At 72.1% G+C, this 90,399-nt stretch carries 80 protein-coding genes and 1 pseudogene; 39 read left to right on the top strand and 42 right to left on the bottom strand.

What is annotated here, in order from left to right; translation table 11 throughout:
* Window positions 1-442: 442 nt before the first annotated feature.
* The 3 genes from ACFQ2V_RS18245 to ACFQ2V_RS18235 all read left to right on the top strand — a co-directional run bounded on the left by ACFQ2V_RS18245 (window position 443) and on the right by ACFQ2V_RS18235 (window position 2,581).
* Complete coding sequence (locus tag ACFQ2V_RS18245; protein ID WP_386054310.1) at window positions 443-700, top strand: hypothetical protein; 258 nt, start codon at window positions 443-445, stop codon at window positions 698-700.
* A 65-nt stretch (window positions 701-765) separates the two neighbouring features.
* On the top strand, window positions 766-1,218 hold the full coding sequence (locus ACFQ2V_RS18240; RefSeq protein ID WP_386054309.1) for a hypothetical protein: 453 nt from the start codon (window positions 766-768) through the stop codon (window positions 1,216-1,218).
* A gap of 775 nt (window positions 1,219-1,993) precedes the next feature.
* Window positions 1,994-2,581, top strand: a complete 588-nt coding sequence (locus tag ACFQ2V_RS18235) for a hypothetical protein (protein WP_386054307.1) — start codon at window positions 1,994-1,996, stop codon at window positions 2,579-2,581.
* Window positions 2,582-2,922: 341 nt separating this feature from the next.
* Here the strand turns inward: ACFQ2V_RS18235 and ACFQ2V_RS18230 are convergent, their stop codons facing one another.
* Complete coding sequence (locus ACFQ2V_RS18230; protein ID WP_386054306.1) at window positions 2,923-3,366, bottom strand: ester cyclase; 444 nt, start codon at window positions 3,364-3,366, stop codon at window positions 2,923-2,925.
* Between the two features lie 135 nt (window positions 3,367-3,501).
* On the opposite strand from ACFQ2V_RS18230, the gene ACFQ2V_RS18225 reads away from it, so the two are divergent.
* Both ACFQ2V_RS18225 and cysM read left to right on the top strand, forming a co-directional pair.
* On the top strand, window positions 3,502-3,726 hold the full coding sequence (locus tag ACFQ2V_RS18225; RefSeq protein WP_386054305.1) for a hypothetical protein: 225 nt from the start codon (window positions 3,502-3,504) through the stop codon (window positions 3,724-3,726).
* 310 nt (window positions 3,727-4,036) lie between these two features.
* The gene (cysM, locus tag ACFQ2V_RS18220; protein ID WP_386054304.1) at window positions 4,037-4,924 is read left to right on the top strand and encodes a cysteine synthase CysM; all 888 of its coding nucleotides are present in this window, start codon (window positions 4,037-4,039) and stop codon (window positions 4,922-4,924) included.
* A gap of 400 nt (window positions 4,925-5,324) precedes the next feature.
* On the opposite strand, the gene ACFQ2V_RS18215 is transcribed toward cysM, so the two are convergent.
* The gene (locus ACFQ2V_RS18215; protein WP_386054303.1) at window positions 5,325-6,422 is read right to left on the bottom strand and encodes a DUF1353 domain-containing protein; all 1,098 of its coding nucleotides are present in this window, start codon (window positions 6,420-6,422) and stop codon (window positions 5,325-5,327) included.
* A gap of 504 nt (window positions 6,423-6,926) precedes the next feature.
* Here ACFQ2V_RS18215 and ACFQ2V_RS18210 point away from each other — a divergent pair.
* The 5 genes from ACFQ2V_RS18210 (at window position 6,927) to ACFQ2V_RS18190 (ending at window position 11,822) form a co-directional block, all read left to right on the top strand.
* Window positions 6,927-7,601: a Type 1 glutamine amidotransferase-like domain-containing protein gene (locus tag ACFQ2V_RS18210; RefSeq protein WP_386054311.1), complete on the top strand. Its 675-nt coding sequence runs from the start codon at window positions 6,927-6,929 to the stop codon at window positions 7,599-7,601.
* A gap of 192 nt (window positions 7,602-7,793) precedes the next feature.
* Window positions 7,794-8,594, top strand: coding sequence for a nucleotidyltransferase family protein (locus ACFQ2V_RS18205; RefSeq protein ID WP_386054302.1), 801 nt, complete (start codon window positions 7,794-7,796; stop codon window positions 8,592-8,594).
* A gap of 56 nt (window positions 8,595-8,650) precedes the next feature.
* Window positions 8,651-9,538, top strand: coding sequence for an AAA family ATPase (locus ACFQ2V_RS18200; RefSeq protein WP_386054301.1), 888 nt, complete (start codon window positions 8,651-8,653; stop codon window positions 9,536-9,538).
* Between the two features lie 6 nt (window positions 9,539-9,544).
* Window positions 9,545-10,660: a vWA domain-containing protein gene (locus ACFQ2V_RS18195; protein WP_386054300.1), complete on the top strand. Its 1,116-nt coding sequence runs from the start codon at window positions 9,545-9,547 to the stop codon at window positions 10,658-10,660.
* Window positions 10,653-11,822, top strand: a complete 1,170-nt coding sequence (locus ACFQ2V_RS18190) for an XdhC family protein (RefSeq protein WP_386054299.1) — start codon at window positions 10,653-10,655, stop codon at window positions 11,820-11,822. The genes ACFQ2V_RS18195 and ACFQ2V_RS18190 overlap by 8 nt, the downstream gene beginning before the upstream one ends.
* A gap of 25 nt (window positions 11,823-11,847) precedes the next feature.
* Here ACFQ2V_RS18190 and ACFQ2V_RS18185 read toward each other — a convergent pair whose 3' ends face one another.
* Window positions 11,848-12,327, bottom strand: a complete 480-nt coding sequence (locus tag ACFQ2V_RS18185; RefSeq protein ID WP_386054298.1) for a PaaI family thioesterase — start codon at window positions 12,325-12,327, stop codon at window positions 11,848-11,850.
* A gap of 83 nt (window positions 12,328-12,410) precedes the next feature.
* Between ACFQ2V_RS18185 and ACFQ2V_RS18180 the strand changes: the two genes are divergently transcribed.
* Window positions 12,411-13,148 (top strand): FadR/GntR family transcriptional regulator, encoded by a 738-nt coding sequence (locus ACFQ2V_RS18180; protein ID WP_386054297.1) that lies wholly within the window; start codon window positions 12,411-12,413, stop codon window positions 13,146-13,148.
* Window positions 13,145-13,975: a sterol desaturase family protein gene (locus tag ACFQ2V_RS18175; protein WP_386054296.1), complete on the top strand. Its 831-nt coding sequence runs from the start codon at window positions 13,145-13,147 to the stop codon at window positions 13,973-13,975. The genes ACFQ2V_RS18180 and ACFQ2V_RS18175 overlap by 4 nt, the downstream gene beginning before the upstream one ends.
* A 51-nt stretch (window positions 13,976-14,026) precedes the next feature.
* On the opposite strand, the gene mgrA is transcribed toward ACFQ2V_RS18175, so the two are convergent.
* Window positions 14,027-15,070: an L-glyceraldehyde 3-phosphate reductase gene (gene mgrA, locus ACFQ2V_RS18170; RefSeq protein ID WP_386054295.1), complete on the bottom strand. Its 1,044-nt coding sequence runs from the start codon at window positions 15,068-15,070 to the stop codon at window positions 14,027-14,029.
* A 142-nt stretch (window positions 15,071-15,212) separates the two neighbouring features.
* Here mgrA and ACFQ2V_RS18165 point away from each other — a divergent pair, with 142 nt between their 5' ends.
* The 5 genes from ACFQ2V_RS18165 to ACFQ2V_RS18145 all read left to right on the top strand — a co-directional run bounded on the left by ACFQ2V_RS18165 (window position 15,213) and on the right by ACFQ2V_RS18145 (window position 20,522).
* Window positions 15,213-15,695: a (2Fe-2S)-binding protein gene (locus ACFQ2V_RS18165; RefSeq protein ID WP_386054294.1), complete on the top strand. Its 483-nt coding sequence runs from the start codon at window positions 15,213-15,215 to the stop codon at window positions 15,693-15,695.
* Complete coding sequence (locus ACFQ2V_RS18160; RefSeq protein ID WP_386054293.1) at window positions 15,692-18,217, top strand: xanthine dehydrogenase family protein molybdopterin-binding subunit; 2,526 nt, start codon at window positions 15,692-15,694, stop codon at window positions 18,215-18,217. Before ACFQ2V_RS18165 ends, ACFQ2V_RS18160 begins: the two co-directional genes overlap by 4 nt.
* Window positions 18,214-19,071 carry an FAD binding domain-containing protein gene (locus ACFQ2V_RS18155; RefSeq protein WP_386054292.1) on the top strand — a complete coding sequence of 286 codons (858 nt, stop codon included), beginning with the start codon at window positions 18,214-18,216 and terminating at the stop codon, window positions 19,069-19,071. Before ACFQ2V_RS18160 ends, ACFQ2V_RS18155 begins: the two co-directional genes overlap by 4 nt.
* Before the next feature lie 7 nt (window positions 19,072-19,078).
* Window positions 19,079-19,783 (top strand): SRPBCC family protein, encoded by a 705-nt coding sequence (locus tag ACFQ2V_RS18150; RefSeq protein ID WP_386054291.1) that lies wholly within the window; start codon window positions 19,079-19,081, stop codon window positions 19,781-19,783.
* Window positions 19,784-19,868: 85 nt separating this feature from the next.
* Entirely contained in the window at window positions 19,869-20,522 is a 654-nt protein-coding gene (locus ACFQ2V_RS18145; protein ID WP_386054290.1) for an NAD(P)H-binding protein, read from the top strand.
* Window positions 20,523-20,531: 9 nt separating this feature from the next.
* On the opposite strand, the gene ACFQ2V_RS18140 is transcribed toward ACFQ2V_RS18145, so the two are convergent.
* A complete protein-coding gene (locus ACFQ2V_RS18140) occupies window positions 20,532-21,479 on the bottom strand; it encodes an ornithine cyclodeaminase family protein (RefSeq protein ID WP_386054289.1) in 948 nt (315 codons plus the stop codon).
* A 183-nt stretch (window positions 21,480-21,662) separates the two neighbouring features.
* Here ACFQ2V_RS18140 and ACFQ2V_RS18135 point away from each other — a divergent pair, with 183 nt between their 5' ends.
* Entirely contained in the window at window positions 21,663-23,036 is a 1,374-nt protein-coding gene (locus tag ACFQ2V_RS18135; protein ID WP_386054288.1) for an L-serine ammonia-lyase, read from the top strand.
* 37 nt (window positions 23,037-23,073) lie between these two features.
* Here the strand turns inward: ACFQ2V_RS18135 and ACFQ2V_RS18130 are convergent, their stop codons facing one another.
* Window positions 23,074-23,445: a VOC family protein gene (locus ACFQ2V_RS18130; RefSeq protein ID WP_386054287.1), complete on the bottom strand. Its 372-nt coding sequence runs from the start codon at window positions 23,443-23,445 to the stop codon at window positions 23,074-23,076.
* A gap of 215 nt (window positions 23,446-23,660) precedes the next feature.
* On the opposite strand from ACFQ2V_RS18130, the gene ACFQ2V_RS18125 reads away from it, so the two are divergent.
* Window positions 23,661-24,854, top strand: coding sequence for a molybdopterin molybdotransferase MoeA (locus ACFQ2V_RS18125; RefSeq protein WP_386054286.1), 1,194 nt, complete (start codon window positions 23,661-23,663; stop codon window positions 24,852-24,854).
* Between the two features lie 36 nt (window positions 24,855-24,890).
* Window positions 24,891-26,528: an ABC-F family ATP-binding cassette domain-containing protein gene (locus ACFQ2V_RS18120; protein ID WP_386054285.1), complete on the top strand. Its 1,638-nt coding sequence runs from the start codon at window positions 24,891-24,893 to the stop codon at window positions 26,526-26,528.
* 30 nt (window positions 26,529-26,558) lie between these two features.
* Here ACFQ2V_RS18120 and ACFQ2V_RS18115 read toward each other — a convergent pair whose 3' ends face one another.
* From ACFQ2V_RS18115 to fdhD, 4 genes are all read right to left on the bottom strand, one after another.
* Window positions 26,559-27,074 carry a nitroreductase family protein gene (locus ACFQ2V_RS18115; RefSeq protein ID WP_386054284.1) on the bottom strand — a complete coding sequence of 172 codons (516 nt, stop codon included), beginning with the start codon at window positions 27,072-27,074 and terminating at the stop codon, window positions 26,559-26,561.
* Window positions 27,075-27,142: 68 nt separating this feature from the next.
* Window positions 27,143-27,787: a VOC family protein gene (locus tag ACFQ2V_RS18110; protein ID WP_386054283.1), complete on the bottom strand. Its 645-nt coding sequence runs from the start codon at window positions 27,785-27,787 to the stop codon at window positions 27,143-27,145.
* Between the two features lie 109 nt (window positions 27,788-27,896).
* Window positions 27,897-28,235, bottom strand: coding sequence for a YciI family protein (locus ACFQ2V_RS18105; RefSeq protein ID WP_386054282.1), 339 nt, complete (start codon window positions 28,233-28,235; stop codon window positions 27,897-27,899).
* A 73-nt stretch (window positions 28,236-28,308) separates the two neighbouring features.
* Complete coding sequence (gene fdhD / locus ACFQ2V_RS18100) at window positions 28,309-29,157, bottom strand: formate dehydrogenase accessory sulfurtransferase FdhD (RefSeq protein WP_386054280.1); 849 nt, start codon at window positions 29,155-29,157, stop codon at window positions 28,309-28,311.
* Window positions 29,158-29,192: 35 nt separating this feature from the next.
* Between fdhD and mobA the strand changes: the two genes are divergently transcribed.
* Window positions 29,193-29,810, top strand: a complete 618-nt coding sequence (gene mobA, locus ACFQ2V_RS18095) for a molybdenum cofactor guanylyltransferase (RefSeq protein WP_386054278.1) — start codon at window positions 29,193-29,195, stop codon at window positions 29,808-29,810.
* Between the two features lie 290 nt (window positions 29,811-30,100).
* Window positions 30,101-32,158, top strand: a complete 2,058-nt coding sequence (locus ACFQ2V_RS18090; RefSeq protein WP_386054277.1) for a M4 family metallopeptidase — start codon at window positions 30,101-30,103, stop codon at window positions 32,156-32,158.
* Window positions 32,159-32,260: 102 nt separating this feature from the next.
* On the opposite strand, the gene ACFQ2V_RS18085 is transcribed toward ACFQ2V_RS18090, so the two are convergent.
* A complete protein-coding gene (locus ACFQ2V_RS18085) occupies window positions 32,261-32,869 on the bottom strand; it encodes a hypothetical protein (RefSeq protein ID WP_386054276.1) in 609 nt (202 codons plus the stop codon).
* A 324-nt stretch (window positions 32,870-33,193) separates the two neighbouring features.
* Here ACFQ2V_RS18085 and ACFQ2V_RS18080 point away from each other — a divergent pair, with 324 nt between their 5' ends.
* Window positions 33,194-35,074, top strand: a complete 1,881-nt coding sequence (locus ACFQ2V_RS18080; protein WP_386054275.1) for an N-acetylmuramoyl-L-alanine amidase — start codon at window positions 33,194-33,196, stop codon at window positions 35,072-35,074.
* A gap of 79 nt (window positions 35,075-35,153) precedes the next feature.
* Here the strand turns inward: ACFQ2V_RS18080 and ACFQ2V_RS18075 are convergent, their stop codons facing one another.
* The 3 genes from ACFQ2V_RS18075 to ACFQ2V_RS18065 form a co-directional block, all read right to left on the bottom strand.
* The gene (locus ACFQ2V_RS18075; protein WP_386054274.1) at window positions 35,154-37,139 is read right to left on the bottom strand and encodes a penicillin-binding transpeptidase domain-containing protein; all 1,986 of its coding nucleotides are present in this window, start codon (window positions 37,137-37,139) and stop codon (window positions 35,154-35,156) included.
* 35 nt (window positions 37,140-37,174) lie between these two features.
* Window positions 37,175-38,230: a hypothetical protein gene (locus ACFQ2V_RS18070; protein ID WP_386054273.1), complete on the bottom strand. Its 1,056-nt coding sequence runs from the start codon at window positions 38,228-38,230 to the stop codon at window positions 37,175-37,177.
* Between the two features lie 63 nt (window positions 38,231-38,293).
* On the bottom strand, window positions 38,294-38,935 hold the full coding sequence (locus ACFQ2V_RS18065) for an N-acetyltransferase (protein ID WP_386054272.1): 642 nt from the start codon (window positions 38,933-38,935) through the stop codon (window positions 38,294-38,296).
* Window positions 38,936-39,099: 164 nt separating this feature from the next.
* On the opposite strand from ACFQ2V_RS18065, the gene ACFQ2V_RS18060 reads away from it, so the two are divergent.
* Genes ACFQ2V_RS18060 through ACFQ2V_RS18050 form a run of 3 tightly spaced genes read left to right on the top strand, consistent with a single transcriptional unit; the run spans window position 39,100 to window position 41,962 of the window.
* Window positions 39,100-40,209: an App1 family protein gene (locus tag ACFQ2V_RS18060; RefSeq protein ID WP_386054271.1), complete on the top strand. Its 1,110-nt coding sequence runs from the start codon at window positions 39,100-39,102 to the stop codon at window positions 40,207-40,209.
* 25 nt (window positions 40,210-40,234) lie between these two features.
* Window positions 40,235-41,095 (top strand): Fpg/Nei family DNA glycosylase, encoded by an 861-nt coding sequence (locus ACFQ2V_RS18055; protein ID WP_386054270.1) that lies wholly within the window; start codon window positions 40,235-40,237, stop codon window positions 41,093-41,095.
* Between the two features lie 60 nt (window positions 41,096-41,155).
* Window positions 41,156-41,962, top strand: coding sequence for a hypothetical protein (locus ACFQ2V_RS18050; RefSeq protein ID WP_386054269.1), 807 nt, complete (start codon window positions 41,156-41,158; stop codon window positions 41,960-41,962).
* Window positions 41,963-41,970: 8 nt separating this feature from the next.
* Here the strand turns inward: ACFQ2V_RS18050 and ACFQ2V_RS18045 are convergent, their stop codons facing one another.
* Window positions 41,971-42,633 (bottom strand): GntR family transcriptional regulator, encoded by a 663-nt coding sequence (locus ACFQ2V_RS18045; RefSeq protein ID WP_386054267.1) that lies wholly within the window; start codon window positions 42,631-42,633, stop codon window positions 41,971-41,973.
* 80 nt (window positions 42,634-42,713) lie between these two features.
* Between ACFQ2V_RS18045 and ACFQ2V_RS18040 the strand changes: the two genes are divergently transcribed.
* A complete protein-coding gene (locus ACFQ2V_RS18040) occupies window positions 42,714-44,054 on the top strand; it encodes an amidohydrolase family protein (protein ID WP_386054266.1) in 1,341 nt (446 codons plus the stop codon).
* 21 nt (window positions 44,055-44,075) lie between these two features.
* Here ACFQ2V_RS18040 and ACFQ2V_RS18035 read toward each other — a convergent pair whose 3' ends face one another.
* The 4 genes from ACFQ2V_RS18035 to ACFQ2V_RS18020 are packed head-to-tail and all read right to left on the bottom strand — an operon-like array spanning window position 44,076 to window position 46,298.
* Window positions 44,076-44,609: a CD225/dispanin family protein gene (locus ACFQ2V_RS18035; protein ID WP_386054265.1), complete on the bottom strand. Its 534-nt coding sequence runs from the start codon at window positions 44,607-44,609 to the stop codon at window positions 44,076-44,078.
* On the bottom strand, window positions 44,609-44,929 hold the full coding sequence (locus tag ACFQ2V_RS18030; protein WP_386054264.1) for a rhodanese-like domain-containing protein: 321 nt from the start codon (window positions 44,927-44,929) through the stop codon (window positions 44,609-44,611). Before ACFQ2V_RS18030 ends, ACFQ2V_RS18035 begins: the two co-directional genes overlap by 1 nt.
* On the bottom strand, window positions 44,926-45,945 hold the full coding sequence (locus ACFQ2V_RS18025) for a DUF1648 domain-containing protein (protein ID WP_386054263.1): 1,020 nt from the start codon (window positions 45,943-45,945) through the stop codon (window positions 44,926-44,928). The genes ACFQ2V_RS18030 and ACFQ2V_RS18025 overlap by 4 nt, the downstream gene beginning before the upstream one ends.
* Window positions 45,942-46,298 (bottom strand): GntR family transcriptional regulator, encoded by a 357-nt coding sequence (locus tag ACFQ2V_RS18020; protein ID WP_386054262.1) that lies wholly within the window; start codon window positions 46,296-46,298, stop codon window positions 45,942-45,944. The genes ACFQ2V_RS18025 and ACFQ2V_RS18020 overlap by 4 nt, the downstream gene beginning before the upstream one ends.
* Before the next feature lie 53 nt (window positions 46,299-46,351).
* Here ACFQ2V_RS18020 and pdxY point away from each other — a divergent pair, with 53 nt between their 5' ends.
* From pdxY to ACFQ2V_RS18005, 3 genes are all read left to right on the top strand, one after another.
* Window positions 46,352-47,200 carry a pyridoxal kinase PdxY gene (gene pdxY / locus ACFQ2V_RS18015; RefSeq protein ID WP_386054260.1) on the top strand — a complete coding sequence of 283 codons (849 nt, stop codon included), beginning with the start codon at window positions 46,352-46,354 and terminating at the stop codon, window positions 47,198-47,200.
* Window positions 47,201-47,422: 222 nt separating this feature from the next.
* Window positions 47,423-48,691 carry an ATP-binding protein gene (locus tag ACFQ2V_RS18010; RefSeq protein ID WP_386054259.1) on the top strand — a complete coding sequence of 423 codons (1,269 nt, stop codon included), beginning with the start codon at window positions 47,423-47,425 and terminating at the stop codon, window positions 48,689-48,691.
* A 25-nt stretch (window positions 48,692-48,716) separates the two neighbouring features.
* Complete coding sequence (locus ACFQ2V_RS18005; protein WP_386054258.1) at window positions 48,717-49,103, top strand: VOC family protein; 387 nt, start codon at window positions 48,717-48,719, stop codon at window positions 49,101-49,103.
* Between the two features lie 130 nt (window positions 49,104-49,233).
* Here ACFQ2V_RS18005 and ACFQ2V_RS18000 read toward each other — a convergent pair whose 3' ends face one another.
* Window positions 49,234-50,112 carry a LysR family transcriptional regulator gene (locus ACFQ2V_RS18000; RefSeq protein ID WP_386054257.1) on the bottom strand — a complete coding sequence of 293 codons (879 nt, stop codon included), beginning with the start codon at window positions 50,110-50,112 and terminating at the stop codon, window positions 49,234-49,236.
* 81 nt (window positions 50,113-50,193) lie between these two features.
* On the opposite strand from ACFQ2V_RS18000, the gene ACFQ2V_RS17995 reads away from it, so the two are divergent.
* Window positions 50,194-50,487, top strand: coding sequence for a hypothetical protein (locus tag ACFQ2V_RS17995; protein WP_386054256.1), 294 nt, complete (start codon window positions 50,194-50,196; stop codon window positions 50,485-50,487).
* A 171-nt stretch (window positions 50,488-50,658) separates the two neighbouring features.
* Complete coding sequence (locus ACFQ2V_RS17990; RefSeq protein WP_386054255.1) at window positions 50,659-51,672, top strand: YdcF family protein; 1,014 nt, start codon at window positions 50,659-50,661, stop codon at window positions 51,670-51,672.
* 14 nt (window positions 51,673-51,686) lie between these two features.
* On the opposite strand, the pseudogene ACFQ2V_RS17985 reads toward ACFQ2V_RS17990, so the two are convergent.
* The 4 genes and pseudogenes from ACFQ2V_RS17985 to ACFQ2V_RS17970 all read right to left on the bottom strand — a co-directional run bounded on the left by ACFQ2V_RS17985 (window position 51,687) and on the right by ACFQ2V_RS17970 (window position 60,266).
* Window positions 51,687-53,236, bottom strand: a pseudogene (locus tag ACFQ2V_RS17985) (fatty acyl-CoA synthetase).
* The gene (locus tag ACFQ2V_RS17980) at window positions 53,233-54,009 is read right to left on the bottom strand and encodes an enoyl-CoA hydratase/isomerase family protein (RefSeq protein ID WP_386054254.1); all 777 of its coding nucleotides are present in this window, start codon (window positions 54,007-54,009) and stop codon (window positions 53,233-53,235) included. The pseudogene ACFQ2V_RS17985 and the gene ACFQ2V_RS17980 overlap by 4 nt, the downstream one beginning before the upstream one ends.
* 121 nt (window positions 54,010-54,130) lie before the next feature.
* Window positions 54,131-54,667 carry a hypothetical protein gene (locus ACFQ2V_RS17975; protein WP_386054253.1) on the bottom strand — a complete coding sequence of 179 codons (537 nt, stop codon included), beginning with the start codon at window positions 54,665-54,667 and terminating at the stop codon, window positions 54,131-54,133.
* 61 nt (window positions 54,668-54,728) lie between these two features.
* Window positions 54,729-60,266 (bottom strand): ATP-binding protein, encoded by a 5,538-nt coding sequence (locus ACFQ2V_RS17970; protein WP_386054251.1) that lies wholly within the window; start codon window positions 60,264-60,266, stop codon window positions 54,729-54,731.
* Between the two features lie 229 nt (window positions 60,267-60,495).
* Here ACFQ2V_RS17970 and ACFQ2V_RS17965 point away from each other — a divergent pair, with 229 nt between their 5' ends.
* Together ACFQ2V_RS17965 and ACFQ2V_RS17960 are read left to right on the top strand one after the other, a co-directional pair.
* A complete protein-coding gene (locus ACFQ2V_RS17965; protein WP_386054250.1) occupies window positions 60,496-60,852 on the top strand; it encodes a hypothetical protein in 357 nt (118 codons plus the stop codon).
* A 257-nt stretch (window positions 60,853-61,109) separates the two neighbouring features.
* Window positions 61,110-63,719, top strand: coding sequence for a WD40/YVTN/BNR-like repeat-containing protein (locus ACFQ2V_RS17960; protein ID WP_386054248.1), 2,610 nt, complete (start codon window positions 61,110-61,112; stop codon window positions 63,717-63,719).
* Between the two features lie 252 nt (window positions 63,720-63,971).
* Here the strand turns inward: ACFQ2V_RS17960 and ACFQ2V_RS17955 are convergent, their stop codons facing one another.
* The 6 genes from ACFQ2V_RS17955 to ACFQ2V_RS17930 all read right to left on the bottom strand — a co-directional run bounded on the left by ACFQ2V_RS17955 (window position 63,972) and on the right by ACFQ2V_RS17930 (window position 72,669).
* Complete coding sequence (locus ACFQ2V_RS17955) at window positions 63,972-65,141, bottom strand: VWA domain-containing protein (RefSeq protein ID WP_386054247.1); 1,170 nt, start codon at window positions 65,139-65,141, stop codon at window positions 63,972-63,974.
* Window positions 65,138-67,372, bottom strand: coding sequence for a DUF5682 family protein (locus tag ACFQ2V_RS17950; RefSeq protein ID WP_386054246.1), 2,235 nt, complete (start codon window positions 67,370-67,372; stop codon window positions 65,138-65,140). The genes ACFQ2V_RS17955 and ACFQ2V_RS17950 overlap by 4 nt, the downstream gene beginning before the upstream one ends.
* Window positions 67,373-67,389: 17 nt before the next feature.
* Window positions 67,390-68,487, bottom strand: coding sequence for an ATP-binding protein (locus ACFQ2V_RS17945; protein WP_386054244.1), 1,098 nt, complete (start codon window positions 68,485-68,487; stop codon window positions 67,390-67,392).
* Entirely contained in the window at window positions 68,484-70,028 is a 1,545-nt protein-coding gene (locus ACFQ2V_RS17940) for a DUF5691 domain-containing protein (protein ID WP_386054243.1), read from the bottom strand. The genes ACFQ2V_RS17945 and ACFQ2V_RS17940 overlap by 4 nt, the downstream gene beginning before the upstream one ends.
* Window positions 70,025-71,341 carry an SWIM zinc finger family protein gene (locus ACFQ2V_RS17935; RefSeq protein ID WP_386054242.1) on the bottom strand — a complete coding sequence of 439 codons (1,317 nt, stop codon included), beginning with the start codon at window positions 71,339-71,341 and terminating at the stop codon, window positions 70,025-70,027. Before ACFQ2V_RS17935 ends, ACFQ2V_RS17940 begins: the two co-directional genes overlap by 4 nt.
* 65 nt (window positions 71,342-71,406) lie before the next feature.
* Complete coding sequence (locus ACFQ2V_RS17930) at window positions 71,407-72,669, bottom strand: MFS transporter (protein WP_386054240.1); 1,263 nt, start codon at window positions 72,667-72,669, stop codon at window positions 71,407-71,409.
* Window positions 72,670-72,740: 71 nt separating this feature from the next.
* Here ACFQ2V_RS17930 and ACFQ2V_RS17925 point away from each other — a divergent pair, with 71 nt between their 5' ends.
* Window positions 72,741-73,670 carry a LysR family transcriptional regulator gene (locus tag ACFQ2V_RS17925; RefSeq protein ID WP_386054239.1) on the top strand — a complete coding sequence of 310 codons (930 nt, stop codon included), beginning with the start codon at window positions 72,741-72,743 and terminating at the stop codon, window positions 73,668-73,670.
* Here the strand turns inward: ACFQ2V_RS17925 and ACFQ2V_RS17920 are convergent.
* The 7 genes from ACFQ2V_RS17920 to ACFQ2V_RS17890 form a co-directional block, all read right to left on the bottom strand.
* A complete protein-coding gene (locus tag ACFQ2V_RS17920) occupies window positions 73,654-74,211 on the bottom strand; it encodes a hypothetical protein (RefSeq protein WP_386054238.1) in 558 nt (185 codons plus the stop codon). The genes ACFQ2V_RS17925 and ACFQ2V_RS17920 overlap by 17 nt on opposite strands.
* A gap of 96 nt (window positions 74,212-74,307) precedes the next feature.
* The gene (locus tag ACFQ2V_RS17915) at window positions 74,308-75,000 is read right to left on the bottom strand and encodes a cobalamin B12-binding domain-containing protein (protein WP_386054237.1); all 693 of its coding nucleotides are present in this window, start codon (window positions 74,998-75,000) and stop codon (window positions 74,308-74,310) included.
* A gap of 144 nt (window positions 75,001-75,144) precedes the next feature.
* Window positions 75,145-75,384, bottom strand: coding sequence for a hypothetical protein (locus tag ACFQ2V_RS17910; RefSeq protein ID WP_386054236.1), 240 nt, complete (start codon window positions 75,382-75,384; stop codon window positions 75,145-75,147).
* A gap of 91 nt (window positions 75,385-75,475) precedes the next feature.
* Window positions 75,476-76,462: a hypothetical protein gene (locus tag ACFQ2V_RS17905; protein WP_386054234.1), complete on the bottom strand. Its 987-nt coding sequence runs from the start codon at window positions 76,460-76,462 to the stop codon at window positions 75,476-75,478.
* Between the two features lie 151 nt (window positions 76,463-76,613).
* Window positions 76,614-76,934 carry a DUF2853 family protein gene (locus ACFQ2V_RS17900; protein WP_386054233.1) on the bottom strand — a complete coding sequence of 107 codons (321 nt, stop codon included), beginning with the start codon at window positions 76,932-76,934 and terminating at the stop codon, window positions 76,614-76,616.
* 146 nt (window positions 76,935-77,080) lie between these two features.
* Window positions 77,081-78,070 (bottom strand): peptidoglycan-binding protein, encoded by a 990-nt coding sequence (locus ACFQ2V_RS17895; RefSeq protein ID WP_386054232.1) that lies wholly within the window; start codon window positions 78,068-78,070, stop codon window positions 77,081-77,083.
* 90 nt (window positions 78,071-78,160) lie between these two features.
* The gene (locus tag ACFQ2V_RS17890) at window positions 78,161-79,144 is read right to left on the bottom strand and encodes an ArsR/SmtB family transcription factor (RefSeq protein WP_386054231.1); all 984 of its coding nucleotides are present in this window, start codon (window positions 79,142-79,144) and stop codon (window positions 78,161-78,163) included.
* Between the two features lie 58 nt (window positions 79,145-79,202).
* Between ACFQ2V_RS17890 and ACFQ2V_RS17885 the strand changes: the two genes are divergently transcribed.
* Complete coding sequence (locus ACFQ2V_RS17885; protein ID WP_386054229.1) at window positions 79,203-80,420, top strand: MFS transporter; 1,218 nt, start codon at window positions 79,203-79,205, stop codon at window positions 80,418-80,420.
* Here the strand turns inward: ACFQ2V_RS17885 and ACFQ2V_RS17880 are convergent.
* The 3 genes from ACFQ2V_RS17880 to ACFQ2V_RS17870 all read right to left on the bottom strand — a co-directional run bounded on the left by ACFQ2V_RS17880 (window position 80,417) and on the right by ACFQ2V_RS17870 (window position 84,345).
* The gene (locus ACFQ2V_RS17880) at window positions 80,417-83,374 is read right to left on the bottom strand and encodes a helix-turn-helix transcriptional regulator (RefSeq protein WP_386054228.1); all 2,958 of its coding nucleotides are present in this window, start codon (window positions 83,372-83,374) and stop codon (window positions 80,417-80,419) included. The two genes, ACFQ2V_RS17885 and ACFQ2V_RS17880, sit on opposite strands and share 4 nt — an antisense overlap.
* Window positions 83,375-83,442: 68 nt before the next feature.
* Complete coding sequence (locus ACFQ2V_RS17875; RefSeq protein WP_386054227.1) at window positions 83,443-83,601, bottom strand: hypothetical protein; 159 nt, start codon at window positions 83,599-83,601, stop codon at window positions 83,443-83,445.
* Between the two features lie 147 nt (window positions 83,602-83,748).
* Window positions 83,749-84,345: a LysE/ArgO family amino acid transporter gene (locus ACFQ2V_RS17870; RefSeq protein WP_386054226.1), complete on the bottom strand. Its 597-nt coding sequence runs from the start codon at window positions 84,343-84,345 to the stop codon at window positions 83,749-83,751.
* Between the two features lie 69 nt (window positions 84,346-84,414).
* Here ACFQ2V_RS17870 and ACFQ2V_RS17865 point away from each other — a divergent pair, with 69 nt between their 5' ends.
* A complete protein-coding gene (locus ACFQ2V_RS17865) occupies window positions 84,415-85,338 on the top strand; it encodes a LysR family transcriptional regulator ArgP (protein WP_386054225.1) in 924 nt (307 codons plus the stop codon).
* Here ACFQ2V_RS17865 and ACFQ2V_RS17860 read toward each other — a convergent pair.
* Together ACFQ2V_RS17860 and ACFQ2V_RS17855 are read right to left on the bottom strand one after the other, a co-directional pair.
* Window positions 85,259-85,690, bottom strand: coding sequence for a rhodanese-like domain-containing protein (locus tag ACFQ2V_RS17860; protein WP_386054224.1), 432 nt, complete (start codon window positions 85,688-85,690; stop codon window positions 85,259-85,261). The two genes, ACFQ2V_RS17865 and ACFQ2V_RS17860, sit on opposite strands and share 80 nt — an antisense overlap.
* Window positions 85,687-86,265, bottom strand: a complete 579-nt coding sequence (locus tag ACFQ2V_RS17855) for a cysteine dioxygenase (RefSeq protein ID WP_386054223.1) — start codon at window positions 86,263-86,265, stop codon at window positions 85,687-85,689. Before ACFQ2V_RS17855 ends, ACFQ2V_RS17860 begins: the two co-directional genes overlap by 4 nt.
* A 198-nt stretch (window positions 86,266-86,463) precedes the next feature.
* Here ACFQ2V_RS17855 and ACFQ2V_RS17850 point away from each other — a divergent pair, with 198 nt between their 5' ends.
* A complete protein-coding gene (locus ACFQ2V_RS17850) occupies window positions 86,464-89,199 on the top strand; it encodes an AMP-binding protein (protein WP_386054222.1) in 2,736 nt (911 codons plus the stop codon).
* A gap of 48 nt (window positions 89,200-89,247) precedes the next feature.
* Window positions 89,248-90,180, top strand: coding sequence for a DMT family transporter (locus ACFQ2V_RS17845; protein WP_386054221.1), 933 nt, complete (start codon window positions 89,248-89,250; stop codon window positions 90,178-90,180).
* Window positions 90,181-90,399: the final 219 nt, after the last annotated feature.

Below are 90,399 nucleotides of genomic sequence, written 5' to 3'. Positions count from 1 at the left end.
CTCCCATGACACCGAGCAGACCCGGACCGTCCCACCGGTCCCGGTCAAGCGGACCCCCCTAAGGCCCAAACGAGACACTAAGAGCGCAGAGCCTGGTCGCACATGGCCCGTTCGGACCGTTTTGCGGACGAGAGGACTAGTCACTTTCGTCGGGTTCTGCTGGTCATCCCACCCGGCTGCAGAGAGGTCTAAAGCCGCGAACCGACGTGGACGGACGCGGAGCCGGGGCCTCCGTCATCCCCTTCCACTGTGGCGGCGGATAGACGTGGCCTTGTATTGGCCCATGCCCTTCCCGGTGTTCTGAGCGCCGAGCGTCTGGTCCTAGGTGCGAAGTCGTGTCGGGAGCCTGACGGCGCACCCCCGGCCGTCATGGGTGAGCAGGCGTCTCGAGGCAGGACGGTGACAAGTCCGATCGTCGTGTGGGCGATGGAGAATGTTCGCCATGGGACAGAAATACACAGATCCTGACGGGCTTCTCCGACGCGCCATTGAGAAGGTCACTCGAGCTGACGACCACCTCAAAGGGTCTCGGCCGGGGAAGTGGATGCTCGTCCTCGAAAGCGAAATGGATGATCGCAAGACCATTTCGGTGTTCAAGTCGGCACAGCAGAAGCCGTGGGACTCTCTCGGGCTCCTGCGCTTTGCCACACTGCAGGAGGAGCTCCGCGCCTATGGTCCCGGCGAGGCCGAGGACGACTGAACGCCAGTTTCCTTCGCGGCGATCTTCTACGAGCCGTGGAGTCGCGACCGTGCAACGATTCAGGCGTGTACGCGACTGCTGTGCTGGTGTGGATGGACACCGCGATGGACCAGCTCGCGACTGCTGGCTTCGTCCAGATCGATCTGGATGACCTGCTCGTTGAGCCACCGCTGGACGCCGTGCACGTATCGCTCAAGTGCGTGCATGACGCGCGGGTCCGGGCGTTGTCCGCTGGCGTGACTGTTCATGGGGCGGTCGTAGTGCCGCTTGCTCCAAGCCGAAGCATGACTGGGCCCGCACCCACCCTCCAAAGACTCCTGAACAAGCCGTGGTCGTTTGGTCCCGGCCGGACTGTCCCGGCCATCTACCTGTTGAAGCCGTCAGTGTGGTCGGTCTATGAGGCCGTCGAGGAGTACCGCCGCGACCTTGCGACGAAGGGTCTGCCACCGGACATAGTTGCTTACCTGCGATCGTGGAAGCCCGCTGCGCGGGGCGAGAAGTTCGACCGAGCCGTCTAGTTCAGAACCGTCGACGAAGCGAAGTGACGCCGCTGCTCGCCGGCCGGGAACTCGGCCTTCAGGCGGCGAAGTGGGAATGTCTTGCACGACACCTGGATGGATTGCAACGAGTGGATTGGCGGTCCGTGAAGACTCGGTTGTGCGATTTGGCCGACATAGACGGATTTTGGCGCGGTCACCGCGGCGATGATCAATACTCGTGACTCGGACGATCAGGGGACCGAGTTTCAGGGGCGGCGCGGTGCAAGAAAACGTGGAGATGATCCGCGTGGGGCGATGGGCCCTGTGCGCGTGTGGTGAAGATCTTCAACGGGGCGAACGCGCCGGGCGGTTGGCGGGAGGCCGCGAGCTGCTGTGCCTGTGGTGCCTTGCCGACCTGCAGGCGGGACGCACTCGCCCTCGTCGTCGACGCGTCGAGGTTCCGCTGCCCGCGCCGGCTGTCACGGCACGAGCTACGCGTCGGCAGACCCGGCGCGCTGCGTCCGGCCGGCGCCACCGTGGTGGCGTTGGTGTCCCGGTGGTGGTCGCGCTGCTCGTAGTAGCAGCAGCCCTATATCTCCGCCCGGCGGTCTTTGGAATGCCGAGAGGCAGTGTGGTGGTTGGCGGGGTACCGCTCCCGCGAGGAGACGACATCAACTGGGCCGATGGCACACCACTAATTGGCGGCAATCCCCATGACACCAGCGACATTTGGCCCCCGACGCCCCCTGACGCACAGGACGAGCCGCTCGAAACTCCAGGGCCGAAACTCTCGTCCTCTACCGACTACCTGTTCATGAAGACCATCCCCGAAGACGGCGGTCGGCCGGTCGCTTGGGATCCTTGCCGCCCGATCCACCTCGTTGTCAACAATGCAGACGCGCCTCCCGGGGCAGAGCAGCTCATTCGCGAAGCGGTCGAGTCGGTCCACTCGGTGACTGGACTGCACTTCGTCATCGAGGGTGCGACGACAGAGACGCCGATGGGCGGACGGGGACCGGTTGCGACCTCCCGGCACGGAGACCGCTGGTCGCCCGCCCTTCTCGCGTGGACCGAACCGGCGGTGGTGCATGACCTTCAGGGCGACGTGGCGGGGTTCGCGGGACCGGTCTCGGCCCCGTACCTGACCGCGTCCCAGCAACACTGGGTCAGTGGAACCGTGAATCTCGATGGACCTCAGTTCCGTGCTCTGCTTCAAACACTAGACGGATGGTCCGCCGCTCGCGCCATCATCATGCACGAACCCGGACATCTCGTCGGCCTGACCCACGTGCCCGTGAAAGACCAACTCATGTACCAGAGCAACGTCGGCCAGCGCGCATTCGGTCTAAGTGACAGAGAAGGCCTCAGGCAGCTTGGCCTCGGTCCCTGCTTCACCAGCTGACGCACGAGCAACCGCGGCAAACGTGAACGGCGGGCGAGAAGACCTGCTGGTGGCTGTGTGACGCAACTCTGCGGCGAGGGATTCGCCGTGGTCGCTCGGCGCCTCGAGCACGGAAGGGCGGCTCGTCGGGGTGGCCGAGCGATGGTGTCGCGGACTCGGGCAGCCATTAGGACACCGGAACCCAGAGCTCCTCGCGTTTCCTCAAGCGCGTCGCCGCGTCCTGGGGAAAGCAGGTGGCGGCCAGATGCCGGAGGCGCTCTCGAAGGCCGCGGACGGTCTCGGTGAGATAGGAAGCGATGGGGGTGAACAGGGGTGGGCTGGTGCCGGTTGTGCTGAAAGTACTACTGGTGCTGGGATGCCGTCTGCCCGGACGTGAGTCCAAGCTGGGCCATCATGGATCCGGTGTCGAAGTACGTCCTCTGACTCTGGACCTTGCCGTCCATGATCTCCATGACATCGCACAGTTGCAAGGTAAGGGACCGCCCGGTTGCTGGGATCTCACCCATGCTGGTCGCCAGAGTTCCCGTGTGTGTGCCCCGGCCGGTGAACTCGACGACGACGTAGTCGCCCGAGTCGATCACTCGGTCGACCGTGACCTTGCCGTCCGGGAACCCCTCTGCCCACATCGTGTTGTACGCGCGGGAGCCCTCGGCGCCTGTGAAGGTGTCGCCGGAGCCGACGATCGTGATCGTTGCCCCGGGCGCTGTTGCCTCGGCGATCTCGTCGAAGTTTCGCTCGTTCCATGCCTCGTGAATCCTGCGCGCGAGGGATGCGTTGTCTGCCATCTGAGCCTCCGCTCTGGCACCTGCCCACCCCATGAAAGGCTAGTACTGGGCCCGTTGGGGGGCAATCGGCAGAGACTGGTGCAACTCGGTTTGAAGACGGAGAATGCGCTCACAGGGAAGAAGGAGGTGTGTGCGATGTTCAGTTCCCGGTTCATGCCGTGTCTTGAGTGCGGCGCTTCCGTGGATCGGACCGGTACTGGTGGGCACGAGTGCGCGCCCGAGCGTCGGGCCGAATTCCAGATGTTCGGGCTGCGCGAGGAGGTCGCGCAGTTGGAGGCCGGGATCCACCGCTATCTGACGACGGCGGCAGGGCGCTTCGCGTCCTGGCTCGCCGCCCGTGAGGTTCGCGGCCAGATCTGAGGCCCCCGCCGGCTCCGGTCACCTCGGATATCACTCAGTGCTCACGAGGCTCCTCCGTGAGCACACGACCTGCTGTCCTGCGATCGCGTCTATCTGGACCCCGCGGTCTCCGAGCCACGGTGAGCGATGGGGCGGCGGTTGGACGCAGGTTCACGTCGAGCCGGGGTGTGAACGGCCTCCCGGACCTACGTCGTCCGCGCGGACCTCTTCGCGCTCGGTGGGTGCGCGAAGGGCGAGCAGTCGGCTGCGATTGTTCGGCGACCGCCGCCGTAGACTCGGGCGTGTGAGCAACCCTCCGGCGTACCCCACGATGGAGGACGTCATCGGGGACACCCCTCTGGTGTGTCTGCAGCGCCTGCCGGGGCCGGAGAACGAACGCCGCGGCAACGTGCTGCTCGCCAAGCTCGAGGGGAACAACCCGGCCGGCTCGGTCAAGGACCGGCCGGCGATCAGCATGATCCGGGGCGCGGAGGCGCGAGGGGAGATATCCCCCGGCGACACCCTGCTGGAAGCCACGTCGGGCAACACCGGGATCGGCTTGGCGATGGCGGCGGCGATCAGCGGCTACCCGCTGGTCATCGTGATGCCCGAGGACGCCTCCACCGAGCGGATCCAGACGATGAAGGCGTATGGAGCCGACCTGGTTCTCACCCCGGCAGGTGGCGGCATGGAAGAGGCCCGCGACGTCGTGACGCGGATGGAGCGGGAGGGCCGCGGGCGGGTCCTGGACCAGTTCGGCAACCCGGACAACCCCCGTGCCCACGAGGACGGGACGGGCCCGGAGCTGTGGCGCCAGACCGACGGACGCATCACGCACTTCGTGTCCGCGATGGGCACCACCGGCACGATCACCGGGGTCTCGCGGTTCCTGAAGGCGCGCAACCCCGGCATCCAGATCATCGGGGCACAGCCCGCTGAGGGCTCCAAGATCCCTGGGATCCGCGCCTGGCCACCGGAGTACGTACCGAAGATCTTCGACCCATCGGCAGTGGACCGGACCGTAGAGGTCACCCAGACCGACGCCGAGGAGACGGCCCGCCGGCTGGCCCGCGCGGAGGGCATCTTCGGCGGTGTCTCCGCGGCCGGCGCCTGCTGGACGGCCCTGCAGGTTGCCAAGGAGGTCGAGGGGGCCACGATCGTTTTTGTCGTCTGCGACCGCGGCGACAGATACCTCTCCAGCGGCGTGTTCCCTGCCTGAGAGCTTGCCTGACGCCCGGAGACATCCGGCCCCGAGCACGCGTCATGAAGCTCCATTTCCGTCTACCAAACGTCAGGTCGACTTGCGGCGCTTAGACGCACGTTGGCAGGGCTCTCGGACGGAGGGCTCCGCGACAGTGTGCGCTTGCTCTTCAGACAACGACTCGCACTGACGTCGGCCCGCTCATCGAGCGGGCCTGGCCAGAGTTGCCGTGCTGTGAGGCTGCTTGCAGGGCATGAACCTCGCGAGGTCCAACCCGTGAACGAAGCGGTGGGCGGCACCTTCTGGGAAGTGGGCCAGGAGAAGGGCGCCAGAGATCCCGGCCGGTGGGACCGCCTGAGGATGTTCCTGTCTCCGGCGAGGGGAGAGATGCACCCTTGGGGGCACCAACCCCGTCGGGCTACGCGCTTGGCTCCGCCGCCCCCCGCTGAGGCGCTGCGCCCTCGAATCCCGCGGCTGTGGGGAGGCCGGGCAAGCGCGGCGGCGTTGGAGGTGTCGCCTTGTCGTCGTCACTGGCCAGGCCGATTTTGACTCTGAGCCAGTCGATTGCGAAGCCCACGTAGTCGAAGAGGGCGAGAACTACTCGCGTCAACAGGGTGACGACGATAAGGGGGAGCAGCGGCGGCAGGGCAAGGGCTCCAACTACGAGTGCAGCGATCAGCCCGCCGAAGCCAGCGGGGGAGAAGGCTGCCGGACCTTGTGAGGAGCCGTCCACTGGGCCATCCGCCTCTATGCTGCGAATCGCGGCCAGCAGGAGCGCGAGGCCTGCCAGCCCACCCACGACCCCCAGGTACGTCCCTTGTCCGGCCATTTGGTCCGAGCACCACGCCAGACCGGACGCGATTGTTTTGGGCAGGAAGTCGAGTGGAGCAAGCCACGGCCAGATGGTGACGCCGTCAAGCGCGGCCGCGATGGCCGTGAATGTCGGCCTCGCGTGGTGAAGCATCGCCGCCAGGATTCCGACGACAGCTGTGGCCCCCAACGGGATGTAGCCGAACAGCCGTACTGCGGCCCACATGATCCATCTTGTGATTGGCCCGAGTCGGGCGTGCCTCTTGAGCGTGGCTCTGAATTGGTTGTCGGCGAGCCGCCTCCTCCGGGCAGCGAGCTGGCGATGCCCGGCCTTGCGCGCCTCGGCTGCCTCGTCGCAGCGGACGTCATGCAGGACAGCGCACATCGTGTGACGCCCGTAGCTTGGGACGATCCCCCAGAGGAAGCTGGGAATGCTCGCCAGGTCGGTCTTCGTGTTGGCCGGTACGACCGATAACGGGTCTGGAGTCTGGCCGGGCCTATCGGCCCAGCCGAACCGGTCCACACAGCGGAACATCGTCGTGGCTGCGAACAGTGCGTAGAGGAGGCGCAGAAGGTTGAAGCCCAAGGGTTCCGGAAGCTGGATGAGCTGCACCTCGGTCTTGGGCGGCCCGACGGGTTGGCCCGAATCGTCAAGGTCATAGAAGGGCACGCTCGCCTCCGAGGCTTCAGTGAGTTTGAGAACCACCGGCCAGCTCCCAGATCTTCACTCGAGGCTGGCATAGCCAGTGTGGCTCACCCCGGTGGGTTGGTGTGGCAGATCGGGCCACTTGCACCTAATGGGAACTTCCTTCTGTCCGCTGTCAATACCGAAGTACAGGACGGTTAGTGAAGGATTGCAGGCGCATTCGGCTGAGATCGGATTCTCCCGAGTGGTGCCGCCCCCGAGCGAAAGCGGTTGGGCCGCAGCCGTCGAAACTACGTCAACTCCGGGCATAACGGCGGGCTGGCGCAAGCGGACATGGGGCAGGCACGTGAACGGCACCATCCCCCTAAGCCCACGCAGGGGCGGCAGCGCGGAGCCGCGGCGGATGGACGCGGCCATGTGACGCACCATCCGCGGATATCCGGACCTTGTCGGGTCAGAGCGCGCGGTCGGGCGGCCGATGGGGCGGCAGACCAGACCGGATGGTCAGCAAGCGCCTCCATCCGACCACGGACAGCGGCCACTCCCTGTGGTTCAGTGGGCATCGTGAAATTGCTACTCACGTCCGGGGGAGTCACGAATCCGAGCATCCATGAGGCGCTGCTCGAGCTGCTGGGCAAGCCGACCGAGGAGGCTACGGCTCTCTGCATCCCCACCGCACAGTGGGGGCATCCGAGGTGCGGGCCGGTCTCGGCGCGCGGGTTTGTCGCTGGCCTGTCGCCGTGGGGCGGGATGACCTCGATGTCGTGGAAGTCCCTCGGCTTGCTCGAGCTGACCGCGCTGGCGACGATCGGCGAAGAACGCTGGGTGCCGTGGGTTCGATCGGCCGACGTCCTCCTGGTCGACGGTGGCGAGGCCGCATACCTGTGCCACTGGATGAAGGAGTCCGGGCTGGCGAGCCTCCTGCCGTCGTTGTCCGAGACGGTCTGGGTGGGCGTGAGCGCCGGCAGCATGGTGATGACGCCGCGGATCGGTGCCGACTTCGTGCAGTGGCCGGGAGCGGCCGATGACCGCACGCTCGGCCTCGTCGACTTCTCGATCTTTCCCCATCTCGATGTGTTCCCGGAGAACACCATGGCTGATGCCGAGAAGTGGGCTGCCGAGATCAGCGGGCCGGCGTACGTGCTTGACGACCAGTCTGCGATCCGGGTGGTCGACGGGGTGGCCCAGGTGGTGTCCGAGGGGCGTTGGAGGCGCGTTCCTGGGCAGGCCCCGCGCTAGATGGACGCGTTGCCGGTGAGTTTGGGGAACTCGAAACCTCAACGCCTTGGCGAGCGACGCGCTCGCTTACATGCCGCGCGCCGGGCCGGGACCGAGGATTCAGCCAACACGTGCGTGATGCCGCGGGGTGACGCGGCCTGCCTACGAGGGTTTGGCAGCAACAGCGGTGTGCTCCGCGGGTAGGTTCACCATGTGAGTGACCTGGAGAGCGCCCCACACGCAGCAGCGGTGCACGGGCGCGCCGCTCACGTGCGAGGGCTCGTCCTCGCTGCCGGTGCGGGCCGGCGGATGGGTGGCCCGAAGGCGCTCCTGCGCCGTCACCCTGGCGAGTCAACCCTCGTCGAGCGCGCCGTCTCCCTCCTCCACGCCGGGGGGTGCGCCGGCATCACCGTCGTCGTCGGTGCCGCCGCCGACGAGGTGACCGGCATCGTGACGGCCCTCGGTCGTGACGTCGATGTCGTCCCGTGCCCCGACTGGGACGAGGGCATGGGTGCCTCGCTCCGCACCGGGCTCACCGCCCTGGCCCGCTCGAGCCACGAGGGCGAGGGGTGTGTCGACGCGGTGCTCGTGACGCTCGTCGACCTCCCTGACCTGACACCAGAGGTGGTGGCCCGGGTGCTCGACGTTCCGGCGCACGTCGACAACGTGCACTCACCCCACGTCGACCCGACGGGTCTCACCTACGACACGAAACAGGGGCCGCCCACCAATGACCAGACCGACCAGACCGACTCAGCCCACCACTCCCTCGACCTCCGCTCCACCACCGACCCCGAGCTGCGTCAGGCACTGCGCCGGGCGGCATACGACGGCGTGCCTGGCCACCCGGCGCTCATCGGGCGCGACCACTGGGAAGACGTGGTCGCATCGGCTACCGGTGACCACGGCGCCCGCACCTACTTCCGTGCCCATGAGCACGAGCTCGTCGAGTGCGGCGACCTCGCCACGGGCCGCGACGCCGACACCCCGGACGAGCTCAACACGCCGCGCTGAGTCCACCGGCAGGCCCCGCGCTTCCCCGAGCCTCGATCATCAGCGATGCTCAGGGCATGGATCACCTGTTCGCGAGTGCCGACGACGTCACGACCGCCCTGGGCGGCACGGGCTATCTCGCCGACGAGGCGCTCGCGACCGTCACCTTCCTCGCCACGCGCCTGAACCGGCCGATCCTGCTCGAGGGCGAGCCCGGCACCGGCAAGACCGCCCTCGCCGAGGCCCTCGCGCAGGCCCTGGACCTGAGGCTCATCCGCCTCCAGTGCTACGAGGGCATCGACGCCACGCAGGCCCTCTACGACTGGGACTTCCCGCGCCAGATCCTGCACCTGCGCACCGTCGAGGCGATCAGCCGCGACGAGCGCCAGGACCCCAGGGCCCTCGAGGCCGAGCTCTTCGACGAGCGGTTCCTCCTCGCCCGGCCGGTGCTCCAGGCACTGCGCGAGGCGCCGTGCGTGCTGCTCATCGACGAGATCGACCGCGCCGACGACGAGTTCGAGGCCTTCCTCCTCGAGGTGCTGAGCACCTGGCAGGTCACCATCCCCGAGCTCGGCACCGTCAGCGCCGCCACGCCGCCGATCGTCGTGCTCACCTCGAACCGCACCCGCGAGCTGCACGACGCCCTCAAGCGCCGCTGCCTCTACCACTGGATCGACCACCCGGGCCTGGCCCGCGAGCTCGAGATCGTGCGCACGCGCCTGCCCGAAGTGAGTGCAGCCCTCGCCGAGCAGGTCGTCACCCTCGTCCAGCGCCTGCGCACGAGCGGCGAGCTCATCAAGCCGCCGGGCGTCGCCGAGACCCTCGACTGGGCGCGCGCGCTCGAGACCGTCGGCGCCACCCGCCTCGACGCCGAGGTCGCCGCCGCGACGCTCGGCGCCGCCCTGAAGTACCGCGAGGACTCCGAGCGCATCCGGGCCTCGCTCGACAAGCTGCTCACCGCATGACCCGCCATGACGAGCACTGACCACGACCTCGAGCCCGACGCGCTGCTCCTCGGCTTCGCCCGCGCCCTGCGCGCCGCCGGCCTCGCCGTCACCGCCGACCGCGAGCGCACCTTCCTGCTCGCCGCCGCGACCGTCGGCATGGGCCAACGCGCCCACGTCTACTGGGCGGGCCGCTCGACCCTGACAAGCACGCCCGCCGACTTCCCGGCATACGACGAGGTCTTCGAGCGCTGGTTCGGCGGCGAGGCCATCCCGCGCGGACAGCGCGTCGACATCGTGCGCCCCCCGCTGCGCCAGGCCCCGCTCGACAGCGGCGAGGGCCAGGGCGGACCCGACGAAGACACCGACACCGTCCAGGCACGCGCCAGCGCCCAGGAGGTGCTGCGCCACCGCGACGTCGCCACGCTGAGCGCAGCCGACCGGGCCGCCGCGGCCCGACTCTTCGCGGCGCTCGCGCCGCGAGCACCACAGCGCCGGGCACGACGCCACGTCCGCTCGACCTCCGGCGCCGTCGACGGCCCCGCCACCCTGCGCGCGCAGCTGCGCCGCATGGGCGAGCCCGGGCGCATCCACCACCGTCGGCGGGGTGTGCGTCCACGCCGCATCGTCCTGCTCATCGACGTCTCCGGGTCGATGAGCCCGTACGCCGACAGCCTCCTCCGTCTCGCTCACGCCTTCGCGCGGGCGGTGCCCCACGTCGAGGTGTTCACGATGGGCACCCGCCTCACCCACGTCACCCGCGCCCTGGCCGAGCGCGACCCCGACCGGGCGCTCGCGGCGGCCGGCCGCGTCGTGCCCGACTGGTCGGGGGGCACCCGCCTCGGCGACTCGGTCGGCGCCTTCCTCGACCGCTGGGGCCGGCGGGGTATGGCCCGGGGCTCCGTCGTCGTTGTCTTCTCCGACGGTTGGGAACGCGAAGGTCCGGAGGTGCTCGGTGAGCAGATGCGACGCCTGGCAGCTCTCGCGCACCGGGTCGTGTGGGCCAACCCGCACCGCGGCAAGGCCGGCTACGAGCCGGTGCAGCTGGGCATCGTCGCGGCCCTGCCGCACATCGACGACTTCGTCGCGGGCCACTCGCTCGCGGCGTTCGAGGAGCTGATCGAGGTGGTCTCCCGTGCGTGAGGTGATGGACGAGCTGATGCAGTGGTGGTCGGCCGGCGAGACCGTCGGCGTCGGCACCGTCGTCGGCACATGGCGCTCGGCCCCCCGGCAGCCGGGCGCGTCGATGCTCGTCGGCCCCGGCGGCGAGGCCGTCGGTTCCGTGTCGGGTGGCTGCGTCGAGGGAGCCGTCTACGAGCTGAGCCAGGAGGTCGTCGAGTCCGGCCACCCCGTGCTCCAGCGCTACGGCGTGAGCGACGACGACGCGTATGCCGTCGGGCTGACCTGCGGGGGCATCCTCGACGTGTTCGTCGAGAAGGTGAACCGCGAGACCTTCCCCGAGCTCGGTGCCGTCGCCGACGACATCGCCTCCGGGCGGCCCGTCGCCGTCGTCACGGTGATCGAGCACCCCGAGCCGGCGTGGGTCGGTCGGCGTGTGGTCGTGCACCCCGAGGCCGACGGCGACGACACGGCATCCGTGCTCGGATCGCTCGGCAGCGGGCGTGCGGACGACGCGGTGCGCGACGACGCGAGAGGGCTCCTCGCGCAAGGACGCTCTGCGATCCTCACCTACGGGCCCGACGGTGAGCGTCGCGGCGAGGGGATGCGCGTCTTCGTCGCCGCCCACGCGCCCAAGCCACGCATGCTCGTCTTCGGCGCCATCGACTTCGCGGCCGCCGTCGCGAGGGTCGGCAGCTTCCTCGGCTACTACGTCACGGTGTGCGACGCCCGGCCCGTCTTCGCGACGAAGACCCGCTTCCCCGGCGCCGACGAAGTCGTCGTCAGGTGGCCGCACGACTACCTCCAGAACGAGGTCGACGAGGGCCGCATCGACTCGCGCACCGTCATCGCGGTGCTCACCCACGACCCGAAGTTCGACGTGCCGCTGCTCGAGGTCGCGCTTCGCCTGCCCGAGGTCGCCTACATCGGGGCGATGGGCTCGCGGCGCACCCACGAGGACCGCCACGCCCGGTTGCTCGAGGCCGGCCTCACCGAGCACGAGCTCGCCCGGATGAGCTCACCGATCGGCCTCGACCTCGGCGCCCGCACCCCCGAGGAGACGGCCGTCTCGATCGCGGCCGAGATCATCGCGCTGCGGTGGGGTGGGGCCGGCGAGCGGCTCGCCACGACCGAGGGCCCGATCCACCACCACCACCCCGTCCACGACCCCGAGCCGCAGCACTGACGCCGCCGGAGACCGGGAGGGGCGGTCAGGTGCGGGGGCGCCAGCGCTTCCAGAGCGCGGTCGCCCGGGCGCGCACCTTGCCGTCGAAGCGCAGCTCGACGTCGACCGTCATCTGTGGCTCGTCCGCGGCGGTGACGACCGCGAACAGCTCGACCGGGTCGTGGAGCGGCGCCGGGCGCAGGTAGCGCACGTCGAGGCCCGCCGTGACGTACGACAGGTCGGCGCCGGGCAGGGGCGGCCAGCCGCGGCGTTCGGCCTCGAGCATGACGGCGGCCGCGCTGTGGCAGTCGAGCACGGTGCCGATGATGCCGCCGTTGAGGTAGCCGAGGCCGTTGTCGTGCTCGGGCCACGGCATGAACGAGGCGGTCACCCCGTCCGCGGCCGCCCCACCGAGCGGGTAGCTCGTGAGCCGGAGCCCCTTGTCGTTGCCCTGGCCGCAGCCGAAGCACGGCAGGTCGGGATAGAGGAGCTCCTGGATGCTCAGCTGGGTGGACGTGTCCGGCATGGCGATCAACCTACACAGCGGCAAGGATCACAAATTGGTCCAACCACTTGATGAGTTGATCGCCCGCTGCGATGGTGATGCGCATGAGTCAGAGTGGATTCGGCCCCGTCGCCCGCCGCTCGGTGTCCGACCAGGTGTTCTCCGAGCTGCGCGACGCCGTGCTCACCGGCCGGTTCGCGCCCGGCGACGCCCTGCCGCCCGAGCGCGAGCTCGCCGCCTCGTTCGCCGTCAACCGGCACGCCGTGCGCGAGGCCCTGCAGCGCCTCCAGGCGGCCGGGTTCGTCAAGGTCGTCCACGGCGGCGGCACCCGCGTGCTCGACGTGCGCAGCAGCGCCGGGCTCGACCTGCTCGCCCACCTCGCCCGCTCCGGCGACGGCCTCGACCCGACCATCCTGCGCGACGGCCTCGAGATGCGCCGCTGCATCGGCGTCGACGCCGCCCGTCTCGCCGCGACCTGCGGCACCGCGGAAGGCCACGAGCGCATCGTCGCGGCCGCGACGGCATACGGCTGCCCCGACATCGACGACGCCGACCGCGCCTTCTGGCTCGAGGTCGTCGAGGCGAGCGGCAACTTCGCGTTCCGGCTCGCGCTCAACTCGCTCACGCACGCCATCGACGGCGCGCCCGGCTCGCTCGACGCGCTCCTCGCGGCCGACCGCGCCGACCTCATCCCGCACGCGCCCCTCGCAGCCGCCATCGCGGCCCGCGACGACGCCGGGGCGGCACGGCTGGCCGACGCGATCCTCACCCAGGCCATCGACGTGTGGGCGACCCTCACCGACGACGGCCGCACCCTCGACCACCTCACCAAGGGCGCATGATGGTCGACCTCATCCTCACGGCGGTCCCGTTCTTCATCGCGTTCATCGCCATCGAGGTCGTCTCGCTGTGGTTCGCGCCCGACGACGACGAGGTCGGCTACGAGGTGCGCGACACCGTCACGAGCCTGTCGATGGGCATCGGCAGCGTCGTCGTCGGCGTCGGCTACAAGGCGCTGCAGCTCGTCGTCTACGCCGCGCTGTATGCCGTCACGCCCCTGCGCCTCGACACCTCGCTGTGGTGGGTGTGGGTCGTCATCTTCCTCGTCGAGGACCTCGCGTACTACTGGTACCACCGCTGTCACCACGAGGTGCGGATCCTCTGGGCCAGCCACGTCGTGCACCACTCGAGCCGGCGCTACAACTTTTCGACGGCACTGCGCCAGACCTGGACGCCCTTCGGCGGCATCCCCTTCTGGGCGCCGCTCGCGCTGCTCGGCGTGCCGCCGTGGGCGATCTTCCTCCAGCAGTCGATCTCTCTGCTCTACCAGTTCTTCCTGCACACCGAGCGGGTCGGAAAGCTCTGGCGCCCGGTCGAGCTCGTGATGAACACTCCCTCGCACCACCGGGTGCACCACGGCATGAACAACGGCTACCTCGACCGCAACTACGGCGGCATCCTCGTCATCTGGGACCGCCTCTTCCGCACGTTCGAGCCCGAGGGTGAGCGTGTCGTCTACGGCCTGACGAAGCAGCTGCGCACCTACAACCCGCTCGTCGTCGCCACCCACGAGTACGCCTCGATCTGGCGCGACGTCAAGGCCGCCCGCGCGTGGCGCGACCGGTGGGGCCACGTGCTCCGCGGCCCCGGTTGGCAGCCCGATGCGTGAGCGTATGCCGTGTGCCCGGGCCACACGGCATACGCCCTCGGGGTGCGCGGGTCAGTGGGCGCTCGAGGTCTTCCAGAGGTTGATGCCGCCCTCGACGGCGTGCTCGTCGATCGTGTCGAGCTCCTCCGTGGAGAACTCGAGGTTGTCGAGGCAGCCGAGGCTGTTCTCGAGCTGACCGACCGACGAGGCGCCGATGAGCACCGACGTCACCCGCTCGTCGCGCAGGATCCAGGCGAGCGCCATCTGGGCGAGCGACTGGCCGCGCTCCTGCGCCATCGCGTTGAGGGCACGGACGTGCGTCAGGTTCTGCTCGGTCAGCAGGTCGGTCGACAGCGACTTGTCCTGCGACGCCCGCGAACCCGCCGGCACCCCCTCGAGGTACTTGTCGGTGAGCATGCCCTGGGCGAGCGGGCTGAACGCGATGCAGCCGACGCCCTCGTCGCCGAGGACGTCGAGCAGGTCCTCCTCGACCCAGCGGTTGAGCATCGAGTAGCTCGGCTGGTGGATGAGCAGCGGCGTGCCCATGGCGCGCAGGATCTCGATGGCCTCGCGGGTGCGGGGCCCCGAGTAGCTGGAGATGCCGGCATACAGGGCCTTGCCGGAACGAACTGCCGTGTCGAGCGCGCCCATCGTCTCCTCGAGCGGCGTCGTCTCGTCGAAACGGTGGGAGTAGAAGATGTCGACGTAGTCGAGGCCCATCCGCTCGAGTGACTGGTCGAGCGACGCGAGGACGTACTTGCGGCTGCCGCCGCCCTGGCCGTAGGGGCCCGGCCACATGTCGTAGCCGGCCTTGCTGCTGATGATCAGCTCGTCGCGGTAGCGCCTGAAGTCCTGCGCGAAGATCGTGCCGAAGTTGCGCTCGGCGCTGCCGTAGGGCGGGCCGTAGTTGTTGGCGAGGTCGAAGTGCGTGACGCCGAGGTCGAACGCCCGGCGCAGGGTCGCGCGCTGGCGGTCGAGCGGCACGTCGTCGCCGAAGTTGTGCCACAGGCCGAGCGAGACGGCCGGCAGGTCGAGGCCGGAGCGGCCCGTGCGGCGGTAGGTCATCGAGTCGTAGCGGCTGCGGAGCGCCTGGTAGTCGTCGGCGTGGAGAGTCATGGACGACAGTCTTGCGTATGCCGTCGGGTGCGCCTGACGTGTCCACCGGACGCGTTCGCCCGGTGCCCTTGTGCAGCAGGGGAAGCCGAGCAAGACTCACCGTGGGGAAGTCAACTGCAGTGCGGCAGGAGGACAAACAGCAATGACCCGTATCAATGTGACCGTCGACGGAGTCAGCTACTCCGACGAGGTCGAGCCCAGGACCCTTCTGGTCCAGTACCTCCGCGAGAGCCTCGGCAAGACCGGGACCGTCGTGGGGTGCGACACGAGCAACTGCGGTGCCTGCACCGTGCACCTCGACGGGACTAGCGTGAAGTCGTGCAACGTCCTCGCCGTCCAGGCGGACGGTCACGAGGTGACGACGATCGAGGGGCTCGCCACGGATGGCGAGCTCCATCCGGTTCAACGGGCCTTCCACGAGACCCACGCCCTGCAGTGCGGCTACTGCACTCCGGGCATGATCATGCAGGCCTGCGACCTCCTCAAGGAGAACGCCGACCCGAGCGAGCAGGAGATCCGTGAGGGGCTCGAGGGCAACCTCTGCCGCTGCACCGGCTACCACAACATCGTCAAGGCGGTCCAGCAGGCGGCCAAGGACCTCACCTCGCAGGCGGTGAGCTCATGACCGTCACCGAGGACCGGCCGGCCGCCGCCGCCGACGCGCCCGCCGGTGAGATCGGCAAGGCACGCACGCGCAAGGAGGACCAGCGCCTCATCACGGGTCGCACGCGCTGGACCGACAACATCCAGCTGCCCGGCATGCTGCACCTCGCGATGGTGCGCAGCCCCTTCGCCCACGCGACGATCAGCTCGATCAGCACCGACGAGGCGAAGGGCGCCACCGGCGTCATCGCCGTCTTCACGGGCGAGGACCTCAAGGACATCCAGGGCGTCAACATCACGGCCTGGCCGGTCAGCCCCGACCAGAAGACACCCGACCACCTGCCCGTCGCCGTCTCGCACGTCGCCCACGCCGGTGAGATCGTCGCCGTCGTCGCGGCCCGCAGCGCGGCCGAGGCCCGCGACGCCGCAGAGCTCGTCGACGTCGACTACGACGAGCTGCCTGCGGTGCTCGACCTCAAGGCCGCGGCCACCGACGAGGTGCTCGCCCACCCCGACCTCGGCACGAACAAGAGCGCCTTCTGGCAGCTCGACTCGGCCGGGCAGGGCTCCGGCGGCGACATCGAGGAGGCCATCTCGAAGGCCCGCGACGGCGGCATCGTCATCGAGCGCGAGTACCGCCAGCAGCGCCTCATCCCCGCCTTCATGGAGCCGCGCTCGACCGTCGTCGACCCCACGGGTGAGCAGGTGACGATGTGGTCGGCCACGCAGATCCCGCACGTCCTTCGGTTCTGCATCGCCGCGACGACCGGACTGCCCGAGTCGAAGATCCGCGTCATCGCGCCCGACGTCGGCGGTGGCTTCGGGGGCAAGCTGCAGACCACGCCCGAGGAGTTCGCCACGCTCGCCGTCGCGCGCAAGCTGGGCAAGCCCTGCAAGTTCACCGAGACCCGGTCCGAGACCATGGTGAGCGGTCACCACGGCCGCGACCAGTGGCAGAAGCTGACGTTGGCCGCCGAGAAGGACGGCACCGTCACTGGGCTCAAGGTCGAGCTGATGGCCGACCTCGGCGCCTACGCGGCCATCGTCGGCGGCGGCGTGCCGGTGCTCGGCGCGTGGATGTTCAACTCGATCTACAAGTTCGGGGCCTACCAGTTCAACACGACGAACTACTACACGAACAAGACGTGGGTGGACGCGTACCGCGGGGCCGGCCGCCCCGAGGCGACGTACGCCATCGAGCGGCTCATGGACGAGCTCGCCGTCGAGGTCGGCGTCGACCCGCTCGAGATCCGCGAGAAGAACTGGATCAAGCACGAGGAGTTCCCGTTCACGACGGTTACGGGCATGACGTACGACTCCGGCAACTACGAGGCCGCGACCGCGAAGGCCAAGGAGCTCTTCGGCTACGACGAGCTGCGGGCAGAGCAGAAGCGGCGGCGTGAGTCGGACGACCCGGTGCAGCTGGGCCTCGGCATCTCGACGTTCACCGAGATGTGCGGCCTCGCGCCGTCCCGCATCCTCGGCGCGCTCAGCTACGGCGCCGGCGGCTGGGAGTCCGCGAGCATCCGCATGCTCGCCACGGGCACGGTGGAGGTCGTCACGGGCACCTCGCCGCACGGCCAGGGCCACGAGACGGCGTGGAGCCAGATCGTCGCCGACCGTCTCGGCGTGCCGTTCGACAACGTCGAGGTGCTGCACGGCGACACCCAGATCGCGCCCAAGGGCATGGACTCCTACGGGTCGCGCTCGCTCGTCGTGGGCGCCGAGGCCGTCGTCCGCGCCGCCGACAAGGTCATCGAGAAGGCGAAGCCCATCGCGGCCCACCTGCTCGAGGCGAGCGTCGACGACGTCGAGTTCAAGGCCGGCACCTTCGGCGTCAAGGGCACCGACAAGGGCGTGACGATCGCCGAGGTCGCGCTCGCGACGTGGACGGGTCACAACCTGCCCGACGGCGTCGAGCCGAGCATCGACGCCGACGCGACGTTCGACCCCGACAACTTCTCGTTCCCGCACGGCACCCACCTGTGCGCGATGGAGGTCGACACCGAGACCGGTGCCACGACGATGCGCAAGTACGTCTGCGTCGACGACATTGGCACGATCATCAACCCGCTCATCGTCGAGGGCCAGGTGCACGGCGGGCTCGTCCAGGGCATCGCCCAGGCCCTGTGGGAGGGCGCCGAGTACGACGACCAGGGCACGCTCGTCACGGGCTCCTTCGTCGACTACACGCTGCCCACCGCTGCCGACACGATCAGCTTCGTCACCGACCACACGACCTCGCCGTCGACCTACACGACCTTGGGCACCAAGGGGGTCGGCGAGGCGGGCACGATCGCCTCGACGCCGGCCGTCGTCAACGCCATCGTCGACGCGGTGCGTCACCTCGGCGTCAACGACATCGTCATGCCGTGCACGCCCGAGCGGGTGTGGAAGGCGATCCAGGCCGGTTCCGCGGTCAACACCGAGGGCGAGCGTGACGCGCAGCCGCACTTCGACGAGGGTGCGCCCAACCAGGACCCCGGCGCCGCGAGTCCCGGTTCCGCGAGTCCGGGTTCCGCGAGCGAAGGGAGCGACCAGTGATCCCCGCACCGTTCGACTACCTCGCACCGACCTCCGTCGCCGACGCTCTGGCTGCGCTCGTCGAGCACGGCGACGAGGCCAAGGTGCTCGCCGGCGGCCAGTCGCTCCTGCCGATCCTCCGGATGCGCCTCAACGCACCGAGCGTCGTCATCGACCTCGGGCGCATCGAGGAGCTCCAGGGCATCAGCGAGGACGGCGACCACGTCGTCATCGGCGCCATGACCACGTATGCCGCCGTGCTGGCCTCCGAGGCCGTCTCGACGCACGCGGCCCTGCTGAACAAGGCCATCGCCACCGTGGCCGACCCGCAGATTCGGCACCGCGGCACGGTGGGCGGTGCGCTCGTGCACGCCGACCCGGCGGGCGACGTCGGGGCACCGGCGCTCGCACTCGGTGCCGAGCTCGTCATCGCCGGATCGGGCGGGTCCACGCGCACCGTCGCGGCCGACGACTTCTTCGAGGACCTCTTCACCACCGCGGTGGGCGAGGGCGAGCTGCTCACCCAGATCCGCATCCCGAAGCACACCGGGTGGGGCGCGCACTACGAGAAGTTCGTCCGTGTCAGCCACCAGTGGTCGATCGTCGGCGTCGCGGCCACGGTGCGCAGCGAAGGCGGCTCGATCGCCGAGGCGCGGGTAGGCCTGACCAACATGGGCTCGACCCCCTTGCGCGCCAAGGCCGTCGAGGAGGCGCTCGTCGGCAAGGCGGCCACCGACGAGGCGGTCCGTGCGGCGGTCGCGTCCGTCGCCGAGGGAACCAACCCGCCCTCCGACCTCAACGGCGACGCCGACTACCGCAAGCACCTCGCCACGGTGCTGACGCGGCGCGCGGTCCTCGCCGCGGCAGGAGCGTGATCGCCGGATGGAGCTGACACACTCCTTCACCGTGCCGACGTCGGTCGACGACGCGTGGGCCCTCTTCATGGACCTCGAGCGCGTCGGCGGCTGCTTCCCGGGGGCGACCGTGACGGGGGTGACCGACGACGGTTTCTCCGGCACGGTCAAGGTCAAGCTCGGCCCGATCGCGCTCGTCTACTCCGGCTCGGGCTCGTTCGTCGAGCGTGACGACGCGACCCACCGTGCCGTCATCGACGCAAAGGGCAAGGACAAGCGTGGCAACGGCACGGCCGGGGCGACCGTCTCGATCCAACTGGCGCCGGACGGCGACGGCACGCGGGCCGACGTGACCACCGACCTCGCCGTCACCGGCAAGCCGGCGCAGTTCGGCCGGGGCGTCATGCAGGACGTCTCCGACAAGCTGCTCCAGGCCTTCGTCGCGTGCATCGAGAAGCAGCTCGGTGAGACCGGTGCGCAGGAGGCTGCGGGCTCGGGCGAGCCGGCCGCCGACGACTCTCCCGCAACGGAATTCGTCGAGACCGGCTCCGACGCGCTCGCCGCCGACACGGCGCCGCACCGGCGGGTGACCTCGGAGGTCGAGGAGGACGCCCCCCTCGACCTCGGGTCGGCCGTCATGCCGGTGCTCGTCCAGAGGTATGCCGGCTACGCCGCGGCCGCCGCCGGCGGCGCCCTGCTCGGCTGGCTCATCGGCCGCCGGAGCCGCGACTGACGAACCGTCAATCGAGAGAGCACTCCGTCACGCACCTTCGCGACGGGACCGGGCCTTCTGGGCGAGGCTCTGCGATGGTGGGGTCATGGCACGAGTTCTCATCATCGGAGGGCACGGCAAGGTCGCGCTGCTCGCCGCCCCGCTCCTCGTCGCCGAGGGCCACGACGTCAGGTCGGTCCTGCGCAACCCCGACCACGTCGCCGACGTGGAGGCCACCGGCGCAACCGCCGCGGTGCTCGACGTCGAGTCGGCGACCACAGAACAGCTGACCGACGTCATCCGTGGCCGCGACGTCGTCGTGTGGTCCGCCGGCGCTGGTGGCGGCAACCCCACGCGTACGTACGCCGTCGACCGCGACGCCGCGATCCGTTCCATGGACGCGACAGCCGCTGCCGGTGTCGACCGCTACGTCATGGTCTCGTACTTCGGCGCAGGCCCGGATCACGGTGTGCCGCCAGACAACCCGTTCTACCCGTACGCCGATGCGAAGACGGCGGCGGACGACCACCTTCAGGGCACCGACCTCGCCTGGACCATCCTGCGTCCGAGCTCCCTGACCCTGGACGCGGCGACGGGACACATCTCTGCCGGGAAAGGGATCTCCCCCGGTCAGGTCTCGCGCGGCAACGTCGCGCACGTCATCCGCTCGGTCGTGGCCCACCCCGAGACGACCGCACGACGCATCATCGCCTTCAATGACGGTCCATCGCCGATCGACGAGGTCGTCGCCAGCGCGTGAAGGGCCTGCTCAGTGCCTGGCCACGTGCTCGGCGATGACGAGGTCCTGCCAGGCCATGCCCACACTCTTGAAGACGTTCGGCCGGTCGCTCGCGCGCTCGACCCTGCCCAGCACGAGGTCCTGGAGCGTGTGGACGTCGTCCCAGTCCATCGCGCCCTGGGCTGCGGCGAGGATGACGTCCCCGGCCTCGCGGTGGGCCGTGGCGAGGTCCTCGACGACGACGAGGGAGCGCCCGAGCAGACCCGAGCCGAGCTCGCGGCGGTGCGCCTCGTGGGAGCCGATGGCCACCACGCAGGCGCCGTCGGCCACCCAGTCGTCGCCGAGCACGGGGGTTGCAGCGGACGTCGCGGTGACCACCACCTGCGCCGCTCGCACGGCGTCCTCGACCGCGTCGTCGTCGACGGTCAGGGCCCTGACGTCCAGCCGCCCGTGGCCGGTGAGGCTCGAGACCCGTTGTGCCGTGGCGCGTGCAGCCTCGCCGCGGCGCCCCACGACCGTCACCGAGGGAGTGTGCCGGATGGCCAGCAGCGCCTCCACGTGACCCACCGCCTGCGGGCCGGTGCCGAAGACGACGGCTGCGTCCACCACGGCGGGTGCGAGCGCCTCCATCGCCACGGCAGAGACGGCCGGCGTGCGCAGCGACGTGACCGCGGACCCGTCGATGAGCACCGACGGGGTCAGCGTCTCGGTGTCCATCAGCACGTAGACGGCCTGGATGCGCTCGAGGTCACGAGCGGGGTTGCCGGGCGCGACGGAGAGCACCTTGACCCCGGCGGCCCGGCGGTTGGCCGACGGCATCACGAGCAGCTGCCCGTCGCCCGCCGGCACCGCCTGGCGCAGCGGGTCCGCCGAGGGGTCGAGACCGTCGGCAAGGGCCTGGCGCACGAGACGACGGGCGCGGTCCGGCGACAGCGATCGGCGTACCGTGGCGGCGTCGACCCAGCGTGGTTGCGGCATTGCTCGACTCTAGGCTGCACCCGTGGGGCGGCCACCCCGTGGCCGTCGAGCCGTGGTGGCGCGGCCGTCGTTCGCCGGCGCCCTGCAGGGCTGCGTGCGTGCTCCTGGACGCTGGACGTACGCTCGACGGGTCGACCACACCCAGGGCGGCAGCCGTCAACGACGACACGAAGTCAGGACACCATGGCGCTCAGCGTTTTCGACCTCTTCTCGATCGGCATCGGGCCGTCGAGCTCGCACACCGTCGGGCCGATGCGGGCAGCCGCGATGTTCGCCGAGCGACTGCGCGAGGAGGGCGTCCTCGAGCGGGTCTCGCGAGTGCACTCCCAGCTCTTCGGCTCGCTGGGAGCGACCGGCCACGGACACGGCAGCGACAAGGCGGTCCTGCTCGGCCTCACCGGTGAGCGGCCCGAGCTCTGCGACCCCCGGGCCGTCGAGGACCGGCTCGCCGAGATCCGCTCGACTCGCCGGCTCTCGCTGCTGGGCGAGCACGAGATCGACTTCGTCGAGGACGAGGACCTCGTGCTGCACCGCCGCAAGACGCTGCCGGTGCACCCCAACGGCATGACGTTCACCGCCCTCGACGCGTCGGGGGAAACCCTCGCCGAGCGCACCTACTACTCCGTCGGCGGCGGGTTCGTGGTCGGCGGCGACGCCGACGGCGAGACGAAGATCGTCGAGGACTCCACGCCGGTCGCCCACCCGTTCCGCACGGGTGACGAGCTGCTCGCCCACTGCAAGGAGACGGGCAAGTCGATCTCGCGGATCATGCTCGAGAACGAGCTGTCCTGGCGCACCGAGCAGGAGGTGCGCGACGGGCTGCTCGACATCTGGCGCGTCATGAAGGAATGCGTGCGCAACGGCATCGACACCGAGGGCGTCCTGCCCGGTGGCCTGAAGGTGCGTCGTCGGGCGCCCGAGCTCGCCCGGCGACTGCGCCTCGAGGGTGCAAGCGACGACCCCCTGCGCGGGATGGACTGGATCACCCTCTACGCGCTCGCGGTCAACGAGGAGAACGCCTCCGGTGGGCGCGTCGTGACCGCACCGACCAACGGCGCCGCCGGCATCATCCCGGCCGTGCTGCACTACTACGCGAACTTCGTCAACGGCGCCGACCGCGACGGCATCGTGCGCTTCCTGCTGACCGCCGGCGCGATCGGCGTCATCTACAAGGAGACGGCTTCCATCTCGGGCGCCGAGGTCGGGTGCCAGGGTGAGGTCGGCTCGGCCTGCTCGATGGCGGCGGGGGCCATGGCCGCCGTCATGGGCGGCACGCCCGAGCAGGTCGAGAACGCCGCCGAGATCGGCATGGAGCACAACCTCGGACTCACCTGCGACCCCGTCGGGGGCCTGGTCCAGATCCCGTGCATCGAGCGCAACGCCATCGCGTCGGTCAAGGCCATCACCGCCGCCCGCACCGCCCTGCGCGGCGACGGGTCGCACGTCGTCAGCCTCGACAAGGTGATCAAGACGATGCGCGAGACCGGCCGCGACATGAAGGTGAAGTACAAGGAGACGGCGCGCGGCGGCCTCGCCGTCAACGTCATCGAGTGCTGACCGGGCGCTGAGCGGCCCTGACCCATCGCCGATGTGGTCAGGCGGCGCGCTGGCAGACCATGAGCGGGTTGCCGTCTGGGTCCTCGAACTGGACGAAGAAGACGCTGCCGATGTCCTCGATGTCCGAGGTGATGCGCACGTCGAGGCGCCGGAGGTGCTCGATCGTCGCGGCGAGGTCGTCGGTCCACCAGAAGAACCGCGGCGGCCCGTCGGCGGTGAAGTCGGGACGGTTGGCGTCGAGGGCCAGCCTCGGCCCGTCCTGCACCGGGATGTCGAGGATCGTGTCGTCGTGGGAGGTGGCCGCGGGCTCGAAACCCAGCACGGCGGCATACCACTGCGCCGAGCGGGCCAGGTCGCTGACGGGGACGAAGACCTGGCCGATGTGGCGGCGGATCGGGGAGGCGAGCATTCGCAGACCCTAGCCGCGAGGTGGTGCCGTCCGAGGGCGCGGCCCCGAGACCTACAGCGCAGTCTCAGCTCATCGCGACGGTGCGCGCATGCCGCGTCGTCCCACTCGCCGGTCGCGGCGGTGGCCACGCCCGGCGGCACCCCGTCCAGCCGGAAGCCGTCGACCGTCGCCATGCGGCTCAACGTACCGGGACGCCATGCGCCAGACTGGCGCGCGTGGGTCACGTACCGGTCGCCGAGCACCGTGCCGCCGTCGAGCGGCTCCTCGGCGACGGCGTCGTCGAGACGGTCGCGCTCGACCGGCACGCAGCCGGGCGCCGGCTGGCGGCGCAGCTCGTCGCCGTCGACGACCTGCCGCGCTTCGACTCGTCCGCCATGGACGGGTATGCCGTCCGGCCGGCCGGTCCGGACCAGCGCACCTACGAGGTGGTCGGCGACGTGCCGGCGGGGTCGGCGCCCGGTTTCGAGCTGGCCGAGGGCCAGGCGGCACGGGTGATGACCGGCGCCCGGGTGCCGGTGGGCACCGTCGCGGTCGTCCCTGTCGAGCGCACGGACGCGGCTCCCACCGGTCCAGCACCGGGCACGGTCACCATCGACGCGGCACCCGCCGACGGGCAGCACGTCCGGCTTCGCGGCGAGGACGTGTTCGCCGGGTCGGTCCTTGCCGCAACGGGATCCGAGGTCACGCCGGCACTCATCGCCCTGGGCCGTTCGGCCGGCTGCACGGCGGTCGACGTGCGGGCGCGCACCCGCGTCGCCGTCGTCGCGACCGGCGCCGAGCTCGTGCGCGCCGAGAGCGACCCGGGGGCCGGCGGCATCCACGAGTCGAACTCCGACATGGTCGCGGCCCTCGCCGAGGGGGCGGGCTGCGCCGTGGTTCGGGTCGAGGTCTGCTCCGACGAGCCCGACGAGCTGCGCGCGCTGCTCGACGCGCTGGACGCGGACCCCGGGGTCGACCTGGTCGTCACCACCGGAGGGGTCAGCGCCGGCGCCTACGAGGTCGTGCGGCAGGTCTGTTCGCCGCTGCCCGGCTTCGCGTTCGTGCACCTCGCGATGCAGCCCGGCGGACCCCAGGGACTCGGCCGCTACGGCTCGACCCCCATGGTCTGCCTGCCCGGCACCCCCGTCGGCGCGTTCGTGGCCTTCCACGTGCTCATGCGCCCGGCGCTCGACCGGCGGCACGGTGCGCCCGCGCGACGGGCCGGCCGGGCGGCCTACACGGGAAGGACCCGACGCACCCGCACCGGCCGCGTCCAGTTCGTCACGAGCGTGCTCGCCCCGGACGGCACCGTCAGAGCCCCCGATGCCCGGCACCTCACGGCGCTCGCCGCCGCGAACTGCCTCATCGAGGTGCCCGAGTCGGTCGACCAGCTCATCAGCGGCGACGACGTCGTCGTCCACCACCTGTGACCGGACCACCCTCCAACCGCCTCTAGGCTGTCGGGCGTGAGCGCGACCCTGGTGGCCAAGGACCTCGCCGGGGGCCATGCCCACCGGACCCTCTTCGAGCACCTCGACCTCACCGTCGCGCCGGGTGACGTCGTCGGCGTCGTCGGAGCCAACGGTGCCGGCAAGTCGACCCTGCTGCGCCTGCTCTCGGGGGAGGACCAGCCGCTGGCAGGCTCGGTGACCACGGCGCCCTCGGACGCGTTCGTCGGCTGGCTGCCCCAGGAGCACGAGCGCGTGCCCGGCGAGACGGTGGCCGCGCACATCGCCCGGCGCACCGGAGCGACCGCCGCGACCGAGGCGATGGAGGCCGCCGCCCACGGCCTCGGCGGCGACGACCCGAAGGCCGACGACGCGTACGCCGTCGCCCTCGACCACTGGCTCGCGAGCGGGGCGCCCGACCTCGACGAGCGCATCCCCCCGATGCTCGCCGAGCTGGGACTCGACGTCGGCCCCGACGCCCTCATGACCTCGCTCAGCGGCGGCCAGGCCGCACGCGCGGCACTCGCCGCCCTGCTGCTGAGCCGCTTCGACCTCGTGCTGCTCGACGAGCCGACCAACGACCTCGACCTCGCCGGCCTCGAGCGCCTCGAGGCCTTCGTCGACGGCCAGCGCGGCGGCGTCGTGCTCGTCTCGCACGACCGCGAGTTCCTCGCCCGCTGCGTCACCCGCATCGTCGAGCTCGACCTCGCCCAGAACTCCGTGTCGGTCCACGACGGCGGCTACGAGTCCTACCTCGACGAGCGGGAGGTCGCGCGCCGGCACGCGCGCGAGGCGTACGAGGCGTATGCCGGCACGAAGGCCGACCTCGAGGCGCGCGCCCGCACGCAGCGGGAGTGGTCGTCCAAGGGCGTGCGCAACGCGATGAAGAAGAGCCCCGACAACGACAAGAACCGACGCGCGGCCAGCATCGACTCGGCCGAGAAGCAGGCGCGGAAGGTGCGTCAGATGGAGTCGCGGATCGCCCGGCTCGACGAGGTCGCCGAGCCGCGCAAGGAGTGGGTGCTCCAGTTCAGCATCGCGGCCGCGCCGCGGTCGAGCACGGTCGTGTCGACCCTGAACGAGGCGACGGTGCACCGGGGCGACTGGACCTTCGGCCCGGCGTCCCTGCAGGTCGAGGCGCGTCGCCGCATCGGCATCACCGGGCCCAACGGGGCCGGCAAGACGACCCTGCTCTCGCTCCTGCTCGGGCGCCTCGGACCCGACGCCGGCAGTGCCTCGCTCGGGGCCTCGGTGGCCATCGGCGAGATCGACCAGGCCCGCACGGGTCTGCGCGAGGACCTGCCCCTCGGCGACGCCTTCGGTGAGGCCGTCCCCGACCTCGCGCCCGCCGACCGCCGTACGCTGCTCGCCAAGTTCGGGCTCAGGGCCGACCAGGTGACCAGCGCGGTCGGCCGCCTGTCACCGGGCGAGCGCACGCGGGCCGCGATGGCGTTGCTGCAGGCCCGCGGCGTCAACCTGCTCGTGCTCGACGAGCCGACCAACCACCTCGACCTGCCGGCCATCGAGCAGCTCGAGGAGGCACTCGAGTCCTATGACGGCGCGCTGCTGCTCGTCTCGCACGACCGGCGGCTGCTCGAGAACGTCCGGCTCGACGAGCGGTGGCACGTCGAGGCCGGCCGGGTCACCCGCCTCTGAGGCTTCGGCGCCGGGGGGTGGATGAGCCGGTCACCACGTGCCGCGGTGCACGACCTCGTCGAAGGGTCGTCGGTCGAGCCGCTGGATGACGGCCAGCGGCTTGTCCGCCGGGTAGCCGACGGAGAGGACGTACGCCAGGAACTTGCCCTCCGGGAAGCCGAGCACGGCCCTGGCCTGCTCCTGGTCGGCCGCCGCCGCGTGGCCGGTGCCCACGCCGAGGTCCGCCGCGGCGACGGTCATCGCGTAGGTGGCCTGCCCGAGGTCGTACTGCACGAGCGCTGCCTGTCGGTCGTCCTCCGGCTGGGGCGCGACGATGGCGATCGCGGCGGCCGCGCCGGCGACGTGTCTCGCGCCCTGCCAGACCTTCGCCAGCTCGACGAGCTGCGCCCGGTCGGTGACGAGCACGAAGTCCCACGGCTGCCAGTTGCTCGCAGACGGGGCGCGTCGCCCGGCCTCGAGGATCCGGTCGAGATCGTGCTCTGGCACCGGCTGGTCGGTGAACTGCCGGACGTTGCGCCGCGCCCTCAGGGCGTCCCAGGTCTCCATCACGTCATCGTGCGCCTGCAGGGCCGCCTCCCGCCACCATCCGAGCATCGGGGGTGAGTCGGCCGCCGCTACGGCAGGTCGGGCCACGCCGCCAGGTCGACGAGGTTGCCGGACGGGTCGGCCAGGGTGAACCAGTGCGGGGCGTGCGAGTCGTCGACGACGCGGCCACCGGCCCGGACCGCCGCCTCGATGCGCCTGGCGACCTCGGCCGCCGACGTGCTGAGGTCGACGTGGATCCGCGCGGGCGCGTCGCGGCCGTCGTTGACCGCCTGGTTCCAGACGCCGGGTCCACGGCCCAACGGGTCGATGATGTCGGCGTCGGCGACCTGGTCGTAGCCCGTCACGGCCTGCCAGAACGGGACCGAGCCCATCCCGCCGTCGATCGCGATCTGGATCGACTGCAGGTGCGAGACGTCGGCGGTGAGGCCGAGCCGCCCGGCGACCTCGGAGACGGAGGCGGCGAGAGCGGCAGCCGCCTCGGGCAGCCCGCCGGCGTCCCACGAGGAGGCAAGGCGCACGGTCACGCCGGCCGCCCTGAGCTCGAGGTCCGGCCCGTAGCCCTCCGGCGACAGCTCCACCACGCGAGCGGCGAACTCGAGCCTGGCCCGGGCGTCGGGGCACGGGTAGTGCGCCAGCGCCCCTTCGAACGTCAGCCGCCACTCGTCGGCGGACGCGACCGCGTAGAACTCGCTCGCCCCGATGACCGTTGTCATCCTGCCTCCCGCGACTCGATCCTGCGCGCCAAACTACCGGCCGACCTCAGGCGGCGAGGGCGAGCGCGAGGGCGCGTTCGAGGGAGCTGTGCGAGCCTGCCGGCCCAGGTCAGCCTGGCGAGTTCGTCGGGTCGGCCACCCACGGCCCGAGCGGTGGGTCCCAGGTGCGCACGACCCGGCGCAGCACGTGTCCGCCGACCCAGTACGGATCCTGGTCGAACGTCGCCGTGAGCTCCTCGATCGACTCCGCCGAGCACACGATCAGCGCGCCGTTGGCCGGCTCCTGGTCGGTCGGCTCGCCCTCACTGACCTCGTCGGTGCCCGGCTGGTACATGCCGGCGACGAGCAGCCCGGGCAGGCCGGTCAGCCACTCGCGGTGCTCGGGCCGGATCTTCAGCATCTCGGTGGTGTCGTCGGGATACGTGTAGTGGACCGCGAAGATCGGCACAGTCGGTTCTCCAGTCGCTCGAGACGTCGGGTGGGTGGCGGGACGAGGCGGCCCCGGGGCCGCCCGCCTGAGGTCAGGTGGTCGTGATACGGTGCCCGCCGGCATACACGTTGAGGCGGGCGCCGCGCACGAAGCCGAGCAGCGTCATGCCGGCGTCTTCGGCGCACTCGACGGCAAGTGACGACGGCGCCGAGACCGCGGCCAGAGCGGGGATGCCGGCCATGATCGCCTTCTGCACCAGCTCGAACGAGACGCGCCCCGAGACCACGAGCACGCACCCGGAGCCGGGCACGCGGCCGTTCTGCAACGCCCAGCCGACGACCTTGTCGACGGCGTTGTGGCGCCCGACGTCCTCTCGCGCGACGAGCAGCTGGCCGTCGGCCGTGAAGAGCCCGGCCGCGTGGAGCCCGCCCGTCTTGTCGAACGACCGCTGCTCGGCGCGCAGCGCGTCGGGCAGGTCGGCGACCACCTTGGCCGCGATCTCGGCCGTGTCGGACCGCACGTCGAACGCCGACTGCGCCCGCAGCTGCTCGATGCTCGCCTTGCCGCACACCCCGCACGAGGAGTTCGTGAAGAAGGCGCGCGTGGCCGAGGCGGAGGGCGCGGCGACACCGGGGGCGAGCGTCACGTCGATGACGTTGTAGGTGTTCTCGTCGAAGCCGCTCTCGCCCGAGACCACGGCCCCCTCGCAGTAGCGGGCGAGCGCGATGTCGTCGGCCGAGCGGATCAGCCCCTCGGCCATCAGGAAACCGTGCACGAGCTCGATGTCGTGGCCGGGCGTGCGCATCGTGACCGTCAGTGGCGTGCCGTTGACGCGCAGCTCGAGCGGCTCCTCGACGGTCAGCGTGTCGGGCCGCGTGCTGGTCGACGGCCTGGCGAGGTCGATCGTCGTGACCTTGCGCCGCACCGTGACCCGTCCCATGGGCCCAGCCTAGATCCCGTGCCAGACTCCGAGGGGTGACGCGCCCCGCTGCCACCGACCCCGTCGTCGTCGTGCTGACCGGCGGGGCCTCGCGACGGATGGGCTCGCACAAGCCGACGCTCGACGTCGCCGGCCGCCCCTTGGTGGCCCGCGTGCTCGACGCCGCCGTCCCGCACGCTGCGCTCGTCGTGGGCCCCGGGCAGGGCGTCCCCGACGGAGTGCCCGTCGTCATGGAACGCGTCCCCGGCGGCGGCCCGGTCTCAGCCATCGCGTATGCCGTCGCGGCCGTTCGCGCGAACGTGACCCGGGTGACCCACCCCGACGCCGTCGTCGTCCTCGCCGCCGACCTGCCCTTCGTCACGCCCGCACACGTCTCGCGCCTCCTCGAGGCGCTGACCTCCGCCGACCTGGCCGTCACCGTCGACACCGACGGTCGCACCAACTGGCTCTGCGCGGCCTGGCGCACCGAGACCCTCACGGCCCGGCTCGCCGAGCTCGGTGACGTCGGCGACGCGTACGGCCGCAGCATGCGCGAGCTGTGCGACGGCATACGCACGGTGCCCGTCGACGACCCCGACGGCGTGGCCACGGACGTCGACACCCCGGCCGACCTGGAGCGCGCCCGGGAGCGGGCCCAGCGCCCCCTCGACTGACGCTCGACGTCTCGTCCGTCCACCCCGTCGGACGTCTCCTCGCAGTCCAGCCAGTACCTCACCCCACCGGACTCTGGGAGGTCGCCCAAGCGGCGCTCTGCGGCGAATCCCACTGCCGCCAAGCGCTTTGCCGGAGTTGGCGGGCATTTGGCAAAGACTTGGCAAGCCCCGTTGACCGCGATTCTCGGCTGCTGCCAACGTCGCGCTCGTTCTCGCCGGAATCTCGGTCCGTGAGATGGGCGGGACTCCCTCCAGGCGGCCATCGAGCCGCATCCTGACAAGGAGTAACAGTGAATCGACTGAAGTCCGGGCTGGCGACCGGAGGGCTGCTCGCCCTCGCTCTCGCCATCTCGCCGGCGATCCCGGCGGGCGCAGCGGCCAGTGCGGGACGCGACAAGGCGCCCGCCCCAGAGTCGCAGAGCCTGAAGGCGACCGAGCAGTCCCGAGCAGCATCGTCCGCGAGCGCCCTCGGCCTCGCCTCCGGCGAGAAGCTCACCGTCAAGTCCGTCATCGCGGACGCTGACGGTGCTACCCACGTCCGCTACGAGCGCACGCTCGACGGGCTGCGCGTGATCGGTGGCGACTTCGTCAGCCACAAGGACTCCTCGGGTGCCGTCAAGAGCGTCACGTGGAACGTCCGCAAGAACGTCACCCCGTCGACGATGACGCCGACCGTCTCCAGGAGCCAGGCCCACCAGGCCGGTCTCGCGGCGTCGAAGGCGAACAAGGAGACCGCCTCTCCCGGTGAGCTCGTCGTCTTCCAGTCGGCCGCCGGCCCCAAGCTGGCCTACGAGGTCATCACCGAGGGCATCAAGGCAGACCAGACCCCGACCCGCCTGCACACGATCGTCGACGCCAGCACGGGCAAGACCCTGACGAGCTGGGACGACATCAAGCACGGCACGGGCAACGGCATCTTCGTCGGCTCCGTCACGCTCGGCACCACCGCCGGCACGACGTACACGATGAAGGACACCCACGGGAACTACACGACCGACCTCAACCAGGCCACGACCGGCACGGGCACGACGTTCACCGACGCCGACGACGTGTGGGGCAACGGCCTGCAGAGCAACCGCCAGTCGGCCGCCGTCGACGCGCACTACGGCGCAGGCAAGACGTACGACTACTACAACACCCAGCTCGGCCGCGCCGGCATCTGGAACAACGGCACCGGCGCCCGCAGCCGCGTCCACTACGGCCAGAACTACGCCAACGCCTTCTGGGACGGCACCCAGATGACCTACGGCGACGGCGCCAACAACGCGGCCCCGCTCGTCGAGCTCGACGTCGCCGGCCACGAGATGAGCCACGGCGTCACCGAGAACACCGCCGGGCTCGCCTACACCGGCGACGCTGGCGGCCTCAACGAGGCGACCTCCGACATCTTCGGCACCGGTGTCGAGTGGTACACCAACAACCCGAACGACGTCCCCGACTACCTCATCGGCGAAGAGATCAACATCAACGGCAACGGCACGCCGCTGCGCTACATGGACAAGCCGAGCAAGGACGGCGGCTCCAAAGACTGCTGGAGCAGCACCCTCGGCGGCCTCGACCCGCACTACTCGTCGGGCCCGCTGAACCACTGGTACTACCTGGCCTCCGAGGGCTCCGGCGCCAAGACCATCAACGGCGTCAGCTACAACAGCCCCACGTGTGACGCCTCGACGGTGACCGGCATCGGCCACCTCAAGGTTGAGAAGATCTGGTACCGCACGCTGTCGACCTACCTCACGTCGACGAGCAACTACGCCGCGGCCCGCACGGGCGTCATCAAGGCGGCCAAGGACCTCTACGGCGCCGGCTCGGCCGAGTGCACGGCGGTCGACAAGGCGATGGGCGCCATCGCCGCCCCGGCCAGCACCGAGACCTGCGGGGGCACGACCCCGCCGCCCACCGGCGGTTCGCTGACCAACGGTGGCTTCGAGTCCGGCCAGACCGGCTGGACCGGTAGCGCCGGCCCGATCACGAACGACACGGGTCGCCCGGCCCGCACGGGTTCGTGGAAGCTCTGGCTCGGTGGCAACGGCACCACGGCCGCCGAGAACGAGTCGCAGACCTTCGCGGTCGCGTCGACGGCCACGGCCCCGACGCTGACGTACTACATCCGCATCGACACGGCCGAGACGTCGACCACGACGGCGTACGACACCGCCACGGTCCAGATCAACGGCGTCACGAAGGCCAGCTTCTCGAACCTGTCGACCCCGAAGGCGTCCTACGTCGCCAAGACGGTCGACCTCACCGCCTACAAGGGCACGAACGTCACGCTGAAGTTCGCCGCGAACGAGGACTCCTCGCTCCAGACGAGCTTCGTCATCGACGACGTCTCGACGAACTTCTGAGCGACGGTCGCCTGACACACCACTGAGGTCGGTGTGCCGCCGGGTCCGCCCGGTGGCACACCGACCTCTGGCGTATGCCGCGCGGGGAGGAGCTCGACCGACTCAGGGGGCGGGCGCGACGACGGGCGGCGTGGGGGTCGTGCAGTGCGTCGCGGCGGGGGCCGAGAGCGTCACGTCGGAGACGAGGTTGCCGACCAGGCCGGCGATCTCGCCGAGCGACGGGTCGCTGAGGTCGATCGCGCGCTCGTGGTCGTCGGTGACCGAGATCGCGATCGGGTCGCTCTCGGGCGCGACGTTGGGGTCGAGCGGCGTGAAGTCGTCGCTCGGCACCTCGGTCGGCGGGAGGCCGAGGCGCAGGGTGGCGAGCAGCGTCACCAGCTGCCGCTGCACGGGTCCGGCCAGGGTGCAGATGCGGCCGTGCACCGACCGGGTCTCGACGTGCAGGCGCCCGTTGGCGTCCAGGACGATGCGGTCGTCGAAGCCGGCGATGCCGCCGGTGCGCCGGAGCACGAGCGGGAAGACGGGGCTGTCGGACGTGGCCGAACCGGGACCTGCAGCACCGAAGCGTGGCTTGGGCGGCGTCGACGACGTCGCCGTCGAGGTGGGCGCCGACCCCCCGGGTGAGGAGTCGGAGTCGGACACGACGACACCGCACCCCCCGGTCAGGAGTGCGGCAATGGCCATCCCCACGTACAGGCCTGTACGCCCCATGGCCACCATGGTGCGCCGTTTGCCGCGACCGTGCACCGAAGACACGGACGATTTCTGGCAACGCTTGGGTGAATGTTTCAAGTGGCGGGCCTCGGGATGCGCGGTAATGCTCGGTGCCAGAGGTGTCGGTCGGCGCTGCCGTCGACACCCCCATCCGCAGTGGCGGCGGCACGTCGATGGACCCATGTCGACGTGTCACGCGCTTCCCGCGGTCACCAGGCATACGAAAGGGACCAACGAGTGATACCCAACTCCACTCCACATCGATCACCGGCACCCCGCCGCGTCCGCCGGTCGCTCGCCTCGCTCGGGGCGGTCGCCGCCGTGGCCGCCGGCATGGCGATGGCGAGCCCGGCAGCACAGGCAGCCGACCCGGCCGCGACGGTCGGCACCGACGCCGGCAGCCGTGAGCGCGCCTTCGAGGCCGCAGCGGCCGAGTTCGGCGTGCCCCGCACCGTGCTCGAGGCCGTGTCGTACGCGCAGACGCGCTGGGACTTCAACCCCGGGCACAGCTCGTCCGGCGGCTACGGGCCCATGCACCTCGTCGACGCCGACCTCGGCTCCGCGGCCGAGGGCAAGGGCCTCGGCGACGCCCCGGCCGCCGAGGCGCCGACCCCCGTCGCCGACACGCTCGGCCGGGCGGCCGGCCTCACCGGACTCGGCGAGGACGCCCTGCGCACCGACGAGCTCGCCAACATCCGCGGTGGCGCTGCGCTGCTCGCCGCCACCCAGCAGCGGCTCGGGCTGCCCACCGGCGCCGGCACCGACTCCGGTGCCTGGTACGCCGCCGTGGCCGACGCGTCCGGCTCGGCGCAGGAGGACGTCGCCGCGGCGTTCGCCGACGACACCTACTCCGTCATCGCCTCCGGTGCCTCGCGCCGCACGGTCGACGGCAAGGACGTGTCGCTCGCACCCTCAACCACGTCCCCCGAGAAGGGCCAGATCGGCCGGCTCGGCCTGACGAAGAAGGCGATCAGCTCGCAGACCGACTGCCCGCCCGGGCTCGAGTGCGACTGGGTGCCGGCGCCGTACGCCAGGACCGGACCGGGCGCAGGCGACTACGGCAACCACGACCTCGCGTCACGGCCCGCCTCGCCGAAGATCACGAATATCGTCATCCACAACACCGAGGCGAGCTACGACACCACCCTCAAGCTCGTCACCGACCCGGACTACCTCGCCTGGAACTACTCGCTGCGCTCGAGCGACGGTCGCATCGCCCAGCACCTCGAGCCCAAGGACGTCGGCTGGCACGCGGGCAACTGGTACGTCAACAGCCACTCCATCGGCCTCGAGCACGAGGGATTCGCCGCCACCGGCGCCCAGTGGTTCAGCGAGCCGATGTACCGCTCGTCGGCTCGGCTCGTGCGCTACCTCGCCACGAAGTACGACATCCCGCTCGACATGCAGCACATCTTCGGCCACGACCAGATCCCGGGCGTGACCCCCGCCAACGTGGCAGGCATGCACTGGGACCCGGGCCCCTACTGGAACTGGGAGCACTACTTCCAGCTGCTCGGTGCGCCGCTGCAGAGCCACGGCGTCGACGGCGCCCAGGACCTCGTCCGCATCCTGCCCGGCTTCGACCACAACGTGCAGACCCTCACGTCGTGCACGACGGCGGGCCAGCCGTGCGAGCCGCAGGGCACGAACTTCGTCTACCTGCACGCGGCTCCGTCCGAGACCGCACCGCTCGTGGGCGACATCGGACGCAAGCCGAACGGCGCCCCCTCGACGACGTCCGTCTCCGACATCGGCGCCCGCGCCCAGGCCGGTCTGACCTTCGCCGTCGCCGAGCGCCAGGGCGACTGGACCGCCATCTGGTTCAACGGGGTCAAGGGCTGGTTCCACAACCCGGCGAGCGACCCGACGGCCATCGCGGTCGGTGGCCAGTACGTCGTGCCGAAGGCCGGCCTGGCGAAGGTGCCGGTCTACGGGCGGGCCTACCCCGAGGCGTCGGCCTACCCTGCCGGCATCCCGGTGCAGGCGCTCGCGCCGCTGCAGTACGCGTTCACCGCCGGGCAGCGGTACGCCGTCGGTGACCTCACGGTCCCGACGAACTACTACCGCGCGACGACCTTCTCGACGCAGACCCCGAACGACCACGTCGACGTCGTCGGGCAGGACCGCTACTACCAGGTCTCCCTCGGTCACCGGTTCGCCTTCGTGCGCGCCGCCGACGTGGACGTCGTGACGGCCGAGTAACGCACCACCCCGTCGAAGGAGCAGCTCGTCCCCTGCGGGCGAGCTGCTCTTCGACTGCCCGGCGGTGCCGTCAGCACCGTCAGCGGAGGTCGTACGCCTTGAGGAAGCTGATGATGAACGGCGCCGACCCGGTCACGCCGTTGTCGCCGACCTCGTTGTAGGCGGCGATGGCGATGTCGCCGCGTCCGGCGACCATCCACGTGTGGGTGTCGGGCGGGTTCTTCGTGCCGAACTCGGCCGTGCCGGTCTTGGCGTACTCCACGCCGAGCGGCTTGAGCACCTTGCCCGAGCCCTCGTCGACGACGGCGCGCAGCTCCTGGCGCAGCACGCCGGCCTCGGTGGGGTCGAGCGGCGTGGCGGGATTGGCGAGGGCCGGAGCCCCGGCGACGAGCTGCGGGCGCAGCGTCTGGCCCTTCATCACCGAGGCGAGGACGACAGCCATGGTGAGCGGGGAGGCCTCGACGCGGCCCTGCCCGATGAACGACGCGGCGTGCTCGACGGCGTCGTCGGTCGGCGGCACCGAGCCGAGGAACCCGGTGAACGGCAGGTCGAGCTTGTCGCCCATGCCGAGCGACTGCGCGGCCGCGATGAGGTCGTCCTGGCTGACCTTCTCGTGCTGGCTGATGAAGGCCGTGTTGCACGAGAAGGCGAGGGCGGTCTGCATCGGGATGTCGCCGAGCTTGTCCTTGGGGTAGGTCGTGTAGTTGCTGAACCGGCGGCCGTTGACGGTGAGGGACTCGGTGCAGGGCAGCGTGGTGTCGGCCGTGGCGCCCTTGCGGACGTTGGCGAGCGAGCTGGCGATCTTGAAGGTCGAGCCGGGCGCCACCTTGCCGGCCAGGGCGAGGGTCGAGCCGTTGGCCGCGGGACCGACGGCGGCCGCCAGGATCTCGCCCGTCGAGACCCGCAAGGCCACGAGGGCGGTCGGGTGCGCGGTCTGCTTCGCCAGGGTGGCCTCGGCGGCCGACTGCGCCTTCGGGTCGAGCGTGATCGTCAGCGGTTGCCCCTCGGTCGACTGCTCGGCGAAGAGCTCGCGCTTGTCGAGCACGCTCCCGTCGGCGCCGCGCTTGACGGCCTGCACGGCGAGGCCGGGCGTGCCTCGCAGCTGCTCGTCGTAGCGGAACTCCAGCCCGTTGGTGCCGACGCTGTCGCCGGCCTCGAGGATGCCCTTGGACGCCTTGACCTGCTCGGCCGTGGCCTCGCCGACCGAGCCGAGGATCGGTGCCGCGAAGCCGCGGCTGGGCCCGAGCACCTTCATCGCGGGCACCGTGAGGGCGCCCTTGACCTTGGCGATCGCGGCGCCGTTCTTCTCGATGACCGGGTCGGTCTCGCGCAGTGTCAGCGCCTCGACGAACGCCCTGGCGCCAGCGGCACCGACCTTCGCGGCATACCTCGTCGGGTCGATGCCGAGCAGGGCCGCCAGTCGGCGGGCGGAGGCGGCAGCCTCTCCGCCCGCCACCTTCGTCTTGTCGATGCCGACGACCGCGACCTCGCGCTCGGTCATGATCTTGCCGCCCGTGGGGTCGACGATGTCGGCCCGTCGCGGCCACTTGCGCGCGATGGTGAGGGTCTCGTCGGAGGCCAGCTGCGGCGCCACGAGGGCCGGGTTCCACGACACCTGCCAGGCGCCGTCGACGAGCGTCATCGCGGCCTTCGACTCGTAGGTCCAGTCGGGCCCGGTCCTGGAGACGTCCCACCGGGTGAAGAGCGTGGCCGTCGCCTTCTCGGAGCCCTCGGCGTGGCTCAGCTCGCTGAGCGACACCGTGGGCCGCAGCGCGTCGAGGCCCTTGTAGGCGGCCTTGACGAACGCCCCAGCCTTGGCGCCGGTCGTCCCCTTGAGGGGGACGTTCGCGAAGTCGCCGCTGGTGAGGGCGGCGGCGAGGGCGCGCGCGGCGTCGTTCGGCTCGGGCGGCGAGTCGAACATCGAGCAGCCGGCTCCGAGCGCCGCGACGAGCGCTCCGGACAGCGCCGTCGCGACGAAGGAGCGGCGGCGTGATCCGGTGAATGGGCCGGTGTGTGATCCGGTGCGTGGACCGGTGTGTGAGCCGGTGCGGGGTCCCCGAGGCATGCGTCGAGGGTACGTGGCCCAGCCGACGGCGCCCGTCATCGCGCGGTTGCGTCGACCCGCCCGTCGTCGCCGGCAGGGACGCGCGGGGCCGTGCGGGCCCGCGCGGCCGCGCTCGCGACGGCCGGCCGTTGCGGGTCGGCCCCGGCGCGGCGTCGCGGGCCGCGGGCCCGCAGCGCTCCGGCACCCAGCAGCCCGACGACCACGGCGACCGCGTACGTCCCCCACGCCTGGTGCTCGGGCTGGATCGCCTGGAGGAAGACGTCGCGGCTGGCCTCGACGTGGTCGCGCAGACCGGTCGGCAGGCCCGACCGGGGACGCAGGTAGGAGGTGAGGTGGGAGAAGGCGGTCTGCGCAGCGGTGCACACCGCCACGAGGACGAGCACGAGGGGCCAGACGAGGACGCGCGACAGCGAGCCCACCCCGACCGGGGCCAGCGCGAGACCGACGGCGACCGCCGAGACCGTGGGTGTCCACGCGAGCAGCGGGACTGCGCGCTCGGCGCCCATCAGGGCGGCGACGAGCGCGCTCACCCACGAGCCGAGCGCGACGGCGAGGGGCGCGGCGGCCAACGCCCGGAGCACGGGCCGGCCGAGCACCACGAGAAGGCCGAGCAGCAGGCCGACGACCGTGCCTGCGACTGCCACGGCGAGCACCCCGAGCAGCACGCGGTCGTCGCGGTCGAAGTCGCTGCCGAGCTGGCGGGTGGCGCCGGCGGACTGGGCGACGGCGTAGGCCGCGGCGACCACCGTGCCGAGTGCGGCAACCCCCGCGCGGGCGGCGATGCGGCCGCGGCGTGGTCGCAGCCACAGGGTCGTGACGGCGGCGGCGAGCCCTCCGACGAGCGTCACGACGAGCAGCAGCCCCATCCGTGCCGCCGTGAACGGCAGCAGGCTGAGGTAGCCGCTGCTCACCGACCCGGTCGCGATGTCGGCGGTCCAGTCGCGCGGCGAGCGCGCCCCCAGCCCGTCGACGACCCACGGCAGCGCCCCGACCACCCACCAGCCGACGGCCGCGAGGGGCAGCACGGGCCAGAGGAGCTCGCGGGCGGGCCGTCGGTGTGCCTCACTGCCGAAGCTGACGCCGGTGTCCACGCGCAGATCCCAGCACGTCCGCCTGACATGCGCCAATCGCCGGGTTGGTCCGGGAGCGGTGGGCTAGCGCTCGGGCCTCCACAGCTGCACCGAGGCCACCGGCTCGAAGCCGGCCCCCAGGAACGCACGGAGTGCTCGGGCGTTGCCCGGGGCGCACGCGGCGACGACGACCGCGCCCTCGTCGACGAGGGTCAGGGCGTCGCGCACGACGTCGGTGCCGACGTGGTGCTTGGCCGGGTCGGTCTCGACGCCGACCTCGAGCATGCCGCCCAGCCCCGTCGAGAGCGTCACGAGCGTGCGGTCGTCGGGGGCGGCGTACCCGAAGGTCGCGACCTCGCTGCGCACCGACGTCGCGTGCTCGGCGCGCGGGTGGTTGCGAAGGTCGCTGCGCGGCACGAGGGCCGGCTCGCCGCCGAGACCGCGGGCGACGAGGACGATGTCGAGGGCGTCGATCCAGCCGTCGCCGGCCAGCCGCGACACGAGCCGCGGGTTGCTCGCACCGCCGAAGCCGTCGGGGCCGAGCGAGCCGAGCGTGCCGTCGGACACGTCGTCGTCGACGGCGAGGTACGCGTGTCCGGTGAAGGCGACCACGCCCTCGACGCCGTCGCGCCACGGAGCGACCCGCTGCCACCCGCCGTCGACGGCGGGGAAGTCGCCGCCGGAGGCCTTGCTGAGGACTTCCGCGATGGGGTGCACGTCGTCCATCAAACCCGCCGCGTGCGGGCGCCGCTCCCCGGGGTCCACCTGTTGGCACACGACGTCGTATGCCGTCGTGTGCACTCGCCGCGCCCTGCGGCGTTGCCCTGCCGTATGCCGTCAGGCCGCCGCGACGCTGCCGCGTCGCCACGTGCGCCGGGTAGGTTGTGGCCATGTCACGACCGCACGCGGCCGCCATCATCGAGGACACCGTCCACGAGCAGGTCGAGCGCGTGCTGCGCGGCCGCGGGTGGGGCAACCGGGTCATCACCCACGTGGGCTACGGCTCGTCGTCGTTCGTCCGCGTCTTCGCCCGGGTCCTGCTGGGGCGCAAGGGTCGTGAAGGCACCGAGGGTCCCGAGAGCCGCCAGGACGCGACCGGTGCGATCAGCCCGGCCCACTACGACCGGGGCTGGCGGGCGTTCATCACGTCTCCCGCGACCGGCGTGCCGGTCAAGGTCACCGTCGGCGACCGCGAGGTCTTCGGCCGGTCCGACCGTGGTGGCCACGTCGACATCGTCGCCCGCGACCACGGCCTCCCGCCGGGCTGGCAGCAGGCGGTCGTCGAGGTGCAGGGGGCCCAGCCGGTCGCCGCCGACGTCTTCATCGTGGCCGACGACGTGCGCTTCGGCCTCGTCAGCGACATCGACGACACCGTCATCACCACGATGCTGCCGCGCCCGTTGATCGCCGCCTTCAACACCTTCGTGAGGCGTGGCAAGGCCAGGCACGCGGTGTCGGGGATGGCGCCGATGTACCGCCGCATCCTCTCGGCCCACCCGGGCGCGCCCATCGTCTACGTCTCGACAGGCGCCTGGAACACGGCGGCGACGCTCAACCGCTTCCTCGTCGAGAACGGCTTCCCGCTCGGGCCGCTGCTGCTCACCGACTGGGGGCCCACCAACACCGGCTGGTTCCGCAGCGGCCAGGACCACAAGCGCACGTGCCTGCACCGGCTGGCCCGCGACTTCCCCGACATCCGGTGGCTGCTCGTCGGCGACGACGGCCAGCACGACCCGCAGCTGTACGCCGAGTTCGCCGAGGCACGGCCCGACCGGGTCGACGCCATCTGCATCCGGCACCTGTCGCCGGCCGAGCAGGTGCTGAGCAAGCCGATGAAGATCGACGCGCCGGTGCGCACCATGGGGCCGGTCAGCGTGTCGACGTTCTCGGCGCCCGACGGGCACCAGCTGCTGCGCGCCCTCGACGAGCACGGACGCGTCGGCCCCCCGGTCGCCGCCGACGAGCAGCCCTCGCGACCCCTGCGACAGCCGACCCGCTGACGCTGCTGGATGGCAGACTGGCGCCATGCCTGAGCTGCCCGAGGTGCAGGCGCTCGTCGACTTCCTCGCCGAGCGCACCGCCGGGCTCGCCATCACGAAGGTCGAGCTCGCGTCGTTCAGCGTCCTGAAGACGTTCACCCCGCCCCCGCAGGCACTCGAAGGCGTGCCCGTCGACGGCGTCCACCGGCACGGCAAGTTCCTCGACATCGACGCCGACGGCACGCACCTCGTCTTCCATCTCGCGCGGGCCGGCTGGCTGCGCTGGTCCGACCAGCTGCCGACGACGGTGCTGCGGCCCGGCAAGTCGCCGATCGCTCTGCGGGTCAGGCTTTCCGACGGCTCAGGCTTCGACCTGACCGAGGCGGGAACGAAGAAGTCGCTCGCCGCCTACATCGTCAAGGACCCGGCCGAGGTGCCGGGCATCGCCCGCCTCGGGCCCGACCCGCTGCGCGACGACTTCACGATCGAGCGGTTCCGCTCGATGCTCGACGGCCGGCGCACCCAGATCAAGGGTCTGCTGCGCGACCAGGAGTTCATCGCGGGCGTGGGCAACGCCTACTCCGACGAGATCCTCCACGTGGCGAAGATCAGCCCGTTCGCCATCGCCGGCACGCTCGCCCCCGAGGTCGTCGACCGGCTGTATGCCGCGCTGCGCGAAACGCTCACCCACGCCGTCACGACCGCCTCGGGCAAGCCGGCCAAGGAGCTCAAGGACGCCAAGCGTGCGGGCATGCGCGTGCACGCCCGCACGGGCGAGACGTGCCCCGAGTGCGGCGACGTCGTGCGCGAGGTGTCGTTCGCCGACACCTCGCTGCAGTACTGCGCCACCTGCCAGACGGGCGGCAAGCCCCTCGCCGACCGCCGCCTGTCGAAGCTGCTGAAGTAGCCCGTTCAACGAGTTCGTCCGGAATGCAACGCTTCTGGTGACGTGGTTGTCTTCACGGTCATGAAGCCAACGCAGGCCATCACGCCCACGCCGCGAGACCTCCCGCACGCGCCGCTCCACCCGCGCCGCTGCACGGCACGGCTCGCGATGCTCGCCCTCGGCACCGTGCTCGTGACCGGGGCCTGCGGGCAGGCCTCTCCGTCCGGCAGCAGGGCCACGCCGGCCGGTCACGGCGGCACGGCGAGCCCGGCCGCCACGGCGAGCACCTCGCCCGCTGCCGGCCACTCGTCGAGCAGCGGTGGGCCGGCGAGGCAGACCGTGACGGTCGGGGGCGTCCGCCTCGAGGCCGAGATGGCGCCGGCCGGGGCCGGCATCGCCGCGAGCTCGGGTCTGCTCGTCGAGTACTCCGTGACCAACACCGGTTCGAAGCCCGTCGTCGCCCTCGACGTCGTGCCCGACGACCTCGGCAGCGCTACCGTGCCCAAGGACGTCGACCCGCAGCACGCCTGGGTGTACGCCGAGTCGGGAGTGCTGCGCATCAGCAAGCAGGGCTTCGCGACGGCGCCGAACGTCCGCTTCGCCGCCGCTCCCGTGATGGGCGGCCACACCATCGCCCCCGGGGCCACGATCACCGGCAGGGCGTATGCCGCGATGCCGCCGAAGCTCGACGTGCCGGGTGAGTCGTTCGTGGCCCCTCACGCCCTCGTCGACCCCGCGCTGAAGCAGTGGCAGCTGTGCATCCAGGTCGACGACCACGCTCGGGGCAGGCCGTCCGCCGTGGGCGGCGGCGTGGTCGAAGTGGCCTCGACGGCGCCCCGGGGTGACCAGCTCGCGTGCACCGCCCCGGCGACTGTCCCCGTCTCCTGAGCAGCGCTTCAGGTGGTCAGACCCGCCTCCAGCTGAGCGACGGCGCGGCGGCTGCTCGCGAGGTGGTCGCGGAACTCGGCCGCCGCGCGGCCGGCGTCGCGTGACCGGAGCGCGGCGACGATCGAGCGGTGCTCCTCGATGATCTCGGCCGGCGCGGCGTGCTGGTTGAGCAACCAGGCCATCCGGCCGGCGACCGGCTCGATGATCGAGGTGAGGACCCGGCTGTCGGCGAGGTCGACGAGGACGGCGTGGAAGTCGGCGTTGCAGCGCACCGCCTCGCCCTGACGTCCTGCGGCCAGGTGCTGCTCGGCGGTCACGACGAGGTCGTCGAGGCGCGCCAGCCCGTCGTCGTCGAGAACGTCGACGAGCCGCTGCGACAGCACGGTCTCGAGGGCCTCGCGCACCGCGAACAGCATGGCGACGTCGTCGGGGTCGAGGCGTCGCACGACCATGCCGCGCGTGGCGCGCTCCTCGAGGAACCCCTCGCGCTCGAGCGTGCGCAGCGCCTCGCGCACGGGCACCCGCGAGACGCCCAGCTGCTCGGCCACCTGGCGCTCGACGACGCGCGTGCCCGGCGCGAGGTCGCCCGTCACGATGCGCTCGCGCAGCGCCTGGGTGACCGAGCCGCGCAGCGAGACGGCCTGGTCCGCATGTTCCTCGCGGGTAGGCATTGACGCTCCTCTCGGTTTTGGTATACCAAATTGGTATACCAATTGTGCTCACCGACGAGCGTATCCCCCGGAGGTCCCCCATGTGCCTGCACGACCACGACGCCGCCACGACCACGCCGCCCTCGGGCCTCTCCCGTCGGGGCGTGCTCGGCAGCGCAGCGCTCCTCGCCGGCATGACCGCCGCGGGAGTCGCCGCCGCAGCGCCGGCCGACGCCGCCGGCAGAAGCGCAGGCGCCGGCGCCGGCGGCCGCGTCGGCTCGCTGCGCCCGACCACGCCCGCTCCGCTCGTCGTCGAGGGCGGCTCCGTCGTGGACCCCCTGACCGGGCACGTCGTCGACGACGGCGTCGTCGTCCTGCGCGACGGCAAGGTGCTCGCCGTGGGCACGCGCGACGCCACCCGTCGTGCGGTGGCCGAGGTCGGCAGCGCCGCGCGCCGGGTCGACGCGTCGGGCCGCTGGGTCGTGCCCGGCCTCGTCGACGTGCACGTGCACGCCAACGCCCTCGCCGACGCCCGCGCCCTCGTCCACGCCGGCGCCACCTCGGTCCGCAGCGGCTCGTCGACCTTCTACCAGGACGTCGCGATGCGCTCGCTGCCCGACTGGGCACCCGGCCTCGCCCCGCGCATGCGGGCTGCCGGCATCTTCGTCTCACCCCAGCTCGGAGACTCGGCGCTCGCCGACCCCGACCTCGCGCCCATGGCGGCGCTGCCCGGCGGCGTGACCTCGACGGCCGACATCTCCCACGTCACGAAGGTCAACGTCGCACGCGGGGTCGACGTCGTGAAGACCCGCGCCAACCCGCGCGCCGGTCTCGCCGACCAGGACCCGACCGAGCTCGTCTACGACCGCGAGCAGCTCTCGGCCGTCGTGCGTGCCGCGAGCGGGCGGCCCGTCCTCTGCCACGCGTACAGCGAGGAGGGCATCGACGGCGCGGTGCGCGCAGGCGTGCACAGCATCGAGCACGGTGTCTTCGTCGGCGACGCGACGATCTCCGAGATGGCCCGGCGCGGCACCCACTTCACGCCCACGCTGGCCGCGATCACCGGGATGATCGGCTCGAGCAATCCCGTGCTCGACGCCCGCGGCCGGGCCTACACGCCGGTGCTGCAGGCCGCGGTGCGCGAGGCCCACGAGCGCGGCGTCACCATCGTCGCCGGCACCGACTCCTTCGGCACCGACGTCGACCCCATCGGCTCCGAGGTGCGACTGCTCATCGAGGCGGGCCTCAGCCACCTCGAGGCGCTCCGCGCCGCGACGACGTATGCCGCCCGCCTCCTCGGCTGGTCACGGCAGGCCGGGCGACTGGTGCCGGGTGCCTTCGCCGACGTCGTGGTCGTCGACGCGAACCCGCTGGAGGTCGCCGACGCCCTGGAACGCGTGCGCGTCGTCATCGCCCAGGGCGCGGTCGTTCGAGACGCCTGAGCCCGCGCGCAGGGTGGGAGGTCAGAAGTGCGACATGTGGCCGCCGCTCAGGGCCCCGAGGCAGCTGAACAGCAGGAGCGCCCCGGGCCAGATGGCGGCCGCGATGAGGCACCACGTCTTCGCCGCGCGTGAGGCCTTCTGGGCGCCGGCCCAGTCGCCCTGGGCCCAGCGCGGTCTGACCTGCAGCGACTTGACGATCGCCACGACACCGAGGGGCATGAAGCAGACGATCGTGCACACCACCGCCCACCCGAAGTAGGTGGCCGGCGGAGGTCCGACGCGCGGTGTGCCGGGCCACCCGGGAAGGCGGGTGACGGCATACGGAAGCGGTGGCGCAGGGGGCACCCTCGGCGGGACGGGGTCGGTGCGCGGAGGTGGACCGCTCGCCTGCGGGAGCGGCCGTGGAGGGCTCGAGGGTGTCGTCGGGCTCGTCGGGCTCGTCGGGCTCGTCGGTTGGTCGAGCTGGGGCAGCCAGGCGGACCAGCTGTCGTGGGTGGGGTCGACGCCGTCGGTGCCGTCCGGGTCGTCGTCCCGGTCGCGGTCGTGCTGGTTCATCAGAGGATGTTCGGCTCGCCGTCGGCCGAGAGCTGCTTGCCCGCCCGCTGCCACTCGAGCATGCCGCCCTCGACGTTCGCGACGTCGTAGCCCTGGTGCACGAGCCACTGCACGGCGCGGGCGGAGCGGCCGCCCATGCGGCAGACGATGGCGACCGTGTCGTCGGTCTCGGGCAGCTCGTCGAGACGGCTGGGCAGCTCGCCGAGGGGGATGTGGATGGCGTTGGGGGCGTGGCCCGCGGCCCACTCGTCGTCCTCGCGGACATCGACGAGGACGGCGTCGTCGGGCAGCGCGGTCACGGTGGTCGTGGGAATGCTCATGCCCTCATCGTGACACGGCCGCGCGGGTGGGTCATGACCTCCGCGACGCGAGGGTGTTGAGCACGGCGGCAGCCTCGGCTGCGTCGTCGACGGTGACGACGACGCGAGGCTCGCCGGACCCGTTCGACGACGAGGGCCTCGCCCGACCGGGTGACGAAGCCGCGGCTGCCGTCCCGGCCGATGCGCCAGCCGTAGCCGCCGAACTCGCGCAGCGGCGACACGGTGCCGGTGCGGGCCTCGGCGACCCGCTCGAGCGGCACACGGCTCCACGTGACGAAGAGGCTCGTGACCCGCAACCCGTCGGCGTCGACGACGACCCGCGCCGAGCCGGTGAGCACGAGGAGGGCGACGATCGCCGCTGCGAGCAGGAGCAGCCACGGCGTGCCGAGGACGGCGACGACGACCAGCGGCGTGATCGCGACCAGCACGATGAGCAGGATGCCGACGTCGGGCAGGGCTGCGTGGCCCGTCCAGGCGACGCGGGTCGTGTCGGGCACGTCGAGGCGGACCGCGTCGGCGGGCACGTGGCGCGTGGCGCCGCCGAGGGCGGGAGGCCGCAGGCGCCCCCAGCGCCAGAGCGCGACTCCCACGACACCGGCGAGGACGAGTGTCGGCACGAGCCAGCTCGTCGGGAAGGCGTGGGCGACCTCGCCGGGCCGTTGCGACGTGAGGCCGCCGAAGAGCAGGCCGCCCAGGAAGGCGGCCACTGCTCCGCCGACACCGGCGATCGGCCCGCGGGCGCTGCGGTGCCAGGCCGCGCCGATCGCGACGAAGAGGAGGGGGAGCGCGGCCGTCATGACGGCAGCGGTGACGACGGCCTCGGTGAGCGAGGAGAACCGGTCGGGGCGGCCGTCGGCTGCCCAGTGCACGGCGACGCGCTCGGGCACGCGGTCGCGGACGGCATACGTGAGCAGGAGCCCGGCGCCGGCGAGCACCGGCCCGACGACGGCGCTCGCGGCGAGGGCGTGCGTCGGGCGCCGGTCGGCGGCGGCGCTGGTGGTGGCTGGCGTGGTCATCGCTGGAACTCGCTCTCGATGAGTCGGGTGAGGTCGGTGGGTGTGGCGCCGGTGAGGCGGGCCTCGGCGACGAGGTCGGCCACCAGGGAACGCAGGCGCGCATCGCTCGCCGGGTCGGCGGCCGTGACGACGGCGCCACGCCCGCGGCGCAGGTCGATCAGGCCCTCGTCGCGCAGCGACTGGTACGCACGGAGGACGGTGTGGAGGTTGACGTCGAGCACCCCGGCGACCTCCTTGGCCGACGGCAGCCGGTCGCCGCGCCCGAGGCGCCGGGCAACCATCTCGCGGCGCACGCACGCCGCGACCTGGACGTGGAGCGGCGTGCTCGAGGTCGGGTCCACCTGCCACAACATAGTTTGATTATGACTATAACTATGCCATGTTTGCAAACCACTAGGGTGGGCGGGTGAAGATCCTGTCGATCCAGTCCCACGTCGCCTACGGCCACGCCGGCAACTCGGCCGCGGTCTTCCCGCTCCAGCGGCTGGGCCACGAGGTCTACCCCGTGCTGACCGTGACCTTCAGCAACCACACCGGCTACGGCTCGACCCGCGGTCCGCTCATCGCCCCGGCGGACGTCGCGGCCGTCATCGACGGCGTCGAGGAGCGGGGCGCGTTCCCGACCGTCGACGCGGTGCTCTCGGGCTACCAGGGCGCCGAGTCGGTCGGCGAGGTCGTGCTCGACGCCGTCGCCCGCGTCAAGGAGGCCAACCGGGCCGCCGTCTACTGCTGCGACCCGGTCATGGGTGACGTCGGGCGCGGCTTCTTCGTGCGCGAGGGCATCCCCGAGTACATGCGCGACCACGTCGTGCCCCGGGCCGACATCGTCACGCCGAACCAGTTCGAGCTCGAGTTCCTCGTCGGGCGCGAGGTGAGGTCGCAGGCCGACCTCGTCGCGGCGGCGCGCGAGCTCGTCGGCCGTGGGCCTCGGGTCGTCCTCGTCACCTCGGCCCTGACGTCCGACACCCCGGAAGGCTCGATCCAGATGGCGTGCGTCACGGGCGACGACGCGTGGCTCGTGACCACGCCGTTGCTGCCGATGACGGTGCGCGGTGGCGGCGACGTGACGGCGGCGGTCTTCCTGGCGCACTTCCTGACCGACGGCCCCGAGGCGGCCCTGCGCCGCACTGCGGCCACCATGTATGCCGTGCTCGAGCGCACGCACGCGAGCGGCTCCGACGAGATGCTGCTCGTCGCCGAGCAGGACGCGATCGCGTCTCCCGACGAAGTCTTCGAAATTGTGTCGATCAGTTGACCGCTGCGCCCCGGTGGGCGTTATAGTCGCAACGCGCCGTTCCGCATGACCACCCCTGACCGTGCGGAACGGCGCTTTTTCATGCCGGAATTCGATGGAATCCGAATCAAGTCACTTCGGATCCCGGCGAGATGGTGGCTGGGCGACCAGCGTCACGACGCGCCGATGCCGCTCTCTGTGAATGTCTCGGATAGTGGGTAGAGAGGCGTATAGCCTCCGATCGTGGACCCGATCACGAACCCGTACGCCCCGGGCGCGGGCCAGCGCCCGCCCGAGCTCGCCGGTCGCGACGAGCAGCTGCGCACCTTCGACGTCGTGCTCGAGCGCATCGCACGCGGCAGGTCCGAGCGGTCCATCGTGCTGACCGGCCTGCGCGGCGTCGGCAAGACGGTGCTGCTCAACGCGCTCCGGTCTTCGGCCGTGCGTGCCGACTGGGGCACGGGCAAGTTCGAGGCGCGGCCCGACCAGCGCCTGCGCCGGCCGCTCGCCGCCGCGGCCCACCAGGCGGTGCGCGAGCTCGGGCACCCACGCAGCGACGAGGTCGACCAGGTGCTCGGCATCATCAAGGCCTTCGCGCTGCGCGAGGCGCCCAGCGGGGCCAGGCTGCGCGACCGGTGGCAGCCCGGCATCGACGTGCCGGCCGTGTCGGGCCGCGCCGACTCCGGCGACATCGAGATCGACCTCGTCGAGCTCTTCACCGACATCGGCGGCCTCGCGGCCGACGTCGGCAAGGGCGTCGCCTTCTTCATCGACGAGATGCAGGACCTCGACCCGGAGGACGTGTCGGCCCTCTGCGCGGCCTGCCACGAGATCTCGCAGTCGGGCCTGCCGGTCATCGTCGTCGGCGCGGGCCTGCCCCACCTGCCCGCCGTGCTGTCGGCGTCGAAGTCCTACTCCGAGAGGCTCTTCCGCTACTCACGCATCGACCGCCTGCCTCGCGATGCCGCTGACCACGCCCTCGTCGGCCCGGCCTCCGAGGAGGGCTGCGACTTCACGCCCGAGGCCCTCGACGAGATGTACGCCGTCACGGCCGGTTACCCCTACTTCATCCAGGCGTACGGCAAGGTCGTGTGGGACGTCGCGCCCTCGTCGCCGGTCACCGCCCAGGACATCCGGGTCGCCGTGCCCGAGGCCGAGTCCGAGCTGGCCGTGGGCTTCTTCGGCTCACGCTTCGAGCGGGCCACGCCTGCCGAGCGCGAGTACCTCCGCGCCATGGCCGACGCGGCCCTCGTGAACCCGCTTGGGGGGCAGGGGGATTCGCGAGCCGACGCCGGCGTCGAAGGTGGCCACGCGGCATACGGCCGTGACGGCCTGCAGGAGCGCGAAGCCGTGCCGACCTCGGCCGTCGCCGACGTGCTCGGCCGCAAGCCGCAGTCGCTCTCGCCGGCCCGTGACGCCCTCATCAAGAAGGGCCTCATCTACTCCGGCGAGCGCGGCCTCATCGCGTTCACCGTGCCCCACTTCGGGCGCTACCTGCGCACCCAGTCCTGAGCGAAGGAGCTGTAACTCGATGCAGATGAAGCTGGAACTGATCCCGCTGCCGGTCTCGGACGTCGACCGGGCCATCGACTTCTACGAGGGGAGGCTCGGGTTCACCAAGGACGTGGACGTGCGTCCCGCCGAAGGGATCCGGGTCGTGCAGCTGACGCCGGAGGGCTCGGGCTGCTCCGTCGGGTTCGGCACGGGCCTGGACGTGTACGCCGGTGAGCCCGGGAGCGTCCGGGGCCTGCACCTCGTCGTGGACGACCTCGACGCGGCCCGCGCCGAGCTCGTGCGGCGCGGCGTCGAGGTCGGCGACATCCACGACTTCGGGGGCGGCGTACGGGGTGCGGAGTTCTCCGACCCCGACGGCAACGGGTTCGAGCTGCAGGAGATGGCCTGGCGCAGAGGGGCGGAGTACTAGCAGCAAGGCGCGGTTCCGCCACGAGTGCGGGTTCGCGTCACGAGTGAGAGGTGCACGGCCCACCGCTGGCGGGGCCGTGCACCTCTGGCGGAAGAGCGCACCCACGGATCGGTGCCGACCGTCGTCGGTGTCAGCCGATGAGCTCCTGGAGCAGCTCGACCGCTCGACGGGCGGCGCTGTTGCCGGCGGGATCCCGCACGACCGCCGCGATGTGCCGCACCGGCGTGGGCGAGGTCAGCGGCAGCACGCGCACCTCGGGCGGGATGATCCGTGCGGCGAGCTGGGGGACGGCGGTGATGCCGACCCCGGCCTTGACGAAGGCGATCGCGGTGATGTGATCCTGGGCCTGCACCGGGAAGCGCGGCTGGAACCCCGCCGACTCGCACGCCGCGGCGAAGATGCGCGAGCACGTCGTGTGCGGAAGGTCGTTGCGGATCCAGGTGTCGCCGGCCAGCTGAGTCAGGTTCACCTCGTCCTCGCCCGCGAGCGGGTGGTCGGCCGGGAGGACCACCACGAAGGGGTCGACGGCGAGCGGCACGCGCCTCGAACCGGCCGGGTCCTGCGCCCCCGGGGTGTCGATGACGATGTCGAGGTCGAGCGTCGCGCCGGCGTACTCCGGGATCTCGGTGAGCACGAGCTCGAGGGTGATGTCGGGCATCTCGGTGGTGAGACGTCGGGCCAGGGTGGGCATCCACTCGGCCCCGGCGGACGCGAAGTAGCCGATCGTCAGCAGTCCGGACCGACCCTCGCGCAGGTCGTCGACCACGCGGTCGAGCCGGCTCAGCTCGCCCATCAGGTCGTTGGTGTTCGCGACGAGGGAGCGCGCCGCCGCGGTCGGGGTCAGGCCGCGGCCCTCGCGCTCGAAGAGCGTCAGGCCGGTCTCCTTCTGCAGCGCCGAGATCTGCTGGCTGATGGCCGAGGGTGTGTAGCCGAGGTTGTCGGCGGCGGCCTGGATCGAGCCGCTCGCCATGACGGAGCGGAACACCCGGATGCGGTGCGTGTCGAGCATGCTCCAATGCTACAGCAGTTCTTAAGAGTGGTGAAGAAAACATCGCTTGTGCTGAATAGTGCAAGGTTGGATCATAGAAGCATGACGACACGCAGCCTCTCCCTCACGTCCCTCACGTCCCTCCGTTCCTTCGCCGCCTCGGCCCGTCGCGGGCACCTCGCCGGCAGCTCGGGCAGCTTCTCGCTCACCGCCGACCGCGACCTCGACCGCGTCGCCGGCGACCTGCTCGCCGTCGCGCACGCCGACCCCGAGCGGCTCTCGGCAGTCCCGGCCGCCGCGCTCGCAACCCCCGTCGACCTCGGCGCCCGTCGGGCCCGCAGCACCTCCGGCACCTCGGCCCCGCGCGCCAGCGCACCCCACGCGCAGGCCAGCTGACCGCGTACGCGAGTCGTCGCGCACGGAGGAACGGCCGGTCGGGCACTCGCCCGACCGGCCGTTCGCTGCGTCCGGCACGTCGAAGGGGCTGATGGGCCCCTCACCGGGACCGATCGGCCGATCGGACCGCCCGGTTTCGCACCGCCGCCCACCGGACGGCATGCTCGAGGCATGCCCGCGCCCGTCGACGTCCTGCTCGCCGTCGCGGGAGTGGCGCTGCTCCTGCTCGCCCTCCGGTCGTCGAAGGTCGAGCCACGGAGATGGCGCAACGGCGTTCTCGTCACCGGATCTCTATGGGCCGCAAGCGCGCTCGCGCTCGACGTGCTGTCGCCGGCCACCCCGGCAGTGGCCGTGCTGGCCCTGCCGTGGCTCGCAGCCGTGGTGCTCGGGCTGCTCTTCGTCGGCGGGGCCGTCTCTGCCGCCGTGCGTGACGGCCGCGGCCTCGCCGGGATGCTCGCGATCGTCCTCGGCGTCGCGATGGTCGCCGCGACCGTCCTCGCGACGGCCGCCGCACTAGCGGGCCACCCGCTGCCCGTGGCCGGCGTGACCGTCCTGCTGCTGCCCGGCTACCCCGGGCTCGCCTTCATCAGCTACCTGCTCTACTGCCTGCTGCAGAGGCGCGCCGACGCCCGACCCGCACCCGTAGCGGTCGTGGTGCTCGGCTCGGGCCTGGTCGACGGCACGGTCCCGACCCTGCTCGCCAACCGGCTCGACGCCGCGATCGAGGTCTGGCGCGCCGAGCGTGGTGCCGGGCGGGCGCCCCTCGTGCTGCCGAGCGGCGGACAGGGCGACGACGAGCCGATGCCCGAGGGCGTGGCCATGGCGGCGTACCTCGTCGCCCGCGGCCTGCCCACGAGCGCCGTCGCCACGGAGGACCGCGCGACGACGACCGAGGAGAACCTGCTGCTCTCGCGCGAGATCCTGCGCTCCCGCAGCCTCGCCGAGGACGGGCACCTTCGAGTCGTGACGAGCAGCTACCACGTCGGCCGGTCGGCCCTCATCACCCGCAGCCTCGGCATCGACGCCGACGTCACCGGCTCACCCGCGGCCTGGCACTTCGTGCCGAGCGCCTTCCTGCGCGAGTTCCTCGCCGCCGTCACTTACCGCCCGCGCACCAACGTGGCCGGCCTTCTCCTGTGGGCCTGCGGGGTCGCGCTGCTCGCGTATGCCGCCTGGCCGAGCTGAGCAGGCCGCCACCGTCAGCCGGTGGCGGAGCCACCCCCGCCGTCCCTGGAGAGGTCGTCGCGGAGCACCCGCTTGAGCAGCTTGCCGCTCTGGTTGCGGGGCAGCCCGTCTGCGAAGTGGATCGCCTTGGGCAGCTTGAACGGGGCGAGCGTCGCCCTGGCGTGCTCGAGCAGCTCGGCCTCGGTGGCGGAGTGCCCGTCGCGCAGCACGACGACCGCGGTGACGGCCTCGACCCACCGCTCGTGCGGGGTCGCGATGACGGCGACCTCGGCGACGGCGGGGTGCGTGTAGAGCGCGTCCTCGACCTCGCGCGAGGCGACCATGACGCCGCCGGTGTTGATGACGTCCTTGATGCGGTCGACGACGGTGAGGTGCCCCTCGTCGTCGCGGGTCACGAGGTCGCCGGAGTGGAACCACCCGTCACGGAACGCCTCCTCGGTGTCGTCGGGCTTGCCCCAGTAGCCGGTGCACAGCTGCGGCGACCGGTAGAGCAGCTCGCCCGGCTCGCCGGGGGCCACGTCGGTGCCTTCGGCACCGACGACGCGCGCTTCGACGAACAGCACGGTGCGCCCGCACGCCTCGGGCCGCGCCTCGTGCTCCTCGGGCCTCAGTACCGTGGCAAGGGGGCCGATCTCGGACTGCCCGAAGCAGTTCCAGAAGCCGAGGTCGGGCAGCCGCTGCTGCAGCCGGTCCCGCACAGGCACCGGCATGATCGAGGCGCCGTAGTACGCCTTGCGCAGCGAGCCGAGGTCGGCCGTGTCGAGAGCGGGGTGGTTCGACAGCGGCACCCACACGGTCGGTGCGAGGAAGAGCGACCCGATGCGCTCGGTGGCCACCGTGTCGAGGATCGTCGGCACGTCGGGCCGCGTGAGGAGGTGGTTCGTCGCCCCGACCGCGAGGTAGGGCAGGAGGAAGACGTGCATCTGGGCCGAGTAGAGAGCGGCATCGAGTGCAGCGGCGCGTCGCCCTCGCGCAGGTCGAGCCCGACGATGCACGAGACGTACTCGTGCACGAGGGCCCGGTGCGTCATCATCGCGCCCTTGGGCTGTGACGTCGTGCCGGAGGTGTAGAGCAGCTGCACGAGGTCGGTGTCGGCTCGGTCCACGTCGAGCACCGGCACGTCGCCGGAGCTCCAGAGCGGGAGCAGCGCGTCGTCACCGCCGTGGAGCAGCAGCACCTGCTCGAGCGCGGTGCCCTCGCGAACCGCCTCGACGGCGTCGCGCAGCGCGACGTCGACCAGGGCCACCCGGGCACCCGAGTCGCCCAGCAGGTAGGTCAGCTCACGCCCGGTCAGCGCGTAGTTGACGGGCACGTGGACGAGCCCCGCGCGGGCGCAGCCGAGGAACGCGAGCAGGTACGCGTCGGAGTTGAGGCCCACGGTCGCGACCCGGTCGCCGGCGGTGAGCCCGAGACCCAGCAGGTGCGCGGCGGCCCGGGTGACGGCGTCGTCGAGTGCGGCATACGTCCACGTGCGGTCCTCGAAGACGAGCGCCGTGCGGTCCGGGTGGCGCGCGGCGCTGCGTCGGACGATGTCGTCGACGGTGCTCGACGTGGTGACGTTCACTCGGTGTCTCCGTTCGGTGTGGCGAAGGCGGTGATGAGGGCCTCGGCGTCCGGGGTGCCCGACAGGCGCGCGATGGTGGCGGCCTCGTCGGCCAGCTGGGCGGCATACGACCGCTGGGGTGCGAGGTGCAGGAGACGGGCGGCCTCGCCGACTGCCTCGCGCGGCAGGGCCGCGATGTCCGCGACGACCTCACCGGCCCGGGCGTCGAGGTCGTCGAGGTCGCAGACCTCGGTGACGAGCCCCCAGTCGAGGGCGGTGGCCGCGTCGATGGGCGCCCCGGTCAGCAGGAACAACGCAGCCCGCCTGGCGCCGACCGCCGCCGGGAGCAAGGCGCTCACGCCGCAGTCGGGCGACAGCCCCACCGACGGGTATGCCGCCACGAACGTCGCGTGCTCGGCCGCGACGACGATGTCGGCGGCGAGCAGCAGGCCCACCCCCGCACCTGCCGCCGTGCCCTGGACCACCGCGACGACGGGGACCGGCAGCGCACGCAGCGCGGTGAGGGTCTCGTGGAGCACCCCGGCGAGCTCCGCGACGAACGCCGCCCGGTCAGGCGCGGCCGACATGGCCCGCACGTCGCCGCCGGCGCAGAAGAGGCGTCCGTCGGCCCGCACCACGACGACGTGGACCTCGTGGACCGTCCGGCCGATCTCCGTGACCGCGTCGCGCAGCATGAGCGCGGCCGGCAGGTCGAAGGCGTTGCCGGCGTCGGGGCGGCCCAACCGGATCGTGGCCACGCCGTCCGACACCGACAGGAGCGGCAGCGTCGTCACCCGGTCATCCTGCCCCGCAGATGTGCTCGGGACCAGAGCCTGGACGGAACTCGCCCGCGTGTACAGCAGGCGCGAGCAGGACCCTGGCCGCTGCACACGGCGCCAGCTGGCTCGGGCAGCGCTACTTCAGGAGCGCCGCGATGCCGATCGCGCCGAAGGCGACGACGAGCGCCACGACGGTGAGGCCGGCCACCCAGAGGGCGCCGCGCTGCTCGCCGTTCATGCGCTCCTTCCAGCCCAGCTCCCGTGCCACGCCACGAACGAGGTCGCGCCCCTCGCCCGCGCGGAACGAGTAGTCGACGACCTTGCCCACCTTGCCGGTGTCGGCGTCGACGCCGAGCTCGATGCGCCGCGAGTACTTCATGACGCGACCGCGACTAAACTTCTTCCGGGCCGTGAGACGCGCCCCGCCGGCCCCGGCCGAGGCGCCGTAGCTGACCTCGTTGTCGACGTCGGTGATGCCGTAGCGCCCGTCGTCCCTGAGGTGCACCTCGTGGGTGAAGACACTCTCGAGGCGGTGCGCGGCGGTGAGCGTGAGCCAACGCTTGCTGGCCACGTCGACGGTCAGGTCGAAGCCGTACGGCTGCTCCGTGACGGCATACGGTGTGCCTTCGGCGGCACGGCGGACACCCTCGACGAACTCCTGCTTGGTGCTCATGGACTCCCCTGTGGTCGTGCTGTACCGGGCGGTCGCGCAGGCTCGCGCGACCGCCCGAAGACTAGCCGTCGAGCGCTGCCTCCAGCGCGGCGATGATGCGCGGGCGCATCTCATGGGCCCCGATGACGGCGTCGACGGAACCGACCGACACGGCCCTGTGGATGCTGTGCACCGAGTCGAACTCGGACGCGACCTGGCTCAGCTTCTCGGCGCGCACCGAGGTGCGCAGGTCGGCGAGCTCCGTTGCGAGCCGGGCTCGCTCGACGCCCGAGGCGGCGGCGACCTGCGCCTCGAGCTCGGTGATGCGCGGGTCGGAGGCCGTGCGGGCGTCGACGTCGCGCGAGAACACGACGGCCGCAGCCGGCGCCCCACCGAGCACCGACGCGAACGAGCCCTCGACGGCGAGCACCGTCATGCGCGGGTTCAGCGTCTTCGAGAACACGACGAACGCGCCGCCGTGGTAGCGCGAGACGACGGTGAAGACGATCGGGCCGTCGAAGTTGACGATGGCACGACCGATCTCGGCGCCGTACTCGAGCTGCAGCGCCCGCATCGACTCCGGTGAGCCGTCGAAGCCCGACAGGTTGGCCAGCACGACGACGGGCCGGTTGCCGCTCGCCGCGTTGATCGCCCGCGCGACCTTCTTGGACGACCGCGGGAAGAGCGTGCCCGCCGTGTAGGTGTCGGGTCCGTCGGTGGGCGGGAAGCCCCGTCGCGCAACGGACTTGCTCTCGATGCCGATGAGCGTCACCGGGATGCCCCCGAGGTGGGCGTCCTGCACGACGGCGGTCTCGGCGTCGGCCATGCCGGCCCAGCGCTCGAGCGTCGCGTGGTCCTGGTCGGACACGGCGCGCATGAGCGTGCGGATGTCGAAGGGCTTCTTGCGGTCGGGGTTGGTGAGCGAGCTGAAGATCTCGCCGACCGTCTTGAAGTCCGAGCCGGGTGCGTCGTGCGCGGACAGCGTGACGTCACGGTGGGTCGGGTCGCTCGTCGGCACGCGCCGCGGACCCGACTCGCCGGGGGCGACGTACGCGTGGTCGTAGTGCGCCATGAGGATGTCGCGGGCGCCGGCGAGGTCCTTGGCCCAGTACTGCGCCTGGCCGTTGGGGCCCATGACGCGGTCGTAGCCGCCGATGCCGAAGTTGTCCTCCGCCGAGACGCCGCCCGAGAAGTCGAGTGACTGCTTGCCGGTGAGCACCATGGCGCTGTCGGGCGTCATGACGAGGATGCCCTTGGTGTGCATGAGCATCGTCGCCTCGGCGTTCCAGTAGGGCTGGGCGCCGACGTTGATGCCGGCGACGACGATGTTGATCTCGCCGCCCGCCTGGGTGAACTCGATGATCCGCTTGAGGGCGCGGGCCACCCAGTCCATGTTCTCGGTGCCGGAGTCCATGGAGATGCGGGCGCCGGCCGAGAGGGAGTACCACTCGAGCGGCACGCGCATCTTCTCGGCGAGGTCGATCGCCGCGATGACCCGGGCGCACTCGGCCTCGGCGACCGAGCCGAGCGACCGCAGCGGGTCGCCCGACAGCACGACCCGGGTGACGCCCTCGGGGTGACGCGCCGTCGGCGAGGTGACGACGGCGACGATGATGCCGGCCTTGTTGAGGCCCTGCGGACGGTCGACCGGCACGAGGGAGCCCGTGTCGTCGAGGTCGTGCTCGACCACGGTGCCGCCGTCGCCGGCGATCATCGACTGCAGCTCGTACGGGTAGACGAGGCCGCGGCGGCGGGCCCGGACGACCTTCGAGGCGTAGTCGTCGAGGGGCTTGAGCGGCTCGGTGGGCGGGGCGCCGACCGAGGCGACGACACCCGAGCCCGGCTGGTAGTAGAAGCGGCCCGCGATCGCGAGCGGCGCGGCGTCGGGGGTGCCGGCGACGGTCGCCTGGACGAGAACCTCCTCGATGCCCGCGCCTGCGGTGACCGGGGCGATCTTGCTGCGCAGGGCGGTGAGCTGGCCCAGGTCGGCCTCGATCGTGGGCCAGATCTGCACCCACACGTGGTTCATGTCGAGCTTCGAGCCCTTGGCGCCGCGGGAGGCGCGCACGCGGCGGATCGCCTCGAGGCAGTTGGCGATGGCACGCTCGACGTGCGGCAGGCCCGAGACCTGGCCGGCCTCGTCACGGACGACGACGATCTGGCGCACCTGGGCGAGCGCGACGAGGCGCGTGTCCTCGGGGTTGTCCTTCGCCACGCACTCGTAGAGCAGGACGTCCTCGGGGGCGTCGAGGCGCGTCACGTCGAAGGCGGTGAGCCGCCACAGGTTGAGGCGCCGGCCGACCATCGGGTGCACTCCGCGGACGAGACGGTCCTCGACGAGCGTGCCGTCGACGGGGCGGAAGGTGAAGTAGCCGACCGGACGGTCCTGCCCGGCGCTCACGGCGATGGCGACGCGGCGTACGTCCTGGGCGAACGGGAGCTGCTGGAGCAGCGCCCCGAGCTGGTCGCTCGCCCCGTCGGGCGACGGCGGCTCCTGCGGCCAGCGCAGGTAGAGGTCGACGACGGACTGGAGGCCGGTGGCGCGCGACCACACGTCGTTGGAGACGGCGGTGTCGAGGGCGCTGCCCGGCGTCAGCTCGTCGACCGAGCCGATCGTCGACGTGAGGTGCGTCGGGCGGTCGTCGAGAGTGTAGTCGGCGACGGCGAACGGCCGGTCGGCCTCGGAGAAGGTGCGCAGACCGTGCAGCTCGTGCTCGCGGTAGTGCCGCTTGATGAGCACCTCGAGCATCGGCTCGTGCTCGGGCAGGCTGTCGGGCGACTGCTCGTGCAGGCGCTCGGCGAGGAAGCGCACGATCTGCTCGGGGATGGCGGCCAGCTCGTCGACGCGGGCCGTGTGGTCGGGGGCGTCGGGCTCTGCGGCGAGGGCCGCCAGCTTGTCGCGGACGCCGGCCAGCACGCTCTCGCGGTCCTCGTCGACGAGCGGCTGGTCGAACCAGCGGAAGCGGACGCTGCGCGCGAGGTCGCCGATGACCGGGAAGCGCAGCTGGGTCGCGACGACGAGCCGGTCGAGCGCGTCGCGGGCGGCGACGTCCAGGGGCGCCGTCGGGATCGGCTCGGCGAGCCAGCGCTGAAGGATCGAGGTCGCGAGCTGCACCTCGGGGGCCGAGCGCTGCTGGGCGAGGAAGACGCGGAACACCGCCTCCTCGAGGTCGGGCGTGCGCTCGAAGTCGGCGACGCCGTAGTGACGCAGCACCCGGGCGAGCTTGTCGCGGAAGTCGGCCGACAGCCCGGCCCGCTCCACGTCGAGGCTCTGCAGGTACGAGTGGAAGTGCTCGCGCGGGCTGTGCACGAGCAGCTCGGTGTGGCGCTCCTCGGCCGCGGGACGGTTGCGGCTCAGCTCGGCGAAGTCGGTGAGGAGCTCGAGGATCGCGATCTCCTCGGCGAGCGGCACGGCGCCGTCCGCGGCCAGCTCGTCACGTGCCGTGAGGTAGCCGGACAGCATCCGGGCGTTGCCCGTCGGGTCGATGTCGAAGCCGAGCACGCTCGCGGAGAGGTCTTCGATGCCGCGGTCGACCCGCTCGCGGACGGTCGCGCTGTGGGCGCTCGCGTCGGGCAGGTCGAGGTCGACGCCGGCGGAGTCGGAAGTCTCGGCGACCTCCTCCTCGCCACCGGTCGGCTCGAGGCGCACGAGCGGGGCGCCGGTCTCGACCTGGCTGCCGACGGCGACGAGCAGCTCGCGCACCCGCGCCGGGAACGGCGCGGGCAGCACCGTCTCCATCTTCATCGACTCGAGCACGAGCACCGGGGCGCCCGCGGCGACCTCCGCGCCGACCTGGACCGGCGTGGCGACGACGAGCGCGGGCGCGGGCGACCGGACGACGCCGCCCTCGTCGCGGGAGACGCGGTGCGTCACGCCGTCGACCTCGACGAGGTGGACGGGGCCGTGGGTGGCTGTGATGAGGCGGTGCGAGCGGCCCTCGACGACGATGCGGCCGGAGTACTCGTCGATGCGGTCGATGGTCGCGTCGACGACGTGCGGCTCGCCCCCGTTGGTGATGCTGACGCGGTAGCGGTGGCCGGCGGTGCGCAGCACCATGACCTTGTATGCCGTGCCGCGCAGCTTCAGGTCGATGGCGCGGCCGACGGCGTGCTGGACCTGCGGGCGGCCGCCTCGGGCGGACTCGAGCAGGCGAGCGCGCTCGATGGCCTCGGCGTCCTCGTAGGCCTCGATGCCGGCGGCGACGAGCGCGACGCCGGAGTGACGGTGTGACACGAGGCGGCCCTCGGCGCGCACGCGGTCGATCCAGCCGGTGTCGGCCGAGCCGTCGATGATCTCGGGCTGGTCGAGCAGGTCGAGGATGAAGCTCTTGTTCGTCGACCCTCCGTCGATGACGACGGTCGTCTCGGCCATGGCGCGACGCAGCCGGGCGAGGGCCTCGTCGCGGTCGCGGCCGTAGGCGATGATCTTGGCGATCATCGAGTCGAAGTCGGCCGGGATCGAGTCGCCTTCTCCGACACCGGTGTCGACGCGGATGCCGGGCCCGGCGGGAAACTGCAGCAGGCTGATGCGGCCGGGGCTCGGGGCGAAGTCGCGGTCGGGGTCCTCGGCGTTGAGGCGGGCCTCGACGGCGTGGCCGCGCTGGGTGGGCCGGCCGCCCTCGAGCTCGTCGAGCCGGCCGCCGTTCGCGACGTGGATCTGGAGCTTGACGAGGTCGGTGTCGGTGACGACCTCGGTGATCGGGTGCTCGACCTGCAGGCGCGTGTTGACCTCGAGGAAGGCGAAGAAGCGCTCGCCCGGGTGGTAGAGGAACTCGACGGTGCCGGCTCCGGCGTAGCCGACCGCGATCGCGAGCCGCTCGGCGCTGGCGCGGACCTCGTCCTCCTGCTCGCTCGTGAGCACGGGTGAGGCGGACTCCTCGATGACCTTCTGGTTGCGACGCTGCACCGAGCAGTCGCGCACGCCGACCGCCCACGCGGAGCCCTGGCCGTCGGCGATGACCTGCACCTCGATGTGGCGTGCGCCGGTGACGAGCTTCTCGAGGAAGACCACGCCCGAGCCGAAGGCGCGCTCGGCCTCGTCGCGGGTGCGCTCGTAGGCGTCGGTGAGGTCGGCGTCGGAGTCGACGCGGCGGATGCCGCGCCCGCCACCGCCGGCGGTCGCCTTGAGCATGAGCGGGTAGCCGATGCGAGCGGCCGCGGCCTTCGCGTCGTCGAGCGTGTCTACGCCGCCACGGCTCCACGGCGCGACGGGCACGCCGACCTCCTCGGCGATGAGCTTGCTGCCGATCTTGTCGCCCAGCTTGCGCATGGCCTCGGGGCTCGGACCGATGAAGGTGACGCCGACTCGCTCGCACAGCTCGGCGAAAGCGGGGTCCTCGGCGACGAAGCCCCAGCCGACCCACGCGGCGTCGGCGTTCGTCTCGCGCAGCGCCTTCTCGAGCACGGCGTGGTCGAGGTAGGGGCGTGCCGATGCCGGCCCGAGGTCGTAGGCGTGGTCGCTCTCGCGGACGAACATGGCCCGCCGCTCGCCCTCGGTGTGCAAGGCGACCGTCTCGATGCGGTGACCGCCGGGGCCTGTGCCCGCGTTGAGGTCACGCACGGCGTGGATGAGGCGCATGGCGGCCTCACCGCGGTTGACGATCGCGATCCGCGAGATCATCGAGCAGGTCTCCTTCGTCGTGCCTCCGCCCGGCAGGGCGCGTGGCGCTCGTCACGCCACACCCGCAGCCTTCCACTCATCGATGGCGACCCGCGAGTAGACATCGCGGAGGTTTGCCGAGCGGCCTCATGGAACCGTCTCTCGACTGCCCACATCTGCCACACTGCGCCGGCCGGACAGACGGCCACAGGGGCGGGTCCGGTGGACCCGGGAGAACAGGGGACCGACCATGCTCGGACGCACCATCGCCGCCACGCTGCTCACAGCCTTCGCCCTCACCGGCTGCACGGAGACCGTGCGGACCGCTTCGCCACCGAGCCGCGCCGAGGTGCTCTGGAAGCAGCGCACCGAGCACGTCGGCGAGAACTCGCGCGTCATCCGGCTGACCCGTGAGGCCGGCTTCGCGCCGGCCGGCACCTACACGATCTCGCTCCGGACCGCGGCGCGGCTGTACGCCGTCACCATCGCCCTCGAGTCCTACTCCCTCACCGCCGCCCAGGCGACCGTGCAGCTCGGCTACGACGTCAAGACCCTGGGCCGCGACCAGCAGAGGCTGACGGCCTACGTCGGCACCCTCGACGACTGACCCTCCTACCGGGAGGGGAGTGCGTGGCCGTCCGCGTGCTCGCCCGAACCCGGCTGGTTCGTGCCGCCACCCCGGGCTGTCCCCGCACTCAGGGAACTCACATCTTCGCGGGGCTCTTCGGGTCGCTGCTCAGGTCTACTGTGCGAGCCAATCCCGTGACGACAGCCGAGGACCGGCTGCCACGGGACTCGCATGTTCAGAAGACTGCGACGACTCGTGCGCCGGACCACGGCGCCTTGGCAGGGAGGGTTCCAGCAATGATGCTCACTCCAAAGGTCCCGACGAAGGGACGCGGTCTGCGTCGGGGCGCGCTGTGCGTTGTCGCCGGCGCTGCTCTCGCGATCACGCCCCTCCTCGCGCTCCCCGGCTATGCCAGCACCAGCGCGGGCGGGGGAGGCGGTGGCCGGTTCCTGGACGCTGGGGACGAGGCCGCCGAGCTGATGACCTCGCAGGCCGAGTTCGCGCAGGCGCGCTCTGCGCCCACCGGGCTCGTCGCGCCCGGCGCGTATGCGGCGGCCTACAGCCAGCTCTCCTCCCTCCCGGCAGCCCCGTCGTCGTGGGCCTCGATCACCAACGTTCCGTACAACTCCGACGACCCCCGCTACCGCGACCCGAGCGCCTCGAACAGCAGCGGCGGCGCCGGCTACGTGAGCGGCCGGGTCCAGGCGCTCGCCGTGGACGCCCACTGCGTCTTCGCCGGTGGCGCGGCCGGGGGCGTCAAGCGCTCGTGCGACAACGGCACCACGTGGACGCCGATCGCCGACGCCCTGCCCACCCAGTCGATCGGCAGCATGTCCATCGCGCCCGACGGTGCCCTGTGGGTGGCGACGGGTGACGGCACGACCGGCTCGTCGACGTACGTCGGCGCCGGTGTCTTCCGGCTCGCGTCGCCCGACAGCGCCACCTTCACCGCCGCGTCCAAGGTCGGCGGCACCGAGCTGGACAGCCAGGTCATCCGCCGGATCCTCGTCGACGCGGCCAACGGTCGAGTCTTCGTCGCCGCCTCTCGTGGGCTCTACGTGCACTCCCTCACCGGGCCCGCGACCACCGCCTGGAGCCGGACGCTCGCGCCCTGCGCCCAGGGGATGCTCTCGTGCACCGACGTCAACGCCAGCTACCGCGACATCGCCAACGACGTCGCCGTGCAGCCCGGCACCGGTGGCCAGGTCATCCTCGCGAACGTCGCGTGGCGCAGCGGCGCGGCCTACAACGGCTTCTACCTCAGCCGCGACGGCGGCACGACGTGGGCGAAGGTCAACCCGTCCGGAGCGATCAACCCCAAGGACGTCGGCAACGCCACCATGCAGTACTCCGCGGACGGCTCGAAGCTCTACGTGGTCCTCGAGTCGCCGGCGGCCCTGGTCGCCGGCGCAGCGAGCGCGCTGTCCGGTGTCTACGTGTCCGCCACCGGTGCGGCCGCGGGCCCCTACAACCAGATCGCCAACCCGAGCACGCTGGCCCAGAGCGGCTCGGCCGAGCGCAAGCAGCGGATCGGCAAGGGCTACGCGCCGGGCGTGCAGTCCTGGTACAACCAGTTCATCGGCGTGGACCCCGCGAACGCCAAGCACGTCTACGTGGGGCTCGAAGAGGTCTACGAGTCCTGGGACGGAGGCGCGAGCTGGAAGACCATCGGGCGCTACTGGGACTTCGGCTTCTCCTGCTGGTCCAACGTCGACGCCGACAACACGTGTGACGGCAACGTCCTCCACTCCGACCAGCACACGATCGCCTTCGGTTCCGGGTCGAGCGCGGGCCAGGTGTACGTCGGCAACGACGGCGGCCTCTACCAGCGGGCGGTGTCGCCGACGGCCTCGTCCTGGCGGTCGCTGTCCCGGTCCGGTCAGCTCGACATGCTGCAGTACTACTCGGTCGGCGTCGGCAAGGACGTCGCCCACCCCGGCCAGGTGCAGGTGTGGGGTGGACTCCAGGACAACGGCGTCTCCCTGCTCGACCCGGCCAACGACGGCGTGATGGTCTCGCCCTACGGAGGTGACGGCGGCCAGCAGCTGGTCGACCCGAACAACGGCTGCCGAACGGTCGGCGAGTACGTCGACCTGACGCTGCAGATGACGACCAGCTGCGGTGTCGCGGACGGCAGCCCGGCCTCCGACAGCTCCATCGTCACCATCGCGCCGGCCGATCCGCTGCCTCGCTTCATCGCCCCCTTCAGCGCCGACCAGACCGACGCCGGCACCTGGGTCGCCGGCGGCGAGTACGTCTGGACCAACACCAAGACCTGGGCCAGCACGAGCGGTGCCGACTGGACCAAGGCCGCGGACACCGGCGGCGGACACTCCATCACCGCTCTGGCCAGCCGCAACCACGTGGTGTGGGCAGGCTGGTGCGGGTCGTGCAACCCCGGCTCGAGCTTCGCTCGTGGGCTGATGACGAATGCCAACGGCAGCTACCAGCAGGTGGCCACGCCGGCGGGCGTCCCCCTGCGGATGGTCACCGGCGTGACGCCGGACCCGGCCGACCCGCACAGCTCGTACGTGGTGTTCGGCGGCTACTCCCGCAACTGGGTCGACGGGCCGGGCAGCGACCTTGCCGGTTCGGGCCACCTGTGGAAGGTCACCCTCACCGGTGGCACCGACTCCACCGGTGAGGCCACGGCGGTCTGGACCGACGTCAGCGGCAACCTGCCGGACGTCCCCGGCGACAACCTGCTGATCACCTCGAACGGTCGGGTCGTCATGGCCACCGACCTCGGGGTCGTCGAGACCACACTGAAGTCGCTGCGCACCGGCGCCCCCCAGTGGTCGCGTGACGCCGTCCCGGCCACCATCGCCACCCAGGTCCTGGAGGGACCGGACGGCAAGCTCTACGTCGCGACGTTCGGGCGTGGGATCTACCGCACCACGTCCTGATCGACGACGTGACCACTGTGGCGTGCGGGTGGGCGTCGGGCTCTCGGCCCGCCTCACCCGCACGCCGCGGTCGTGCGGCTGAGCTCGACGTCGCGCCGCCACGGTGCGGCTTCGGGCTCGCCGGGTGCGCCGTCCCGCCAGAGGTGGGGCCTTCCGCGAGAAGTGTCCGCTGCGCGGCCCACTCCTGCAGGAAGCGCGCACCCCCGCGGGCAGCGCGCACCTGCGCGGGAAGCGCGCTCCCGGGGCAGGGCCTCAGGGGGCCGGGTCGGGCTCGTGGGTCGTGACGATGTCGTTGGCGGCGGCCCAGGCGGTGATGTCGCGCTTCTCGATCGCCGTCGCCATGAGGTCGGGAAAGCGGTCGGGCGTGCACGCGAACGCCGGCACCCCGACCGCAGCCAGCGCCGCGGCGTGGTCGGCGTCGAAGCTCGGCCGCCCCGAGTCGCTGAGTGCGAGGAGCGCGACCATCGTGGCGCCGGACGCGACGACGGAGGAGGCGCGGCGCACCATCTCCTCGGCGATGCCACCCTCGTAGAGGTCGCTGATGAGCACGAGGATCGTGTCGGCGGGCTGCTCGATGAGGCTCTCGCAGTACGCGAGCGCCTGGTTGATGTCGGTGCCACCGCCCAGTTGCACGCCGAAGAGCACGTCGACGGGGTCGTCCAGCTCGTCGGTGAGGTCGACGACTGCGGTGTCGAAGACGACGAGCTTCGTCTCGACCGACCGCAGCGAGGCGAGCACGGCGCCGAAGACGCTGGAGTAGACGACGGACTCGGCCATCGAGCCGGACTGGTCGACGCACAGGATGATCCGCCGCTCGACCCGGTGGGCGCGGCGCGCGTAGCCGACGAGCCGCTCGGGCACGACCGTGCGGTGCTCCGGCTGGTAGTGCTTGAGATTGGCCGCGACGGTGCGGTTCCAGTCGATGTCGGAGTGCCGCGGCCGACGCGTGCGCGCGGCCCGGTTGAGCGCACCCGTGATCGCTTGCACCGTCTCGGCCCTCAGGCGCTCCTCGAGCTCGTCGGTGACGACGCGCACGACCGCCCGGGCCGTGGCGCGCGACCGCTCTGGGATGACGTGGTTCAGCCCGACGAGCGTCGAGACGAGGTTGACGTCGGGCTGCACCGCCTCCATGAGCTCGGGCTCGAGGAGCAGCTGCGTGAGCCCCAGCCGGTCCATCGCGTCGGCCTGCATCACCTGCACGACCGAGGACGGGAAGTAGCCGCGGATGTCGCCGAGCCACCGGGCCACCTTCGGCGCCGATGCGCCGAGCCCGCTGCGGCGCTCGCCGTCGTAGAGGTCGCGCAGCGCCTCGTCGCGCTTGCGGTCGTCGGCGTCCAGCGTCGCCGCCTCGCCGATGCCGTCGGACTGCTCGCCGCCGAGCACGAGCCGCCACCGCGTGAGCCGGTCGCGTTCCTCGCTCACGACGCCACCTCCAGACCGAGCAGCCGGGCGACGGCCGCGATCGCCGGGGCGGCCCGGTCGAGGTCGATGTCCGTCGTCGTCACCGAGGAGGTACGCGTGCCGCTCGCGAGGTCGCGCAGGTGTCCTCCGATGAGGCGGCGTTCGGCGGGCTGGTAGCGCGCGAAGGTGCGTCGCACGAGGGGCAGGAGGTCCTCGAACGCCTCCTCCGACGCCCCGACGAGCCACTCGTCGATGATCGAGAGGAGGTCGTCGCCGTGCACCAGCAGGAGGGCCTCGCCGGTGAGGAACCCGTCGAGCCAGGCCGCCGCGGCGGGCGCAGGCGTGCCCGGCGAGAGGCGCCGGCTCAGCCGCGCGGCCGCGTCGGCGTGCTCGAGGAGCCCGCCGTCGAGCAACAGGCGGTTGACCCGGCCCGACACGGCTCCGTGGATCACCTCGTCGCGCCCGACGGTGAGCAGCGCCTCGTGCCAGGGGTCACGCAGGTCGTCACGGTCGACGAGGGCGATGCCGCGGTGGGCCGCTTCGACGGCGGTGCGCATGCGGGCCGCGCTGTCGTCGTCGAGGCTCGCGCAGGCGGCGCGCAGGCCGACCGACGCGCGCACGACGACGGTCTGGAGCACGTGGGTCACATCGGCGACGTCGACGCCGCGCACGTCGCCGTAGCGGCAGGTGCGGGCGAGGGGTTCGACCGTCTCGAGGAGGGCCTGGGTGTCGTGCTGCCGCGCGGTGCGGTCGGCGAGGGCCGCGACGACGGCCCGCAGGCCGTCGGGCAGGTCGGCGAGCAGGCACTGCTCGATGAGACTGCCGAGCACTCCGAGGTCGGACGCCTGCTCGGCCTCCTCCGCGACCTTCGACTCGGCTGCGCTGCGCACCGTGGTGCCGTGCAGGCTCGCCTCGATGACGGCGACGGCGAGCTCGGGCGTCCATTCGAGCTCCCACGCCTCCTTGAAGGTGCCGGTCGAGCGCCCCGCGTCGACCTGGCTCCCCCAGTGGACGTCGAGGATCGCGAGCCGGTGGAGCAGCACCGAGCGGGCGAGCTGCGACTCTCGCCGCAGGTCGAGCTGGACGACGGCCGAGGTCGCAGAGACCTTGAGCCGCAAGGACTTCTGCAGCCTGGCGAGGTCACTGGCGAGCGGCACCATCGGCGTCGAGGCGGGCACGCGGCCCAGATCCTCGCCGATGACGAGGGTGCGGTCGATGAGCCGCAGCGGCAGGTCGGCGCCCTCGGTCAGCACGGCCCTGGCGGCGTCGGTGAGCTCGCTCAGACCGACCGACGGGCGCCCCCGCACGGCGGCCAGGGCGCCGGCGAGGCGCGTCGCCTCCACGACGGATGCCGTCGACGCGTCGAGGTTCTCGCCGCGCAGGGCCCGCGCCACCCGCACGAACCACGACGGCACGACTTCGGCGTCGGGCGTGACGAAGAGGTGCTGGTACCACCCCGGCGAGCGGACCCCGGCGCCGTAGCCACTGGCGTACGAGAGCCGCCCGGAGCTCCACGGCGCCCACGTCGCGGCGACCTTGGTCCTGGGCAGCTTGCTGAGCAACGCGTTGTCGCGGCTCGCCGGCGGGAACGACCCGGGGTCCAGTGCGGGCGCGTGGTAGGCGCCGCAGACGAAGGCCACGCGCTGGCGACCCGCTTTGAGCTCCGCGCGGATCACCTTGCGCATGAACGCTTCTCGACGGTCGTCGTCGTCGACGTCGAGATCGCCACGCACGCCCTGCATCGCCTCGCGCAGGTGGGCGAAGTGCATGAGCGACGACGTGCGTCGGTGCTCGATGGCGTCCTCCCACCAGCGCTCGGGGTCGTCGTAGCCCGCCGCGGACGCCAAGGCCGTGATGGGGTCGGGCCGCTCGCCGCGGTGGCGCCGGGGGCGGCGCTCGCTGTCGCCCGCGCCCTCGGGTGCGTCGGCGAGGAAGTGGGTCGCGGGGAGGTCGGCGAACCGGACGTCGACTCCGTGCTCGAGCGCCCACCGGAGCGCCACCCACTCGGGCGAGAACACGGCGAAGGGGTAGAACGCCGCACGCCGCGGCTGGTCGACGGCGTAGACGAGGCCGGCGACGGGAGGCACGAGGTCGGGGTCGCCCGCCAGCGGGATGAGGGCATCGAGCTCGGGCGGCCCCTCGATGAGGACGACGTCGGGCTGCAGCTCGTCGAGCGCCCGCTCCACCGACCGGGCCGACCCGGGGCCGTGGTGGCGCACGCCGAGCACCTCGACGCGCGGCTCCGGTGTCACTGGGGCAGGGGACACCGTCAGCCCAGCTCGCGGCAGGCGCGGTAGAGGTCGGTCCACTCGGGGCGGTCCTTGACGACCGTCTCGAGGTACTCCTGCCAGACGATGCGGTCCTGCACGGGGTCCTTGACGACGGCCCCGACGAGTCCGGCTGCGACGTCGTCGGCCCGCACGACGCCGTCACCGAAGTGCGCCGCGAGCGACAGGCCGTTGGTCATCACCGAGATCGCCTCGGCCGTGGACAGTGTCGCCGACGGTGACTTCACGGTCGTGCGCTGGTCTGCGGTCACGCCCGAGCGCAGCTCGCGGAAGACCGTGACGACGCGCTCGATCTCGGCGAGCGACTCGAGGCCGGCGGGCAGCTCGAGCGAGCGGCCGAGGGAGTCGACGCGGGTGCGGACGATCTCGACCTCCTGCTCGAGGGAGTCGGGCAGCGGCAGCACGAGCGTGTTGAAGCGTCGCTTGAGGGCCGACGACAGGTCGTTGACGCCCTTGTCGCGGTTGTTGGCCGTCGCGATGACGTTGAAGCCCTGCCGCGCCTGCACCTGGGTGTCGAGCTCGGGGACCGGCAGCGTCTTCTCCGAGAGGATCGTGATGAGGGCGTCCTGCACGTCGGCGGGGATGCGGGTCAGCTCCTCGATGCGGACGAGGGCACCGGTCTCCATGGCGCGCATGACCGGGCTCGGCACGAGGGCCGCCCGGGTGGGGCCCTCGGCGAGCAGCCGGGCGTAGTTCCAGCCGTAGCGCAGCGACTCCTCGGGCGTGCCGGCCGTGCCCTGGACGACGAGGGTCGAGGCTCCGCTGATCGCCGCCGCGAGGTGCTCCCCGACCCACGTCTTCGCGGTGCCGGGCACGCCGAGCAGGAGCAGTGCCCGGTCGGTCGCCAGCGACGCGACGGCGACCTCCATGAGCCGGCGTGAACCGAGGTACTTCGGCGTGATCTCGGTGCCGTCGTCGAGCGTGCCGCCGAGCAGGTAGGTCGTGACGGCCCAGGGGGAGAGCCGCCAGCGGGGTGGGCGCGGGCGGTCGTCGCCGGCCGCGAGCGCGGCCAGCTCGGCGGCATACGCGTCCTCGGCATGGGCCCGGAGAACGGTTGCAGACGTGGGGGACTCGCTCATGAGAAGGCCTCGTTGATCGTTCGCTTGACGGAGTGGAACTGGAGGACGTTGCGCAGGTTGGTCGAGAGGGTCTGGTCGGCGCCGGCCTCGGCGACCCAGCGCTCGAGGGGGTCGAGCGCCGCAGGGTGCAGACCGGCGAGCAGGTGCGGCATGGTCGCGAGGACCATGGCCGAGCCGACCTTGGAGGCACGCAGCCGCGACAGGAGAGCGACGCTGAAGTCGGGCGACCAGGGCGCATCGACCGCGCCGACGACGGCGCCGAGCTCGTGCACGCGGTCGGTCGTCGCGTCGACGCGCCGGAGCGCCACCCGTTCACGCGTGTCACGCGGCAGGGCCGGCACGAGCGTGGCGTCCCAGCCGCGCTCGAGGAGCGCTGCCGCCCACACCGGGTCGCGGCGAGCGCGAACGGCTCGGCGTATGCCGGCCAGCACGTCGGGCTGCTGCGCGTCGGCCAGTCGCCCCACCGCCGCCGAGGGCTCGGCACCGGTCAGCTCGGACCACACCTCGAGCGGAGCCCCGGCGCTCAGCTGCTCGAGCCACCAGCCTCGGGCCGACCGGCGCGGGGGCGGCTTGCCGAGACCGTCGCGCACGCCGGCCGGGTCGGGCTCGCCGGGCAGGGTGACGTCGACCCCGCGGCCGAGCAGCCCGGTGCGCTGCACGAGGGGTCGCAGGCGCTCGGCCATGCGGGCTGCTCGCCGTGACCCCGGGAGCGCGTCGAGCAGCTCGGCCGCGACCTCGCGCACCGTGCCGGCCCGGTCGTCCAGGGCCACCTCGAGCAGCGCCTCGTCGTCGGCGTCGAGGCCGACGCGCAGGGTCTCGAGATGGGACCGGCGGTCGCGCGCGGAGTCCGTGGGCCACGTCGCCTCGACGAGCGCCCGCGCCCGAGCCGGGTCGAGCGCCCGAGCCGTGGCCAGCAATGCGACGCGGTCGGCCGACGGCAGCCGCGCCCAGTCGCCGGCCTCCGGAATCGTGCCCGAAGTCCTCGACTCCGTGCGCGCCTCTGCCCCGGGCGTCGCCTCGGCGACCCACGCCCACTCCTCACGCAAGGCGGCGAGCCACCTGCCGCGTTCGCCGAGAACGGCCGCGGTCGGCCGGCGCAGCTCGCGCGTCGCGGTCGCCATGCCGAGCAGGAGTGGCAGCACGGCCGGGGGCACGCGGCACCCGGCGTCGTCGGCGGCCCGGAGCCAGTGCACGAGCAGCCCCACGCGCTGGGCGGCGCCGGCCGGCGGCTGGGTCAGCACGAGCTCGAGCAGCTGGACGGCCCGGCGGGGAGCGACCGGTCGGGTGTCGTCGGGGGCGGCGTCGGGTGGCGCTGCGTGGTCGAGCCGGCGCCCGGCCCGCAGCGCCGCACCACCGAGCGCGGCCGCGTCGAGCAGCGCCTCCTCGCGCGGCCCGGGCACCTCGCGCGGACGCACCGCCGCCGGCCCGAGGTCGGGCAGGTCGGGAACGCCCCGCCGGGCCGTGCCGAGCAGCGCGGCGTTGCCGACCTCGCGCCACCAGATGTCGACGTCGGTGATCCGACGGGTCACGGCATCGGTCACAGGCCCAGCACCTCGCCGTCGACGACGACCGTCAGCGGCCGCAGGCGGGACTCCTCGAGCTCGCCGAAGAGCTGCGTGGGCCGGCCGCCCGTCACCGCCAGCAGTGACCACACGTCGGCGTCGTCGGCGAGGGCGACACTGGCGCCGTCGGCGTCGACGACCCGGTCGAGCCCGATCCGCGCGTCGGCCAGCACCACCGGGCAGCGCCGCGCCCAGGGGTTGAGTCCCCAGGCGGACGCGGCGGACGAGCGCGCGTGCTCGAGGGACGCGCCGGACGGCATACGCACGTCGTCGTCGGCGGCCACGGGCTCGTCGACGAAGAGCGCGCGGCGCACGGCCGCCCCCGGGTAGCGGGCGAGCGTCGCGTCGAGGCACGACCCGACGACGCGCGCGACCGGCAGCACCTGTCCGCCGGCCGCGAAGTCGAGGACCTGCACGGTCTCACCGGTGCTCGCGCCGCGCAGCCAGGTGCGCTGCTGCTGGAGCCGCCCGTCGTCGGTGCGGTGGGCGCCGAGCACGAGCCACCGGTCGGTGACCGCGTCGGCGCGACGCACCGACTCGGTGCTCACCGACCAGCCGAGGTAGGCACGGAGGTCGCCGAGCTGGTCGTCGCCGAGCGACTCGCGGGCCGCCCACGCCCGCGTGGCGGTCCACCAGCGGCCGAGTGCGACGAGCAGCCGCTCGGCCCAGTCGGGTCGGCCGCTCACGGCCCCGCCCACCGACCGCACGTCGTCGGCGAGCCCCGGCAGCTGCGCGTCGACGAGTCGGGCCGCGGTGCCGTCCCACCACGCGTACGACTGGTGCCGCGCGGTCGCCGTGCCGCTGCGCGCGAGGTCGGTGAGCCAGCGGGCGAAGTCGTCCATGCCGCCGTCCATGAGGGCGAGACGCTCCTCGAGGCGCTTCGCCGCGGCGGCGGGGTCGGACGTACGCGTGGGGCGGGCCGCGTCGTCCGCGGCCTTCGCGCCCGCCCGCGCCGACCGCTCGGCCGCCCACTCCTGCGCGAAGCCGGCCGCCTCGGCGACGTCGGCGACCGATCCTGAGCCGTCGACCCAGAGCAGCAGCAGGGCGAGACCGTGCTTGCACGGGAACTTGCGGCTCGGGCACGAGCATCGGAACGCCGGGCCGGTGAGGTCGACGCTCACCTGGTAGGGCGTCCTGCCCGACCCCTGGCACTTGCCCCAGACGAGCACGTCGGTCGACCCCGTGTCGGACCACGGGCCGGGCCGCGCGAGCCTGCGGGCAGCCGCGAGCGAGGAGGCATCGGGGGCCAGGGCGGCCACCTGCGCTGCGGTCCAACGAGTCGATCGGGTCATGACTGGCACATCATGACGCACGCCTCCCACGGCAGGGGGCGGACCGGGCGGATGCCGGCACGGCCCTACTCGCTCGCCGACCCGTCGAAGGCGCCGAGCCGCGTTCGCATCCCGCGGACACCCTGCCGTGCGCCCCGGTGCGAACGCGGCCGTGGCAGGGTCGCCAGGGCGACGACGAGCGCGACGGCCGCGAGGGCGACGACGGACGCCACGACCGAGCCCCAGCCCCGGTCCGACCACGCATAGCCGAGCACCCAGCCCACGAGGGCAGACCCGCTGTAGTACGCGACGTTGTAGAGGGCGGTCGCCTGGGCGCGGCCGGTCGACGCGCGGGCACCGACCCAGGCCGACGCCGTGGCGTGCGCGGCGAAGAAGCCCGCGGTGAGCACGAGCAGGCCGAGCACGACCACGGCCAGCGAGCCGGCGAGCGTGAGCGCCGCCCCTGCCGCCATGGTCAGCGTGCCGCCGACGAGCACCCGGCGCCGCCCGAGGCGCGGCACCAGGCGACCGGTCAGGCGCGAGCTGGCGGTCCCGGCGGCATACGCGGCGAAGATCAGGGACCCGACGGTGGCCGGGAGCGCGAACTCGGGCCCCTCGAGCCGGAACGCGAGGTAGTTGTAAACGGCCACGAAGCCGCCCATGAGCAGGGCGCCCTGCAGGTAGAGGCCGACGAGGGCCGGGTCGCGCAGGCTCGTGCGCATGCCGTCCACGACCGTCCGCGCGGTCGCCCCGGCGGGGCGGTAGCCCCGGGGGCGGGGCATGAGCCGCAGGAAGACGGCGGAGGCGGCGGCACAGACAACGGCGACGGTGAGCAGCGCCGGACGCCAGCCCACGAGGCCGGCCAGCGGCCCGGCGACGAGGCGTCCGGCGGCGCCACCGATCGTGGTGCCGGAGATGTAGGCCGCGGCGGCGGCCGCTGTGTGGCGGGCGTGCACCTCGTCGTGGAGGTAGGTGACGGCGAGGGCCGGCAGCCCCCCGAGCGCCATGCCCTCGACGAGCCGGAGGGCCAGGAGCACCTCGATGTTCGGCGCCAGCGCGACGAGCACCCCGAGGGCGGTGGAGGCGACGATCGCGACCTGCATGGCCCGAAGCCGGCCGACCCGGTCGGCGACCCACGACCAGGGCAGCACCGCGAGTGCGACGCCGAGCGTGGCGACCGAGACGGAGAGGGCGGCGTCGGCCGGGGCTACCCCGAGGCCCCGGGCCAGCGTCGGCAGCAGTCCCTGCGGCGAGTAGAGCTGCGCGAAGGTGGCGATACCGGCAGCCCCGAGCCCCGCGAGGATGCGCCGGTACTCGCGGCTCTCGGGCAGGTGGCCGTCCCAGGACATGGAGTCGACGCTAGGCCGCGTCGACCCAGAGCACCAATGCATGTCACGTCCCAAACTCATACGATCGCGACATGAGAGCGGAGGAGTTCAGGTCGGTCGTGCGGTTGCTGCCCGTCTTCGTCGTGGTGGCCGAGGTCGGCCAGGTCACCACAGCCGCCGCAGTGCTCGGTATGCCGCAGCCCACCGTCAGCCGGGCCCTCGCCCGCCTCGGTGCCCTGCTCGGAACGCCCGTCGTGGAGCGGGACGGTCGCGGGATCACGCTCACCGCCGCCGGGCGGGCCCTGCTGCCCTTTGCGAAGGAGGGTGTCGCGGCGCTCGAGCGGGGCGTCGACGCCGTCACCGGATCGGGCGCCGTCGGACACGGCACCGTCGGGCTCTCGTTCCAGACACTGCTGGGCGAGGCCGTGGTGCCGGCCCTCATCCGACGCTTCCGCGACCGGTTCCCGGGCGTGCGCTTCGAGCTCTCGCAGGGTTCACGGCAGAAGGCCCTCGACGACTTCGAGGCCGGCCGCTGCTCGGTCGCCCTCGTGGCCTCGCCCCCGGAGGTCTCCGGGGCGTCGAGCACCGTGCTCTACGACGAGCCGCTCGTCGTCGCGGTCCACCGCACCCACCGCGCGGCGGGGTCGACCTCGGTGTCCGTCGAGAGCCTTGCCGCCGACGGTCTCGACGACCTCATCGTGCTCAAGACCGGGTTCGGCCTGCGGGGCCGCGTCGAGGAGATCTACGCCGATGCCGGTGTGCCTCTGCGGGTCGGGTTCGAGGCCGAGGACGTCCACACGGCAAGGGGGCTCGTCGGGGCCGGCCTCGGAGTCGCGATCCTGCCGGCCTTCGCCCCCGAGGGTGACGTCGTGCCTGTGGCACTGGACCACCCCCGGGCGCTGCGGACCATCGGCGTGCTCGTGCGCAACCCTGCGCACGACCTGACGGTGGCTGCCTTCGAGGAGTTCGTCGTGCGCTCCGGCAGGACCGTCGCTCTGGCCGCCCTCAGCCTGCGAGCGTGATGACGAGGGTGATGAGACCAGCGACGAGCAGGCCGGCGACGGCGATCCCGGCGACGGCCAGGGCGATCCGCCGGTCACGGCCCATGCGCTCATGCCACCCGAGGGCCTCCGCCGCGTCGCGGACGAGCTCGCGACCCTCGCCGGACGCAGCGGCGTGGCCACCGCGGTGCGCGCCGTCCGCCGGACCGACGCCGAGCTCCTCGCGGAACGACGACGAGTGGGCACGCCCCCGAAGGGCGGGCTTTCCGACCCGCTCGGGGTGCAGGCGCAGGCCGGCACCGTCGGCAGCCGTCTCGTCCCAGCGCACTTCGTGGGAGACGTCGGTGATCGAGAGCGCGTGCGCGGCCTCGTCGAGCCGGACCTCGTGGGTGAGCACGCGCTCGAGCCCGTGCTGCCTGATCATGGTCGTCGTGCGGGCGTCGGCCACGTCGATCGTCAGGTCGAAGCCGTAAGGGCGCTCGGTGACGACGTACGGACCTCCGGCGGCCACGGAGCGGACCTGCTCGATGAGTTGCTGCGTGTCAGCGGGACCTGAGGTCATGGGCGCTCCATCGATCGGCGGGGGCTCGCGCGTGGCTGCACAAGCACTGTGGCACAAGGCAAACGAGCCTAGTCCTGAGCGCGTCACGCCGGTGAGTCAGACCGCCGACGGCTCGTCGCGGTGGGGTGCGGCGCGGTGGGGTGAAGTGCGATGGGGCGCGGTGCGGCCGAGCGCGTCGTGCAGCACGCGCGCCGCCCAGACCGGGTCGCCGTCGAGGTGCGACGCGTGGCACAGCTCGCTGACGTCGTCCGTCGCGCCGCCGGCAGCGATGTGCAGGGACGTGGACCGTGCGATGCGGCGCAGGGACGGCCCGTGCGCCTCGAACGCCGTATGGCTGTGCGCGGCGAGCACGACGGCGTCCGGGTGCAGCGTCAGGCACGTGAGGTCGAGCTCTGTGGTCGGCGTGTCCGCGCCGAGGTAGCAGGTGCGCCAGCCGAGACGCGAGAGCGCGAGCGCCATTGCCATCAGGCCGAACTCGTGGTGCTCCCCGGGCATGCACGCGAGGACGGCAAGCGGTCCCTCGGTGCGCGCCTCGGAGTTCATCAGCAAGGAGAGCCGGGTGCGGATGACGTTGCTGGCGAAGTGCTCCTGCGCGACGCCGATCGCGCCCTTCGACCACCGTTCCCCCATGCCGTGGAGGTAGGGGAGCAGGACGTCGGACAGCGCGTCCTCGAGGTCGAGCTCCGCGAAGGCCTCGGCCAGCACACGGTGCCCGCCCGCCTCGTCGAAGGCCTCGAGGGTCTGCTCGAGCTGGGCGACCAGGTCGGTGCGTCTGGCACGCGAGGACATCGGGACGGCTCCTTCGGGGGTGCTGCTGGCCCCCGGGGCAGCCCCCGGGCGCTTGAGCCGCGGCCCAACCGACGCGTCATACCCAGTCGCCCGCTCGTCGTCACGCGTGTGGGCGGCCCGTCTCCCTGGTCGTGCTCGAGCGGCCTAGAGGTCGCTCATCATCGCGTCGCAGCCGCCTCGCATGGGGGTAGCGGCCGGGTGCCCTGGCGTCACGGTCGGCAGGCGCAGGTCGGCGACGGACGACTGGACGACCGGGGCTGCCGGCGCGGGGGCCGTGGGAGCGGCGGCGGCCGACGATCCGACCGGGGCCGCGAGGGCAACGAGTGCCGAGGCCGCGACGGCGGTCAGGGCGCTGCGACGGGTGAGTCTGCTGCGCGTCTCCATCCGTCCAGTCTGCGCTCGCGCCGAGAAGCCGTCCATAGCCCACCACGTCGTGGGCCACGGACGGCTCCGGTCGGTCGGACTGGCGCTCCGGTCAGACCTGGGGCAGCCGGGTCAGGGCGAAGGTGGCGGTCTCTGGTGACGGCACGCCGAAGCGGGCGTTCACGACCCAGAGCGATCCGAGGGCCGCCGTCGCGGTCGACGGTACGTCCAGCGACGGATCGGTCAGCGTGTCGACCCACTCGGCCCTCCACTCGTCGCCCCGGCGCCGCATACGGGTGGCGACGACCGCGAAGGCGCCGTTGCCGCGCACGTTGTAGAGCGTCTTGCCGACGAGCTCGAGGCCGTCTCCGCTCGTGATGGGCGGACCGCCGACCACCTCGATCCTGCGCGTCACGCCCGTCCGGCGGTCCACCTGCCACAGGCCGCCCGAGGTGCTGTGGTTGAGCACGAGCGCTCCGTCGGGGAGCCTGCGTATGCCGTTGGCGTTGAACGCCCCTGTGCTGCCGGGCCACTCACCGGTCAGCTCGACGAACCGGGCGGCGGCTCCGGTGGGCTCGCCGTGGCGCGTCAGACGGACCACTGTCAGGCGGTTCACGCCCGAGTCGGTGGCCCACACCGCGCGGCGGGTGACGACGAGGTCGTTGAGGAAGCCGGCGCCGGGCACCATGGTGTCGCTGACGACGGCCCCGGACATGGCGTCGACCGCCCAGATGTGCCCGTCCTCGCCGAGACTGCCGACGGCCCAGACGAGACCGGTGCGGCGGTCGAAGAACAGGCCGCGCAAGGAGCGTCCCGCTGCGGCCGGGAGCAAGGGGCGCACCTCGCCGGTGCGGAGGTTGCCGGTGACGATGCGTCCGTCGGCGACCGAGCCGACGTAGAAGGTGGCGCCCGGGCCTGAGGTGACGCCCTCGGGCTGCGTGCCGTTCGGCAGGGCGACGCTGTTCGGGAGGTGACCGCCGCGGCGGCTCCTGGCGGAGGCGACAGGGGTGGTCAGTGCAGTGACGGCGACGGCGGCTGCCGAGCCGAGGACGAGGCGACGCGAGGGGGTGCCTGGGTGCACGGCGTGGTGGTTGTCCATCCTTCAATGCTGGGCCCCAGTCTGACGAGAAGTCGAGACGCCCGGGCTGAACCTTTGGCGCGGATGTGCCGTTACACGCGACCGGCACATCCGCGTCCGGGCTACCGTTCGGGCCGACCGTCCGGGCCAACCGTCCGGGCCGACCGCTCGGTCAGCGGAAGAGGTCGAGCTTGTCGTGCTTCTCGGCGAGCAGGTAGTAGACGGTGACGCGGTTCTTCGTGCGGTCACCCTTGAGCTTCTGCCCGACCTCGGCGAGCGAGGCGTCGAGGTCGGCGTCCGAGTCGGTCAGGGCGAGCTTCTTCTTCATGAACCCGTCACGCACGCGGTCGAGCTCGGTCTTGTCGCTGAACGACACGAGTGACGAGTCGCGCTTCTGCAGGGCGATCCCGCAGTGGCGGACGATGCCCTTGATCGCGGCGTCGTCGGCGTCGGGGGAGTACTTCTTGACGTCTGCTGCCCAGTCTTCTGCCATGTGTCGTGCCCCTCTTCGTTGAATGGCGTGAACACGAGCGACGCTAGACCCAACGCGGGGCGCGGGAGAAGGTTCGCGGGAGAAGGCACGACACCAGGTGTTCGGGTGTCCACAGACCGGGGGCGGCGCGGCGGCGTCACAGGGCGTCAGACCGTGAGCTTGGCCCAGGTGCGCGGTCCGACGATGCCGTCGGCCGTCAGCGCGCGCGCCTTCTGGAAGGCCTGCGTCTTCGTCGTGGTCGTCGAGCCGAACGAGCCGCTCGCCGTCACCGCGTAGCCCCGGTGGGTCAGCAGCTTCTGCACCGCGACGACGGCCTGGCCGCTCGAGCCCTGCTTGACCGTCACGACGAGGGCGGTCCAGGTCTTGGGTCCGACGACGCCGTCGGCGGCCAGGCCCTTCGAGCGCTGGAACGCGATGACCCGGCTCTCGGTCGTGGGGCCGAAGGCGCCGTCGACGGTGAGGGAGTAGCCGCGGTGGCGGAGCAGGTGCTGGATCGCCGTGGTGCGGAAGCCGTTGGCGCCACGCCTGACGGTCGTCCACACGATGGGCACGGGTGCCGGGGCGCCGCCGATCCGCCGGGCGAGGGCCGCGAGGCGCGCGTCACCCGGGCGCACGTCGATCTCGAAGTGCATCTCGTCCTTGCGGCCCGAGTAGTCGCCGCCCCAGCGCACGACGCCGTTGCAGGCGGACACGATGGAGTGGATCCGGGTGCGCTGGGCCGCCGAGAAGGTGCCCGACCTGCCGAGCGGGTGGCGAGGCGCGTTGAGGTCGATGGCGGTGCCGCTGGAGTGGTTCGACAGCGACGTGCTGCCGGAGATGACGCGGTAGCTGTGACCCCAGCACCAGCCCTTGACGAGCGCCTCGACCTCGCCGTTGAAGCGGCGGGCCACGTAGCCGAGGACGGTGTGCACGTCGCCCCGCCGCACACCGGCCGGGAAGGTGGCGGCCCCGACGGACAGGGTGGCGAGCGGGATGGCGGACGACGAGCCGGCCGGCCAGCCGTTCTGCGACGTGGCGGCCTCGGCCGCGCTGCCGGTGGCGCCGACCAGGCCCCCGGCGAGGAGGAGGCCACCGGCGCCGCGCAGGAGCGTGCGGCGGCCGAGTTCGGGACCGGTGGTTTCGTGGAGCTCACACATGACTACCCCTGATCGAGTCGTTGGCGCGGCCGCGGCTGCGTCCGCAGCGCCGAGGCTAGGGGCGCGTCGTCAGGCGGTACATGGGGAGAACTACCCGGATCCGGGTGCCGGGCCCTGCGTGCCGGAGGCGACGAGCGCGTCGCCGACGGCGGTGCGCCAGTAGAGCACCTCGCGGCCCGAACGGCGCCGCAGCACGAGCCCGGCGGCCAGCAGCACCTTGAGGTGGTCACCGACAGAGCCGACTGCCAGGCCCGTGGTCGCAGCGAGTCCGCTTGTGCTGGAGGGTGACTCGAGGGCGACGAGCAGGCGCGCGCGGTTGCGGCCGACGAGGCGTTCGAGACCGTCGGGAGCCCCGGCGTCGACGCGGGCGAGCGCTCCCGCGACGGGGTAGTAGACGGCATACCTGCTCGGGAGCAGCCAGCCCACCCAGCGGGCCCGGTGGTTGACGGGCACGAAGAAGAGGTCGGCGTCGTCGGGCAGGACGCGCGACGGCAGGTCGTAGTCGTTGATCCGCAGGTGGCCGTCACCGACCCACTCACGGTCGCGACCGAGGTCGCGCAGCACCGCCGCCCAGCCCTGGGTCGCGAGCCGCGAGGTGCGCGCGACGACGTCGGCCCGGAGGATACGCTCTCGGCGCGCCCAGTCGGTCGCGAGCACGTGGGTCCAGACCCACTCGAGCAGCTGGGCACCGTGCTCGGTGAGGCCGTCGCGCAGCAGGACGTCGGGCAGGCCGCTCGCGGGTGAGCTCTCGGCGAGCTGGTCGCGCATGACGTCGTCGCCGAGGTCGCGCACGTCGTCGAGCTCCTGCTCGAAGGTGCGCCCGCCCGTGGCCGGCGGGAGGCAGAGCCAGTCGGAGATCCACTGCGGCTTCCAGCTGTGGTCGAGCACCGCCCGCCGCACGGGGTGCGCGTCGAGCATGGCCGCGAAGGCCTCGCCGTGGGCGGCGGCGAGCGCGCGACCCTCGGGGTCGGACGGTCGGACGAGGTCGTTGAGGGCGCCGACGGTCTCGATGCGCGGCGACACGACGAAGCGGCTCCTCGCCAACAGGTCGGCCGAGATCTGCCACGTCCCCATGTTTCGCCTCCATCCGAAACGTTACCGTCGAGCAGGCCTCGCCCGGCACGGTGGGCGGGTGAAGACGTACCGCCAGCTGTTCGCCGTGCCCGAGTTCCGCGTCCTCTTCCTCGTCCAGTGCCTCAACATCGGGTCGTATGCCGTCGCGTCCCTCGCGCTCGGCACCATCACCTTCGCGGCCACCGGGTCGCCCGTCCTCACGGCGCTCGCCATGTTCGGGGCGCCGCTCCTGCGCATCGTCGGGCAGACGCTCTTCGGCTCCGGCTCGGACCTCGTGCGACCCCGCACGGCGCTCGTGCTCGTCACGACGAGCGCCCTCGTGACCGACCTGCTCCAGGCGATCCCGGGCCTGGCGTGGGGCTGGCGGTTCGCGCTCCTCGCGGTCGGCCCGCTCGTCACGTCCGCCCTGGGCGGCAGCATGATGGCGCTCGTCTCCGACATCCTGCCGCCCGACGGCTTCATCCTCGGCCGCGCGACGATCAACATCGCGGTCGGCGGGATGCAGGTCGTCGGCTACGGCATCGGCGGCCTGCTGCTCATCACCTTCACCACGACCCAGCTCTTCCTCGGGTCCGCGGCGGCCCTGTTCGTGGCCGTCCTGCTGCTGCGGTTCGGGCTCTCCGACCACCCGCCGCGTCACGCCGGAGCGTCGGTCGTGAAACGCACCCGTGAGGTCAACCGTCGTCTGCTCGGCTCGCGCGTCGTCCGCCCGATCTACCTGACGCTGTGGGTGCCGAACGGGCTGATCGTCGGCTGCGAGGCGCTCTTCGTCCCGTTCGCGGGTGAGCAGGCCGGCTACCTCTTCGCGGTGACGGCGGCGGGCATGTTGCTGGGCGACGTCGTCGTGGGGCGGTTCCTCTCGGTCCCGTTGCGGGACAGGCTGATCGGTCCACTCCGCCTGCTTCTGGCGGTGCCGTACCTCGCATTTTCCCTCGTCCCGTCCCTTCCGTGTGCCGCCGCGCTCGCGTTCGTGGCGTCCGCGGGCTACTCGGCGAGCCTGCCCCTGCAGGAACGGTTGGTGACGCACACCGACTCGGAGGCGCGCGGTCAGGTGTTCGGCCTGCAGGGCACCGGTCTCATGGTCGGCCAGGCGCTCGGCGCGCTGCTCGGCGGAGCCGTCGCGAGCGCGCTCGGCACGGGAGCCGAGTCGGCGGCCCAGGCGATGGGCTTCATGGCCGTCGCCTCGGTCGTCGTGTCCGTGGCCCTGACGCCGGGGCTTCGCCGGTCGCGACCCGACCCGTCGACGGCCTCCCTGGTGGGAGAGCCGGCCCGCTAGGACACGAGCCCGCGTCTCCTCGCGATGGCAGCGGCCTCGGTGCGCCCCGCCGCCCCGAGCTTGGCCAGCAGGTTGGAGACGTGCACGCTCACGGTCTTGGTGCTGATGTAGAGCTGCTTGCCGATCTGGCCGTTGGTCAGGCCGCGAGACAGCAGGGCGAGCACCTCGAGCTCGCGGGGAGTGAGGTCGTGCGGGGCGCCCGCGCCACCAGCGGACGCGCCCGGCCGGACCTCGTCGAGCTCGCTCAGCAGCGGCTTGGCCTCGAGCCGGACGGCGACGTCGCGGGCCAGCTCTGCCTCGCGGCGTGAACCGGCGTCGTCGCCCGCGCTGCGGAGGGCGGCAGCGAGCCGTGCACGCGAACGGGCCGTCTCGAAGACGTGGCCGTAGCGCTCGAACGCGGCGGTGCTCCTGCGCCACGCGTCGACCAGCTCGTCGGCGCCGGGCGGGTGGTCGAGCTCGACGGCGCGACGCAGCCTGAGGATCTCGGCCTCGAGCCGGGAGGTCCACGCCCACGTCTCGCGGCTGGTGTCCTCGAGCGACTCGGACGAGGCGCGTTCGAACTTGGGGCGGCTCGCCTTCTCGACGGCGGGCCGCAGCTCGCCGATCAAACGTGCCCGCTCGGCCAGCGAGTCGACCAGGGCGACGGTGCGCTCGCGCAGCACCGGGTCGGCGGACGGCACGAGGCGGGCGGCCTGACCGGCGAGCAGGGCGGCCAGCCGGACCACGGCGTGGTACTCGCCCCAGGCCGCGTCGAGCGTGCGGACGGCTGCCTCGGTGACGTCGAGAACGGCACCTAGGTCACCGGAGTCGCCGAGCACGTCGACGGCCGCCATGACCGTGAGCACGACGGTGAGGCCGTCGACGGGCCACCACTCGCGCAGCTCGTCGAAGACGTCGGGGGCGACGGGCTCACCCCGGCCGGCCTGCACCAGGAGCATCGCGCCGGTGAAGATCGCGCGCCCCGGCTGTGGCGCGGGCCTGCCGCCGAGGTCGAGCCGGCGCACGGCTCCGTCCCAGTCGCCGAGCTCGTACGCCGTGAGGCCGCCGAGCAGCCGGCACTCCTGCCCCCAGGGCGCCCACTCGCGGTGCATGCGGCGCGCGACGTCGGCGCCCCGGTCGTAGAGGGCGAGGGCGCCGGGGAGGTCGCCGCGGCGGTGGGCGAGCGACGCGAGCTGGTGCAGGGCCCGCAGGAGCAGCGGGTCGTCGGGGTCGATGTCGTCGATGAGGGCCTGCAGGTGGGTCTCGACGGCGGCGAGGTCTTCCTGTGCCTCGAGCACCCGAGCCATGATGGCGCGCACCTCGGCGACCGCGCCCACCAGGCCGAGCCGCTCGGCGAGGAGCGACACCTCGTTTCCGACGACCGCCGCCTCGACGAACGAGCCCTGGTCGACGAGAGCCTGCACACGCGCGACGAGCACGCGGACCCGGCGCTCGTCGGCCTCCTCACCGACCAGGCAGAGGGCCTCGTCGGTCAGGGCGATGGAGTCGACCGGCAGGTCGAGGATGCGCGCCCGGATGACGAGCGTCGACAGCAGGTCGGCCCTCAGGAGCGGGTCCTGCGCCGTGCCCGGGTGGTCGAGGCGGTCGCGCAGCAGGTCCATCGCGCGCACCGACTCACCGGCGACCATCGCGGCCCGCGATGCGCGGAGGGTCACCTCGTCGCGCTCGGGGTCGTTCTCGTCGAGCCAGGTCAGGGCGCGCTCGAAGTGCAGCAGTGCCTCCTGGGGGCCACCGACGGCCATGGCCGCCTCGGCGGCCGCGCGGCTCGCACGCACCGCAGTGGGCAGGTCGCCGACCGCGGCGGCGTGGCGCGCCAGCTCGGACGCGGGGGCCAGGTGGGGGCACTCGGCGAGCACGGCGGCATACGCCCGGTGGAGCCTGAGGCGCTCACCCGGCAGGAGGCTGTCGGCGACGGTCTCGCCCAGCAGTGCGTGGCGGAAGGTGTAGGCAGGCGGCCAGCGAGCCTCGAGGACGTGGTGCTCGACGGCGGCCGCGAGCGCGGCCTCGAGGGTCTCGTCGGGCAGGGCGAGCACCTTCGAGAGCAGCTCGTGGTCGATGAACTGCCCGCCCTTGAGGGCGATCGCACGCAGCACGCGCTGCGCCGTGTCGTCGAGCTGCTCGACACGCGAACGGAGCACGCGGCTCAGGCCGCCGGTGAGGGCCTGGCCCGCCGCGGCGCTCGCGACGAGCTCCTCGGCGAAGAACGGGTTGCCCTCGGAACGACGCGCGATCTCGGCTGCCGTCGTCGCGTCGGTGGGGGCGCCCTCGATGCCGGAGACGAGCTCTCGGACGGCGTCGGCGGGCAGGGGTGCGAGTTCGACGTGCTCGAGCCCGGCGATGCGGACCCAGACGGCGAGGGTGTCGTGGAGCGGGTGGCGGCGGTGGAGGTCGTCGGAGCGGTAGGTGACGACCAGGCCGACGGCCTTCGTGAATCCGCGGGTCAGCAGCAGGGTGATGAGGTCGCGCGACGAGTGGTCGGCCCAGTGGACGTCCTCGACGACGACGAGCGAGGGCTGTGCGTCGCCGAGCGCCGACAGCAGGGCGTGCACGGCCTCGGCGACCTGGCCGGGGTCGGTGGTGCGGCCCGCCCGCTCGGGGTCGTGCGCGTCGGGGCGGCCGGGGAGGAGGTGGCCGAGGCTGGGATGGGTGTCGAGCACACGCTCGACCACCTCGGGATGGCCGGCGTCGACGGCGCCGACGAGCTCGACGAACGGAAGGTAGGCCAGGCTGCTGCCCGCCTGGCCGACGCAGTGCCCGACCGCCGTGAACCAGCCGGCGTCGGTGGCCTCGGTGACGAGGTGGCCGACGAGCCGCGACTTGCCGATGCCCGCGTCGCCCGACAGCACGACGACGCCACCGGGCCGGGCACCCGGGGTCGGGCGCAGTCCGATGGCGTCGGCGAGATGCGAGAGGTCGGTGTCCCTCCCGATGAGGGGGCCGGTGCTGAGCGGCATACGCGGAATTCTCGCGTACTCCGCCGACAGCGGCGGGACGGTGGACGACACGGGCCGTGCCGCCGTCGTCACCGCGTGCGGCCCGGGTTGTTCTCCTCGCGAGAGATCCTGGCCATCGTGCGCCGCATGATCTCGAGCGACGAGTCGCGACGGACGCGACGACGCTGCGGGTAGCGGGCCTCGATCTCGGCCTGGACGGTGCGGTAGTCGACGTAGTGGATGCTCACGGTCTTTCCTCTGTTCGTGCCTCTTTGGGACTCCTCCAGAGTCGGCTCCTGAGGTAGGCGCCCACATCGGGTGAGCTCCCTATCCGTGCACCGCCGCTACCTCAGATCCGCTCGTCGCCCTACCTCAGGCGTGCCCACGGCGCGACCTCAGCCGAGGACGAGGGTGGCGGCGATGGCGAACATCACGAGGGCGATGGCGACGTCGAGCACCCGCCACGTCGCGGGTCGGGCGAAGAGCGGTGCGAGCAGTCGCGCGCCGTGGCCGAGTGCGGTGAACCAGGTGATGCTGGCGGCGACGGCGCCCACGGTGAACCACCAGCGGCCGTCGGCTCCCTGCTGGTTCGCGATGGAGCCCACGAGCAGCACGGTGTCGAGGTAGACGTGCGGGTTGAGCCACGTGAGGGCGACGACGGTCGTGAGCACACCGCGGCGCGAGGTCGCCGTGCCGTCGGCCTCCAGGGCCTTCGGTTGCCGCGCGTTGCGCAGGCACAGCAGCCCGTAGCCGACGAGGTATGCCGCCCCGACCCACCGCACGACCGTGAGCAGGGTGGGGTGGGCCGTGACCAGACCTTCGACGCCGAGGACCCCTGCGACGACGAGCACCGCGTCGCTGAGGGCGCAGACGGTCACGACGAGGCCGACGTGCCGGCGGGTGAGCCCGGTGCGCAGCACGTAGGCGTTCTGTGCCCCGATGGCGATGATGAGCGAGGCCATCGTGAGGAAGCCGGGCAGGAGGGAGGTCACCGTTCGACGGTACGGGCGGACGGCGATTCAGTGAAGCGAAGGATTCTTCACTATCATTAGCATGACTTCATGAGGTTGCAGCCCGAGCACCTGGCGACCCTGCTCGCCATCGTCGACACCGGCACCTTCGACGCGGCGGCGCGGCGCCTGCACGTGACGGCGTCGGCCGTGAGCCAGCGCGTCAAGGCCCTCGAGGCCGAGGTGGGGCAGGTCGTCGTCGTGCGCGCCAGCCCGTGCCGTCCCACCGCGGCCGGTGAGGCGCTCGTCCGGCTCGCCCGTCAGCAGGGGCTGCTCGAGGCCGAGGCGCTCGCCGGCCTGTCGTCCGGCGTGCAGGGGCGGGTCGACCTGCCCGTGGCCGTCAACGCCGACTCGATGTCGACGTGGTTCGGGGCGGTGTTCGGCGAGGTGGCCGGTTGGCCCGACGTCGTGATCCGGGTGCACGTCGAGGACCAGGACCACTCGGCGCGGCTGCTGCGGTCGGGCGAGGTGCTCGCCGCGGTGACGTCGGACCCGACGCCCGTGCAGGGCTGCTCGACCGAACCTCTCGTGACCCTGCGCTACCTGCCGGTCGCCACACCCGAGCTCGTCGAGCGCTTCCGGTTCGGCCGCGGGATCGACTGGGGCGCGATGCCGGTCGTCCGGTTCAACGCCAAGGACGACATCCAGCAGCGGATCCTCGACCGCCACCGCGTCCCCGCGGCGCCGCCGACCCACGAGGTGCCCGACGGCACGGGCTTCGTCACTGCCGTACGCGCGGGGCTCGGGTGGGGTGCATTGCTGACGTCCCAGCTCGCCGAGGTGCTCGACACCGGCGACCTCGTGCGGCTCGGCGCCCGCGACCACGTCGACGTGCCGCTCTACTGGCAGCGCTGGCGCCTGCCGTCCGAGCACCTCGACCGGCTCAGCGACGTCGTCAGGACTGCTGCTGCGACGGCGACGCCGCCGCGGACTGCTCCTCCTGCCAGGCCCGCCAGGCGGCATACCCCCCGATGACGTCGGTGGCGCGGTGGATGCCCAGCTCCTGGAGCGCGGCCGCCGCCAAGCTCGAGGTGTAGCCCTCCTGGCAGAGCACGATGACGTGCAGGTCGTGGCTGGCGATGGGCAGCGAGGCGTCGCTCGCCGGGTCGAGGCGCCACTCGAGCACGTTGCGCTCGATCACGGTCGCGAAGTCGAGCTCACCCTCTGCGGCCCGCTGGGCAGCGGGGCGGATGTCGACGATGACGGCGCCCTCGGCGCGTGCGGCGTCCGCCTGCTGCGGCGTGATCCGGTGCAGGTGGCTCCGTGCCTCGGCGAGCACCTCGTCGATGGTGCGTGGTGGGCGTCCGGGGATGGGGTCCTTGCTCACCAGTCGACCCCGACCTCGGCGTGCTCCTCGGCCTCGAGGACGCCGGCGACCGCACGGTAGTTCGTCATGGCGGTCAGCCTGGGCGCGTACACGTGCAGGCTGACGGCCGGGTCGGAACCGGCGTTCGTGACCCGGTGCAGGTGCCGCGTGCCGAACGTGCGCTGGTCGCCGGGGGTGAGCAGGACGCCGGGCCCGGTCACCCGTCGCGCACCGTCGAGGTCGACGGTGGTCCTGTAGCCCGCCACCTCCTCGGTGAGCACTCCCTGGAGCACGACGAACGAGCCGGCGCTGCCGCCGTGGTCGTGCCATGGCGTGCCCTGGCCGGGGAGCCACGTGAGCAGCCACGCCTCGTGGTGCTCGTCGGCCAGGAGGCGGGCGTAGTAGCGGGTGATGGGGTCGAAGTCGACGAGGCCCTGCCAGATCGTGCGCTGGCGGGAGAGCCTTCGGGCGGTGTCGGCGAGGTCGACGGAGATGCGCTGGGCGCCGCGGGACATGGTGGAAGCCTTTCGGGTGGGTGCGGTGTGCGTGTGGTCGGCGGCGCTCGGGGCGGCCGGCAGCAGGAGATCAGGCTGCACGGCGGCTCCCGAGCGGTCGACAGGCATACATTCGTCCCGCCCAGCGGCTCGGGCACGCGATGGGCGCGGGGAAGCCGGGCCGGTCCGCCCGCTCACTCACATAACCATCGGTTCTCATAGACAAAACGCTAACTTATGTTGCTCCGATCGGCAAGCAGGGGTTTGCCATTAGGTAAGGCTTACCTATCTAATGTGGACGTGCTCGAGTCCCTCACGACCTCCACGGCCGCGCCCGCCCGCGCGCCCTGGCTCGACCTCCCCGGCACCCCCCGTGCCGCCGCCGTCACGCTGGCCGATCGGGTCGTCAGCCGTGAGGAGCTCCGCGTTCTCGTCGACGACGCCGGGAGGGCGCTGGCCGGCACCCGCCGCCTCGTGCTCGTCGCGATGCAGAACCGTCTCGACTGCCTCGTCGCCTACCTCGCCGCGCTCCGGCAGGGCCATGCGGTCCTGCTCGCCGCAGGTGACCGGCCCGACGTGCTCGAGGGCTTGCGGGCGGCGTGGAACCCCGACGTCGAGATCTCTGCCGAGGGGGCGGTGCTGGTCCACCGCGACGAGCCCGCCGCCCCGCTCCACCCCGACCTCGCGCTGCTGCTCAGCACCAGCGGGTCGACCGGCTCGCCGAAGCTCGTGCGCCTCTCCTGGGACAACCTGACGGCGAATGCCGAGCAGATCGCCGAGTTCCTCCAGATCCGTGAGACCGACTGCGCTGCAACGACGTTGCCGCTCCACTACTGCTACGGCCTCTCTGTCCTGCACAGCCACCTCAGCCGCGGCGCCGGCATCGCGCTGACCGACCTCTCGGTCGTCGACGAGTGCTTCTGGGACCTCGCCCGCCGCGCCGACGTCACCTCGCTCGCCGGGGTTCCGTGGACCTTCGAGATGCTCGAGCGGTCGAGCTTCTCCGGCCTCGACCTGCCTCGCCTGCGCTACGTCACCCAGGCCGGCGGCCGCCTCGACCCCGACCGCGTGCGCCACTGGGCGCAGCTCGGCCGTGAGAGCGGGTGGGACTTCTTCGTCATGTACGGCCAGACCGAGGCCACGGCCCGCATGGCCTACCTGCCGCCCGACCTCGCCCTGAGCAGCCCCGGCTCCATCGGCGTTCCCGTGCCCGGCGGCGCCCTCGAGGTCGTCGACGGCGAGCTCTGCTACACCGGGCCCAACGTCATGCTCGGCTATGCCGAGTGCCCCGGCGACCTCGCCCTGGGTCGCACGACGACCCGCCTGCGCACGGGTGACCTCGGCCGCCTCGGACCCGACGGTCTCTACGAGGTCACCGGCCGCTCGAGCCGGCACGTCAAGGTGCTGGGCCACCGTGTCGACCTCGACGTCGTCGAGCGCCGCCTGCGCGACGCCGGGCGCGACGTCCGGGTCGCCGGCCGCGAGGGACTGCTCGTCGTGACGGTTCGCGACGAGGACGACCGCGGCCCGGGACGCGGTGGCGTCGACCACGGCGCCGTGCGACGCGCTGCCGCAGCTGCGGGGCACGTGCCCCTCGGGGCCGTACGCGTCGTCGAGGTCGTCGAGCACCCGACCCTTCCGGGCGGAAAGGTCGACCACCAGGCCATCGTGGCGCTCGCCGAGAGAAGCACCGAGGGCGGGGCCCGCGGGGCCGCAGCCGCCGACTCCGCTGCGGCGCAGAGTGGCTCGGTCGCGAGGATGTATGCCGCAGCCCTGCACCGCGATGCCGTGCCCGCGGAGGCGACCTTCGCGTCGCTCGGCGGCGACTCGCTCAGCTACGTCGAGGTCTCGCTGAAGCTCGAGGAGCTGCTCGGCGACCTGCCGCCGTCATGGCACGTGACGACCGTCGGCCGGCTCCAGGAGCAGGCGGACGACGCGCTGGCCGACCTGCGTTGGGCGACCACCGTGGACGCCGGCACCGAGCCCCGCTCGGAGCGTGGTGGACGCGGTACGCGGCACACGGCATACGGCCGGGGCGGTCGTCCCGCTGCTGCCCGCCGGCGCACCGTGGAGACGAGCGTCTGGCTGCGCGCCCTCGCGATCCTGCTGATCGTCGGCACCCATGCCGACCTCTTCTCACTGTCGGGCACCGCCCACGCGCTGTTCGTGCTGGTCGGTTTCAACGTCGCACGCTTCGCCCTGGCGACGCCCGAACGGGCCGCCAGGCTCAAGGCGCTCGGCCGCGGTCTGGCGAGGATCGTGGTCCCCACGCTCGCCGTGATCGCGCCCGCCCACTTCGTGTGGGGCGACTACCAGACCCGCAACGTCCTCCTGATGAACTGGGTGTTCGGCGAGCAGCGTCTCGGGCCGCCGTGGCGCTTCTGGTTCATCGAGGCGCTCGTGTTCGCCCTCGTCGTGGCGATCGTGCTCACGGCCGTGCCCGCGATCGCCAGGCTCGAGAAGCGCTGGCCCTTCGGGCTGCCCGCGGCCCTGACGCTGGCTGCGTTCACCCTGCGGCTGCCGCTCTTCGAGCTCCCCGTGCCGCGCATGCAGGGTTCTGCCCTCGTCGTGCTCTTCCTCTTCTTCCTGGGCTGGGCGATCGCTCGAGTTGTCACGCCGCGGCAGCGGTGGATGTTGACCGTCGCGGCGGTGCCGCTCGTCGGCACCTTCTCCGGCAACCCGGCCCGTGACGCGTTGTCGCTCGCCTTCGTGCTCGCCCTCGTGTGGAAGCCGACGACCCGCCTGCCGGCCTGGCTCGTGCCCGCGGTTCAGGTGCTCGCCGCGAGCTCGCTGTTCGTCTACGTCATCCACTGGCAGGTGCTCGAGCAGCTGTGGGGGCGGCCGGTGCTCGCCTTCACGGGGTCGATGGTCGCGGGTGTCGCGTACTGGCTGCTGTGGACGCGCCTGCTCCCGGGGCTCGGGCAGCTGCTGGTGGGCGGTCGTCGCCCGTCGTCCGTGGGTGCCGAGCTCGCCGTGGGTGCCGAGCGCGCCGTGGGCGGCGAGCGGCCGACGTGGCGGCAAGTCGTGCACACCTGACCGAAAATCCTGCGGCGCGCTGTCGGTGCCGACGTCTACGGTCTGCAGGTGACCGTCGAATCGCCCCCCGCCGTCGAGGCCCCCGCCGACTCCCGCCGCACCACCTGGCTCGTCCTCGGGGCGGTGGCCGTCACCCTGCTGCTCTGGGCGTCGGCCTTCGTGGCCATCCGTCACCTCGGTCGTGACGTGCCACCCGGAGCCCTCTCGCTCGGTCGCCTGCTCGTCGCGTCCGTGGCGCTCGGGGTCCTCGTCCTCCGCCGGCCCCGCACCTGGCCCGGCCGGCGCGACTGGCCGCTGCTGCTGCTGTGCGGTGTCGGGTGGTTCGGCGTCTACAACCTCGCGCTCAACGAGGCCGAGCGACGCATCGATGCCGGCACGTCTGCCCTCATCGTGCAGATCGGGCCGATCATCGTCGCCCTGTTGGCCACGGTCTTCCTCGGCGAGGCGATGAACCGCTGGCTGCTCATCGGCATGGCCGTGGGCTTCGCCGGAGTCGTCGTCATCGCGCGCGGCTTCTCCTCCGGAGACGCGGGCGACATGGTGGGGGTGTGGCTGGCCGTGCTGGCCGCGATCACGTATGCCGTCGGCGTCCTCGCGCAGAAGCCCCTCCTCGGGCGCCTGCCCGGGCCCGAGGTCACATGGTTGGCGTGCATCATCGGCGCCGTCGTCTGCCTCCCGTGGAGCGGCGAGCTCGTCACCGTGGTGCGCGACAGCGACGCCGGCACGCTGCTCTGGATCGCCTACCTGGGGGTCTTCCCGACGGCGATCGCCTTCTCGACGTGGGCTTACGTGCTGGCGCGCAGCAACGCCGGCACGCTGACGTTGACGACCTTCCTCGTGCCGTTCATCGCCACCCTCATCGCCTGGGCGCTCCTGTCGGAGGTGCCGCCGCCACTGACGTTCGCGGGCGGCGCGCTCTGCATCGCCGGAGTGCTGCTCACGCGCCGCAAGCCGCGACGTTCGGCTCCCGCCGAGAAGTAGTAGTCCCTCCCGAGGCTGCCAGGGCCAAGTAGTCGGATCGTGTTGCGCTGACAGCGAATTCACCCGGCGAGTGCGTGGACAACTCTTCCGGCGAAGTCGAACTTGTGTTCTGCATATCTGCTTGGGTGAAGTAGAATCTGTGGATGACCGTGAATCCAATTCGGGGCGTGGATTATCCGTCGACGTACCAGCAGCTGCTCGATTGGTTCCCGGACAACG

This window comes from Terrabacter terrigena (genome assembly GCF_042676085.1).
GTDB lineage: Bacteria > Actinomycetota > Actinomycetes > Actinomycetales > Dermatophilaceae > Terrabacter > Terrabacter terrigena.
Note: the sequence above shows the minus strand (reverse complement) of the source record. Positions and strands in the feature narration are given on the sequence as shown.

Bases quoted from the DNA above. Each gene is read 5' to 3' on its own strand.
- ACFQ2V_RS18245 (WP_386054310.1), top strand. From the start codon at position 443: ATGGGACAGAAATACACAGATCCTGACGGGCTTCTCCGACGCGCCATT.
- ACFQ2V_RS18235 (WP_386054307.1), top strand. From the start codon at position 1,994: ATGAAGACCATCCCCGAAGACGGCGGTCGGCCGGTCGCTTGGGATCCT.
- ACFQ2V_RS18230 (WP_386054306.1), bottom strand. From the start codon at position 3,366: ATGGCAGACAACGCATCCCTCGCGCGCAGGATTCACGAGGCATGGAAC.
- ACFQ2V_RS18225 (WP_386054305.1), top strand. From the start codon at position 3,502: ATGTTCAGTTCCCGGTTCATGCCGTGTCTTGAGTGCGGCGCTTCCGTG.
- cysM (WP_386054304.1), top strand. From the start codon at position 4,037: ATGGAGGACGTCATCGGGGACACCCCTCTGGTGTGTCTGCAGCGCCTG.
- ACFQ2V_RS18200 (WP_386054301.1), top strand. From the start codon at position 8,651: ATGGATCACCTGTTCGCGAGTGCCGACGACGTCACGACCGCCCTGGGC.
- ACFQ2V_RS18195 (WP_386054300.1), top strand. From the start codon at position 9,545: ATGACGAGCACTGACCACGACCTCGAGCCCGACGCGCTGCTCCTCGGC.
- ACFQ2V_RS18185 (WP_386054298.1), bottom strand. From the start codon at position 12,327: ATGCCGGACACGTCCACCCAGCTGAGCATCCAGGAGCTCCTCTATCCC.
- ACFQ2V_RS18180 (WP_386054297.1), top strand. From the start codon at position 12,411: ATGAGTCAGAGTGGATTCGGCCCCGTCGCCCGCCGCTCGGTGTCCGAC.
- ACFQ2V_RS18175 (WP_386054296.1), top strand. From the start codon at position 13,145: ATGATGGTCGACCTCATCCTCACGGCGGTCCCGTTCTTCATCGCGTTC.
- mgrA (WP_386054295.1), bottom strand. From the start codon at position 15,070: ATGACTCTCCACGCCGACGACTACCAGGCGCTCCGCAGCCGCTACGAC.
- ACFQ2V_RS18165 (WP_386054294.1), top strand. From the start codon at position 15,213: ATGACCCGTATCAATGTGACCGTCGACGGAGTCAGCTACTCCGACGAG.
- ACFQ2V_RS18160 (WP_386054293.1), top strand. From the start codon at position 15,692: ATGACCGTCACCGAGGACCGGCCGGCCGCCGCCGCCGACGCGCCCGCC.
- ACFQ2V_RS18150 (WP_386054291.1), top strand. From the start codon at position 19,079: ATGGAGCTGACACACTCCTTCACCGTGCCGACGTCGGTCGACGACGCG.
- ACFQ2V_RS18145 (WP_386054290.1), top strand. From the start codon at position 19,869: ATGGCACGAGTTCTCATCATCGGAGGGCACGGCAAGGTCGCGCTGCTC.
- ACFQ2V_RS18140 (WP_386054289.1), bottom strand. From the start codon at position 21,479: ATGCCGCAACCACGCTGGGTCGACGCCGCCACGGTACGCCGATCGCTG.
- ACFQ2V_RS18135 (WP_386054288.1), top strand. From the start codon at position 21,663: ATGGCGCTCAGCGTTTTCGACCTCTTCTCGATCGGCATCGGGCCGTCG.
- ACFQ2V_RS18130 (WP_386054287.1), bottom strand. From the start codon at position 23,445: ATGCTCGCCTCCCCGATCCGCCGCCACATCGGCCAGGTCTTCGTCCCC.
- ACFQ2V_RS18115 (WP_386054284.1), bottom strand. From the start codon at position 27,074: ATGGAGACCTGGGACGCCCTGAGGGCGCGGCGCAACGTCCGGCAGTTC.
- ACFQ2V_RS18110 (WP_386054283.1), bottom strand. From the start codon at position 27,787: ATGACAACGGTCATCGGGGCGAGCGAGTTCTACGCGGTCGCGTCCGCC.
- fdhD (WP_386054280.1), bottom strand. From the start codon at position 29,157: ATGGGACGGGTCACGGTGCGGCGCAAGGTCACGACGATCGACCTCGCC.
- ACFQ2V_RS18085 (WP_386054276.1), bottom strand. From the start codon at position 32,869: ATGGGGCGTACAGGCCTGTACGTGGGGATGGCCATTGCCGCACTCCTG.
- ACFQ2V_RS18075 (WP_386054274.1), bottom strand. From the start codon at position 37,139: ATGCCTCGGGGACCCCGCACCGGCTCACACACCGGTCCACGCACCGGA.
- ACFQ2V_RS18065 (WP_386054272.1), bottom strand. From the start codon at position 38,935: ATGGACGACGTGCACCCCATCGCGGAAGTCCTCAGCAAGGCCTCCGGC.
- ACFQ2V_RS18060 (WP_386054271.1), top strand. From the start codon at position 39,100: ATGTCACGACCGCACGCGGCCGCCATCATCGAGGACACCGTCCACGAG.
- ACFQ2V_RS18055 (WP_386054270.1), top strand. From the start codon at position 40,235: ATGCCTGAGCTGCCCGAGGTGCAGGCGCTCGTCGACTTCCTCGCCGAG.
- ACFQ2V_RS18050 (WP_386054269.1), top strand. From the start codon at position 41,156: ATGAAGCCAACGCAGGCCATCACGCCCACGCCGCGAGACCTCCCGCAC.
- ACFQ2V_RS18045 (WP_386054267.1), bottom strand. From the start codon at position 42,633: ATGCCTACCCGCGAGGAACATGCGGACCAGGCCGTCTCGCTGCGCGGC.
- ACFQ2V_RS18040 (WP_386054266.1), top strand. From the start codon at position 42,714: ATGTGCCTGCACGACCACGACGCCGCCACGACCACGCCGCCCTCGGGC.
- ACFQ2V_RS18035 (WP_386054265.1), bottom strand. From the start codon at position 44,609: ATGAACCAGCACGACCGCGACCGGGACGACGACCCGGACGGCACCGAC.
- ACFQ2V_RS18030 (WP_386054264.1), bottom strand. From the start codon at position 44,929: ATGAGCATTCCCACGACCACCGTGACCGCGCTGCCCGACGACGCCGTC.
- ACFQ2V_RS18025 (WP_386054263.1), bottom strand. From the start codon at position 45,945: ATGACCACGCCAGCCACCACCAGCGCCGCCGCCGACCGGCGCCCGACG.
- ACFQ2V_RS18020 (WP_386054262.1), bottom strand. From the start codon at position 46,298: ATGTTGTGGCAGGTGGACCCGACCTCGAGCACGCCGCTCCACGTCCAG.
- ACFQ2V_RS18005 (WP_386054258.1), top strand. From the start codon at position 48,717: ATGAAGCTGGAACTGATCCCGCTGCCGGTCTCGGACGTCGACCGGGCC.
- ACFQ2V_RS18000 (WP_386054257.1), bottom strand. From the start codon at position 50,112: ATGCTCGACACGCACCGCATCCGGGTGTTCCGCTCCGTCATGGCGAGC.
- ACFQ2V_RS17995 (WP_386054256.1), top strand. From the start codon at position 50,194: ATGACGACACGCAGCCTCTCCCTCACGTCCCTCACGTCCCTCCGTTCC.
- ACFQ2V_RS17990 (WP_386054255.1), top strand. From the start codon at position 50,659: ATGCCCGCGCCCGTCGACGTCCTGCTCGCCGTCGCGGGAGTGGCGCTG.
- ACFQ2V_RS17975 (WP_386054253.1), bottom strand. From the start codon at position 54,667: ATGAGCACCAAGCAGGAGTTCGTCGAGGGTGTCCGCCGTGCCGCCGAA.
- ACFQ2V_RS17970 (WP_386054251.1), bottom strand. From the start codon at position 60,266: ATGATCTCGCGGATCGCGATCGTCAACCGCGGTGAGGCCGCCATGCGC.
- ACFQ2V_RS17965 (WP_386054250.1), top strand. From the start codon at position 60,496: ATGCTCGGACGCACCATCGCCGCCACGCTGCTCACAGCCTTCGCCCTC.
- ACFQ2V_RS17960 (WP_386054248.1), top strand. From the start codon at position 61,110: ATGATGCTCACTCCAAAGGTCCCGACGAAGGGACGCGGTCTGCGTCGG.
- ACFQ2V_RS17945 (WP_386054244.1), bottom strand. From the start codon at position 68,487: ATGAGCGAGTCCCCCACGTCTGCAACCGTTCTCCGGGCCCATGCCGAG.
- ACFQ2V_RS17935 (WP_386054242.1), bottom strand. From the start codon at position 71,341: ATGACCCGATCGACTCGTTGGACCGCAGCGCAGGTGGCCGCCCTGGCC.
- ACFQ2V_RS17930 (WP_386054240.1), bottom strand. From the start codon at position 72,669: ATGTCCTGGGACGGCCACCTGCCCGAGAGCCGCGAGTACCGGCGCATC.
- ACFQ2V_RS17925 (WP_386054239.1), top strand. From the start codon at position 72,741: ATGAGAGCGGAGGAGTTCAGGTCGGTCGTGCGGTTGCTGCCCGTCTTC.
- ACFQ2V_RS17920 (WP_386054238.1), bottom strand. From the start codon at position 74,211: ATGACCTCAGGTCCCGCTGACACGCAGCAACTCATCGAGCAGGTCCGC.
- ACFQ2V_RS17915 (WP_386054237.1), bottom strand. From the start codon at position 75,000: ATGTCCTCGCGTGCCAGACGCACCGACCTGGTCGCCCAGCTCGAGCAG.
- ACFQ2V_RS17910 (WP_386054236.1), bottom strand. From the start codon at position 75,384: ATGGAGACGCGCAGCAGACTCACCCGTCGCAGCGCCCTGACCGCCGTC.
- ACFQ2V_RS17905 (WP_386054234.1), bottom strand. From the start codon at position 76,462: ATGGACAACCACCACGCCGTGCACCCAGGCACCCCCTCGCGTCGCCTC.
- ACFQ2V_RS17900 (WP_386054233.1), bottom strand. From the start codon at position 76,934: ATGGCAGAAGACTGGGCAGCAGACGTCAAGAAGTACTCCCCCGACGCC.
- ACFQ2V_RS17895 (WP_386054232.1), bottom strand. From the start codon at position 78,070: ATGTGTGAGCTCCACGAAACCACCGGTCCCGAACTCGGCCGCCGCACG.
- ACFQ2V_RS17890 (WP_386054231.1), bottom strand. From the start codon at position 79,144: ATGGGGACGTGGCAGATCTCGGCCGACCTGTTGGCGAGGAGCCGCTTC.
- ACFQ2V_RS17880 (WP_386054228.1), bottom strand. From the start codon at position 83,374: ATGCCGCTCAGCACCGGCCCCCTCATCGGGAGGGACACCGACCTCTCG.
- ACFQ2V_RS17865 (WP_386054225.1), top strand. From the start codon at position 84,415: ATGAGGTTGCAGCCCGAGCACCTGGCGACCCTGCTCGCCATCGTCGAC.